Origin of the sequence: Salmonella sp. NW722, from assembly GCF_051702785.1 — a bacterium.
Taxonomy (GTDB): Bacteria; Pseudomonadota; Gammaproteobacteria; order Enterobacterales; family Enterobacteriaceae; genus Salmonella; species Salmonella enterica.
The window spans coordinates 461,371-548,412 of sequence record NZ_JAMMIN010000003.1; the positions used below are offsets into that span (position 1 = coordinate 461,371).

81 protein-coding genes, 1 tRNA gene and 1 pseudogene (1 of these 83 only partly in view) are annotated in these 87,042 nt (G+C 52.2%); 24 read left to right on the forward strand and 59 right to left on the reverse strand.

Annotated elements, in window-relative coordinates; all coding sequences use genetic code 11:
• The 5 genes from iolH to iolD form a co-directional block, all read right to left on the reverse strand.
• Positions 1-853, reverse strand: partial view of a sugar phosphate isomerase/epimerase IolH gene (iolH, locus tag NA330_RS09900; RefSeq protein ID WP_000683955.1) — the 5' portion only. 32 nt of this gene lie to the left of the window's left edge; the window shows 853 of its 885 coding nt (coding positions 1-853); its start codon is at positions 851-853; its stop codon lies off the left edge, out of view.
• Between the two features lie 52 nt (positions 854-905).
• The gene (iolI2, locus tag NA330_RS09905) at positions 906-1,721 is read right to left on the reverse strand and encodes a 2-keto-myo-inositol isomerase IolI2 (RefSeq protein WP_001019386.1); all 816 of its coding nucleotides are present in this window, start codon (positions 1,719-1,721) and stop codon (positions 906-908) included.
• A gap of 160 nt (positions 1,722-1,881) precedes the next feature.
• Entirely contained in the window at positions 1,882-3,108 is a 1,227-nt protein-coding gene (locus NA330_RS09910; protein WP_000661780.1) for an MFS transporter, read from the reverse strand.
• A gap of 72 nt (positions 3,109-3,180) precedes the next feature.
• The gene (gene iolG2 / locus NA330_RS09915; RefSeq protein WP_000736098.1) at positions 3,181-4,203 is read right to left on the reverse strand and encodes a D-chiro-inositol-2-dehydrogenase IolG2; all 1,023 of its coding nucleotides are present in this window, start codon (positions 4,201-4,203) and stop codon (positions 3,181-3,183) included.
• A gap of 180 nt (positions 4,204-4,383) precedes the next feature.
• A complete protein-coding gene (gene iolD / locus NA330_RS09920; RefSeq protein ID WP_000849477.1) occupies positions 4,384-6,324 on the reverse strand; it encodes a 3D-(3,5/4)-trihydroxycyclohexane-1,2-dione acylhydrolase (decyclizing) in 1,941 nt (646 codons plus the stop codon).
• A 416-nt stretch (positions 6,325-6,740) separates the two neighbouring features.
• Between iolD and NA330_RS09925 the strand changes: the two genes are divergently transcribed.
• Positions 6,741-8,678 carry a bifunctional 5-dehydro-2-deoxygluconokinase/5-dehydro-2-deoxyphosphogluconate aldolase gene (locus tag NA330_RS09925; protein ID WP_077908653.1) on the forward strand — a complete coding sequence of 646 codons (1,938 nt, stop codon included), beginning with the start codon at positions 6,741-6,743 and terminating at the stop codon, positions 8,676-8,678.
• Between the two features lie 60 nt (positions 8,679-8,738).
• Positions 8,739-9,905, forward strand: a complete 1,167-nt coding sequence (locus tag NA330_RS09930; RefSeq protein WP_001111174.1) for an MFS transporter — start codon at positions 8,739-8,741, stop codon at positions 9,903-9,905.
• Here NA330_RS09930 and iolI1 read toward each other — a convergent pair.
• The 5 genes from iolI1 to reiD form a co-directional block, all read right to left on the reverse strand.
• Positions 9,902-10,735 carry a 2-keto-myo-inositol isomerase IolI1 gene (iolI1, locus tag NA330_RS09935; protein WP_000976927.1) on the reverse strand — a complete coding sequence of 278 codons (834 nt, stop codon included), beginning with the start codon at positions 10,733-10,735 and terminating at the stop codon, positions 9,902-9,904. The two genes, NA330_RS09930 and iolI1, sit on opposite strands and share 4 nt — an antisense overlap.
• The gene (srfJ, locus tag NA330_RS09940) at positions 10,736-12,079 is read right to left on the reverse strand and encodes a lysosomal glucosyl ceramidase-like type III secretion effector SrfJ (RefSeq protein WP_023241859.1); all 1,344 of its coding nucleotides are present in this window, start codon (positions 12,077-12,079) and stop codon (positions 10,736-10,738) included. It abuts the gene before it with no gap.
• Positions 12,080-12,176: 97 nt separating this feature from the next.
• A complete protein-coding gene (gene iolG1 / locus NA330_RS09945; protein ID WP_000172704.1) occupies positions 12,177-13,187 on the reverse strand; it encodes an inositol 2-dehydrogenase IolG1 in 1,011 nt (336 codons plus the stop codon).
• A gap of 18 nt (positions 13,188-13,205) precedes the next feature.
• Positions 13,206-14,126 (reverse strand): myo-inosose-2 dehydratase, encoded by a 921-nt coding sequence (gene iolE, locus NA330_RS09950; protein WP_012601329.1) that lies wholly within the window; start codon positions 14,124-14,126, stop codon positions 13,206-13,208.
• Positions 14,127-14,384: 258 nt separating this feature from the next.
• A complete protein-coding gene (gene reiD, locus NA330_RS09955) occupies positions 14,385-15,209 on the reverse strand; it encodes a myo-inositol utilization transcriptional regulator ReiD (RefSeq protein WP_000332219.1) in 825 nt (274 codons plus the stop codon).
• A gap of 122 nt (positions 15,210-15,331) precedes the next feature.
• Between reiD and NA330_RS09960 the strand changes: the two are divergent.
• From NA330_RS09960 to iolB, 3 genes and pseudogenes are all read left to right on the forward strand, one after another.
• Positions 15,332-15,634: pseudogene (locus NA330_RS09960) on the forward strand (hypothetical protein).
• A 15-nt stretch (positions 15,635-15,649) separates the two neighbouring features.
• Entirely contained in the window at positions 15,650-17,155 is a 1,506-nt protein-coding gene (iolA, locus tag NA330_RS09965) for a malonate-semialdehyde dehydrogenase IolA (protein WP_023194695.1), read from the forward strand.
• Between the two features lie 24 nt (positions 17,156-17,179).
• A complete protein-coding gene (iolB, locus tag NA330_RS09970; protein ID WP_000002010.1) occupies positions 17,180-17,989 on the forward strand; it encodes a 5-deoxy-glucuronate isomerase in 810 nt (269 codons plus the stop codon).
• A gap of 352 nt (positions 17,990-18,341) precedes the next feature.
• On the opposite strand, the gene iolT2 is transcribed toward iolB, so the two are convergent.
• Positions 18,342-19,778, reverse strand: a complete 1,437-nt coding sequence (gene iolT2 / locus NA330_RS09975) for a myo-inositol import MFS transporter IolT2 (protein WP_000083109.1) — start codon at positions 19,776-19,778, stop codon at positions 18,342-18,344.
• A 458-nt stretch (positions 19,779-20,236) separates the two neighbouring features.
• Between iolT2 and iolT1 the strand changes: the two genes are divergently transcribed.
• Positions 20,237-21,670, forward strand: coding sequence for a myo-inositol import MFS transporter IolT1 (iolT1, locus tag NA330_RS09980; RefSeq protein ID WP_000107709.1), 1,434 nt, complete (start codon positions 20,237-20,239; stop codon positions 21,668-21,670).
• Between the two features lie 50 nt (positions 21,671-21,720).
• Here the strand turns inward: iolT1 and iolR are convergent, their stop codons facing one another.
• Both iolR and mpl read right to left on the reverse strand, forming a co-directional pair.
• On the reverse strand, positions 21,721-22,554 hold the full coding sequence (gene iolR, locus NA330_RS09985) for a myo-inositol utilization transcriptional regulator IolR (protein ID WP_000033840.1): 834 nt from the start codon (positions 22,552-22,554) through the stop codon (positions 21,721-21,723).
• 490 nt (positions 22,555-23,044) lie between these two features.
• Positions 23,045-24,424, reverse strand: a complete 1,380-nt coding sequence (gene mpl, locus NA330_RS09990) for a UDP-N-acetylmuramate:L-alanyl-gamma-D-glutamyl-meso-diaminopimelate ligase (protein WP_001219833.1) — start codon at positions 24,422-24,424, stop codon at positions 23,045-23,047.
• 174 nt (positions 24,425-24,598) lie between these two features.
• Between mpl and fbp the strand changes: the two genes are divergently transcribed.
• The 4 genes from fbp (at position 24,599) to NA330_RS10010 (ending at position 29,132) form a co-directional block, all read left to right on the forward strand.
• On the forward strand, positions 24,599-25,597 hold the full coding sequence (gene fbp / locus NA330_RS09995; RefSeq protein ID WP_000853764.1) for a class 1 fructose-bisphosphatase: 999 nt from the start codon (positions 24,599-24,601) through the stop codon (positions 25,595-25,597).
• A gap of 226 nt (positions 25,598-25,823) precedes the next feature.
• Positions 25,824-26,354, forward strand: coding sequence for an inorganic diphosphatase (ppa, locus tag NA330_RS10000; RefSeq protein WP_000055079.1), 531 nt, complete (start codon positions 25,824-25,826; stop codon positions 26,352-26,354).
• 409 nt (positions 26,355-26,763) lie between these two features.
• Positions 26,764-27,927 carry a metallo-dependent hydrolase gene (locus NA330_RS10005; RefSeq protein WP_000977207.1) on the forward strand — a complete coding sequence of 388 codons (1,164 nt, stop codon included), beginning with the start codon at positions 26,764-26,766 and terminating at the stop codon, positions 27,925-27,927.
• Positions 27,924-29,132, forward strand: coding sequence for an MFS transporter (locus tag NA330_RS10010; RefSeq protein WP_000203132.1), 1,209 nt, complete (start codon positions 27,924-27,926; stop codon positions 29,130-29,132). Before NA330_RS10005 ends, NA330_RS10010 begins: the two co-directional genes overlap by 4 nt.
• 53 nt (positions 29,133-29,185) lie before the next feature.
• Here NA330_RS10010 and NA330_RS10015 read toward each other — a convergent pair whose 3' ends face one another.
• Genes NA330_RS10015 through tamA form a run of 3 tightly spaced genes read right to left on the reverse strand, consistent with a single transcriptional unit; the run spans position 29,186 to position 35,042 of the window.
• Positions 29,186-29,530 carry a gamma-glutamylcyclotransferase family protein gene (locus NA330_RS10015; protein ID WP_001219167.1) on the reverse strand — a complete coding sequence of 115 codons (345 nt, stop codon included), beginning with the start codon at positions 29,528-29,530 and terminating at the stop codon, positions 29,186-29,188.
• 2 nt (positions 29,531-29,532) lie between these two features.
• Entirely contained in the window at positions 29,533-33,312 is a 3,780-nt protein-coding gene (gene tamB / locus NA330_RS10020; protein ID WP_023241860.1) for an autotransporter assembly complex protein TamB, read from the reverse strand.
• Positions 33,309-35,042: an autotransporter assembly complex protein TamA gene (gene tamA, locus NA330_RS10025; RefSeq protein ID WP_023194692.1), complete on the reverse strand. Its 1,734-nt coding sequence runs from the start codon at positions 35,040-35,042 to the stop codon at positions 33,309-33,311. Before tamA ends, tamB begins: the two co-directional genes overlap by 4 nt.
• 212 nt (positions 35,043-35,254) lie before the next feature.
• On the opposite strand from tamA, the gene msrA reads away from it, so the two are divergent.
• The gene (gene msrA / locus NA330_RS10030) at positions 35,255-35,893 is read left to right on the forward strand and encodes a peptide-methionine (S)-S-oxide reductase MsrA (RefSeq protein ID WP_000051467.1); all 639 of its coding nucleotides are present in this window, start codon (positions 35,255-35,257) and stop codon (positions 35,891-35,893) included.
• Between the two features lie 182 nt (positions 35,894-36,075).
• Positions 36,076-37,419 carry a hemolysin family protein gene (locus NA330_RS10035; RefSeq protein WP_000934970.1) on the forward strand — a complete coding sequence of 448 codons (1,344 nt, stop codon included), beginning with the start codon at positions 36,076-36,078 and terminating at the stop codon, positions 37,417-37,419.
• A gap of 84 nt (positions 37,420-37,503) precedes the next feature.
• Here NA330_RS10035 and NA330_RS10040 read toward each other — a convergent pair whose 3' ends face one another.
• Entirely contained in the window at positions 37,504-37,710 is a 207-nt protein-coding gene (locus NA330_RS10040; protein WP_000689229.1) for a DUF1107 domain-containing protein, read from the reverse strand.
• A 326-nt stretch (positions 37,711-38,036) separates the two neighbouring features.
• On the opposite strand from NA330_RS10040, the gene NA330_RS10045 reads away from it, so the two are divergent.
• The gene (locus tag NA330_RS10045) at positions 38,037-38,594 is read left to right on the forward strand and encodes a YtfJ family protein (RefSeq protein ID WP_000175300.1); all 558 of its coding nucleotides are present in this window, start codon (positions 38,037-38,039) and stop codon (positions 38,592-38,594) included.
• Here the strand turns inward: NA330_RS10045 and cysQ are convergent.
• On the reverse strand, positions 38,584-39,324 hold the full coding sequence (gene cysQ / locus NA330_RS10050; protein WP_000893398.1) for a 3'(2'),5'-bisphosphate nucleotidase CysQ: 741 nt from the start codon (positions 39,322-39,324) through the stop codon (positions 38,584-38,586). The two genes, NA330_RS10045 and cysQ, sit on opposite strands and share 11 nt — an antisense overlap.
• Positions 39,325-39,591: 267 nt before the next feature.
• Here cysQ and NA330_RS10055 point away from each other — a divergent pair, with 267 nt between their 5' ends.
• Positions 39,592-41,535 carry a bifunctional 2',3'-cyclic-nucleotide 2'-phosphodiesterase/3'-nucleotidase gene (locus tag NA330_RS10055; protein WP_023194691.1) on the forward strand — a complete coding sequence of 648 codons (1,944 nt, stop codon included), beginning with the start codon at positions 39,592-39,594 and terminating at the stop codon, positions 41,533-41,535.
• A gap of 57 nt (positions 41,536-41,592) precedes the next feature.
• Here NA330_RS10055 and NA330_RS10060 read toward each other — a convergent pair whose 3' ends face one another.
• Positions 41,593-41,979, reverse strand: coding sequence for a winged helix-turn-helix transcriptional regulator (locus NA330_RS10060; protein WP_001201295.1), 387 nt, complete (start codon positions 41,977-41,979; stop codon positions 41,593-41,595).
• An 87-nt stretch (positions 41,980-42,066) separates the two neighbouring features.
• On the opposite strand from NA330_RS10060, the gene NA330_RS10065 reads away from it, so the two are divergent.
• From NA330_RS10065 to ytfE, 3 genes are all read left to right on the forward strand, one after another.
• Positions 42,067-42,915 (forward strand): SDR family oxidoreductase, encoded by an 849-nt coding sequence (locus NA330_RS10065; protein WP_023241861.1) that lies wholly within the window; start codon positions 42,067-42,069, stop codon positions 42,913-42,915.
• An 80-nt stretch (positions 42,916-42,995) separates the two neighbouring features.
• On the forward strand, positions 42,996-43,961 hold the full coding sequence (locus tag NA330_RS10070) for a DMT family transporter (protein ID WP_000623290.1): 966 nt from the start codon (positions 42,996-42,998) through the stop codon (positions 43,959-43,961).
• Positions 43,962-44,063: 102 nt separating this feature from the next.
• On the forward strand, positions 44,064-44,726 hold the full coding sequence (ytfE, locus tag NA330_RS10075; RefSeq protein ID WP_000331471.1) for an iron-sulfur cluster repair protein YtfE: 663 nt from the start codon (positions 44,064-44,066) through the stop codon (positions 44,724-44,726).
• A 66-nt stretch (positions 44,727-44,792) separates the two neighbouring features.
• On the opposite strand, the gene NA330_RS10080 is transcribed toward ytfE, so the two are convergent.
• From NA330_RS10080 to fklB, 4 genes are all read right to left on the reverse strand, one after another.
• On the reverse strand, positions 44,793-46,181 hold the full coding sequence (locus NA330_RS10080; RefSeq protein WP_023194689.1) for a hypothetical protein: 1,389 nt from the start codon (positions 46,179-46,181) through the stop codon (positions 44,793-44,795).
• 14 nt (positions 46,182-46,195) lie between these two features.
• Positions 46,196-47,335: a DKNYY domain-containing protein gene (locus NA330_RS10085; RefSeq protein ID WP_000155543.1), complete on the reverse strand. Its 1,140-nt coding sequence runs from the start codon at positions 47,333-47,335 to the stop codon at positions 46,196-46,198.
• Between the two features lie 337 nt (positions 47,336-47,672).
• A complete protein-coding gene (cycA, locus tag NA330_RS10090) occupies positions 47,673-49,076 on the reverse strand; it encodes a D-serine/D-alanine/glycine transporter (RefSeq protein WP_000228321.1) in 1,404 nt (467 codons plus the stop codon).
• Positions 49,077-49,371: 295 nt separating this feature from the next.
• Positions 49,372-49,992: an FKBP-type peptidyl-prolyl cis-trans isomerase gene (gene fklB / locus NA330_RS10095; protein WP_023241862.1), complete on the reverse strand. Its 621-nt coding sequence runs from the start codon at positions 49,990-49,992 to the stop codon at positions 49,372-49,374.
• 219 nt (positions 49,993-50,211) lie between these two features.
• Between fklB and NA330_RS10100 the strand changes: the two genes are divergently transcribed.
• Complete coding sequence (locus tag NA330_RS10100) at positions 50,212-50,847, forward strand: OapA family protein (protein WP_001119446.1); 636 nt, start codon at positions 50,212-50,214, stop codon at positions 50,845-50,847.
• 49 nt (positions 50,848-50,896) lie between these two features.
• Here NA330_RS10100 and NA330_RS10105 read toward each other — a convergent pair whose 3' ends face one another.
• The 6 genes from NA330_RS10105 to NA330_RS10130 form a co-directional block, all read right to left on the reverse strand.
• Positions 50,897-51,823, reverse strand: coding sequence for a DMT family transporter (locus tag NA330_RS10105; RefSeq protein ID WP_023241863.1), 927 nt, complete (start codon positions 51,821-51,823; stop codon positions 50,897-50,899).
• Positions 51,824-51,970: 147 nt separating this feature from the next.
• Positions 51,971-52,420, reverse strand: coding sequence for a 50S ribosomal protein L9 (gene rplI, locus NA330_RS10110; protein ID WP_001196065.1), 450 nt, complete (start codon positions 52,418-52,420; stop codon positions 51,971-51,973).
• Between the two features lie 41 nt (positions 52,421-52,461).
• Positions 52,462-52,689, reverse strand: a complete 228-nt coding sequence (gene rpsR / locus NA330_RS10115) for a 30S ribosomal protein S18 (protein WP_000135199.1) — start codon at positions 52,687-52,689, stop codon at positions 52,462-52,464.
• A 4-nt stretch (positions 52,690-52,693) separates the two neighbouring features.
• Positions 52,694-53,008 (reverse strand): primosomal replication protein N, encoded by a 315-nt coding sequence (gene priB, locus NA330_RS10120; RefSeq protein ID WP_001519453.1) that lies wholly within the window; start codon positions 53,006-53,008, stop codon positions 52,694-52,696.
• A 6-nt stretch (positions 53,009-53,014) separates the two neighbouring features.
• Positions 53,015-53,410 carry a 30S ribosomal protein S6 gene (gene rpsF / locus NA330_RS10125; protein WP_001216673.1) on the reverse strand — a complete coding sequence of 132 codons (396 nt, stop codon included), beginning with the start codon at positions 53,408-53,410 and terminating at the stop codon, positions 53,015-53,017.
• 70 nt (positions 53,411-53,480) lie between these two features.
• Positions 53,481-53,687 (reverse strand): hypothetical protein, encoded by a 207-nt coding sequence (locus tag NA330_RS10130; protein ID WP_024149235.1) that lies wholly within the window; start codon positions 53,685-53,687, stop codon positions 53,481-53,483.
• Between the two features lie 193 nt (positions 53,688-53,880).
• Between NA330_RS10130 and yjfY the strand changes: the two genes are divergently transcribed.
• Positions 53,881-54,156: a DUF1471 family protein YjfY gene (gene yjfY / locus NA330_RS10135; RefSeq protein ID WP_023241864.1), complete on the forward strand. Its 276-nt coding sequence runs from the start codon at positions 53,881-53,883 to the stop codon at positions 54,154-54,156.
• A 128-nt stretch (positions 54,157-54,284) separates the two neighbouring features.
• Here yjfY and NA330_RS10140 read toward each other — a convergent pair whose 3' ends face one another.
• The 6 genes from NA330_RS10140 to ulaA are packed head-to-tail and all read right to left on the reverse strand — an operon-like array spanning position 54,285 to position 58,691.
• Complete coding sequence (locus NA330_RS10140) at positions 54,285-54,971, reverse strand: L-ribulose-5-phosphate 4-epimerase (RefSeq protein WP_001170771.1); 687 nt, start codon at positions 54,969-54,971, stop codon at positions 54,285-54,287.
• Positions 54,971-55,825, reverse strand: a complete 855-nt coding sequence (gene ulaE / locus NA330_RS10145) for an L-ribulose-5-phosphate 3-epimerase UlaE (protein ID WP_000949530.1) — start codon at positions 55,823-55,825, stop codon at positions 54,971-54,973. Before ulaE ends, NA330_RS10140 begins: the two co-directional genes overlap by 1 nt.
• 9 nt (positions 55,826-55,834) lie before the next feature.
• Positions 55,835-56,485, reverse strand: coding sequence for a 3-keto-L-gulonate-6-phosphate decarboxylase UlaD (gene ulaD / locus NA330_RS10150; RefSeq protein ID WP_000056761.1), 651 nt, complete (start codon positions 56,483-56,485; stop codon positions 55,835-55,837).
• A 13-nt stretch (positions 56,486-56,498) separates the two neighbouring features.
• Positions 56,499-56,963: a PTS ascorbate transporter subunit IIA gene (gene ulaC / locus NA330_RS10155; RefSeq protein ID WP_000776531.1), complete on the reverse strand. Its 465-nt coding sequence runs from the start codon at positions 56,961-56,963 to the stop codon at positions 56,499-56,501.
• 9 nt (positions 56,964-56,972) lie between these two features.
• Entirely contained in the window at positions 56,973-57,278 is a 306-nt protein-coding gene (gene ulaB, locus NA330_RS10160) for a PTS ascorbate transporter subunit IIB (RefSeq protein ID WP_000218358.1), read from the reverse strand.
• 15 nt (positions 57,279-57,293) lie between these two features.
• The gene (ulaA, locus tag NA330_RS10165) at positions 57,294-58,691 is read right to left on the reverse strand and encodes a PTS ascorbate transporter subunit IIC (protein ID WP_000404873.1); all 1,398 of its coding nucleotides are present in this window, start codon (positions 58,689-58,691) and stop codon (positions 57,294-57,296) included.
• Positions 58,692-59,052: 361 nt separating this feature from the next.
• On the opposite strand from ulaA, the gene ulaG reads away from it, so the two are divergent.
• Positions 59,053-60,117 carry an L-ascorbate 6-phosphate lactonase gene (gene ulaG / locus NA330_RS10170; protein WP_000049161.1) on the forward strand — a complete coding sequence of 355 codons (1,065 nt, stop codon included), beginning with the start codon at positions 59,053-59,055 and terminating at the stop codon, positions 60,115-60,117.
• A 104-nt stretch (positions 60,118-60,221) separates the two neighbouring features.
• Positions 60,222-60,977, forward strand: a complete 756-nt coding sequence (gene ulaR, locus NA330_RS10175; RefSeq protein WP_000133618.1) for an HTH-type transcriptional regulator UlaR — start codon at positions 60,222-60,224, stop codon at positions 60,975-60,977.
• Here ulaR and yjfP read toward each other — a convergent pair.
• Positions 60,974-61,723 carry an esterase gene (gene yjfP, locus NA330_RS10180; RefSeq protein WP_000560303.1) on the reverse strand — a complete coding sequence of 250 codons (750 nt, stop codon included), beginning with the start codon at positions 61,721-61,723 and terminating at the stop codon, positions 60,974-60,976. The genes ulaR and yjfP overlap by 4 nt on opposite strands.
• 183 nt (positions 61,724-61,906) lie before the next feature.
• Here yjfP and bsmA point away from each other — a divergent pair, with 183 nt between their 5' ends.
• Entirely contained in the window at positions 61,907-62,236 is a 330-nt protein-coding gene (bsmA, locus tag NA330_RS10185) for a biofilm peroxide resistance protein BsmA (RefSeq protein WP_000586836.1), read from the forward strand.
• Positions 62,237-62,366: 130 nt separating this feature from the next.
• Positions 62,367-62,642 (forward strand): DUF1471 family protease activator YjfN, encoded by a 276-nt coding sequence (yjfN, locus tag NA330_RS10190; protein WP_001518964.1) that lies wholly within the window; start codon positions 62,367-62,369, stop codon positions 62,640-62,642.
• 44 nt (positions 62,643-62,686) lie between these two features.
• Here the strand turns inward: yjfN and NA330_RS10195 are convergent, their stop codons facing one another.
• From NA330_RS10195 to nnr, 22 genes are all read right to left on the reverse strand, one after another.
• Entirely contained in the window at positions 62,687-64,309 is a 1,623-nt protein-coding gene (locus NA330_RS10195) for an isovaleryl-CoA dehydrogenase (RefSeq protein WP_438796411.1), read from the reverse strand.
• Positions 64,310-64,393: 84 nt separating this feature from the next.
• Positions 64,394-65,557, reverse strand: coding sequence for a glutathionylspermidine synthase family protein (locus tag NA330_RS10200; RefSeq protein WP_023241865.1), 1,164 nt, complete (start codon positions 65,555-65,557; stop codon positions 64,394-64,396).
• A 2-nt stretch (positions 65,558-65,559) separates the two neighbouring features.
• Complete coding sequence (locus tag NA330_RS10205; protein WP_023241866.1) at positions 65,560-66,198, reverse strand: DUF1190 domain-containing protein; 639 nt, start codon at positions 66,196-66,198, stop codon at positions 65,560-65,562.
• 9 nt (positions 66,199-66,207) lie between these two features.
• The gene (locus NA330_RS10210; RefSeq protein WP_000547737.1) at positions 66,208-66,606 is read right to left on the reverse strand and encodes a DUF350 domain-containing protein; all 399 of its coding nucleotides are present in this window, start codon (positions 66,604-66,606) and stop codon (positions 66,208-66,210) included.
• A 17-nt stretch (positions 66,607-66,623) separates the two neighbouring features.
• Positions 66,624-67,307, reverse strand: a complete 684-nt coding sequence (locus tag NA330_RS10215) for a YjfK family protein (protein WP_000090294.1) — start codon at positions 67,305-67,307, stop codon at positions 66,624-66,626.
• Entirely contained in the window at positions 67,280-68,350 is a 1,071-nt protein-coding gene (locus NA330_RS10220) for a potassium channel family protein (protein ID WP_023241867.1), read from the reverse strand. Before NA330_RS10220 ends, NA330_RS10215 begins: the two co-directional genes overlap by 28 nt.
• Positions 68,350-69,048, reverse strand: a complete 699-nt coding sequence (locus NA330_RS10225) for a PspA/IM30 family protein (RefSeq protein WP_000511981.1) — start codon at positions 69,046-69,048, stop codon at positions 68,350-68,352. The genes NA330_RS10220 and NA330_RS10225 overlap by 1 nt, the downstream gene beginning before the upstream one ends.
• 14 nt (positions 69,049-69,062) lie before the next feature.
• Positions 69,063-69,467 carry a YjfI family protein gene (locus NA330_RS10230; RefSeq protein WP_000312605.1) on the reverse strand — a complete coding sequence of 135 codons (405 nt, stop codon included), beginning with the start codon at positions 69,465-69,467 and terminating at the stop codon, positions 69,063-69,065.
• 132 nt (positions 69,468-69,599) lie between these two features.
• Positions 69,600-70,331 carry a 23S rRNA (guanosine(2251)-2'-O)-methyltransferase RlmB gene (gene rlmB, locus NA330_RS10235; protein ID WP_001293274.1) on the reverse strand — a complete coding sequence of 244 codons (732 nt, stop codon included), beginning with the start codon at positions 70,329-70,331 and terminating at the stop codon, positions 69,600-69,602.
• Positions 70,332-70,421: 90 nt separating this feature from the next.
• Positions 70,422-72,860, reverse strand: coding sequence for a ribonuclease R (rnr, locus tag NA330_RS10240; RefSeq protein WP_000076354.1), 2,439 nt, complete (start codon positions 72,858-72,860; stop codon positions 70,422-70,424).
• A 37-nt stretch (positions 72,861-72,897) separates the two neighbouring features.
• On the reverse strand, positions 72,898-73,323 hold the full coding sequence (nsrR, locus tag NA330_RS10245) for a nitric oxide-sensing transcriptional repressor NsrR (RefSeq protein ID WP_001177632.1): 426 nt from the start codon (positions 73,321-73,323) through the stop codon (positions 72,898-72,900).
• A 206-nt stretch (positions 73,324-73,529) separates the two neighbouring features.
• A complete protein-coding gene (purA, locus tag NA330_RS10250; protein ID WP_000527972.1) occupies positions 73,530-74,828 on the reverse strand; it encodes an adenylosuccinate synthase in 1,299 nt (432 codons plus the stop codon).
• Positions 74,829-74,930: 102 nt separating this feature from the next.
• A complete protein-coding gene (locus NA330_RS10255; protein ID WP_001089290.1) occupies positions 74,931-75,128 on the reverse strand; it encodes a DUF2065 domain-containing protein in 198 nt (65 codons plus the stop codon).
• Positions 75,129-75,206: 78 nt separating this feature from the next.
• Positions 75,207-76,211, reverse strand: coding sequence for a protease modulator HflC (gene hflC, locus NA330_RS10260; RefSeq protein WP_001232417.1), 1,005 nt, complete (start codon positions 76,209-76,211; stop codon positions 75,207-75,209).
• Positions 76,212-76,213: 2 nt separating this feature from the next.
• Positions 76,214-77,473: an FtsH protease activity modulator HflK gene (gene hflK, locus NA330_RS10265; protein ID WP_000312505.1), complete on the reverse strand. Its 1,260-nt coding sequence runs from the start codon at positions 77,471-77,473 to the stop codon at positions 76,214-76,216.
• A gap of 214 nt (positions 77,474-77,687) precedes the next feature.
• Positions 77,688-78,968, reverse strand: a complete 1,281-nt coding sequence (gene hflX / locus NA330_RS10270; RefSeq protein WP_000460338.1) for a ribosome rescue GTPase HflX — start codon at positions 78,966-78,968, stop codon at positions 77,688-77,690.
• 71 nt (positions 78,969-79,039) lie between these two features.
• Positions 79,040-79,348 (reverse strand): RNA chaperone Hfq, encoded by a 309-nt coding sequence (gene hfq, locus NA330_RS10275; RefSeq protein ID WP_001051875.1) that lies wholly within the window; start codon positions 79,346-79,348, stop codon positions 79,040-79,042.
• A gap of 82 nt (positions 79,349-79,430) precedes the next feature.
• Positions 79,431-80,381 carry a tRNA (adenosine(37)-N6)-dimethylallyltransferase MiaA gene (gene miaA, locus NA330_RS10280; protein ID WP_001000734.1) on the reverse strand — a complete coding sequence of 317 codons (951 nt, stop codon included), beginning with the start codon at positions 80,379-80,381 and terminating at the stop codon, positions 79,431-79,433.
• Complete coding sequence (mutL, locus tag NA330_RS10285; protein ID WP_052894884.1) at positions 80,374-82,230, reverse strand: DNA mismatch repair endonuclease MutL; 1,857 nt, start codon at positions 82,228-82,230, stop codon at positions 80,374-80,376. The genes miaA and mutL overlap by 8 nt, the downstream gene beginning before the upstream one ends.
• 9 nt (positions 82,231-82,239) lie before the next feature.
• Entirely contained in the window at positions 82,240-83,562 is a 1,323-nt protein-coding gene (gene amiB / locus NA330_RS10290) for an N-acetylmuramoyl-L-alanine amidase AmiB (RefSeq protein WP_000640354.1), read from the reverse strand.
• 16 nt (positions 83,563-83,578) lie between these two features.
• On the reverse strand, positions 83,579-84,040 hold the full coding sequence (gene tsaE / locus NA330_RS10295; protein ID WP_023195852.1) for a tRNA (adenosine(37)-N6)-threonylcarbamoyltransferase complex ATPase subunit type 1 TsaE: 462 nt from the start codon (positions 84,038-84,040) through the stop codon (positions 83,579-83,581).
• Positions 84,012-85,559: a bifunctional ADP-dependent NAD(P)H-hydrate dehydratase/NAD(P)H-hydrate epimerase gene (gene nnr, locus NA330_RS10300; RefSeq protein WP_000968675.1), complete on the reverse strand. Its 1,548-nt coding sequence runs from the start codon at positions 85,557-85,559 to the stop codon at positions 84,012-84,014. The genes tsaE and nnr overlap by 29 nt, the downstream gene beginning before the upstream one ends.
• Between nnr and queG the strand changes: the two genes are divergently transcribed.
• Positions 85,558-86,697: a tRNA epoxyqueuosine(34) reductase QueG gene (gene queG / locus NA330_RS10305; RefSeq protein ID WP_001615111.1), complete on the forward strand. Its 1,140-nt coding sequence runs from the start codon at positions 85,558-85,560 to the stop codon at positions 86,695-86,697. The two genes, nnr and queG, sit on opposite strands and share 2 nt — an antisense overlap.
• Before the next feature lie 269 nt (positions 86,698-86,966).
• Here the strand turns inward: queG and NA330_RS10310 are convergent.
• Positions 86,967-87,042 (reverse strand) — tRNA-Gly (locus NA330_RS10310).

Consider the following 87,042-nt stretch of genomic DNA (forward strand, 5'->3'; position numbering starts at 1 on the left):
CGCGCGTTTCCACCGCCTGAACACTCATTTTTTCAGGATAACCAAACAGCGACGTGGTGATAATTGCCTCACCGCCCACCTTAAACGTGCGGTTTGCAAAATCCATTTCACGCAGCGCCTGGAATAGCGCGTCAAAATCGACCTCACCTTCTCCCAGCCCGATGTGCTGATGAATCGTCGCATTCACGCCTGGCGGGTTCATGATATAGCGGCAGGGAAGCGTGTGGTTGTGCGTATCGGCCAGCAGAACATGCGAAAGATCGGCCCCGGCATAGTTCAGCATCCTTGCGACGTCGCCCTGCCCTTTATCGTAAAAGAAGCCATGCGGTGCGCTGTACAGATAGGTCACGTTATCACTACGCAAAGACTGCACCATGTCGACCGTCTCATCGTTCAGTTCGCAGAAATCCCAGGGGTGAGACTGAATTTCGATTCGAATTCCCTCTCGTTCCACGATCGGCAGCAGTTCCTCCATGGAGCGATACCACATCTCTTCACAAATCTCCGGCTCATCCGGCGTCCCGGAAAGCTCGGTATTAATCACCTGTACGCCCATATCAACGGCAATCTCAATCATCCGCTTCCAGTTGGTTACCGCGGCGCGCCGACGCTCTTCATCGGGGCCGGACCAACGATAAACCACAATAAATGACGAGATTTCCACACCGTAGTTCTGCAAGGCGCGTTTATATTCCTGCATGGTATCGCGACCAGCTTTAGGGTGTTTATAAAACGGATTAATACGCGGGTGCGGCGACTGCTCAATATATTTATACCCCCACTCGGAAACCTGCCGTACCATTTGGGTAATGGGTAAATGTTTAATAACATCGACATCAAAAGCAATTTTCATTGTAAATACCACGCTGCGGAAACTGAAAACGGTCACCTGAAAATTAGCTGTATCATTGCAGCAGCAATGACACGCTGCGATTAATTTGTTCCTCTATTTCCGCCTCACTCCAGGAAGCCAACTGAGAAGAAAAAGGTTCAAAAGCGTAAATACCGCGATATCCCATATTTTCCAGACGCTGCACCTGCTGGTAATTCTGCATTACATCCTTTTCACTCAGCATAATACGCTGCTCATCAGCCAATGCTTCCGTTGGTCGGGTGTCTTCCACACCGGACAAATGCACCAGCCCGATAGCAGAAATATCAATGCGCGACGCAAACTCCTTTTCGGCCTCTTCGTACAGATGATGATGGAAGGTATCCAGCAAAACCTTAAAGGGGGAACCTGCTTCCCGGATCAGTTGCTGAGCCCAGACGGCAGAACGCAGCGAACTTACGCGGAATCCCAAAGGTTCAACCAGCCCCTGAATATCATACCGGGCAAAGAGATCGCTCAGTCGTTTTATTGCCTCAACCGTAACCTCCGGCGGCACAATCGTTCCGTCATTCAGCGGACAAAGAACTAATGCCCGCGCGCCGACTCCCTGCGCGTCTCGTAATAATCCTTCCGTTTTTTTTACTACCTCCTCGGTCAGTTGGTTGAAGGGATAGACCGCATTAATTGTAACAATTTCAAGTCCATACTTTTCTGCCAGGTTACGCACCTGATTATAATTCAAGTCATCAGTAACGCTGCCGCTTGGCATATCATTACGCAATTCCACTTTATTAAACTCAAGACGTTTAACCAGTCGAAAGAATGCTTCTATGCTTAGACCCGGTGCAATTTTCCGGTTAATACAAAACCGTGTTTTTTCGATATTCATTATTTTCTCCCTGAACGTATATGAGTGGGTAAATAACCGTAATCCGTTAGTACAATTTAACGTAGGGTGAAAAAACCGGCTTTATCAATCTTGATAAAAACCGGTTTAATTTAGTGATGAACATCACAGGCTATAAGGGATTTTTGAAGAATATTTGAAGCTATTTCTCGCCAGGCACTTTAAGAAACTGCACCAGGATGCCGCTGAATAAATAGAGCCCCGCCATAGTATACATCACCACGCCGGTGCCGAACCCTGCCAGAACAGAGACCAGCGCTGGCCCAACGAAATTCCCCAGGCCGGAGCCAAAGTTCACGGCCGAGTTCGCCGCCCCCTTCTTATCCGGCGCCATCATCGGCACCAGCGGCGTCATTGGCACAAAGCCAGCCAGCCCGGCTCCCCACAAACACATCGCCAGCATAAAGGCGACATAGTTATGCCCCCATATCATCGGCACCCAGTAAACAATCAGCGTAGCGACACCGGTCAGGATGCTGCCAAAAATCTGGATGGTTCGGCGAAAACCAATTTTATCGCCCATCCAGCCAAAGATAATGTTGAAGACCTGGTTAGAGATAAAGGTAATCCCCCAAATACTCGCCCATTCCTCAAGCGTAAAGTGCTTATCCAGCAGAAACAGAGGTAATACGACAACAAAACCATAGGTGCCAAGACCGTTAATAGTTTTGACAATCACCGCCAGACCGATCCGTGGCCGTTCATACATAATGGAGATACCCGCAGATAACTCTTTGAAGACCGGCGTCGTTCGCGGTTTCAGAATGAATTCATTGCGTTCCAGCACCAGCATGAAGAGAACCCCCAGCAGCGCAACGCCCATCCCGGCCCACATCACGTTGATATGCCCCAACGCAGGAATTAACGACGCCGCCACTACCGGCCCAATGATGGTAAAACCAAGGTTATAGACCACCCAAAATAGCGAGGTGCCGATCCCTTGCTGGTGATTATCCAACTGGATGGTCAGGCGTACCAGGAAGGAGTAACAGACCAGCGGATACCCCACGCCACGCAGCATATAGGTCACGAGAATGGCGCCAAAATCATGGCTGGGTAGCGCAAAGTTCAGAAACGCGACGGAAGCCAGAAGATAGACGATAAAACCGGTAACCATCACCTTTTTAGGACCAAAAACGTCCACACAGACGCCGGATAGCCAGGAGGTGATCGCGACCACAATCCCATATCCGGCAAAAATCTGCCCGATATGCGCCTGATCAAATCCCTGCGTATTTAACCAGGCAGATAACCAGCTGTTCTCGATACAGCCGCCCAACATAAATAAAAATGTTCCCAGGTAGCTCCAGATAAACTTACCTGGTTTTATATAAAATGTCTGGGGCAGCGTTGCCTGCATTTCTTTCATTTTATTACCCTCGGTATAGAAAAGCTCTCACACTTTTCAGTGCGAGAGTTTATTCATTATTAACAGATGCAGTTAAAGATAAATATCGCTTGTTATTTTCACCGGCAGCCCGCTTTTTAATGATTGCTGCGCGGCAATAGCGATACGCTGGGCCAATAATGCGTCTTCGCCGGTACAGACAACCGGCGTATGATGCAGGACTGAATCAATAAAGTGTAATATTTCCGTTCGGTAAGCTTCGCGATAACGGACCGTGAAATCAGGAAGGGGATTTTTCATTATGCAGTGCTGGCTGTTGAAAACTTTCACCGTCGATTCACTAACGTTATCCGCATACGCCATCCCTTCTGAGCCAAAAACCTCCACCCGTTGGTCATAGCCATATACCGCCCGACGGCTGTTATCAATGAGCGCGTAGCCGCCGTTTCTGAAAGTCAGCATCACCGCAAGCGTATCAACATCATCAATATTTTTCAGGCTGGGATCAATCAGCGTATTGCCCTTAACATAGACTTCGCTGACTTCATCCTGCATCATAAAACGAGCCATATCAAAGTCATGCATGGTGAAGTCAAAAATCAGACCGCCAATACGTTTGATCAGATCATGGGGTAGCAGGTCCGGATCGCGGGAGGTGATTTTTATCATCTGGGGCCGACCAATCTTGCCGCTGCGCACCAGCTCAAAGACCTCGTGAAACTGAGGATCAAAACGGCGATTAAAGGCAACCTGCAGCGTCACCCCCTTCTCTTTCACTTTTCTCAGCACCGCCATTGAGGCCTGCTCATCTTCATTCATGCTGAGCGGTTTTTCACAAAAAATGTGCTTCCCCGCCTGCGCTGCCGCCGTGACGATCTCTTCGTGCATATCCGTTGAGGTGAAAATAAAAACTGCCTCTATATCATCACGCTGTAAAAGTTCCTGATAATTTTTATACCCTGAAGTTATATTTACCGAATAAAGCCAATCGCTCATCTCCTCAATAAAATAATCGGCGGCGCAGATAATATCTAATTGAGGCAGTAAATACATATTCTCAACATGCATTTTACCTACCCGACCGAGGCCAATAACACCACATCGAAGCTTTTTCATTCGTACCTCTTAATCTCATGAATAGTAAATTTAAAACCGCAAAAGAAAAGCATCCGTAATTCTGCGAAAAACGGATCGTTTTATTTTGCCGTTCTGAAAAGCAAACAATGCGTTGACGCTGTATCGTTCAGGTTGCAGAACAATAACCACACTTCTGCAACCTGAACGACGGCAAATTAATCAGTACTGCCGGGCCTGTCCGATATGTTCCTCAAGCATACGCGCTACCGCCTGGATACGTTCGCTACGGGATACCTGCGCCCCGCCAACGCGCCACCAGCTCAGGTACTTATGCACCATCGTTTTGGGAAGCACTTTTATGTCTATCAGCGTGCTCACGGTCTGTTTACGAGCATCTTCCAACGCTTCATGCAGTTGTTCAATGGTGGTGACGCGATAGCTTTTACAGCCATATCCTTCAGCGATGCGAGCGAAATCGACCGGGATAAACCCGCCTTCCTGACGACCGCTCTCCTGCTGATGGAAACGAAACTCGGTGAAGTAACTGTCCATACCGTGTTCCATTTGCAGATTATTGATACAGCCGTTGGTCATGTTATCGAGCAAAATGACGGTAATCTTTTTCCCCATCTGGACGGAAGTGACCAACTCAGAGTGCAGCATCATGAACGAACCGTCGCCCACGAAGCTGTACACCTCGCGTTCCGGCTGCGCCAGCTTGGCCCCCAATGCGGCATTGACTTCGTAGCCCATACAGGAGTAGCCGTACTCGACGTGGTAATCATTCTCGCCGCGGCTTTGCCAGACACGCTGGAGGTCGCCCGGCAGGCTGCCCGCCGCCGCCACCACCAGCGCGTTTTCCGGCAACATCCGGTTAAGCACGCCCAACACGCGCGTCTGGGTCAGCCACGATCGCGTAATCTCATTAAACTCTTCAAACACCTTTTGAGTATCCATATGATCCTCAATTTCAGGTTTGAAGCCCTCTCCGCTATATTCCACAGCATAGACGCGCTCAACTTCCGCCATATATTGCGAGCGGACGCGGTGAATAGTCTCACCCCATTGCGAAGCATAATGCTCCTGGGCCAGCCGTTCGCTAAGCTGCGTCAGGGCGACGCGAGCGTCACCCTGCATCTGTACGCCATCCAGCTTGAAGACATCAAAGCGGCTAACGTTGATATTTAAGTAGCGCACGTCGGGATTCTGGAAGATCCACTTTGAGGAGGTGGTGAAATCGGTATAGCGCGTCCCCACACCGATAATCAGATCGGCTTCCTGCGCCAGCAGATTCGCCGCCAGTGAACCGGTTTCGCCAATCCCGCCGACGTTCAACGGGTGTGCAGAACTGAGCGCTCCCTTGCCAGCCTGGGTTTCAGCAATCGGCAGATGACAGCGTTCGGCAAATCTCAGCAGCGCCTCTTCAGCCTGCGAATACTTCACTCCCCCACCGCAAACGATCAGCGGCCGCTGGTGGCGGCGAATCAGCGCAACCGCCTCGTTCAGCATCGGCTCCGTCGGCGCGTGACGCTCAAGACGATAGACCCGGCGAGCGAAAAAATAATCCGGATAATCCCAGGCTTCACCCTGCACATCCTGTGGCAGGCAAAGCGTCACGGCCCCCGTATCCGCCGGATCGGTTAACACCCGCATCGCGCTGATACAGGCGCTCATTAGCTGTTCCGGACGCGTAATGCGATCCCAGTAGCGGCTAACTGCACGGAAAGCGTCATTGGTGCTCAGCGTCAGATCGTGTTCTTGTTCAACCTGTTGCAAAACCGGGTCGGGTTGACGAGATGCGTACACATCGCCCGGCAGCAAAAGCAGTGGAATACGGTTAGCCGTCGCGGTCGCCGCTGCGGTGATCATATTGGCGGCCCCTGGCCCCACTGAGGAGGTGCAGGCATAAATCTGATGGCGACGCATCTGACGGGCAAATCCCGTCGCGATATGCGCCATTCCCTGTTCGTTACGCCCTTGATGAACGCTAAGTTGGCCACAGTCCTCTTCCAGCGCTTGCCCCAATCCGACGACGTTCCCGTGGCCAAAAATGGCGAAAATCCCTTTTACAAATTTGATTTCGCTGCCGTCTACGTCGATGTACTGATTATCAAGAAAGCGCACCAAAGCCTGCGCCATGGTCAACCTGATTGTTTTCATGTACCCCACCTGCTTTTATCAACCGTTCGGCTGTCGTTGCCTGCTTATGCATCGCTTCAGCCCCAAAAACACAGAGACTTATCATAGGATCAAAATTTCCGTTCTCACAATTATATGGAATTTATATTTCATTTATGGGAAGGAGATCAAAAAACGGTTAAAAAATTTCGCCAGTTAGGCGTATTTTTCATGAAAATGAAATTTATCTTCCATGCGCTTTCAAAAGAAATAACACATTGATAATTAATCAATTAAAACAAAAAACACAACAAAAAACGATCATACCCGTTGCCCGGAAATGCCATTTCTGTGATCTTGTTCAAACAATAAATGAAAATATTATTTCCATTTTTATTGAAAATGAAATCACCAAACCTTAGTATGAGCAAAAATAACACCGTCTTCTGTTAGGGGATATGTCAATGAATAAAGCAGTCAGTAGTGAGCAAAAGCCGCTGGACGTTATCTGTCTGGGACGAGTCGCCGTTGATTTGTATGGTCAACAAATCGGGTCGCGGCTGGAGGATATGACGACTTTCGCTAAATATTTAGGGGGATCGTCAGGCAATGTTGCCTACGGCACGGCCATTCAGGGATTACGTTCCGCTATGCTGGCCCGCGTCGGCGATGAGCATATGGGACGTTTCGTTCGTGAAGAATTAAACCGCGTTGGTGTGGATACGCAGTGCCTGCTGTCGGATCGCGATCGTCTGACCGCGCTGGTGATCCTCGGCATTAAAGATCAGGACACCTTTCCTCTGATCTTCTACCGCGATAACTGCGCGGACATGGCGCTAACACCCGAGGATATCCGCGAAGATTACATCGCTTCTTCACGCGCATTAGCCGTCACCGGTACCCATCTTTCTCACCCCAATACGCGCGCCGCCGTTCTTAAAGCGCTGGAGTATGCGCAAAAACACGGGCTGCGGCGGGCGCTGGATATCGACTACCGCCCCGTACTGTGGGGCCTGACGTCGCTAGGAGACGGTGAAACGCGTTTCATCGCCTCATCACAGGTTACCGAACAGCTCCAGCAGGTATTGCGCCATTTCGATCTGATCGTTGGGACCGAAGAAGAATTCCATATCGCCGGCGGCAGTACCGACACGCTGACCGCCCTGCGGCGCGTCCGTCAGTTGACCCAGGCCGTACTGGTGTGCAAACGCGGCGCGCTGGGCTGCTCAGTCTTTGAAGGCAACATCGCCGATGACTGGTCGCAGGTGAAGATACATAGCGGCGTTCGCGTAGACGTTCTGAACGTGCTGGGCGCGGGCGATGCCTTTATGTCAGGACTGCTGCGGGGATACCTGAACGATGAAAGCTGGGAGCAAGCCTGCCGTTATGCAAACGCCTGCGGCGCGTTAGTGGTATCGCGCCACGGTTGTGCCCCCGCCATGCCAACCAAAAAAGAGCTGGACGACTACCTCGCGCGTGAACAATCCATCACCCGGCCAGACAAAGACCTGCGGCTGAATCACCTTCATCGGGTCACAACCCGTAAACAGCACTGGCCGGAGCTGTGCGTATTCGCCTTCGACCATCGCAAGCAACTGGTGGATATCGCAAATGAAGTCGGCGCGAGTGAATCCGCGATCCCTCCCCTGAAGATGCTACTGCTGGAAGGGGCGCGTCAGGCGGCGCTTGAGGCCGGTTTACAGAATAATAGCGGCATCCTTGCCGATACCACCTTTGGTCAGCAGGCGCTTAACGACGTGACCGGCCAGGGATGGTGGATTGGCCGACCGGTTGAGATGCCCGGTTCGTATCCGCTGAAGCTGGAACATGGCGATATTGGCTCTCAGCTTGTCAGCTGGCCGCAAGAGCACGTCGTGAAATGTCTGGTCTTCTATCATCCACTCGATGCAGAGTCGGTACGTCTTGAACAAGAGGCGCTCATTGACGAAGTTTACCGCGCCTGCTGCCAGTCTGGTCACGATCTGCTGCTGGAAGTCATCTTGCCGCGCGATGCGGCAGACCAAAATGAGCAATACTATCCCCAGATTGTGGAACGTTTTTATCAACTGGGGATCCTGCCGGACTGGTGGAAACTGCCGCCGTTGAGCCCTGATCGTTGGCGAGAAATCAGCCAGCATATTGAGCATTATGACCCTGAATGTCGCGGTATATTGATACTTGGCCTGGACGCACCGGAAAGCGAGTTGAAGTCAGGATTCGCCGCAGCAGCGGATATGCCCTGGGTGAAAGGTTTCGCCGTCGGCCGGACCATCTTTGGCGAACCGTCACGCCAGTGGTTAGGCGGCCAGCTTAACGATGAACAGCTCATCGCAACGGTGAAACAAAAATACCGCATGCTTATCGACTACTGGCGCGAATACCGCCCGGCACGTTAATGCCTGCCTCATCACGCCCCGTGTCTGCATCGGACAAGGGGCGTGTTCAAGGACGATTCCATGCCAGCTCTCACACAACATTCCACATCGATCACGCTGTTTCGCATCAGCGCCGCGATGTTTCTCAACTATCTGACTATTGGCATCCCGTTAGTCATGCTGCCGCTGTACGTTCAGCAGCAGTTGCATCTGAGCGATCTGTTGATCGGTATCGCGGTAGGCAGCCAATTTATCGCCACCTTGCTTACCCGGGGCGCCGCGGGTCGAAAAGCCGACACGTCAGGCGGACGTCGGACGGTTATCACCGGTCAGTTCTACTGCGCCGCATCAGGTCTGCTGATGCTGGTCAGTCTAATCGCTCACCCGGTTCCGCTGCTCGCATGGGCCATACTGATTGTTGGTCGTGTGCTGCTGGGCATCGGTGAAAGTTTCATTTTGACCGGTAATTTAACCTGGGGGATGTGGCTGGCGGGCTCGACCCACGCGGGTCAGGTTATTTCCTGGAACGGCATGGCGACCTACGGTGCGCTGGCTATCGGCGCGCCGCTGGGGCTGTCGCTTTACGCCAGGGCCGGCCTGGCGCTTCCGGCGCTCCTCGTCGTGCTGTTGCCGATCATCGCCAGCGGAGTCATCTATGGCATTCCGGGGAATATCCCAACAGCCCGTCCCCGCGTGCCAGTGCTACGGGTCGTCGGCCTGGTGTGGCGGCCCGGAACAGGGCTTGTGCTCCAGGGCATTGGTTTTGCCACCCTAAGCGCGTTTACCGCCCTCTGGTTCAACGAGCGTCACTGGGATAACACCGGTTTTGCGATGACGCTATTTGGCATTGCGTTTATCGCTGTCCGCTTTTTCTGCGCCAAATTTCCCGACCGTTACGGCGGCGCCACGGTCGCAACCTTTTCACTACTGGTAGAGGGGACCGGACTGGCGGTAATGTGGGCCGCTCCGTCAGCAGGCGCTGCGCTGATTGGCGCGGCGATTACCGGCTGCGGCTGTTCGCTGATGTTCCCATCGCTGGGCGTAGAGGTTGTGCGCAGAGTGCCGCCGGAGATTCGTGGTACGGCCCTCGGCGTCTGGTCAGCGTTTCAGGATCTGGCCTACGGATTTACCGGACCAATAGCGGGCCTGCTGACGCCGTTTATCGGCTATCAGCAGGTCTTTCTTCTGGCCGCGGCCTGCGCGCTGCTGGGCGCGGCGGTTGTCCATCTCCTGCTGCGGCAACATTAAGCTGTTAAGAAGGGGCGAGTCTTTTCCGCCCCTATCGCAAAGACTTCGCTGGCCGCCATCTGCCAGTAGCCAGGGTTAAACAGTTCCAGCGAACAGATCCCCTCATAGCCCTTCTGCACTAGCTCATGCGTGATCTCATGCAGTGGGATCACGCCGTTGCCAGGAAACAGACGATGGCAATGCTCCAGCGTTGCCAGCGGCAGATTATCGGCGTCATCAATATGGTAAACGAAGATCTTTTCCACAGGGATCTGGCGAAGCGTGGTCAGATCCCGCCATTGATCGTGCAGGTAAAGATTAAAGGCATCGACAACCAGCCCGACGTTACTGCGATCGACCGCATCTACGATCTCCATCGCCATGGCAAGACTGCGCACACAGCATCCTGCGGAACCGATCGGCTCAAAGGCCAGCCGCATCTGGCTTTCTTCCGCCACTGCCGCCATCTCGCGCAGACGCTTCACTGAATCTTTCACCGTTTCCCCTGGCGGAAAATTTCCCCCCTGACGAATGGTGGGCACCACAACCAGACAATCACCCCCCACCACTGAGCCAGCATGGCAGGCGAAAGCCAACTGCCGCCGTTTCTCCGCCCAGCTTTCGCTATCACAAAACGTAATGTCTTCCAGCGAATTGTAGCCCCAGGGCTTAAGGTGGCCGACGGCGAAAATGTCTGCCAGCTCGCTTAACGTATGTTTCTGCAACCACTCCTGCAACATATCCAGACGGATTTCGATGTAGTCATAGCCAAAACGTTCCGCCAACACAACATCCTGTGCCAGCGTGGAGTTTCGCATACAGGTCGCTTCATTAAATCCCAGCTTCATCATTCAGATCGACTCCTGCCGCCATAGCAACGTACTGGCGCCTGACGGCGGCAGCGTTAACGCGATCTCTTTATCGCCATCCAGCACCCGACAACGCCTTTCCTGGACATCGCGGTTATACACCACCAGCACACGCTCGCCGTCGGGATTCACAAATCCCACCTCTTCCAGAAGATTATCGTAACTTGAAGAAAGCATGACCCTCGCCCCCGGACGCACATAGCGGCAGAAGTGGCCAATACCATACCAGGAGTGGTTACGCCGCAGCACGTCGTTTTGCGCATCGTATTGAATGGGCGCTTCACACAGATTACCCTGATGATTCGGCCCGCCCTCACTGTTCAGCAGCAGATTCCAGTCGATAAACCCGCTACAACCCGATTTGAAATTACCAATCATGTCATGGAGATAGGTATGCCAGTGGCGAATCTGGCTACCGGCATCGCTCTCCATTGGCACACAGCCTTCGGAAAACAGGAGTTTTTTATCCGGCAGGCACTGGGTCAGATACTGTATTTGCGAAAAATGGTCGCCGGTATACCAGTGGAATGCCAGCCCGTTAATTCCCTTATAATTAGCTTCGTCAGCAAAGGCGAGTTCAGCCCAGTCTACCAGGCCATCTTTATCGTGATCCCAGATATAGATCTCCATCTCATCCATACCCTGCCGGGCGAGGCGCGGACGCAGATACTGCACGGCAAAGGCTGTCTCCTCTTCCACGCTATACAGACAGGAGTCCCAGGTTTTTACCGCCACCGGCTCATTCTGCACGGAAAGCGCCTGCACATTAATGCCGTGGCGGCGGTATTCCAGCAGGTAGTTGATAATGATATCGGCCCAGTCGGCATAGCATTCGCGCCGCAGCTTGCCGCCACCGTTCATATCGTTATTAGTTTTCATAAACGCCGGCGGACTCCACGGCGAAGCCATCAGCTTCATGTGTGGATTTAACCGCAACGCCCCGGAAATCAGCGGTATTAAATGCGCTTCATCGCGGGAAAAGGAGAGTCGTCCCTGTCGCAGGTCAGCGCTGGAATCGACATACGCGTAATTGCCCAGGGAAAAATCACAGCTCTGAATTGGCATCCGCGCCAGAGTGTAATTATGTTCCTGAGCAGAAAAATAAAGGGAAAGAAATTGCGCCTTCGTCTTTTCGCTCATGCTGTTGAATACCACGCCCGCACCTTCGGTAAAGCTGCCGCCGAATCCGTCAATCTGCTGTAACGTGTGGCGCGGTAAGACGCTGATTAATTCACTGCAATCACGCTGACGATGCGAAAAAGAGACCGCACGCTCAACAAGGAATTGCTGACGATACGGATCGGAAGAGATGAGTCTGCCTTTCATAGGGAAGTTCCGGATAAAAGAAGATAATAAATTGTGATATGCCGGATAGGACGCTTAAGCATCGCTATCCGGCAGGAGGTTTTAATACGCGGAAGGTTTATTTGTAGAAATCAGGTTTTGAGGGTAATTCAACAATCTCGGTATTCCCTGTTTCCTGAGACTTCACGCAGGCATCAGCGGTGACCGCAGCCAGATAACCATCCCATGACGTTGGGCCTGCCGGCGGCAATCCTGCGTTCAGGCGATCGAAGAAATCCTGGAACTCAATGTCGTAGGCATCAATAAAGCGCTGTTTCCAGTCAACCAGGATGTCGGTGCTATACTTCGCCGCTTTCCGTACCGCGGCGCTGGCGACGGTTGGCAGCTCCGCCATTCCTTTCTCGCCGGTAACATCGCAGTGAATGTCGTAGCCATACTGGCAGTTCACAAATACTTCAACCACAATATTGATGCCGGAGGTGGTTTCCATTACAACCAGCTGCGGATCACGCAGAGTGGTCACCAGGCTGGACTGGCGCGGGAAGTAAACCTTAACGGTTTTATAATCTTCGTTAAGCAGCCAGTGCATAACGTCAATTTCATGAATCAATGTTTCATAGATAGCCTGTGGCGTTTTGTATTCTGGCACCGTGCTGGCATTGTAATGACGTCCATGAACCATTAATGGCTGACCGATTTCGCCGCTGTCGATAATATTTTTCAGCTGAACGTAACCTTTGTCGTAGCGGCGCATAAAACCAATCTGCACCATGCGCTTACCATTTTTCTGCTCTGCTTCAATCACACGCTGACAATCCGCAGCCGTCACCGCTAACGGTTTTTCGCAGAAAACATATTTGTTAGCATTTAGCGCGGCAACGGCTACATCGGCGTGCGCCTCATTTGATGCGGTAATGATGACCACTTCAACGTCTTTATCATTAATCAGATCGTGATAGTCATTATAATCTTTGGCTTCGATCGCATACTTATCCAGCGCCGCCTGCGCCCTACCCGCGACGATATCACATACGGCAACAACCTCTACACCCGACACGGTGTTGGCCAGACGTCTTAAGTGATCGGAGCCGATCATGCCGATACCTACAATACCTGCTTTTAAAGTCATTTTCTGTTTCCTTTTCAATTAAAGATAATTTTTCAGTAACTCATCAATATGCTTTTTACCTTTTTGCGCATATTCCAATGGGTTATATTTCTTAGGATCCTGCTCGGCCTCAACAACAATCCAGCCAGAATATTGATGCCCGACCAGATAAGCTAATACGGATTTAAAATCAATATTTCCATCGCCGGGGACGGTAAACACACCATCAAGGAAAGAATTGAGGAATGATTTCTTCGCGAGGCGACATGCTTTGAGTTTTTCATTACGCACATCTTTAAAATGAACGTGTTTAATACGATCAAAATGTTTACTCAGTAGCGGCATGACATCGCCGTCAGAAACATATATATGCCCGGTATCAAACAGCAGATGTACAAATTGCGGATCGGTATTCTCCATGAGTCGATCCACTTCCGGCAGAGTCTGCACACCGGTACCCATATGATGATGGAAAGCGAGCTTCAGCCCGTGCGCATTGGCAATTTTCCCAAGCGCATTAAGTCCTTCGCATAAAAGCTGCCATTCGCTGTCGCTGAAGTTAGGCTTCTCTGTATAAACGCACTTATCGATAATACCTTGAATACTATAAGTTTGTTCAGAAACAACGGCGACATATGCATGTATTGCCTGCAAATAAGCACAATGCTGTTCAAAAGCATTCATCGCAGATGCAATACCATCGCGAATAATAAAGGAAGAAAACCACTGGCCTGGTATTTCCAGTCCGCGAAGCATTAACTCTTTATTTAACTCAGCAGGATCCTGCGGATAACAACCGCCAACTTCCGTCCCGGAAAAACCGGTGAGCGCGGCATCACTAAGTATTTGTTTATATGTATTTTCTTTACCAATCTCAGGAATATCATCATTGCGCCAACCGATAGGCGCAATCCCCAACTTAATGCTCTTTTTTACATTGTACATGTTGCTGGCTCCCACTTAATGAAACGCTTTTACTGCATACCGCGATGCAAATTAACCTTTGATGGACAACATATTACTTTTTGTAGCCTGAAAAACTTTATCTATCCTGGTTGAAGAAGTGGGATAAATGCGTCAGGTATCACAAAAAAATCATCACTCTTTAATGATATTGCCAGACTTTTCGCGCTATAGATAAACGCATAAAATATACCGACAAATAAAAATGGCCGCAGTATTGCGACCATTCTCATGACGATTAAATTTTAGCAAGAATTAATATTCAAATAATAAATAATTAGCTTTACGATAGTCCTTGCGATATTGACCGGGCGTTTTCCCCACTTTATTTTTGAAGTAATTCTGAAAATGACTAAGGTTGCTAAAGCCAACACGATAGGCAATAGAGGTGATCTTTTCGCGCCCGCCTTCATCCGTGGTTAGTAACGATTGCGCCTCCCCCAGCCTACGTTTTATCAGGTAATCCATCGGTGAATAACCATAGCGGCGTTTAAATTCATGGGAAACATAATAAGGACTGACATTAAATTTCGTCGCCAGTGTATCCAGCCGAATTGGCTCATAGAAATTGCGATCAATATAGGATTTTATTGAATCAAGTAAATTTTCATGGCGCTGTATGGCATCGTTACCTGTGCGTAATAAGACATTTCCCTCAATGTATTTGAGTACTACCTGGGTCAATAGCTGCGCCATTGCTGGCCCTTCTACCGCATGCTGATTAATAACGGTAAACACGGAGCTCATCAGTTTTTCCACCGTCGCATAATGGTGATACAGTGGAATAACCGGCACAATATCATCCGGTATTAGCGCATTCTCACGTAGACCCGGACACGAAATATTGTTAATCCCACAACAAATAGTGCCAATTGGTCGCCCGCTTTCCAGATACTCATCATGCACCACCTGGCTGTTATAAATGACCAGGTCGCCTTTACGAACCGGGTAGATGCGATCGCCAATGAAATACTCCCCGTCTCCTTCGGTGATAAGAATCAGTTCAACGGTCTGTGGGTGCATATGCATGAACCGGACAAACGGACCATTGCTCTCACTGACCTGACTCACATACGCCAACTGGGGCTGAGCCTTATTCTCTCGTTCTGAAGGACAGAAGCACAAGCGCATGATTTACCCTCCAATATCCGAAACTGTGGTGCCGAAACACCCCTGAAATTTGAATTTTTATACCACACCAAATGAAACAAAAATGCTATATAGATCATAATTTTTTCCAAATCTTTCCTCATCACAACAGACAACCATTGATATAACACCAAATAAAAACAATAAAAATCAATAAGTTAATTAGAATTTTGGTTTCTTGCTGCACATAACCTCGTATAAAAATCAGTCGTCAAATTTTCAAAATAAAATTTCATAAAAATAAATTTGAAATTTTTAATCCTAAAATTTACATTGAATACGGTATGCGTTTTAGGCTGAAGATAACCAGGCTTTCCTGTGACCGCTCAGTCAGAACGTCGTCAACATCGGTTTAAGAGGATAAAAAAGAGATGGAAACAGTCGGCAATTTTATTCATGGTAAAACGACACTGAGCAGCAGCGGCGAGGCGCTACCGGTGACTAATCCGGCCACCGGTAAAGTAATTCGTCAGGTCACCCAGAGCACCCGAGAGGAGATGCTGGCGGCAATTCAAAGCGCACATGAGGCTTTTCCGGCATGGAGTAAAATGACTCCGCTACGCCGGGCACGTATCCTTTTTGAATTCAAAGTATTACTGGAAAAGCATCGGGACGAACTGGCGGCGCTGATCGTCAGCGAGCATGGCAAGGTCTGGTCAGATGCGCTTGGCGAGCTGACGCGCGGCATAGAGGTTGTCGAATTTGCCTGCGGGATCCCGCACCTCAGCAAAGGAGAGTACTCCTTTAATGTCGGCTCAGGCGTTGACAGCTTTTCATTAATGCAGCCGCTTGGGGTTGTGGCAGGCATCACACCGTTTAACTTCCCGGCAATGGTGCCTATGTGGATGTTCCCGGTTGCTCTGGCTTGCGGCAATACCTTCGTCCTGAAGCCGCCCGCACTGGTGCCGTCCGCATCGTTACGTATGGCGCAGCTTCTCCAGGAGGCTGGCCTGCCGGACGGCGTGTTTAACGTTGTTCACTGTGGCAATGAGGCGGCTAGCCTGTTGACCAGCGACCCTCGCGTACAGGCCGTCAGCTTTGTCGGTTCCTCCGCCGTCGCGGAACATATCTATACCACCGCCAGCGCCCATGGCAAACGCGTACAGGCCTTCGGGGCCGCCAAAAATCACGCAATCGTCATGCCGGATGCAGACCTGGACGCCACCGTCAACGCCATTATGGGCGGAGCATTTGGTTCCGCGGGCGAACGCTGTATGGCGCTGCCGGTAGTGGTCGCGGTGGGCGATGAAACGGCGGACCGTCTGATCGAACGCCTGAAACCGCTGATTGCGGCGCTACGTATCGGCCCGGGAGAGCTGCGCGGCAAAGATGAAAATGAAATGGGCCCGGTTGTTTCACGTGCTCATCAACAGAAAGTGTTGGGTTACATCGACAAAGGAGTTAGCGAGGGAGCAACTCTGGTCATGGATGGCCGCAACTATAGCGTGGCGGGATATCCTGAAGGCTTTTATGTCGGCGGCACTCTGTTTGATAACGTCACGCCTGAGATGACCATCTGGCGTGAAGAAATTTTTGGCCCGGTTCTCGGAATTGTGCGCGTCCCGGATTATGCCACCGCCATTAGCACGGTAAACTCCCATGAATTCGGCAACGGCAGCGTGATTTTCACCACCAACGGTCACTATGCGCGCGAATTCGCCCAGTCGGTTGAAGCTGGGATGGTCGGTATTAATATTCCAGTTCCGGTTCCGATGGCATTTCACTCTTTTGGCGGCTGGAAGCGCTCGGTGTTTGGCGCCCTGAACGTCCATGGGCCGGATGGCGTGCGCTTCTATACCCGGATGAAAACCGTTACCTCGCGTTGGCCGAACGGACAGCAGATCGTATCGGAGTTCAGTATGCCGACTCTCGGTTAATACGCTTTCAGGAAGGAGAAGATTATGGCCAACTTGCTGAGTACCTGTACCTCTGAGTCGGGAAATATCCAACACATTTCCCCTCAAAATGCAGGCTGGGAGTATGTCGGTTTTGATGTCTGGCAGTTAAAGGCTGGAGAGTCGATAACCCTGCCGTCCGATGAGCGTGAACGCTGTCTGGTGCTGGTTGCCGGGCTGGCCAGCGTTAAGGCCGCCGACAGTTTTTTCTATCGGATTGGTCAGCGCATGAGTCCGTTTGAACGCATTCCGGCTTATTCGGTTTACCTCCCCCATCATACGGAGGCGAAAGTGACAGCCGAAACCGACCTTGAGCTGGCCGTATGCAGCGCGCCGGGATTCGGAGAGCTTCCGGTACGTCTGATCTCGCCACAAGAGGTCGGGGTAGAGCATCGGGGAAAAGGGCGCAATCAGCGCCTGGTGCATAACATCCTTCCTGATAGCCAGCTCGCCGACAGCCTGCTAGTCGTTGAAGTGTACACTAATGAAGGCGATACCAGCTCCTGGCCCGCGCACAAGCACGATACGGCAGTTGAAGGCCAGGAGACCTATCTGGAAGAGACGTACTATCACCGTTTCAATCCACCTCAGGGATTCTGCTTACAGCGCGTCTACACCGACGATCGCAGCCTGGATGAATGTATGGCGGTCTATAACCGGGATGTAGTGAAAGTACCTAAGGGCTACCACCCGGTTGCCACCATCGCGGGTTACGATAACTACTATCTGAACGTGATGGCCGGCCCGCTACGAAAATGGCGATTCACCTGGGAAGAGAACCACGCGTGGATTAACTCACCAGACTACCCGCGATAACACTTCGTTGAGTGGTACTTTGCCAGCCGTCCTCTGCGGCTGGCTTTTTTATTCAACTCTGCGCCACACACGCTCATAAGATCGCTATCCGCCTTCTCTTAAATTGTTTCCCTGTTTTGTATATAGCGTATTTACGGCACGGCCCCCACCAGGAATACGCAATAAAATAATGATGCAGAAGAAGACTAACCCTATTTGCCGATATTATTATGGATCAAGTAGTTACGTAGAGGTGGTAAACACTGGGGAGGTTTCAACAGGGTATATCCTGTGCGCACTCGCTGGAGGGAGTAAAGGTTGTGTAACCAGCGGAGAATATCTCTGGATATTCTCCGCTAATATTGGAGAGGTATCAGGCTATTACATCGCGACGTTTCCCCTGAATTTCACGCAGCTTGTTCTCGGCCAGCCGTTCAATTTCTGTTAGCGGCACCCCTTTTGTTTCCGGCACATAACGAGAAATAAAGACATAGCAGACCAAATTAAAGACGACAAAAATCCACATCGAGAAAGCGCCGCCGAAGGTCTCCTGCAGCCAGGTGTTATCATTTATGACCGGGAACAACAGTGAGATGAGGAAGTTGGCTATCCACATCAGACTCACCGCCAGCCCCATCCCAAAACCTTTTATCTTTTCAGGGAAAACCTCAGAAATCAGTACCCATGCGCCAACGCTCCAGCTGACGGCAAACAGCAGCATAAAAAACAGGATGCCAAAGATGGTAATGTAACCTGTATCATGGGTGTACAAACCGTATGACGCGATCAACAGGCCGACAATTGAGCCGATGGTACCAATTTTCATAATCGGTATACGGCCATAGCGGTCGAACAGGATCATGCCGATAAAACTGCCCACCACATTACATACCGCGATAAAAATGGTCTGGAACATAACCACTTCGGTACTGCTGTTCTGCAACACCAGCGGCGCATAATAGTTCATTACGTTAACGCCTGTGAACTGTTGCAAAACGGCGATACAGCATCCAACCAACAGAATATAGCGGAGCACCGGCGAGCTTTTCAGGTTGGTGCGTTCTCCCCCGGCGACGTTGTCCTGTGGACGTACGGTTTCTTTCATGCTGTCAAAAATAGCGGCCACATCTGTGGCCGTTAATCCACTGTAGATCCGGGTAAGCACCTTTATCGAACGGGCTTCGCTGCGGTTGTTACGGGCGCACCATGCCGGTGATTCGGGTAGGAAAAGCGTAATCGCTAACATCGCAATGGAGGGTACCACTTGGGCAAAAAGCATAGTCTTCCAGCCCTGGGAAACCAGCACATCAGCAGGCATTCCTTTTGCTATCAGATAGTTGACTATAAACACGATAACCTGGCCAGATACCACGGAGATATTGTAAATACCCAGCGCTTTGCCGCGAATTTCAGCAGGCGCCAGTTCAGACATATACATGGTGGATGCCGTTCCGGCCATCCCAACCGCAAAACCACACACAATGCGGGAAAGGGAGAAGATCATGAACGATTCACTCATCGCCGCCCCTAAGGAAGAAGCGATAAAAATGATCGCAATGATCAGAAGCGCAGGTTTACGCCCCAGTTTATCGGCAATTTTTCCACCGACCAGCGCGCCGATGATACAACCAATCACGATACTGGAAACGGCCCATCCGGTCTCGGTTGGCGTCAGTTGGTAATACTGCTGTAAAGGCAATACCACCCCGGTAATCACCGCCGTTGAATAACCAAACATCAATCCAGCCAGCGCCGCAATACAACACAGGACGTACACATAGGCCGAATTGTACTTACTTCTCTGAGACATAATCCCTCCCTTGCCTGTTGAGGAAACAACACACCAATGAAATTTTTCATTTTATTTTTGCATTCATTAGAAGAAAAATTCCATGCAAAAGATCACGAAATGGAGATGTTCCAGGAAAGAACAAAAAGTACGGCCCCTGACAAATTGAGTTCAGGCACTGTCACGAAAGCAATAAAATTAAGTAAATTCATCAAGATACAGGAGAGCACTGCGCAAAACGCAGCATCTTAACGATAAAAAACGCCAGGATTATGAAATTCGAAATGTGATACCCATAACAAAACATAAGTTTCATTATTGATCATTTTGAAATTAAAACATAGGTTGTGAAACGAGAGTTCTCAATAGCTATAAGATCGTCGGCAGAGCTACGGCAATGACCGACATAAGATGAATTTGTCTATTTGTTCACTAAATTCAAACAGATAGATGAAGTTTATTCTGGAGATAATCTACCTATGTCCACATCAGATAGTTGTTATAATACGGGTTACATATTACGCATCTGCGCGATTGCCGCACTGGGCGGAATATTATTTGGCTACGATACTGCTGTTATTTCAGGTGCGATTGGTTCACTGACCAGCTACTTTCATCTATCTCCTGCTGAGACCGGCTGGGCGGTTTCCTGCGTTGTGGTGGGGTGCGTTATTGGTTCGTTTAGCGCCGGATATTTATCCAAACGTTTTGGACGCAAGAAATCATTGATGGTTTCAGCGCTGTTATTCACTATTTCCGCAGTGGGCACCTCCCTCTCCTACACGTTCACCCATTTTGTGATTTATCGCATTATCGGTGGACTGGCAGTCGGCCTGGCGGCAACAGTATCACCGATGTATATGTCTGAAGTCTCACCGAAAAACATGCGCGGCAGAGCATTAAGTATGCAGCAGTTCGCTATCGTTTTCGGTCAGATTCTGATCTTCTACGTTAACTACAAAATAGCATCGATTGCAGCGGATACCTGGCTCATTGAACTTGGCTGGCGCTATATGTTTGCTGCGGGTATTATTCCCTGCATTTTGTTCTGTATTTTAGTCTTTTTAATCCCGGAATCTCCCCGCTGGATGATGATGATTGGTCGCGAGGAGGAGACGCTAAAAATACTGACCAAAATATCCAACGAAGAACATGCCAGACATCTTCTTGCCGATATAAAAACCTCACTGCAAAATGACCAACTAAACGCCCATCAAAAACTCAATTACCGCGACGGGAACGTGCGTTTCATCCTGATTCTGGGCTGCATGATCGCTATGCTGCAACAGGTAACAGGGGTTAACGTCATGATGTATTACGCGCCAATCGTCCTTAAGGATGTGACCGGTAGCGCCCAGGAGGCCCTGTTCCAGACAATCTGGATCGGCGTGATTCAGCTTATCGGTTCCATTATTGGCGCAATGATTATGGATAAGATGGGGCGTTTGTCGCTGATGCGTAAAGGCACTATTGGCAGCATCATCGGCTTGTTGCTCACTTCATGGGCGCTGTACAGCCAGGCAACCGGTTATTTCGCGCTATTCGGTATGCTGTTCTTTATGATTTTCTACGCGCTTTCCTGGGGCGTGGGCGCATGGGTGCTTATTTCTGAAATATTCCCTAACCGGATGAGGTCGCAGGGAATGAGTATTTCGGTCGGATTTATGTGGATGGCAAACTTTTTAGTTTCGCAATTCTTCCCGATGATTAATGAAAACCCGTATTTACTTTCGCATTTCCACGGCGCATTTCCAATGTGGATATTTGCCATCTGCTGCATCTTCAGTTACTTCTTTATCTGCCGTTACCTGCCGGAAACAAAAGGCATTTCGCTGGAGAAAATGGAGAGCGTAGTGTTAGCAAAACGCAGAAAAAAACTGCAGCCAATTCAAACCGAACGTTATTCTGATTAAGTTTCACCACAATGCCGATGATCGCTAAATACGATCATCGGCTTGTTTTTTTACTCCGTCGCCAGCGCCAGTGAAACCGCTAACGTTTGCGCCAGACACATGGACGCGACCTGAGAACGGAAACCATCGACCTGCGCTTCACGTACCACAAAACAGACTTCACTGAACGCTGCCAGCGGGCTGACCTGGCTATCGGTTATCGCAATATGGTGCGCACCGCGTTTCGCGCCAAGCTCGACTAATTCCACCACTTCCTGCGCGTAAGGCGAGTAGCTGATGGCAATAACGACATCGTCGGGGCTGACCATACTTAGCTGTTCAGAGAACATTCCGCCAATACCGTCAATTAAAAATGCCCGTCTCTCCAGATGACGCAATGCGTAGGTTAAATAACTGGCCACGCTAAACGAACGACGTAATCCAATCACATAAATATTGTCGGCTTTCGCTAACAGATTTACCGCCGCATCCAACTGCTCATTTTTAATCTGCACCGGTAATTGTTGTAATACCTGTGCATTCACCATTGAAAATAGCTTCAGAATTTCACCCGGCTTTTCCGGGGTAGGTTCCCCTTCATCCGCATTTTTCTGTCTGAACAGACGCGCCCGCTCGGTATAGCTTACAGTTTCCTCCATCAGGTGCTGGCGAAATACCTGTTTCATTTCATTAAATCCGCTAAAACCAAACGCATTAGCAAAACGAATCAGTGTCGAAGGGGGAACATCGGCATGTTGCGCGATGGAAGCTACCGTGTCAAAAGCAACGCTATTACTGTTATCCAGAATATACTGAGCAACTTGTTTAAGACGTTTGCTAAGGCTGTCATAGCGACTGCGGATATCATCCTGCAGTAAGGAAAGTTGAGTTTGATGTTTAGACATGCATGATACTCTAATAGAACGAAAATTTCGTAAATAACCATATTAGCACAAATGAACTGAACATACAGTTAACAACATTCAAATTGCGCTGTGGTTACCTTCAGTACAGAATTTGCTGGCGGGCTGGGTTCTGAGCAATCTGAATCTGACCGCATAAATGCGACAGGATCAGCATTGTTATGACTGGACGATGCCCGCAGCCAGGCGGCATCGCAAACGTTGAAAGGCAGAAGATGACGTTTATAAATCACGAAACCTTCATCTTTTATTGCGAACTGGCTCTTTTCGTCCCGCATACGGCAACCGGCGGAACACTCTTAGTGTATTACACTGATTACTTTAAGGATATGCGTCTACTCTTTTTCAATACTGAGCGGCAAATGATTTTTCAGTATTGCTTTAACGTCTCCCGGCGAGCGGAATGCGCTTTCGATGGCAAGATGCCCCATATAAAACAGCCAGCCACAAGGCTGGCTGACCGCATAGTCATTTAATACGCTGTTACGTTCTGAGCTTTTTTCGCCAGCCCATCCAGCAATTTCTGATGGATGCCGCCGAAACCGCCGTTGCTCATCACCAGGATGTGATCGCCAGGCTGTGCGGTTTTCACCACCATTTCCGCCAGCGTATCGACATCGCCACTCCAGTGAGCAGGCTGTACGCAGGCTTCAGCGACTTCCGCCACTTGCCACGGAATATGCGGCGGCTGCAGCAGGAACACTTCATCCGCACGCCCTAACGACGGTGCCAGGTCATCCTTGCATAACCCCATCTTCATCGTGTTAGAACGCGGCTCCAGCACTGCGATAATGCGCGCGGTGCCGCCCACTTTACCGCGCAGCGCCGCCAGCGTGGCCAGAATTGCCGTCGGGTGGTGAGCAAAATCGTCATACACCGTCACGCCGTTCGCTTCGCCGCGTAGCTCCAGACGGCGGCGGGCGTTAATAAATGACCCCAGCGCACTGGCCGCTTCAGCGGGCGCGACGCCCACGTGGCGCGCGGCGGCAATCGCCATCAGACCGTTGTGCATGTTATGTTCGCCGACCAGACCCCATTTCACATCGCCGACTTTTTCGCCGTCCAGCCACACTTCCCACTCGGAAGCATCCGTAGTCAGCTTCTTCGCCTGCCAGTGTCCCTGCTCGCCCACCAGCTCCTGCTCGCTCCAGCAGCCCAGCGCCATGGTCTGTTTCAGGTTGATGTCGTTTTCCGGCCAGATGATGCGCCCCTGCCCCGGCACGATGCGCACCAGATGGTGGAACTGCTTCTGGATCGCTTTCAGATCGTCGAAGATGTCAGCATGATCAAACTCAAGGTTGTTGAGGATCAGCGTCCGCGGGCAGTAATGCACAAATTTAGAACGTTTATCAAAGAACGCGCAGTCGTACTCATCCGCTTCGATAACAAAGAACGGGCTCTCGCCCAGGCGCGCGGAAACCTCAAAGTTGCCCGGTACGCCGCCAATCACAAAGCCCGGTTTGTACCCGCACGCTTCCAGTATCCAGGTCGCCATGCCTGCGGTCGTGGTTTTGCCGTGGGTACCGGCGACCGCCAGTACCCAGCGATCGCGCAACACAAAGTCGTGCAGCCACTGTGGACCAGACATAAAGGGAATGTTTTTTTCCAGCACCGCTTCCACGCACGGATTCCCGCGCGTCATCGCATTGCCGATAATCACCAGATCCGGCTGCGGATCGAGCTGGCTGGCGTCATAACCCTGGATCAGATCAATGCCTTGCTTCTCAAGTAAGGTACTCATCGGCGGATACACATTGGCGTCCGAACCCGTTACTTCATGACCAAGCGAGCGAGCCAGCATCGCCAGCCCCCCCATGAAAGTGCCACAAATTCCCAAAATATGAATGCGCATACGTCACTATCCTTTTTTTATCTGCGAGCCATTTTACGCACATGTCTGGCAAGTGAGAAACGCATTTCAGGTAAATCTGTACTTTGCTGGCGCGATTCACCTGAGCGCATCATCTGAAATGTTTGTTAAGATTGTTACGGTCGCTTTACTCCAATCAATTGCAGGGAAAGTGTTATGAAAACGTTAGGTGAATTTATTGTCGAAAAGCAGCACGAGTTCTCTCAGGCTACCGGTGAGCTCACTGCTTTGCTGTCGGCAATAAAATTGGGCGCCAAGATCATCCACCGCGATATCAACAAGGCCGGTCTGGTCGATATCCTGGGTGCCAGCGGTGCTGAGAACGTACAGGGCGAGGTTCAGCAGAAACTCGATCTGTTCGCGAACGAGAAACTGAAAGCTGCACTAAAAGCGCGCGATATTGTAGCGGGCATCGCATCGGAAGAAGAGGACGAAATTGTCGTCTTTGAAGGCTGCGAACACGCGAAATATGTGGTGCTGATGGACCCTCTGGATGGCTCTTCTAACATCGACGTTAACGTCTCTGTCGGTACGATTTTCTCGATTTATCGCCGCGTGACGCCCGTCGGCACGCCGGTCACCGAAGAAGATTTCCTGCAACCCGGCAACAAACAGGTCGCTGCGGGATATGTCGTGTATGGCTCGTCCACCATGCTGGTTTACACCACCGGCTGCGGCGTACACGCTTTCACCTACGATCCGTCGTTGGGCGTGTTCTGTCTGTGCCAGGAACGTATGCGTTTCCCGGAAAAGGGTAAAACCTACTCCATTAACGAAGGCAACTACATTAAATTCCCGAATGGCGTGAAGAAGTACATCAAATTCTGCCAGGAAGAGGATAGTTCAACAAGTCGCCCTTATACCTCACGTTACATTGGCTCTCTGGTGGCCGATTTCCACCGCAACCTGCTGAAAGGCGGCATCTATCTCTACCCCAGCACCGCCAGCCATCCGCAGGGGAAACTGCGTCTGCTGTATGAGTGCAACCCGATGGCGTTCCTCGCGGAACAGGCCGGCGGCAAAGCAAGCGATGGTAAAGAACGTATTCTGGATATCATTCCGGAAAGCCTTCACCAGCGCCGCTCGTTCTTCGTCGGCAACCGCCATATGGTTGACGATGTGGAACGCTTTATCCGCGAATACCCGGACGCGTAATCTTTACCACCATGCGGAATAACGCATGAAGCCGCCATTGGGCAATAACATGTCCGATGGCGGCGTTGCCTTATCAGGCCCGTGATTTTTTCGGTTCTTAACCTTTGTCGTTTATGCTCCGCAACGACGCGCCAGATGAGGCGGAAACGAAAACAAGCGAAGACTTTCGGCGTGAGTTGGCTATAATACTCGCCACTTGTTTGTCATAAATTCAAAGGAAACAGACATGAGCTTACTCAACGTCCCGGCGGGTAAAGAACTGCCGGAAGATATCTACGTCGTTATCGAGATCCCGGCTAACGCAGATCCGATCAAATACGAAGTTGACAAAGAGAGCGGCGCGCTGTTCGTTGACCGCTTCATGTCCACCGCGATGTTCTATCCGTGCAACTACGGTTACATCAACCATACCCTGTCTCTGGACGGCGACCCGGTAGACGTTCTGGTCCCGACGCCGTACCCGCTGCAGCCAGGCGCCGTCATCCGTTGCCGTCCGGTTGGCGTACTGAAAATGACCGACGAATCCGGTGAAGATGCGAAACTGGTTGCCGTACCGCACACCAAACTGAGCAAAGAGTACGATCACATTAAAGATGTGAACGATCTGCCGGAACTGCTGAAAGCGCAGATCACTCATTTCTTCGAGCATTATAAAGATCTCGAAAAAGGCAAATGGGTGAAAGTTGACGGTTGGGACAACGCCGAAGCGGCTAAAGCGGAAATCGTTGCCTCCTTCGAGCGCGCAGCGAAGAAATAAGTTCGCTTTTACATAAGCGTCAAGATAAAGGCTCTCATAGTAATGAGGGCCTTTTTATTGGCTAATGAATAGAACACAATTTTTATCATTATTAGTTTAACATTCACGGAATGAATAAGACTTTACCTTATTTTTTATTAAAAAGGGTTGAATACGCTCACATTTTCTCTAAAAAGCTTAAGATAATAATTGTTTTGTGAATGCCCGCAGACTCCTCTGGACTTACGCCCTAAATATTAGCAAGCGCTAAATTCTTATTTAGTGCATAAGCCCGATTACCTTTTTAATAAGGTATCCTAAGCTCTCCCTACCAATAACCGTATTTTTAATCCAACATAACATCCGCTCAAAACACACTTTTTAATATATTTTTAAGGGCTGCCATAATTATTTACTATTTTAAGAGATTATGATGAAAAATGATATATTAATTACCGGTGGACATATCATCGATCCCGCTCGTAATATTAATGAGATTAACAATTTACGCATCATTAACGATATTATCGTTGATGCCGATAAATATCCTGTAACTTCGGAGACCCGGATTATCCATGCCGACGGTATGATCGTCACTCCCGGTCTTATCGATTATCACGCGCATGTTTTTTATGACGCGACGGAAGGCGGCGTCAGGCCTGATATGTACATGCCGCCGAATGGCGTCACCACCGTCGTGGATGCAGGTTCTGCCGGTACGGCAAACTTTGATGCCTTCTACCGAACGGTGATTTGCGCCAGCAAAGTTCGAATCAAAGCGTTTCTGACCGTGTCGCCGCCGGGCCAAACCTGGTCACAAGAAAATTATGATCCTGACAATATTGATGAAAATAAGATCCACGCGCTGTTTCGTCAGTATCGCAACGTTCTTCAGGGATTAAAACTCAAGGTTCAGACTGAGGACATTGCTGAATATGGCTTAAAACCGCTGACTGAATCCCTTCGTATTGCCAACGATTTAAGGTGCCCCGTGGCAATACACTCGACTCATCCCGTCGTTCCCATGAAAGAACTTGTCTCCTTGCTACGCCGCGGCGATATTATCGCTCATGCGTTTCACGGCAAAGGTAGCACCATTCTTACTGATGAAGGCGCTGTCTTAGCCGAAGTCCGTCAGGCAAGGGAAAGAGGCGTTATATTTGATGCCGCCAATGGTCGCAGCCATTTTTCAATGAACACGGCACGCCGGGCCATCGCCAATGGCTTTCTTCCGGATATCATCAGTAGCGATCTCTCAACCATCACTAAACTCGCCTGGCCTGTTTACGCCTTACCATGGATTTTATCGAAATACTTAGCACTCGGCGTCGCGCTTACCGATGTCATTAACGCCTGTACCCATACCCCAGCAGTTTTATTGGGCATGGCAGCAGAAATTGGTACGCTGGCCCCTGGGGCATTTGCCGATATCGCCATCTTTAAATTAAAAAACAGGCATGTTGAATTTGCCGATATTCATGGTGAAACGCTCACGGGGACGCATGTGCTGGTACCACAAATGACCATAAAATCCGGTGAGATATTATTTCGTCAAATTGATTTTGGCGCGCGGCCAAACGGAGTTGAAAAATGACCTCAATGCAAAAATGGCTACGGATCGGCGCGACATTAATGTTCGGCCTTTTTGTTGCTTATCTTGACCGTTCTAATCTTTCCGTTACGTTACCTACGATTACACACGACCTGAATATTGATGGCGCAACGGCCAGCATTGTATTAACCATATTTCTTATTGGCTATGCCTTTTCAAATATTTTTGGCGGCGTATTTACCCAGCGATACGATCCGAAAAAAATAGTCATTCTGATGGTGCTAATCTGGTCGATTGCGACCGTTTTTGTCGGATTTACCTCGTCAGTGTATGTTATTTTGATTTGTCGGCTAGTGCTTGGCATTACCGAAGGCATTTATTGGCCGCAGCAGTCCCGCTTCGCCAGCGACTGGTTTTCAGACAAAGAACGGACGCAGGCGAACAGCATTATCCAGTATTATGGACAGTTCCTGGCATTAGGCCTGGGATTTATGATTTTGTCTCCGCTGGATGCTGCCTTCGGTTGGCGAAATGTTTTTATTATCACTGGTGTGATCGGCATTGTTGTTGTGGTTCCACTTTATATAACAATGCTAAAAAAACAGGAAGAAGCGCCTTATTATCGTGCGCCGGCGCCAACAGAGAAAACTAAACTTACCCTGGAATCGCTGGGCGGAACCCCCTTCCTACTCCTTATTTTTACCTACATCACTCAAGGGATGTTGTTCTGGGGAATTACGTTATGGATCCCCATGGTTGTCAATTCTCTCGGCTATACCGGATTCAGTAAAGCATTGGTCAGTTCTCTGCCTTATCTGACTGCGGTTATACTGGCAATCCCTATCTCATGGATCAGTGATAAGACACAAAAGCGTGTACTTATTGCTTCACTGGGCCTACTAATCCCCGGTGTGATGTTATTTCTCCTGCCATTTGTCGATGCGCCGGGCTTTAAAATCACGCTCATTACCCTGGCGATGGGTTATTATGCCGCCAGCTTTACCCCCAATATCTGGTCGATTATCCAGTCGAACGTTAAACCCCATGCGATTGGCCCAGCCTCCGGTATTATTAATGGCATCGGCGCCGGCGGCGGCGGTACGCTGGCAGGCCTTATGGTCGGCTATTTTTACCGGACAACCGGCAGCTATATGCAGGGATTTATGGTTCTCGGATGCATTGTTATCCTGGGCGGCGCGTCATTATTGATCTACGGCAGAATAAGAGCTCATCGTGCCCGGCGCTAGCGCCATCAGCCAGAATGTAAAAAACAACGCCACCCGAGGGTGGCGTGTTCAGTTCAGGGCTGGTTTCTGTCTAACCAGTCACCGCTTTCAATCAGAGTTAACCCATCAACAGGACGTTGATATACATACATCCATGCGCTGCCGTAAGGCGTCTGGATTAACTGGCGTGCGTATTCACCGCCCCTGGTGCGCAAAGCATCAAGTTCGGCCAGCGTGGCGTTATCAATTCGATAAACTTCACCGTATACCGCTCCGTTTCCCGGAACTGCGCCTGGATAGTGGCCCAGACTATACAACTGGTAGTTATCGATACGGTAATCGCCAAGCAATTGGGCATTGGTCATCCAGTGACTGTTGCCTTGTTTCTGTCGTAAACTGCCATAGACAAATATTCGCATTGCTAAAACTCAAACTGATAGAGCAAATCAAGTGCCTGATCTACGCCAGACACTGCTTCCAGATATAGCTTAGGCATCAGGCGATAACGTAACGTGAGCGTCGCCAGAGAGTCAAATATCCCTACACCATACTTCACCTGTAGACCCGGCAGTACATAGCCGCTGACCACAACCTGGGACGAATCGCCCACCCCTTGCGTGTCCAGCGCCAGATTACTTACACCGAATGTCTCTCCGATTTTACCCACAACCTGACCACTTTGCGCAACCCCCAGGCCAATAAGCATGGAAGTCATTGCTGCGCTATCACTCTGATTGCTGTCCAACCCCTGCCCACGCAGCAGATAAGAAAGCGCTTCAGCCTGCGGCATCGCCGGATCGGAGAAGATTTCCGCTTTGGGTTCATCAGCAGTGCCTGTGACACGCACGCCCGCAATGACATCGTCTTCGGTGGCGTCAGGGTTACGGATCGCTTCGATATTGAGCAGCGGCTGATCCGGCGGGCCGGAGAACAGCAGCTCGCCTTTACGGACAAGCAGGTCCTGGCCGTAGGCGCGGAATCGGCCGTCAGGAATATTGATTTGACCATTCAGCCCCAGCCCCTGCTTATCCTGCGCGACTTTCAAATCGCCGGTCAAACGCGCTTTAAGCCCGAAGGCGTCGATGCGCACGTTGTTGCCGACGTGGACCGTCAGATTACTGTTGATGGGAATAGACGCTGTCTGCGGCATTTCTGGTTGCAAGTCATTGTTGAGCATAACCACATCGCTGGAGACGCCGACCGCGCTCTCCGGCAGGTCGTGCACCACAATTCGCGCCCACGGAACGTCCACACGCCCATCCAACGTGAACAGCGAAGGCGTCGCGTCAAAGACCACATCCGGCGAGACATCCAGGCGCACCATCGGCGGAACGGTAATCCGCACCCGGCTGCCTTTCGCCGTCACCCGCGCGCGCCAGTTGTCAATCTGACTCCAGTCGGCGTTACCGTTCAGGTTAATTTGCCCTTGTTGTGTTCGCACGATACCGGCGAGCGTCGAACGCGTCCCGCTAAAGTTCATGGTGAGCTGGCTCGGCTGCATCTCAAACGGCATAAAATTACCGTCAATATCCAGCGCGCTAAGCTGCAACTGACCAAACAACTGCGGGCTTTGCACATCGCCGCCCAGACGTAGCCTGGCGTTTAACATTCCCGCCGCTTTTTCGCCGCGCGAAAAGACAGGGTTGACCATCGCCAGATTGAGATTGCGCATGTTGACGTTACCGCCGAGATTGCGCCGCCCCTGAGGATCGGTTACCTGCACCTGGCCATCGAATTGACCATTGTTCGTCAGGCGAATCAGCCATCCCAGCTCGGCGCGATTATTGTGCAGATCGGCGCTGAGGTTCAGCGTCTCAAACGCGACCGGTAACGGCGCGTCATTGACGGTCTGCGTGACCTTCACATTACGACCGGAAAGCGTGACCTTCCCCTGCGGCAATCCCTCCTGGGTGGTGTCCCACGACACGTCCGCTTTCCCGCTAAAGATCCCACTGGCCTGAGTGGTATCAGGCATAAATGGCTTCAGCATCGCCAGATCAAAGCGGTTGAGATTGACCACCGCCCGTCCTGCGGCGCCCGCATCAATGGTTTGCGGGATGCACAGCTCGGCGTTCGGGTTCAGCCAACAATGCGGCCCGATACTGATTTTCTGTTCTTTATTACGGTAGTCCAGCGCAATCGCGCGGGTCAACGACCATGGCCCCACTGGCGTCTGGAAACGGGTGTCGCTTAACGTCCCTTTCCAGCGCGCCGCCTCGCGATCAAAACTGCCTGTCAGGGAGAGTTGACCGGATACCGGTTCTCCCTGAACACGGAGCTGTAGCTGATGCTGCTTCTCGCTGCCTTTGGCGTCAAGCGTCACCAGATTGATGTTAACGTCGGGCTGCGAAATCCGCTCTACGCGAACGTTGAGATGGCCCGCTATCTGATCGGTGGATTTAATATCGCCCTCAATGCGCGCCTGGGCGACAGACAGCTCCTGCCAACGCAGGCCGCGGGCGGTGATATCCGCCAACAGCTGCGGCGCTTCTACCGTACCGCGGACTTTAACGATTCCTTTTGCCATGCCGCCCAGCCCTGGCAGCGCATTATCCAGCCCTGGCGCATCGATGGCGGCGTCAAGATTCAGCTCCTTAACGCCAAGCTCGCCTTTTATATCGGCGCTGTTTGGGCCCAGCGCAAGGTGCAGCCCCGGGATCGTCCACTGCATGTAGCTGTTGCCCTTTAGCGTCCCGTTGACGTTAACGCTGTTCTGCTTCACATTGCCGGTCAGCTTGAGCTCCGGAACATCCATCTGCCAGGTGCCGCCGTAGAGGCTGCCTTTGGTTTTCATGACGCCGTTAAGCTTCGCGGGCCAGTCCGGGATCTCTTTAGCGGTATTGATGCCATTCAGCGTCAGTTCGCCACGCCAGCTAATCGCCTGCTGCCAGTCCACCAGCGCTTTCAGTTCGGTTTTTCCCTCCAGAGCGGCGACGGTGAGTTTATCGAGATTAATCTGCCGCTCATTCCCTTTAGCATCCAGCGTAATGGTCGCCGGCGGAATATCTTGTCCTTTCACGGCGGTTCGCATCGACAACGTATAGTCGGTCATCTTACCGCTCAGTTTGAGCTTCAGATCGTCAGCCTGAAACTGGGTATCACCCGTCAATGGCCAGGCAATGCGTTGGCTGACGACTTCAAGATTGAGCGGTAAACCGGCCTCCGCCAGCCGCGTCTGGGCGCGAAGCGCGACATCCATCGGCCCGGAAAGGTTCACCCCGACCTCCAGTTGTTCGCGTAGCGCGCCGCCGACCTTGAGTTTTATCTTTTCACCCTTTAGCGGATCGATATTCAGCGTACTGTTGAGCGTAATATCAACCGGCCAGTTATTGGCGAGCTGCGCCGTACCAGAGGCTTTCACCGTGCCCTGGTTGGCTTCGATATCCAGAGTATCCAGCTTCATATTACCGTCGATACTGCTGACTTTAAGCAGCATCGTGCGCACCGTCAGATCGGTATCGCCAGTGATGCGTAGCTGCTCGCCGCGAAATGACTCGATATTCAGATTGAGCGGCAGGTGAACATCGGTCATCTCCGGCATTACCGGTTTTGCAAACAGATCTTTTAGCGTTTCGCCAAGCGGCTTTTCATCCGGTTGAGGTTTCTCGATTTTGGGTTCAACCACCTCTTCCTGCGCCACGTCAGCGACCTTCGGCAGCGCAATCAGCAGTCCCTGAAGCCGCGTCGGTTTCAGGGTCAGGTTTTTCTCCTGCCATGCCAGCCCGGAGGTAAAATCCAGCACCGAAACGGTAGTGTCATCAATCTTGATATTGATGTTATTCAGCGCCACGCGCGACAGCGTGATGGGCCAGGGGGTGGAGAGGTTCAGCGGTCCGCTTTCTTCCTCTTCTTGCGCCGGTTCGGAAGGCGGCATTTTTTTGCTGTCGATAGCGACATTAATGTCTTTTAGCGCCAGATCATTGACGCACAGGCTACTGCGCCACAGGCAATCAAGCCCGACGGCCAGATGAATTTCGCCCGCATTCACCGCAACGCCCGGCTGCTCATAGCGGATATTTTTTAACGATAAGTCCCGCCAGCCGCCGGTGACCTGCCCAATCTCCAGCCCCGGCACCCAGCGGTTCGCCGCACTGAATACCAGATGCAGCCCCGTCGTCGTCCCGACCAGAAACGCAACGCTCGCCAGTAACACCACAATGAAAATCAACACGCCGAGGCTTATTTTCTTCCATAAACTCATAATTCAGGCCCCAGACCGATATAAAACTGTAAACCGTGTTCGTCTTTGTCGCCGACCGGTACGGCAAAATCGAGTTTGATAGGCCCAACCGGCGACGCCCAGCGCACGCCGACCCCGGTCCCGGTTTTGAAATCGCTGCGGCGAATATCACTCACCGCCTCGCCGCTATCGACAAACACCGCCCCCCACCATTTGCCGGTGACGTTATACTGGTACTCCAACGATCCGGTTGCCAGTTTTGAGGCGCCTTTAAGATTGCCGTCGCTGTCTTTAGGCGAAATAGATTTGTATTTATAGCCGCGAATACTGCGGTCGCCCCCGGCGAAGAAACGTAAATCCGGCGGAACTTTGTCGAAATCACCGGTTTCTATCCAGCCTAAATTGCCGCGCATCACAAAACGGTGGCGATCGTACAAAGTCCGAATCCAGACGTTTTGCGCCTGCAGCACGGAGAAATCCACGTCGGAGCCCCAGGCCGTATTCGAATAGTCTACTGAATAGCGCTGCGAATCGCCCCAGGTTGGCATCAGCCCCCCTCGCGAGCGGGTTCGGCTGATCATCACGCCCGGGTAGAACAGCATGGTGGTATTGGTGACGTTCCCCTGGGTAAAGTGGTCGAAACTCCAGCGCAGGTTAATCGCCCGCTGCCAACCGCTGGAAAGGTCCCAGTAACGCGACACGGCAAGCGTGGTCGAGTCCTGCTCCGTATCATTCAAATCGGTACGTTTAAAACCGCCCTGTACCAGATAGTATTGCTCCAGCGGGTTTTTCAGCAGCGGCATTTTATAACTAAAATCCAGCACCTGTTCCGGCGCAGAAATACTGGTGCTGGTGGTCAGGCTATGACCGTAGGAGTTCATCCACGGTTTTTTCCACGACGCTTTCACGCGCGGCCCGACGTCGGTGGAGTACCCCACCCCGGTTTCAATCGTGTTTTCGGTTCGCGGCGATACCACGCCTTTTAACGGCAGAATTTTTGTTTTACGCGATTTCTCAAATTCCGGCGCCACCACGACAGAATTAAACCATCCGGTAGCGGAAAGTCGGCGGTTTAGTTCCGCCAAATCTTTCGATTCGTACTCATCACCCTCTTTAAACGGCAACAGATTTTGTAAATATTCATCACGAATCTGCGAACCTTCGAAGGTGACAGGTCCGAAGCGATAGCGCTCACCGCTATCATAATCAATATCCCAAAACGCCTGATGACGGCCCAGAGCAATTCCCAACTGACTTTTAACGAATTCGCTGTCGAAATAGCCTTTACGTAGCGACACGCTGGTTAACGACTTTTTAAAATTGTCATAGTCTCCCTGGTTCAGCACCGTGCCGATTGCCGGACGCGTTTTCAGTAAGGCCAGATAATCTTTGTCCGTACGCGCGCCGCCGCGTAAAATGACTTCTGTACCGCCAATCAACACCGGCTGGCCGGGCGTAACCCTGGCGATTAATACCTGCCGTCCTTTCGCAGGCGGTGGAAGCAAGTCGAATTTGATAGTGGGTTCGTAATAGCCTAACGCTTTAAGCCCTTCGCGAATCGCATCATCAACTCGGGCGCGAAAGCGCCGATCCGGCGTCACCTCATCGCTCTGAATCGTAGAGAGCTGTGCGCGAACGTTTTTTTCCAGCTCTCCGGATAGCCCTTCGACTTTCAGACGAACATTTGCGGCTACCGCAGAACTGCTCAGGCACAGTAAGCTAACCCAACATAACTGACGGATATGTGGCACATTTTCTCCTGAATATCCCCTATTCCCACCCCTGGAAAAAATCACACTACCGCTCCGCGGCTTAACATAAAATCAACAATTGCGATTGAAAAGCAGACGACTGCCCAAATATTTCTTATGGTTAAATCCAGATACATTAATGTTGTTATTGTGTGCAAAGATGCGTCTCGTTACAACCTTAACGCCAATTAACGCTTTCGGGAGAATAGCTCATGAGTTTATTTGATAAAAAACATCTGGTTACTCAAGCAGATGCGTTACCAGGACGCAACACCCCGATGCCGATCGCCACTCTGCATGCGGTAAATGAACACTCTATGACCAATGTCCCTGCCGGGATGGAGATCGCCTACTTCGCTATGGGCTGTTTCTGGGGCGTAGAACGTTTATTCTGGCAATTGCCCGGCGTATATAGCACCGCGGCAGGGTATGCAGGCGGTTACACGCCTAATCCAACCTACCGGGAAGTCTGCTCCGGGCAGACCGGTCATGCCGAAGCGGTACGGATAGTGTACGATCCTGCCGTTATCCGTTATGAGCAGCTTTTACAGACCTTCTGGGAAAATCACGATCCGACGCAGGGGATGCAACAGGGTAACGATCACGGTACGCAATACCGTTCTGCGATTTATCCCTTAACGCCGGAACAGAATGCCGCCGCTCACGCCAGTCGCGAGCGCTTTCAGTCGGCAATGGCCGCCGCCGGAGACCATCGCCCTATTACCACGGAAATCGCCCATGCGACGCCGTTTTACTACGCCGAAGATGAACACCAACAGTATCTGCACAAAAATCCATACGGTTACTGCGGGATTGGCGGGATCGGCGTTTGCCTGCCGCCTGACGCGTGACGACGCTGGCGTAGGGGGAACTTGTCGGAGTTGAAAATGAACCCTCTGGCGACTTTACAGTAGCTTACGCTATACTAGCCCTGAACTTATCGGCTCACTGCTACGAGCCGGTTTTCATTAAACGTTACCACACGGATTTATAAACTTCCCTTCCGAGGATCTGGCGTTTCGCCGGATAAGATATGTTAAACAGTATATTCATTATATTCTGCCTGATCGCTGTAAGTGCGTTCTTCTCCATCTCCGAGATCTCGCTTGCCGCATCACGTAAGATTAAACTTAAGCTATTAGCTGATGAAGGCAGTATCAACGCACAACGCGTATTGAAAATGCAGGAAAATCCCGGCATGTTTTTCACCGTTGTGCAAATTGGCCTGAACGCCGTCGCTATTCTTGGCGGTATCGTCGGCGATGCGGCATTTTCGCCCGCCTTTTCCGCCCTTTTCTCGCACTATATGTCGCCAGAACTCTCCGAGCAGCTGAGCTTTATTCTCTCTTTCTCGCTGGTGACGGGGCTGTTTATCCTGTTCGCGGATTTAACCCCGAAACGCATCGGTATGATTGCGCCAGAAGCTGTGGCTTTGCGTATCATCAACCCGATGCGCTTCTGCCTGTTCGTTTTTCGCCCGCTGGTGTGGCTGTTTAACGGCATGGCAAACAACATCTTCCGCCTGTTCAAAATTCCAATGGTGCGGAAAGACGACATTACTTCTGATGATATTTACGCAGTGGTGGAAGCCGGCGCGCTGGCGGGCGTCTTGCGCAAGCAAGAGCATGAACTGATTGAAAATGTGTTTGAACTTGAATCCCGCACCGTACCGTCTTCCATGACGCCGCGCGAAAGTATCATCTGGTTTGATCTGCACGAAGACGAACAAAGCCTGAAGAAAAAGGTCGCCGAACATCCGCACTCAAAATTTTTGGTGTGTAATGAAGATATCGACCACATCATCGGCTATGTAGACTCCAAAGATCTGCTGAACCGCGTGCTGGCGAACCAAAGTATGGCGCTGAATGGCGGCGTGCAAATTCGCAATACCTTGATTGTGCCGGATACGCTGACCCTTTCTGAGGCGCTGGAAAGTTTCAAAACGGCGGGCGAGGATTTCGCGGTCATTATGAATGAATACGCACTGGTCGTCGGTATCATTACGCTGAACGATGTGATGACCACGCTAATGGGTGACCTGGTCGGCCAGGGACTGGAAGAGCAAATTGTGGCGCGCGATGAAAATTCCTGGCTGGTTGACGGCGGCACGCCGATTGACGACGTCATGCGCGTGCTGGATATCGATGAGTTTCCGCAATCCGGCAACTATGAAACCATTGGCGGCTTTATGATGTTTATGCTGCGCAAGATCCCAAAACGTACTGATTCGGTGAAGTTTTCCGGCTACAAATTTGAAGTGGTGGATATCGACAACTACCGTATCGATCAGTTGCTGGTGACGCGTCTCGACAATAAAAGCAACGTACCGGCGCCGAAACTGCCCGATGCGCAAGGTAAAGAAGACAGCGCGGCCTGAAATCCGTTTGCCAGAAACATCAACGGCTCCTGATTCAGGAGCCGTTTTTTTTTACTTTTTTAACCTACTGCATAGCACTTTTGGTTACGCCATCTCAGTTTGCAGACGCATAACCTGACGGTTAACTTCAGACATCACAGACAAGTGCTGCTTGTCTCTCACTTTTGGGATAAGAATCTTACCCTTATCGAACTCAAAAGCGCCAACATCCTTGATATATAACCGTCCACGGAACAGGATCTTCACGTACTTCGCCACCTGTAGCGGGTTGTAGCGTTGGAAAATTTTCATTGTTGTCTCCTGCAGAGTATTACGCCCTTGCGGTGCCACAATCGGCCCAACAGTTTTAAGGCGCAAATTTTAATGCCATATGACTATAGACCATATCTACGTCGTTTCCAGTGTGCATAAGTATATTTACCTTTTGATTACAGTTATTCAGAATTATCTAAACATCAGCTCATTTTTCTCAGTATATGCCTTCATTTTTCACAGGAAGTGTGCGCCCGCCCGCAAACTGGCATCCCCTTTGCGGGAAAAAGCATCAATCGCACATATGATTAACTATCGGCCCAAAGTGGTCGGATCACCTGCAAAAAAATAAAGAAGGAATGACCATGACCCTACGTAAAATTCTGGCGATGTCGTGTCTGCTACTCCCCATAATGGCTTGTGCGCATAACCTTGAAGATAACCAACGGGTGCCGCCGGTAGGCATTGCCGATCGTGGCGAACTGACGTTGAATAAAGATGAGTTTAGTTATAAAAACTGGAATAGCGCGCAGCTGGCGGGAAAAGTGCGCGTCCTGCTGCACATTGCGGGTCGAACGTCAGCGAAGGAGAAAAACGCCACGCTGATTGAAGCGATTAAATCCGCCGGGCTCCCGCATGACAGATACCAGACGACCACAATTGTGAACACCGATGATGCGATCCCCGGCTCCGGTATGTTCGTGCGTAGCAGTATAGAAAGTAATAAAAAGCTCTACCCGTGGTCGCAATTTATTGTCGACAGCAATGGCGTGGCGCGTAACGCCTGGCAATTAAAAGAAGAGGGGTCCGCCGTCATCGTGCTTGACAAAGACGGTCGGGTTCAATGGGTGAAAGATGGCGCGTTAACCCAGCAAGAGGTACAGCAGGTGGTCGACCTGCTGCATAAGCTCCTCAGTAAATAGTCACCCGGAAGCCGGGGTTAAGGAACGATTCACGAGGGGTATAGTCCAGCGTTTTTCCCTGCCAGTCGTGAACGTGCGCCCCGGCTGCAACGGCAATGGCATGACCTGCGGCAGTGTCCCAGACGCTGGTCGGCCCAAATCTGGGGTAAAGCTGCGCCTGGCCTTCCGCCACAAGGCAGAATTTCAGCGAGGAACCAATAGAGGTGGTCTGATGTTCGCCAAGCTGTTGGAGATATTCGGTGAGTTCATCATCCGTATGCGAACGGCTAATCACCACCAGCGGCGGGCGGGCATCCCGGACCTGAATCTGCTTACGCACCCCGCACTCCTCTTTCCAGGCCTTACCTTCCGCCGCGTAGTACATCACTTTCAGCACCGGCGCATAGACCACGCCCAACACCGGCTTGCCCTGCTCAATCAGCGCGATATTGACCGTGAATTCGCCATTGCGCTTGATGAACTCTTTGGTGCCGTCGAGCGGATCGACCAGCCAGTAGCGCTGCCAGTGCTGGCGCACTTCCCAGGCAGGCGGATCTTCTTCTGAAAGCACCGGAATATCTGGCGTGAGCGTGCGTAACCCTTCGAGAATCACGGTATGTGCGGCGATATCCGCCGCAGTGACTGGAGAATCGTCCTGCTTGCGGGCGTACTCCATCGGTTTGGCTCCATCATAAACCTGCATAATGGCATCGCCCGCGTTCCGTGCAAGCTGGCATACTTGTTCTAACATTCTCCACCTCTTTATGACAGGGGCGTTAACTCGTTGTTTTACTTATACCCGATCGTTAAGGGTTCCGCCAACTGTGATACCGTCTGCGGTTTTGATAATACCTTTCATGGCATGATTCACCCTTCTGTGAACACTCGCAAAAAATCGGCCGGATGGGGCGGTTTCGCCTTCTTCTGGCGACGGTCGGAACGATATCGGGTTTCACTGTTTATCATCGCTATTTTTCACTATCCGGCTTTTCTATTGCGTTCTTAAAAGGTGCCTCTAATGATTAAGTTTAGTGCAACGCTTCTGGCTACGCTGATCGCCGCCAGCGTGAATGCGGCCACCGTCGATCTCCGCATCATGGAAACTACTGATTTACATAGCAACATGATGGATTTCGATTATTACAAGGATACCGCAACCGAAAAATTCGGATTGGTACGTACCGCAAGTTTGATTCATGCCGCCCGAAATGAAGTCAAAAACAGCGTGCTGGTGGATAACGGCGACCTGATTCAGGGGAGCCCTCTGGGCGATTATATGGCGGCAAAAGGGCTCAAAGACGGTGACGTTCACCCGGTCTATAAAGCGCTCAACACTCTGGATTACGCGGTTGGAAACCTCGGCAACCATGAGTTTAATTATGGTCTGGACTATCTGCATAACGCGCTGGCCGGCGCGAAATTCCCTTATGTTAACGCCAATATTATCGACGTTAAAACCCAAAAGCCGCTCTTTACGCCTTATCTGATTAAAGAGACGAACGTTATTGATAAAGACGGCAACCCGCAAACTCTGAAAATCGGCTATATCGGCTTTGTTCCGCCGCAAATCATGATTTGGGATAAAGCGAATCTGAGCGGCAAAGTTACCGTCAATGACATTACGGAAACCGCCCGGAAATATGTGCCCGAAATGCGCGAGAAAGGCGCTGATATCGTGGTGGTCATTGCTCACTCAGGCCTTTCTGCCGATCCGTACCACAGCATGGCGGAAAACTCGGTTTATTACCTCAGCGAAGTTCCCGGCGTCGACGCGATTATGTTTGGCCACGCTCACGCCGTCTTCCCCGGTAAAGATTTTGCCGACATCAAAGGCGCGGATATCGCCAAAGGTACGCTTAACGGCATTCCTGCGGTAATGCCTGGCATGTGGGGCGACCATCTGGGAGTGGTCGATCTGGTGCTCAATAACGACAGCGGCAAATGGCAGGTTACGCAGGCGAAAGCGGAAGCGCGGCCTATTTACGACGCCGCCGCTAAAAAGTCGCTGGCAGCGGAAGACAGTAAGCTGGTCAATATTCTGAAAGCCGATCACGATGCCACCCGCGAGTTTGTCAGCAAGCCCATCGGTAAATCCGCCGATAATATGTACAGTTATCTTGCTCTGGTGCAGGACGATCCTACCGTACAGGTGGTGAATAACGCGCAAAAAGCGTATGTGGAACACTTTATTCAGGGCGATCCGGATCTGGCGAAACTGCCGGTGCTGTCCGCCGCCGCGCCGTTTAAAGTTGGCGGGCGTAAGAACGATCCTGCCAGCTTTGTCGAGGTGGAAAAAGGCCAGTTGACCTTCCGTAACGCCGCCGATCTTTATCTCTATCCGAATACGCTGGTGGTGGTGAAAGCCAGCGGCAAAGAGGTAAAAGAGTGGCTGGAATGTTCTGCCGGACAGTTTAATCAGATTGATATTCACAGCAACAAACCGCAATCGTTGATCAATTGGGATGGCTTTCGCACCTATAATTTCGATGTCATTGACGGCGTGAATTATCAAATCGATGTGTCACAGCCCGCCCGCTATGATGGCGAATGCCAGATGGTGAATCCGCAGGCGGAACGTATTAAAAACCTGACCTTTAACGGTAAGCCTGTCGACCCGAACGCTACGTTCCTGGTCGCCACGAATAACTATCGCGCTTACGGCGGCAAGTTTGCCGGCACGGGCGACAGCCATATCGCCTTTGCGTCTCCGGATGAAAATCGCGCCGTGCTGGCGGCATGGATTGGCGCAGAATCAAAACGCGCGGGCGAAATCCATCCGGCGGCGGATAATAACTGGCGTCTGGCGCCAATCCACAGCGATACGGCGCTGGATATCCGCTTTGAAACATCGCCAGGCGATAAAGCCGCTGCCTTCATTAAAGCGAAAGGGCAGTATCCGATGAAGAAGGTTGCCGTCGATGATATCGGTTTTGCCATTTATCAGGTGGATTTAAGCAAGTAACGTGTGTCCCGTATGACGCTACGTTTATTCGGCCTGCCAGTCAGGCCGAATAAAGCGCTAGCCGCCATCTGATAAACGGTCCCGCTGCGCCAATACCTGCGGCAAATTCAGTTCTATCCAGTCCGCCAGCGCGGCGACTTTATCGCTCACCTGCTCGCCAAGCGGCGTCAGGCTGTACTCCACATGCGGCGGAACAACTGGATATGACACCCGGTTGAGAAATCCGTCCTGTTCAAGCGCCTGTAACGACTGCGCCAGCATCTTTTCACTCACGCCTCCCATCTTGCGGCGCAGGTCGCTAAAACGGTGTGTACCGTCGCGTAACGCGACCAGAATCAGTACGCCCCAGCGACTGGTGACATGTTTTAACACCTCACGGGACGGGCACTGTTCAGCAAAGAGATTACCTTCACGCAACTGCCGGGAAAGAGTATGAGCGCGCATTGATACTTACCTTTTTGTACGTACTTACTAAAAGTAAGTCTAGGTGGTAGCGTAATAAAACACAAGACCAACACTGAGGAGTTCACCATGATTGCTATCACTGGCGCAACAGGCCAACTGGGCCAACACGTTATTGAAAACCTGCTAAAAACGACGCCCGCCAGCCACCTCGTTGCGATCGTCCGTAACCCGAAAAAAGCCGTCCCGCTCAGTCAGCGCGGGATCGCCGTTCGCCAGGCGGATTACGCTAACGAAGCCGCGCTGACCACCGCCTTACAGGGCGTTGATAAACTGCTGCTTATATCATCCAGCGAAGTGGGACAACGCACCGCGCAGCACCGCAACGTTATTCAGGCCGCCATTGCCGCGAAGGTGAAATTCATCGCCTATACCAGCCTGCTACATGCGGATAAATCGCCGCTGGCGCTCGCCGATGAACATATTGAAACGGAAAAAATGCTGGCTGAGTCAGGTATTCCTCACACGCTATTACGTAACGGCTGGTATACGGAAAACTACCTGGCGAGCGTCCCTGCCGCGCTGAAGCATGGCGTCTTTATTGGCGCAGCGGGACAAGGGAAAATCGCCTCCGCAATGCGCGCTGACTATGCCGCCGCCGCCGCGCGCGTCATCCGTGAAGAGGGTCACGCCGGGAATGTCTACGAGCTGGCGGGTGATGACGCCTGGACATTACGCCAGTTGGCGGATGAACTTACTCATCAGAGCGGAAAAAAAATCGTCTACCAGAACCTGAGCGAAGTCGATTTTGCCGCCGCGCTGAAAGGCGCAGGCCTGCCTGACGGACTGGCGGATATGTTGGCCAATTCTGACGCTGGCGCGGCGAAAGGCGGCCTGTTTGATGACAGCCATACGCTGCGTAAACTCATCGGTCGCCCGACGACGACGCTCACAGAAAGCCTTCGCTCCGTACTGTAAGTGTTAAAATTTGGTTAATTTATGTGGCATCCTCATAGACCTTCTCTGATAATGACGGAACGGTTTATGAGGAGAATCTGATGATTAGCGGCGTGCTATACGCCCTGCTGGCAGGGCTAATGTGGGGATTGATTTTCGTCGGCCCGTTAATCGTGCCAGATTACCCGGCCCTCTTACAGTCAATGGGACGCTATCTGGCGCTGGGGCTGATTGCCCTGCCGATTGCTTGGTTAGGCCGCACGCGGTTACGCCAGTTGACGCGCAAAGACTGGTCCACCGCCCTGTCGCTGACTCTGATGGGCAATGTAATCTATTACGCCTGCCTCGCCAGCGCCATTCAGCGAACCGGCGCGCCGGTGTCGACGATGATCATCGGGACATTGCCAGTCGTCATTCCGCTTTTCGCTAACGTTCTCTATAGCCAACGAGACGGCAGATTATCCTGGCGGCGTTTAGCGCCCGCGCTGGCGCTTATCGGTTTTGGCCTGCTGTGCGTCAATATTGCTGAACTTAGCCAGGGATTGTCCGATGTTAGCGGCTGGCGCTATGGTTCAGGCATTGTGCTGGCGCTGATTTCCGTAGCGTGCTGGGCATGGTATGCGCTGCGCAACGCCCGCTGGCTGCGGGAAAATCCCGACAAACATCCCATGATGTGGGCAACGGCGCAGGCGCTGGTTACGCTGCCGGTCTCGTTAATCGGCTATGCGGCGGTCTGTCTGTGGCTGAGTATCCAGAAACCGCTGTTTACCCTGCCCTTTGGCCCGCATCCCGCGCTGTTTATCGGTCTGATGATCGCCATCGCGGTGCTGTGTTCCTGGGTGGGCGCGCTGTGCTGGAATATCGCCAGCCAAAAATTGCCAACCGTTATTTTAGGGCCGCTGATTGTTTTTGAGACGCTGGCGGGACTGCTCTATACCTTCATTCTGCGCCAGGAAATCCCGCCATTCCTGACGTTAAGCGGCATTGCGCTCCTGGTGGCGGGCGTGGTCATTGCCGTGAGAGCGAAACCGGAAAAAGCGACCGTCGTTCCGGTCACGGAACGCTAATTTCATACTCGCTTAAATTATACGCACCCCGAAAGAGTTATAGCCTCGCCTTAAAGATGCATTTAAAATACAACTTATATTATTGCAAATGAGGTAACGGCTATGGCTTATCGCGATCAACCTTTAGGCGAACTGGCGCTCTCTATTCCCCGCGCATCGGCGCTGTTTCGCCAGTACGATATGGATTACTGCTGCGGCGGAAAACAGACGCTGGCGCGCGCCGCCGCGCGTCACGACGTCGATATTGACATCATTGAAGCGCAACTGGCGCAATTGGCTGAACAGCCCATCGAAAAAGACTGGCGCGCCGTTCCGCTGGCGGACATTATTGACCATATCGTTGTGCGCTATCATGACCGACATCGCGAACAACTGCCGGAGCTTATCCTGCAGGCAACCAAAGTGGAACGCGTTCACGCGGATAAGCCAAACGTCCCACGCGGCCTGACAAAATATCTCACCGCGCTGCATGAAGAGCTTTCCAGCCATATGATGAAAGAAGAACAGATCCTGTTCCCCATGATCAAACAGGGTATGGGTCGCCAGGCAACGGGCCCGATAAGCGTAATGGAAAGCGAGCATGACGAGGCGGGAGAGCTGGTAGACGTCATCAAACACGTCACCCAAAATGTAACGCCGCCGCCAGAAGCGTGTACCACCTGGAAAGCGATGTATAACGGCATTAATGAGATGATTGATGATCTGATGGAGCACATCAGCCTGGAGAATAACGTGCTGTTCCCACGCGCGCTGGCCGGGGAATAATCCATCGCCAATAAACGATCCTGAACGTATAGACAGGATCGTTTATTCTGAATCGACTAACGCTTTTTAGCGAGAGGTGAATGCATTATTAATAACCTCATATTTCCCCTCCTCAGTGACCAGATAATAACCGCTCTTGTCGATATGCGCAGTATCCAGCGTCCGCGTGACGTTACGCCGTTGCCCGCTATCCACCAGCGTATCACCGAAGAAATAGAGATAACGATCGTCATGAGCAAAAACATCAGAAAATGAACCATCGGGATTTTTAAACCACACCAATGGTCCAATAGGGTCGATAATCTGCACGCCCCCATCGCCGATAAAATAGATCTGTTTACCCACCAAATTAGCGCCAGCTTTCAGCTGTACCTGCGGATCAGGCAAGCGGGTGATGGTTAATACCCTGTCGACCGGAGAGACATACTTCGCCTGGTACAATAGATCTTTGTACTGTGCTACCGTCCAATTGTAATGAATGGGATGGAAATATTCTGGATCAACATTGGGAATAGTCGCTATTCGGCAGTCATCGCCTCGGCGCGATGCCTCTCGCGTCATCCATGTCACCTTATCCCGCTGTACATTAAACGTATTGAGACAGTCTTTGCCGAAGTAATAGCGTTTTACGCCTGCTTTATCGCGATAGAGTAACTGCACGCCAGCGACCCAGCGCACAACATGAAAAGAGTTCGGATCGGCATCAATTGCCACACCATTAACAAAAACCTGCGTGGCGGTACGTAGAATAGTGTCCCACGGGCCAGGATTAGATGTAGTATCGCAGCTGGTCGGCGAAAACAGAATATTACGCTGCTCCCAGGATTTAACGCCCAGAATGGAATATCCCTGCGCACTAGCCAGCCAGCGTCCCTGAAAGTAGAGGTTGCGCCTGTCTTTAAGCACATCGCCGGAGTCGCTTAATTTGATATTGCCGCCGACCTGCTGCAACGAATCTATATCGACCCTTTTTTCACCATGATTATCATCTGTGCGCTCGCCGTCGAAGTAAAGACTATCTTTATCAGCGGCAAAGCGTCCATACGCCCGAAAAGTCGCTGCATCCACTGGCGGCTTACCCGGTGGATTTTGTACGATTTTCCCAGCCCATAAAATATGCTGGCCGTCGGTTAGCCAATAAAACTGCCAGAAATCATTTTTTATTAGCGATGAAAAAGCGGCGACATGAACAAAATCATTACTCATTTTTCCACGGTCATTATATTCATTAACAATGCGGTCAGGAACGTGCCGTAGTTGACTAAATTTTACCTCTCGAATTTCAATATCTTTAAAATTAATACCATAATCATAATCTTCTTCAACTACATATTTCGTTCCCTGCCCCCACGGCTGATAGTGAAACAAAGCATATGGAATGTCGGAACAGGCCAGAGCTAACACTGGTGCCAGCATTAATAAAATCGATAAACAGAACTGTTTTATTCTCAACATTGCGCCATCCTGCGCTAGTGGTAATCAGAGGGAAGCAAAGAGATAACGTCAGTGGGCGCTGGTGATACCGTCGTCCACTCTGTTAATATCGGGTTATAGCGCTGCCATTGATCACGTGAGATCTGGCGATATAATTGCCCATCCGCGGACAAAGCCAGATGGTAGTAATTATAGGTAACTCTATCTATTTTCAGCGCCGGAAGTTTTTCCTGCGACGTAAAAATGCGCAGTACCCCCTCGCCCAACGCATTCGTGCTCACCTGATAAATACGATCCTTATACCAACCGGTGTTCCCGTTCAGACGAAAAAAATACTCCGGATCGACACCCGGCAGGGTTTCCACCTTACAACTGCTCCCGGCGTTGGTTGCCTCATGCTTCAGCCATGTCACCTCACGCAGGCCAATATTAAAATAGCCGCAGTACCGACTGGAATTATCAATCTCATAGTCATGCTTACCGGTTTTATCACGATAAATTAGTACCTCGCCAGGCATCCAGCGAATGATTTGAAACGTATTAGCATCAGCGGTAATGGGTATGCCGTTCACAATCACCCGTTGCGCCGTCGTCACAATAAACTCCCTTGCCGAAGTGGAATCCAGCCTCAACACGCGAAACCCATCGGCCCGCCCCAGCCAGCGGCCTTCATAATAGAGATTATTTTTATCCCGCAGCAGATTCCAGATTTTCGTCTCTGCCAGAGTCGCCATATCCACACGTTTTTCACCCGCATTGCTATCACGACGTTTACCATCAAAATAGAGACCGTGTTTATCGGCGGCAAAGGCGCCAAAAGACTGAAAGCTGGCAACATCAACGGCAGGCTCATCCCCGGTATTCTGGACGATTTTGCCTGCCCACAGGATAAAGCGCCCATCGCTGAGATAAGCGTGCTGACAAATATGATTGTCGTCGCAGTTATGGCTGTCGGGATTGATTTCTATTAACGGGCGAGGGTCTTGCGGGTGAGATAAATCGGCAATACGCCGTAAATGCGAATAGCTAACGTCAGGCAGTCGGGAGAGAATTTGCGGTTCGTCGTCGGCGGTATAAAAAACGCCGTCCTTATCCTGCTGATACTGAAAATCTGCGAACGCAGGAACGGGCAGCAGCAAAAGCGTAGCGCTTAAAATCCAGCGTCGAATGGTCATAATTACAGTTTGAAATAGGAGATTAATTTGTTACTTAAACCACTTTTTCAACATATTATCCAGCGCGAGCCGCCATTATAGGAATTCATCAAGGCGGCACTTGCCGTCAGCCTGCAATTTACAGCTGCTCTTCCTGGAGAAACGTTTTTCGCGTCTTTGCATCAGCGGACAAACACTCATTTCCTGAGCTTTTCATCTCCATACGCTATCAAATGTGGCGAGAAAAATAGCTCGTTAAGGAGCGGGAAGCGACAAAATGGGGCGTAAAAATGAAGAAAGCGCCCCGGTGGGTACGTTATGCGCATACCCCCTCGCCTAAGCGAGAGGGATAAATCCGTCATTTAGCCAGTTTGTTCTTACGCAGGAACAGCCAGCCCAGACCCAACGCGATAAACCACAGCGGCGTCACGATCAGCGCCTGGCGCGTATCGTCTTCCAGCGTCAGTAATACCAGCACGAACGCAAAGAACGCCATACAGACCCAGCACATCAGCTTACCGAGCGGCATCTTATAGATGGATTTTTCATGCAGGTGGGGACGCTTTTTGCGGTACACCAGGTATGAACACAGAATGATGGTCCAGACAAACATAAACAGGATGGCCGAAACCGTAGTGATCATGGTGAATGCGCCAATCACGCTCGGGTTGACCATCAGCATAACCACGCCGCCCAGCAGGCAGATACAGGAGAAGGTCAGGCCTTTCGCCGGTACCGCGCGTTTCGATAGCTTAGCGAACGCTTTTGGCGCCACGCCTTCTTGCGCCAGGCCAAACAGCATACGGCTGGTCGAGAAGACGCCGCTGTTGGCGGAAGACGCCGCCGAGGTCAGCACAACAAAGTTGATCACGCTCGCGGCGGCAGGCAGACCCACCAGTACAAACAGCTCAACAAACGGGCTCTTATCCGGCACCACGGAACTCCACGGCGTCACCGACATAATGACAATCAGCGCAAAGACGTAGAACATGATGATACGGATCGGTATTGAGTTAATCGCGCGCGGCAGCGATTTTTCCGGATCTTTAGTTTCTGCGGCGGTAGTACCGACTAGCTCAATGCCCACGAAGGCGAACACCGCAATCTGGAAACCGGCAAAGAACCCGCTAATACCTTTCGGGAACCAGCCGCCGTCATTCCACAGATGCGCGAAAGACGCTTCAACGCCTGTCGGCGATTTAAAGTGCATCGCAATCATCACCAGCCCGACCACAATCAACGCTACGATGGCGACGATTTTGACCATAGCAAACCAAAATTCCATTTCACCAAACATTTTAACGGTGGCGAGGTTGAGGCTTAGCAGCAGGATCACTACCGCCAGCGAGGCGACCCAATCGGAAAGGCCGGGAAACCAGAACTGCGCGTAGGCGGTAATCGCCACCACGTCAGCCATACCGGTCACTACCCAGCAAAACCAGTACGTCCAGCCGGTGAAATATCCCGCCCAGGGGCCAAGCAGGTCGGAAGCAAAATCGCTAAACGATTTATATTCCAGATTCGAGAGCAGCAATTCCCCCATGGCGCGCATCACGAAAAAAAGCATAAAACCGATGATCATATACACAAAAATGATCGACGGTCCGGCGAGACTGATCGTTTTACCCGATCCCATAAACAGACCGGTACCAATAGCGCCGCCAATAGCGATAAGCTGTATATGACGGTTTGTAAGATTGCGCCGTAGCGACTGTTCAGCCGGAGCCTGTTCGTCGGCTGCGACTTTTACCTGATCTACCATGTTTTTCTTCCTGTACCTGTCTGTGTTGTGCGGGCTCTACGGCCTTTGGTCTATGATACGACGATCCTGTTATCAGGACTCATCGATATTAGGTAAGAATCGGCGGGATGAATACTCAGATTCAAATACAATGTTAATTTTATGTTTAAAATGAGTGTTATATCACTTTGATAATGCGAATTAGCTCACAAAAATACACGTAACGACGCCATTTGCAAAATAAAATATTGGCATCTGCTGAAGTCAGGGTTGCCGGATAAGGCGTTTACGCCGTCATCCGGCAAACCCGGGGCGCTTACAGAATTTCCAGCAGTTCCACTTCAAACACCAGGGTGCTGAATGGCGGAATAGAGGCCCCGGCCCCACGCTCGCCATAGGCCAGCTCCTGTGGGATAGTCAGTTCCCATTTGGAACCTACCGGCATCAGAGTCAGCGCTTCAATCCAGCCGGCGATCACGCCATTTACCGGGAATTCAGCCGGTTCGCCGCGCGCGACGGAGCTGTCAAATACGGTGCCATCAATAAGCTTACCGGTGTAATGCACGCGTACGCGGTCGGTACGCGCCGGAATCGCGCCTTCGCCCTGCGTCAGAACGCGGAACTGTAAACCAGATTCAGTACTGTTCACACCGTCTTTTTCGCGGTTTTCTTCCAGGTATTTCACGCCTTCGGCCGCCATCGCTTTGAAACGCTCACGACGCACCGCGTCCGCACGCTCATGAATTTCACGCAGCGCACGATGCACCACATCAACAGGAACCGCCGGGTGTTTACCTTCCAGCGCATCAGCAATGCCTGCAACCAGCGCTTCAGGCAACAGCCCTTCAAGACCGGATTCGCTGAGCTGCTGCCCTACCTGCAAACCAATGCCGTAGCTCGCTTGCGCTTCAATAGTGTCAAAAGTCGGGGTGACCATTATTTTTCCTTCATCGGATATCAAAAAAGTAGCGGGCAGCATAACAGCCACGCTTCTTCTGGTAAAACTTTGTCTCAGGGAGGATGACAAATCGCAGGGAAAAAGAAACAATAGATTATCCGTATTGATGTCACGAAAGCGGATAGCACTACCAGTATCATAGCGTTAGCCATCTATACTCTATGATTAAGGAACGAGATGCGGAGCAGGAGGTAAACCATGCCCGGGCGCTTTGAATTAAAACCAACCCTGGCGAAAATCTGGCACGCGCCGGATAATTTTCGCATCATGGAGCCGCTGCCGCCTATGCATCGTCGTGGCATTATCATTGCCGCTATCGTGCTGGTGATCGGTTTCCTGCTGCCCGCCAGCGAGACCAGCGACTCGCCTGTCGTCACGCGGGAAGCGCAATTGGATCTGCAATCGCAATCACAGCCGCCGACAGAGGCCCAGCTTCAGGCGCAGCTGGTCGCGCCGCAAAACGATCCGGATCAGGTGGCGCCCGTTGCGCCGGAACCTATTCAGGAAGGCCAGCCGGAAGAACAAAACCAGCCGCAGACGCAGCCTTTCCAGCAGGATAGCGGCATCGGTCAACAGTGGCGCTCGTACCGTGTAGAGCCTGGTAAAACTCTGGCGCAACTGTTCCGTGACCACGGACTGCCCCCGACAGACGTTTATGCAATGGCGCAGGTAGAAGGTGCTGGCAAGCCGCTGAGTAACCTCAAAAATGGTCAAATGATTAAAATTCGCCAGAATGCCAGCGGGGTGGTGACAGGTTTAACGATAGATGGCGATAACGGTCAACAGGTGCTGTTTACGCGTCAGCCTGACGGCAGTTTTATTCGCGCACAGTAACGCCGGCTACGCCTTATCCCGCCTGTACCCTATTCGTTCAGGTGAAGCATTACCGCTTCGCCTTATTCACCCACCAAATCCCCGAACATACCAGCACCAGCGCCATCATGTATTTCCACTCCAGAATATTCTCGCCGAGAAAAATAGCCGAAAGAGCCGCGCCAGAAACCGGGATCAGAAAGTTAAACGGCGCAATCATCCCCACGCGATTATATTTGAGTAAAATGCTCCATAGCGCAAAAGCGACCGACGAGAGCAGCGTCAGGTAGACTAAAATCGCCACCGACGAGAAGCCATGTATCGTCAGCGTACCGCCAAAAACGTAACCGCCAAAGACCAGTACCAGACCGCCAATCCCCAATTGATAGCCAGTCATGACCATCGGATCGACCGTCTGCGAGAGACGTTTGCCATACAACGTGGCCGCAGAAAGAATAAACGCCGCCAGCACCACGGAGCCTTCTCCCGGCAGATTAAAGCTGAAATCCAGGCCGTTGCTGACGTTCACCACCATGACGCCCGCAAAGCCCAGAATACAGCCGAGCGTTTTGTTGTAGCTCAATCGGTCGTTCTGATAAATAAAGTGCGCCAGCAATACGCTGAAGAATGTGCCTGTCGCGTTCATGATTGAGCCTTTCACGCCGGAGGTAAACGCAAGGCCGATATAGAAAAAGAGATATTGCAGCGACGTCTGGGTCAGCCCCAGTAACGTTAACTGAGCAAACTGGCGCGGACGAAACCGACCAATCGGTTTACGCTGAAGCAGCGCGAACAGTAGCAGCAACCCACCCGCAAACAAAAAACGATAACCAGCAAAAACAATTTTAGAAGGGATATCGTCGGTGGCTATCTGAAAGAGGTCATAACCGCTTTTGATGGCTGGATAAGCGCTGCCCCATAGCAGGCAACAAAATGCGGCACACACATAAACGACGTTTTTGCGGGCAAACGGGGAGGCCTGGCGTTGGGTATCCATTCTTTCACCAAGAAATTAAAATAATGTTTTATTTTTGATTATCGCGAAAAGAGGGGGAGATAGCCAGTCGAAAAGCGATGGGGTTAAAAAAGCAAAACGTCGGCGCTGGGCCGACGTTTCGTTGCTAGCAAAAACGAGAATGCCTGATTACTCAGCAACCACGTTGATGATAACTTTTGCGAATACTTCGCTGTGAACCTGGAAGTTCACTTCGTGTTCGCCAGTGGTACGCAGAACGCCGTTCGGCAGACGAACTTCGCTCTTAGCCACGTCAACGCCAGCCGCAGTAACAGCGTCAGCGATGTCGCGAGTACCGATGGAACCGAACAGTTTACCTTCGTCGCCTGCTTTAGACGCGATAGTAACGGTTTCCAGGGCGTTGATTTTCTCTGCGCGTGCATTTGCAGCAGCCAGAACGTCAGCCAGTTTAGCTTCCAGTTCAGCGCGACGTGCTTCGAAGTATTCAACGTTTTTCTTGGTAGCCGGAACAGCTTTACCCTGTGGTACCAGGAAGTTACGAGCATAGCCCGCTTTAACGTTAACCTGATCACCCAGGCTACCCAGGTTTGCTACTTTATCAAGCAGAATAACTTGCATTACCTTATCCTCTCAAAGTCGTATTAATGGACCGTGACCGATTACTGATGGCGATCAGTGTACGGCAGCAGAGACAGGTAGCGAGCGCGTTTGATAGCGCGAGCCAGCTGACGCTGGTATTTTGCACGGGTACCGGTGATACGGCTTGGGACAATCTTACCGCTTTCGGTGATGTAGTTTTTCAGCGTAGCGATATCTTTATAGTCGATCTCTTGAACGCCTTCCGCGGTGAAACGGCAGAACTTGCGACGACGGAAATAACGTGCCATATGGCTAGTCTCCAGAATCTATCAATTCAATCTGCTCGGCATGCAGAACCATTTTGCTCAGACCGTTCTTTGCCTTGTGGCAAGAAATAAACCCCTGAACGGTTATGCGGCTGCCGACCGTTATACTGTGAGTAATGGCCTGGTTTTCGTGTCCGCTAACAATAACGGGCATTTGGCACCACGCCTGCCGGTGAAAGCCGGCTTCCTCTTGCACAGAACGATGCTCAAGCACGAACTGGCAATGCGGAATTCCTGATGGACTGACCTTTCGAAGGGGGGCCCTGCACACGGTGCCGGACAACGCCAGACGGTTGGTCATCAGAAATTACTCTTCAGAATCCCCAGCTTCAGCATCATCTGCGGTTTCGTTAGCGAAATCATCGCGACGCTCACGGCGCTCGTCTTTCGCTTTAACCATCGGAGAAGCTTCGGTAACAGCGTGCTTAGTACGCATAACCATGCTGCGGATAACGGCATCGTTGAAGCGGAAGGTAGTTTCCAGCTCATCGATCACTTCCTGCGGCGCTTCAACGTTCATCAGAACGTAGTGCGCTTTGTGCAGTTTGTTGATCGGGTAAGCCAGCTGACGGCGGCCCCAGTCTTCCAGACGGTGGATCTTGCCTTCTGCGCCAGTGATGGCGGCAGAGTAACGCTCGATCATGCCCGGAACCTGTTCGCTCTGGTCAGGATGGACCATAAAAACGATTTCGTAATGACGCATCGAATTGCTCCTTACGGATTATTCAGCCTCCTGTCTGGGTCAGCCGCGGCCCATGGAGGCAAGGAACGTGTTAAAGGTCGGCTGAAAAATGACGCGTTATAATACTGGCGCCTGCGGGCAAACTCAAGGTGATTGTACAATTATTTATCGTGCCGAACGTAACGCCTGTCCCGTCGCATTTTGCTGCTGAGATATTAACTTCATATCGCACACCACTATAAACGGCCTGTTGCGGCAGAGAAATTGACACTGTGGTCAGCGCACTTTTTTGCCACACAGGGTTTCTTAAACATAGCGGCATACATCAATGGGTTGTTAATCAGGTAAAAAACGACAATACGATAATTTTTTGAACAACAGCATCAGAAAAGGTCGCCATCTCTGCGGCGGGTTATGGTTAAAATTAAACCAGAAGCGATTCACTAAAGGGGGATATCGCCAACCAGACCGCGCTGCTGAGGAGGTACTCTATGCGAGCCCGGATAATGTTATTTCTGGCTGCGCTTTTGCCTGGCATAACGGCAATGGCAGCCATCGAGTTAAATAATCATCAGGCCAGAAATATGGATGATGTGCGCAGCTTAGGCGTGATCTACATCAACCACAACTTCGCCACGGAAAGTGAAGCCAATCTGGCGCTGAATGAAGAGGCCGACGCGCGAAACGCAATGTATTATCACGTCATACTTATCCGGGAACCGGGTAACAACGGCAATATACACGCCAGCGCGAATATTTATCGCTAGCATCAGGAAAACCAACGAAAAAGCCATAGTTGATTTGCCCCCTGAACAGGGGGCTTTTTTCGCGGAAAGATGGCTCCGGAATTAGACCTGTGACATCCCGATAATATTCACATTCCGGAGCTCATACTTCACTTCTGCCCGTAATACGCATTCGGGCCATGCTTACGCATGAAGTGTTTATTCATCAGATAATCGTCGATGGGATTCAGCGCCGGGTTAATACCGCGCGCAATCCACGCCATTCGCGCCACTTCCTCCATGACGACCGCGTTATGTACCGCATCGTGCGCATCTTTCCCCCAGGCGAACGGCCCGTGTTGATACACGACAATGCCTGGCGTATGCAGCGGTTCCACCTCGCCCAGCGTTTCGATGATCACCTTACCGGTGTTCAGCTCGTACTCGCCCTGCACTTCTTCTTCGCTTAACGCTCTGGTACAAGGAATATCGCCAAAGAAATAGTCCGCGTGCGTGGTACCGAGCGCCGGAATAGCCATCCCCGCCTGCGCCCATGCCGTGGCGTGGGTGGAGTGGGTATGAACGACGCCGCCAAGCGACGGATAGCGTTGATACAGCGCCAGATGGGTAGCGGTATCGGAAGAAGGACGATAACGTCCCTCCACCACTTTGCCATCCATATCCACCACCACCATGTCATCTACCTTCATGGTTTCATAGGCGACACCGCTTGGCTTAATCACCACCAATCCGCGTTCGCGATCGATAGCGCTGACGTTGCCCCAGGTAAACGTCACCAGTCCATAACGGGGCAAATCCATGTTAGCGTCAAATACCTGCTGCTTGAGCTTTTGCATTAGGCTGCCTCCACCAGACCGGCGCTGGCCATGCGCGCTTTCACCCAGTCACGCGCTTTCGCTACCTCTGCCGCCGGGTTCTCTGCTGTTTCACTCCACATCTCAATCAGATAGGGCCCGCAATAGCCACTCTGTTTGAGCGTTTCGAAGCAGCGTTCGAAATCGACAACGCCTTCGCCAAACGGCACATTTTTGAACACGCCGGGTTTAGTATCTTTGACGTGTACCGCGACGATATGCCCGATTCCCGCCTGTAGCTCCATCTGTACGTCGTTATCCCAGGCAGACAGATTGCCGATATCCGGATAGAGCTGGAACCACGGGTTATTGAGGTAGTGAGCATAGCCCAGCGCTTTACTGATGGAATTCATCAATGGGTAATCCATGATCTCCATCGCCAGCGTCACCTGGGCGCGGCTGGCCATATCAACGCTCTCTTTTAACCCATCGCGGAAGCGGCAACGCGTTTCGTCGTTGGCCTGCTGATAGTAAACGTCGTACCCCGCCAGTTGAATGACGCGAATCCCGACGTCTTGCGCAAACTGAATCGCTTTACGCATAATCTCCAGCCCCTGCGCCCGTACCGCGTCATCTTCGCTACCGAGCGGAAAACGACGATGCGCGCTCAGACACATGGACGGCACGCGCACGCCGGTTTCAGCAACCGCGCTCACCAGCGCCAGGCGCTGCTCGCGACTCCAGTCGAGCCGCGCCAGTCGGGCGTCGGTCTCGTCCACCGACATTTCAACGAAGTCAAAACCCAGCGTTTTCGCCAGCCGCAGGCGCTCCAGCCAGCACTCCCCGGCAGGGAGCGCTTTTTCATAGATGCCGAGCGGAATTTGTTTCGACAGCATAGCCGCTCCTTAGCCCCACAGTTGGGCAATGGAGCGTTTGAACTGCCGTGCGGCTTCTACCGGCGATTCGGCATCGCGAATGCTACGCCCCGCGATAAAGACATGGATCGGAATGCCTTTGAACAGCGGCAGGTCTTCCAGCGCCAGTCCGCCGGTCACGGTCACTTTAAAGCCCATATCGGAGAGTCGCTTAATCGCGGTAATATCCGCCTCGCCCCACGCCACGCCTGCCGCCTGCGCATCGCGGCTGCGGTGATAAACCACTTGCTGAATGCCCGCATCGCGCCACTGCTGCGCCTGTTCCCAGGTCCAGTAACCGGTCAGTTCGATCTGCACGTCGCCGTTGAACTCTTTCGCCACATCCAGCGCGCCTTTTGCGGTGTTGATATCCGCACAGCAAATCACGGTCACCCAGTCCGCGTTGGCTTCGAAACACATACGGGAGAGGATTTTACCGGCATCGGCAATTTTGGCGTCCGCCAGCACGATTTTGTGCGGGTAAAGCGCTTTCAGATCGCGAACCGCACGCACGCCTTCGCCCACGCACAGAATGGTGCCCACTTCGATAATGTCGACTTCTTCGGCAATCAGGCGAGTGGTTTCATAGGCGCTATCCATAGTCTGGTTGTCCAGCGCGACCTGCAACATTGGTAATGACATTTTCAATTCCTTCTTAAGCTGCCGCGTTGGTGCGGTCAATGAGATCCAGGACTTCCTGCGCAGTACGGCAGGCGCGTAAACGGTCGAAATTGGCTTCGTCTTCAAACAGGTTGACGATCTGCATGATGCCCACTTCCTGGTGAGTGTTGGCATCAACCGCCGCCATGGTGATCAGAATATCGACCGGGTCGTTATCTTCGTGATTAAACTCCAGCGGCTTTTTCAGCGTCACCAGAGAAAAACCGGTTTTCTTGACCCCTTCTTCCGGGCGGCCATGCGGCATCGCCAGGCCGGGGGCAATCACAAAATAGGGGCCAAACTGCTCAACGCCATCCAGAATCGCCTGGTAATAGCGCGGCTCTACCACGTCGGCAGCCACCAGTAAATCGACGCCGATCTTGACGGCTTCCTGCCAGGTATTCGCTTCAGCCTGCAGGCGGATAGAATTATTCTCCGCCAGTGAATCACGTAATTTCATGTTGCATCCTTACTTCACGTCTTGCGGGAAATGTTCTTTGATCACTTCCAGCAGTTTCGGGCCAAAATCCGCAGGCGACAGCATGTTGCGCACGCCAACCACATATTTGTTGCCGGTCACGCTGATTTCGCCTGCAATATGGGTAGAAGCGATGATGATATCCGCGCCGCTCAACTCGCTTTTGTACTCGCCAACCGCGCAGCTGTTTACCGTGTGGTCAATGTTTGATTGGGTTAAAAACTGGTCCACTTTCATTTTCATGATCATGGAACTGCCCTGTCCGTTGCCACACACAGCCAGAATACGTACGGTCATAATCAAAACTCCTTATTAAGCAGACTGTTCTGCCAGTTGTTTTTCTGCATCTTCTTCTGCGCGCAGTGCGCGGCCAGCGAAGAACATATAAGCCAGTGCAATTACAATGATGACGGCCATAAAGGCGATACCGAGGGAGAAGAAGCCCTGCATCATCGGCGGTGCCAGAATCGACCAGTCCGCCATACCCATCCAGGCGCTCATCCCCGTGAGTTTCACCGCCCAGACGCAACCAAAGATTTCGATCATCCCCATCACCAGACAAATCTTCAGCGCCGCACGCCAGCCGCCGAAGTGGTTAGCGAACACACCGATAGTGGCGTTAGAGAAGAACATCGGGATAAAGCCAGGAATAATCAGGATCGAGGAGCCGCAGGCAACCAGGATGCCAACCGCAATCAGCTGGCCGATGGTGCCCCACATAAAGCCCCAGACCACCGCGTTCGGCGCGAAGCTATAAATAGCCGCACAGTCAATCGCCAGTACTGCGCCCGGAATCAGACGCTGGGAGATACCGTTAAAGGCCTCAGAGAGTTCGGCAACAAACATACGCACGCCCTGGGTGATGATGAAGATCGCCACCGCAAAGGAGAAACCGGTTTGCAGGATATAGATTGTCCAGTGGGTTTTACCCGCCATCGCCTGTACGGTATCGATACCAAAGGAGAGCAGAATGGCACCAAAGAAGATGGTCATTACAATCGCCGTGGAGACGATGTTGTCATGGAAAATGTTCAGCCAGCCCGGCAGTTTGAGGTCTTCAACGCTTTCCTCTTTTTTGCCCAGGAACGGCGCGACTTTATAGGCAATCCAGGAAGCAAACTGCTGCTGGTGACCGATGGAGAAACCGCAGCCGTCCGTCACTTCCTGAGTCGGCTTGTACATCATGTTGGAGGTAATACCCCAGTACAGGGAAACCAGTATCGCCGTGCAGATAATGGTGGTCCACATGGAATAGCCGAAGATATAGAAAGAGACCGCAATCAGCCCCGCCTGCTGGAACATGATGTGCCCGGTCAACATGATGGTGCGAATACCGGTAATGCGACGCAACAAGACGTAACAAATATTCAGCGCCAGCGCGAGCAACACCGCGTAGCCTACCCAACTATACGCATCACCCATCCGTTCGATCGTTGCCATCATCGAAGCATAGGTATCGGAAATCGCGCCGTTGATGCCGTAGACCTCAGACATTTTCGCCACCACCGGTTTAAAGGTGCTGGTCAGAATGCCGGACCCGGCCTGTAGCAGCATGAAGCCAATGATGGTTTTGATCGTCCCTTTGATGATCACGCTGACGCTTTTGCGCAGCAGGATATAGCCCAGGCAGGTCACAATACCCAGTAATAGCGGGGCATTGGTCATTACCTGATTAAAGAAAATGGTAAAGATGTTGTAGAGGATCTCCATAACGATCTCCGGTAGACGAGGTTGCTGAGTCACAGGCGCTCAGGATAATGTCCCTTCACTGTAATTTTCAAAAGTAATCACAACAAGATTGAATTTGATTAAATGTGACGTAGCGCGCAAATAATTAGCGCACTTAATACATGGTTTACTTATAGGTAACTCATTTTTTCATTAAATAAGTAAAATCATAAAGATGTCTACATCCCCATGACGCCAGGCAAGATTAAATTTTCTCCTGACTGCGTTATCTATTCCCCAAAAGTCAAAAAATAGCCCATTGCCTTCTTGAGAAAATAGTGTCAGGATTAATCAAAACGAATCACGTTTTGAACCATTTTGAACAAACATGAAGGTAAATGCGATGAGTAAAGTACAAAGCATCACGCGTGAATCATGGATTCTGAGCACGTTTCCGGAGTGGGGAAGCTGGCTGAACGAAGAGATTGAGCAAGAGCAGGTCGCGCCGGGTACGTTCGCTATGTGGTGGCTGGGCTGTACCGGTATCTGGCTAAAATCTGAAGGCGGCACTAACGTATGCGTCGATTTCTGGTGCGGTACCGGTAAACAGAGCCACGGTAATCCGTTGATGAAAACCGGCCATCAGATGCAGCGTATGGCTGGCGTCAAAAAATTACAGCCTAACCTGCGCACCACGCCGTTTGTTCTCGATCCTTTCGCTATCCGTCAGATTGACGCCGTACTGGCGACCCACGACCATAACGATCACATTGACGTCAATGTCGCGGCTGCCGTAATGCAGAATTGCGCCGATGATGTTCCGTTTATCGGCCCGCAGACCTGCGTGGATTTGTGGGTTGGCTGGGGCGTGCCGAAAGAACGCTGCATCGTGGTAAAACCGGGCGATGTCGTGAAAGTGAAAGATATTGAAATTCATGCGCTTGATGCCTTTGACCGCACCGCATTAATCACCCTGCCCGCCGATCAGAAAGCCGCTGGCGTACTGCCGGACGGCATGGATGTACGCGCGGTTAACTATCTGTTTAAAACGCCGGGCGGCAATCTCTATCACAGCGGCGATTCTCACTATTCCAACTACTACGCGAAACACGGCAACGAACATCAAATTGATGTCGCGCTCGGTTCTTACGGTGAAAACCCGCGCGGTATTACGGACAAAATGACCAGCGCGGATATTTTACGCATGGCGGAATCGCTGAATACCAAAGTGGTGATCCCGTTCCATCACGATATCTGGTCGAACTTCCAGGCCGATCCGCAAGAGATCCGCGTGCTATGGGAAATGAAGAAAGATCGCCTGAAGTATGGTTTTAAACCGTTTATCTGGCAGGTTGGCGGCAAGTTTACCTGGCCGCTGGATAAAGACAATTTCGAATACCACTATCCGCGTGGGTTTGACGATTGCTTTACCATTGAACCCGATCTACCGTTCAAATCCTTCCTGTGAGTCGATATCATGCCGGGATTACCCGGCATTTTTTCCATTTACTTTAGTATTTCCAGGCTATTTCAAATATCATCTTTTCAAATCAATTTGTATCGGAATAGCTCATGACTGAAGCACAAAGACATCAAATACTGCTGGATATGCTGGCACAGTTGGGCTTTGTTACCGTCGAAAACGTGATTGAGCGTCTGGGGATCTCCCCGGCGACAGCGCGCCGCGACATCAACAAGCTCGACGAAAGCGGGAAACTTAAAAAAGTGCGCAACGGCGCAGAGGCCATTACCCAACAGCGGCCCCGCTGGACGCCGATGAATCTGCACCAGGCGCAAAACCACGATGAAAAAGTACGCATCGCGAAAGCGGCGTCGCAGCTGGTGAACCCAGGTGAAAGCGTAGTGATTAACTGCGGTTCCACCGCTTTCCTGCTGGGGCGTGAAATGTGCGGGAAGCCGGTACAGATCATTACCAACTATCTGCCGCTGGCGAATTATCTGATCGATCAAGAGCATGACAGCGTGATTATCATGGGTGGTCAGTATAATAAAAGCCAGTCGATTACCCTGAGCCCGCAGGGAAGTGAAAACAGTCTCTATGCGGGCCACTGGATGTTTACCAGCGGAAAGGGCTTAACCGCGGATGGCCTGTACAAGACCGATATGCTAACCGCCATGGCGGAACAAAAAATGCTCAGCGTCGTCGGGAAACTGGTCGCGCTGGTCGATAGCAGTAAAATTGGCGAGCGCGCGGGAATGCTGTTCAGCCGCGCCGATCAGATCGCTATGCTGATTACCGGCAAAAATGCCAATCCGCAAGTTTTGCAACAGCTTGAAGCCCAGGGTGTAAGCATACTCCGCGTTTAAAGATGCTGTCGGAAAAACGCTACCGTCGCCGACAACGCTTCTGGCGTAATGCGATGCCGCACGCCTGCGGCCCATAAACAGGTCACATGCTTATCCAGCTTCGCCGCGGCGAGTGCCTGCTGGAGCCGGAAGGTTTCGATAGCAGGCACCACGTCATCCTCCTGACCATGCCACAACAGAAGCGGCCTGTCGGCCAGTCGCTCTAACTGGTGTGTGACTTCCCATTCACGTAGCGGCGCAATGATATTGTCGAATTCCGCCTGCTGTGCCGGGTTCTGCGGGGATAACGGCGGGAAAAGCGTCCGGGCAAGCCCGGTAAAATAGCCCGACCCCATTAAACTGGCCCCGCATTTTACCTCACGGTGACGCGTCATAATGCCCAGCGCCGTCATACCGCCCATGGATGCGCCGCCCACCGCCAAACGCCCGTCAAGTAGCCAGTTTTCCGCCTGAATCGCCGCACGTAACGTCGTAAATTCCTGCATGTTTTGGTGCAGAATCTGCCAGAATCGGTGTATCCGTCCCTGTGAGTCGCCGCCGAAGCGAGCGCCATGCTCCGGCGCATCCGGCATGACTACCCGGAATCCTGCCTGTGCCAGGGCAACGGCAAAATAACTATAAACCAGGCTGGAGGAGGTGAAGCCATGATAGAACACCACACAGGGAAGCGGCACGGCGCGTTTCCCTTCCGGGAAGGCATGTAGTACGACGCCTCCGGCTAATTGTCGTGTTTCAATCGCTATCATTATTCTCTCCTTTTTATCCGGTATGCCACGGAGAAATACTTAACGCAAGTTTATGGATAGCGCAATAATTCATAATGTTTGAGAACTGGGTTACGCTTTCGCAACGTTTTCATTCGAAAATCGCGTGACAGGTAACACTTCGGGAACATTCCCCCTAAAGGGAAATCAATAAGGCATTACACTATGATTATCAGGAAACGAGATAGAGTTATGCGTCGGTTTGCTTCATTGATAGCAGCGCTGTTATTAAGCGCGTGTAGCGTGCTGCAGGGTACGCCGCAACCTGCGCCGCCTGTCGCCGATCACCCGCAGGAAATCCGTCGCGATCAAACGCAAGGACTACAGCGGATGGGGACCGTAAGCGCGCTGGTTCGGGGCTCCCCGGATGATGCAATAGATGAAATCAGAGCGAAAGCCGTCGCTGCGAAAGCCGATTATTACGTTATCTTAATGGTTGATGAAACGGTTGTAACCGGCCAGTGGTATTCACAAGCCATTTTGTATCGTCAATAACAGTAGATTGATTTTTAGTCAGTTTTACATTGCTTTGCGTCCCTATGCGTTTACCTGTGCACAATAAACAAACAGGTTTACCGTGATGGAGCGTCCTGTTAAATGCGGGGTATGTAATAAGGAGCTGACGATGAAACAAGAACTTGCCTTATCCTCACTGCTGCTTTCTGCCGGACTGGTGAGTACGACGGCACAGTCTGCCGAATTCGCCAGTGCTGACTGCGTAACGGGTCTGAATGAAATCGGCCTGATCTCGGTCAGTAATGTTGCAGGAAACCCACAGGATGTAGAGCGGATTATCGCCCTCAAAGCCGATGAACAGGGTGCGTCCTGGTACAGAATTATTCAAATGTATGAAGAACAACAGTCGGATAACTGGCGCGTACAGGCGATACTCTATGCCTGATGCCGCGTGGCTCGCGCCGGATGGCATGTACTACAGGTCAAACGTTACCGCAGTCCCCCGGTCGCCCTTAACAGTAAATCATTTTGCACCTGGGCAGGCAGCGGCATTTCGCCGCGTGTATCCAGCATCATCTGACACCACGCTTGCGCCAGCGGCGGCGAGGCATGACGCAGCATTTCCGCTCCGCATCCCAGCAAGAAAAGCTGCTGCGTAATCTCTCTGCCCATTGCTTCGTCCGGTTTGCGTAAACGTTGCTGTAGCTGGCGTACCGCGCGGTCGTAATGGCGATCCTGACCTTTGACTTCCGCAAAAGCTTCACTCAATACGTCATAGACGCCGTGTTGTTTTGTCAGCACCCGAAGTACATCCAGACACATGATATTGCCGGAACCTTCCCAGATACTGTTCACCGGCATTTCACGGTACAGGCGCGGGAGTTCGCTCTCTTCGCAATACCCCATCCCGCCGAGAACCTCCATCGCCTCAGCCACAAAAGGGATTCCCTGCTTACAGATGGCGAATTTCGCCGCTGGCGTGAATAATCGCGCCCATAATGCCTCTTTCGCCTCGCGACGTTGCTCCCAGGCGCGCGCCAGCCGAAACAAAAGCGCCGTCTGCCCCTCCAGGCATAGCGCTATACGACTTAAGGTTTGTCGCATCAACGGTTGTTCGATCAGCGGCTTACCAAAAGCCTGACGCTGATGAGCATGGTAAATGGCGACTGAAAACGCACGCCGCATTAAGCCATGACTCCCGAGCGCGCAATCAAGACGCGTCATACCGCCCATCTTTAAGATATGCCGAATCCCTTCGCCCTCTTCTCCCAGCCGCCAGCCGACGGCATCCTGAAACTCGACTTCGGCGCTGGCATTAGATCGATTACCGAGTTTATCTTTCAGGCGCTCAAGACGAACAGAGTTCCGTTGCCCGTCTGGCAGGAAACGCGGCACAAAGAAACAGGATAGTCCTCCTTTTGCCTGCGCCAGCACGAGGTGCGCATCACTTTGCGGCACAGAGAAAAACCATTTATGTCCCACCAGCCGATATGAATCATCCGCCAGCCGCTCCGCGTGGGTCGTATTACTGAGTACGTCAGATCCGCCCTGCTTTTCCGTCATTCCCATGCCGATAAGCAGGCCCCGTTTTTGCCCGCCCGGCAGCAAATGCGAATCGTAGCGATCGCTGCGCAGCGGCGCCAGCCAGTCATGGAAAGTGGCGGGAAGCATCTGCAATAGCAACGGCGTCGCGGCAAAGGTCATCGTGACAGGACAGAGTGTTCCCGCTTCTACCTGAGCATGTAATACAAAACGCGCCGCCCGGGCGACAAAACTTCCCGCCCTTGCCTCTTCCTCCCAGGCCAGGTTATGTACCCGATTAGCGCAAAGCCCCTGCATCAACAGGTGCCAGGCGGGGTGAAAGCGAACGTCATCCAGACGCTGTCCCTGGGGATCGTAACGCAGCAACTCAGGAGGATGCGCGTTCGCCAGACGCCCCAGTTCCAGTGATTCCGCCGTTCCCAGTTGTTGGCCAATGCTGGCGAGAAGATCGCTATCCCATCCCGCGCCTTCCCGGGAAACCGCTTCACACAGCGCGCCATCAGACAGGAATAAGTTACTGTTATTGAGCGGAGCTGGTTGATTAAAAACGGTATGTGTTTGCCAGGACATGGTGTCTCCCTCCTTCAATGGCGCTGAAGTCAAGTATGGTCATGACTGCGCCATTGACGCCGGAGCAAGATCACAAAAGTATGATTAACCGGCAATATAATGTGGGACGAAACGGGAAGTGTCTTTGGTAATTAGCGTATTGTCCTCGCGAATCCCCATCCCGGAGGCTTCATCGTCAATGATCCAACTGCCAATCAGCGTATAGCTATCGCCAAAGCGCGGCAAAGGCTGAAACGCCTGGTAAATCATCGGCTCGTCAGCGTAGTCGCCGTCGGCATGATCGATAACATTTTGCCGCTCGTCGAAAATCGTGACGTTGCCGCCTTCACGTGAATAAATCGGCTTCCGCACGCTGCTTTCACCTGGCGCTGCGAGCGATTTTTCGCCCTCAAACCAGGCCGGCAGCAGATTCGGATGGCCAGGGAAAAAGCGCCACAATAACGGCAACAGCCCTTTGTTACTCAGAATACTTTTCCACAATGGCTCAATCCATTGCTCACGACGTTTTCGCAACAGCGGGCCGTTGTCGTCGCGCATCATCCACTCCAGCGGGTAGAGCTTAAAGGCGCGGCGAATCACGTTATCGTCCAGATCGGTCAGCACGCCGCCTACGCCAAGTCCCAGTTCTTCAATATAGATAAATCGCGTTTCCTGGCCCGCCTGCTGCGCGCAATCCTGAAGGTACAGCACCGTCGTGCGATCTTCGTCGGTATCTTCACAACAGCAAAAGTAGAGCGGTTCCCGACTGTACAGCTCGCTGAAGCGGGCGATCAGCCGCTCCTGTATCGCGTTGTATTGATCGGCATCACGCGGGATGGCGCCGCTACGACGGGCATCCTCCAGCCATAGCCATTGAAAGTAGGAGGACTCATAGAGCGACGTCGGCGTATCCGCGTTGTATTCCAGCAATTTAACCGGATCTTTGCCGCACCAGACGAAATCCATCCGCCCGTAAAGCGAAGGATCGCGGCTGCGCCAACTTTCGGCGATGACATCCCAGTACAATGGCGGGATCGCCAGCTGCTGCATGATCTGCTCATCCCGGACGGCCAGCTCGACAACCTCCAGACACATCTGATGAAGCTCTGCGGTCGGTTTTTCGATCTGTTCTTCAATTTGCCGTAATGTAAAACGGTAGGCCCGGCTTTCATCCCAGTAAATTTCGTTATCGATAACATGAAAGTCAAAACCGTGATCGCAGGCGATCTTATCCAGATCCCGGCGTACCGGTACGTTGTGTCGTAGCATGGTTAGCCTCCCCAGTGCCCGCGGGCGCTGGAAGAACGGCCATAGCCGCCGCGGGAGACGGTGGACGCTTTCCGTGTGATATAACCAGGGCTGGTCACGGTATCGCTTTTCCCTGTGCCGCTGCGCCACGCATAATCGCCGGATGTGGTGCGCCAGACGGGACGGGAGACGTAAGATGAACCGCCGCTGCTATAGATATATTGTTCGTCACGGTTCTGACGAATCGCGCGACTGAGTAAAAAGCCGCTTAATACCGGAACCCAGCTCCGCTCGGTGATATCAAAGTAGCAATCGCCAAACTGCGTCTGACAGCTCTCCTGCGTCAATTGCTTAGGCACATTCGCGTAAAATTCTGTTTTCGCATTATTCCAGCCGTCAGCGCAAACGCTGGCGCTATTGCCATCGTCAATACAGTCGTTCACCGTGGCGTAAAACGTCCCATCGCCGTCGTTGTCACTATTGCCGCCATCACCGCACCCTTTCAGGAGAAAAAAGGCCGCTCCGCCCATAATCGCCAGCGTCAGGCATTTTGGCGTGTAGCGATTTCGTTGCCGCTCAAAGGGATTGACCGGTTCGGCTATCCGTCTTATTGCCGAATGGCCTACGCCGGATGTGCTTCTGGATTTTCGTTTTTTTGCCATGATCTTCCGTTACCATGTCATACAGGCAGCGTTAAAAATACCGCCAGCCAGCGCTGCGGTTCCCATAAATAGCCCCGCCGCCACGTTGTGATGAATAATTTTTTCGCTCAGCGTAGGCATGTATAACCTTACGCAACCATAAATCAGCAGTTGAATCACCAGCGCAATGCCGCCCCAGGCAAAATAGTCCGGGATACTGACCGAGTTTATCGCCGCGCTGGATAAGGGGATGACATAGCCCAGCAACGTACCGCTAAAGGCCAGCGATGCCGCAGTATTGTTATTTTTTATCAGCTGCCATTCATTATGCGGCGTTATCTTTGAGTAAATAAAAAGAAATACAATGACCATTGCCGCGCCAATAAAAAAATAGGCGCAGAAAGCCAGTAATGCGTCCAGTATATGCATAATTTCCCTGTATGTGCTTAACCAATAACCGTCAGTGAAGTGAGCGGGATATCCACGCCGAGGGCGCGTGAAAACACCCATTCAGGCTCACCGCGCTCATTAAATGATTCTTCCCCGTTCAATAGAAGATACTCCCAGGCGTCATCCGTCACCTGGCGCTGGAAGCCCATCGTAAAATTGTGAACGTCCCATTTCTCTGCCTGCTGATTTTCAACCTTTTCCAGCATGTAGACAGGTTCAATATTGCCCGGCTCTTCATGGTTAAAAAAGCGCTGCCAGCGCCGTTCTTGCCAGTTGAGCGTCATCGGCCCTATTGCCGCTGGCGCAATGGCTGAACGCCAGTGACGTTCCTCGTTAATACCGAAACTTTCCTCATATACAAAAAGTTTGATGTCATCAATGTCGTCAACATCCGTGCCGCCAGTGGTGTTAATTTGCAAAAACTCATCGCCCGAGGTGTAGTAGCGAAAAATCTGACTGCCGCCGCCTAAATCTATGCGACTCGCTGCCGCGACAGTGTATTTTTCACCCGGTAGCTCCACCAGCAACGACGACTCCAGTAGCCGGAATGCCAGCGTATCCAGCGTGAAACCAGCGTTAAGATGTAATCCTAATGGTCCGCGAATCGGCGCTGGCGCGCTTGTTTTACCGAGCAAACGCTGAAAAAATTGCATCATAGGGGAACCTCTATCTCTTGCCATGCGACCTCTTCAGCCAGAATGCGATTATTACCGACCAGATGTAGCCACATACCGCCTCTGACTTCAGTTGAAATCACCGGATTCAATTCCATACCACGACCATTCTTGCAGTGACTGATCCCCAGCACCGTCGCGTCATGATGAAGCTTCATATAACGCATTAGCGCGCCGTATCGCATAGGCGCGACAGAAGCCGGGACAGGCAACGCGAATCCGGTATCGCCCAGCATCGGATTCATAATGGAAGCGACAGATTGCGATGATCCTGGGTCCTGAATGGAACGGGAAAGTTGTTCAGCGGAAAGGTTACGGACTATCTCCATGCGCGGGCAGTGGGTTTCCAGTAATCCGGCATAACGCTCGTCTTCCAGATAAACCACAATATGGCACTGCGTGGGTACATAGTCTGCCAGCGAGAGCGCCGCCGTGAAGGTCTGCTCATCGGTACGAGCGAAAATAATCACGCTCTGGCACTGCTCCAGCCCCATGCGCTGGTGTTCCTGCGGATCGTTAAAGTTGCTGATGCGGATAAAATCCACCCAGTTATTACCCGGCAGCGGATGCTGAATATCTTCCAGTTCGCACAGCAGAACCCGTTCAAAGGCACGCCGCTTGTCATATAGCAGCAATGAGATCATCTTTTCGGTTTGATGACCCCGCCAGCCAATCACCAGCATATGATGGTGTAAATGGCGATAATCGCCCATGCCCGTTATTCCTTTCGCTAACATTCCCTGTACCTGCGCAATCACTTTTCCCATTAACGCGCCGAACAACCCGACGCTAACCGGAATTTGCCACAGCGCGGTGAACAGACGTCCTGGCGCCGTCTGCGGGCTAAGATCGCCAAAACCTAATGTGGAACCCACCACCGAGCAGTAATAGATAAAATCGCTTAACTGGCTCACCAACGCGCTTTCGCGCAACAGGCGCAGCACCAGATAACAAAGCAGATACTGCCCGATAAACAGGCCCAGCAAAGCGGGCCAGGTCAGTCTGGACAAATGACGCTGGCAGGTTTTGACAATCCACGTAAAGAGCATTATTCGCCTTGTTGACGCTGTAAACGCGCCAACACATCCTGAGCATTGCTTTTATTGGTTGCGCCAATACCCGCCTGCGCCAGTTTTTCGTCCAGATCGCGTCCATCGGCGACTTTTTCCAGCTGCGCGGCAGCATCCAGCCGGGCCTGGCGTTCAGCCTGACGCGTTTGTAAACGTTTAAGCGACTCCGCCGCCGTAGACACATTCGACGCGGCTCCGACGGTCGAAGTCGTCACCGCCTGCTGCGCGCGCTGCATGGCTTCTGTCGCCTTAACCACTTCAAGTTGCTGCTCAAACTGCGCAATCCGCTGGCCTGTCGCCGTTACGGCCTTCTCCACCGCATCGCGAGAGGCTTCCAGATTAGTCAGCACCTGTTCTTCGGCAAGAATGGCATTTTCCAGACGGGCTATTTCTTCCGCCACTTCGTTGAGTAAAGCGGCATCGACATTCTTACTCATTGCCGCCAACGCCCGCGTTTCAAGGCTGGCTTTACGCTCACGTAAATCATTCAGCTTGTCATGGCTTAACTTCACCCGCGCCAATAAATCCACTCTGGATTTACCCGCTTTATCCAGCTCGGCTTTTGCGTCGCGAATATGCTGCTCCAGCATACGTACACCCTGTGCTTCATCAATGGCTTCTTCTGCCTGAGCAACGAATGATTTACCTAACGTGAACAAACTTTTTAAAATTCCCATGTAAGCCGCCTGTATTATTCCTGTGAATAGACTTGTGTTATTTCAGCGATATCCAACGCATTTTCTACAAGCGTGGTGATTTCCAGCGTCACGTCGGCAAGCGACGAATTTAACGACAGCGCGCCAAAAGCGACATAATATTCCTCCTGTTTTACCTGGGTAATACCGACCGAAGACAGTGGTAAAACCTTCTGATTTCTCAGTAAGAAAAGATTAAATTCCGCGGTATCTCTAATCGTATTTACCGGACAGATATAAGTCTCGATAACTATTTGTTGCGAGGTAAATAAAACCGCCAGTGGTAAATCGCCATAATCATTCATTTTTATTATTAATGAAGATTCATTATTTTCTATATCAATATCTAATTCGGCGATGTTGTTTAACGCATCCGCCAGCGTCCGTGGAGTCCATGCCATATTTTTATCTCTATCTCATTTTTTATAAATAAAAGAAATTACAGGGTAGGTTTTGCTTTTTATATTACCAGCCAAAGATAAAAAAAAACCATCCATAATCGGATGGTTTTTTCTTAAAAAATACTATTAGCGTCAGGTGCGCTGGCGAACGGCTTCAAACAGACAAATCCCGGTCGCAACAGAGACATTCAGCGACGACACGCTACCGGCCATAGGAATGCTGATCAGCTCATCGCAGTGCTCACGGGTCAAACGACGCATACCTTCACCTTCTGCGCCCATGACCAGCGCCATGCGGCCAGGCATTTTGCTCTGATACAGCGTATGGTCAGCCTCGCCCGCCGTCCCGACAATCCAGATATTCTCTTCCTGCAACATGCGCATCGTGCGCGCCAGGTTGGTGACGCGGATCAACGGCACGCTTTCCGCTGCGCCGCAGGCGACTTTCTTCGCCGTCGCGTTAAGTTGCGCGGAGCGGTCTTTCGGCACGATTACCGCATGTACGCCAGCGGCATCGGCGCTGCGCAGACAGGCGCCAAGATTATGCGGATCGGTGACGCCATCGAGGATCAACAAAAAAGGGCGATCGTGTAATGCGATCAGATCCGGCAGATCGTTTTCCTGATACTGCCGGCCTGGTTTCACACGAGCGATAATGCCCTGATGCACGGCACCGTCGCTTTTCTCGTCGAGATATTGACGGTTTGCCAGTTGGATAACCACGCCCTGGGACTCAAGGGCGTGAATCAGCGGCAACAGACGTTTATCTTCACGGCCTTTTAAAATAAAGACTTCCTGAAAACGTTCAGGGGCGCGCTCCAGCAGGGCCTGCACTGCGTGGATGCCGTAAATCATTTCGCTCATTAATGTACTCGTTATTTACGTTTTGCCGGGGGCGCTACGCTTGCCCGGCCTACAGATAATTCACCCTCTTCTGTTTGAAGAGGGTATTGCTCACTCTGCCGCTTTTTTCTTCGCCGCACGCTTCGCTTTGGTCGCTGCGGCTATTTTCTGCGTTTTAGCCGATGGCTTTTTTGCTTTTCTCGCGTCTTTTTTCGCTGCTTTCGGCTTCGCTTTTTTCTCGCCGCGGAAGGCGCTATCAGGCTCGAAGTTAACTTTTTTACCTACCTGACGACGTTTACCGGCGTTTTTACTTTCACCTTTTTTCGCTTTTTCACGCGCCGTTTTGCCGACGTTACGCGGTGCGCGCTCGCTGGAGATCAGGCTAAAGTCAATTTTCCGTTCGTCCATATTCACCGCTTCGACGCGTACCTCGACCCGGTCGCCCAGGCGATATGTCTGCCCGCCGGACTCGCCAATCAGACGTTGCCCTACCTGATCGAAGCGATAGTAATCGTTATCCAGTGAGGAAACGTGTACCAGCCCATCAATAAACAGTTCATCAAGACGGACAAAGAAGCCGAAACCGGTGACGCTGGCAATCACGCCCTTAAAGACGTTGCCTACCTGATCCAGCATAAAGTCACATTTCAGCCAGTCGGAGACATCACGCGTCGCTTCATCAGCGCGGCGTTCCGCCATCGAACAGTGTTGGCCGAGCTGCAACATCTCTTCCATCGAGTAGTGATAACCGCCCGTTTCTGTGGTGTTGCCCTTGTTCCCTTGCTCTTTCGCCAGCAGGTACTTAATGGCGCGGTGCAAAGAAAGATCCGGATAGCGGCGAATCGGCGAGGTAAAGTGCGCATAAGACTGCAACGCCAGGCCAAAGTGCCCGCGGTTTTCCGGATCGTAAATCGCCTGCTTCATTGAACGCAGCAGCATAGTTTGCAGCATTTCGGCGTCCGGCCGGTCGGCAATCGATTCAAGCAGTTCGGCATAATCGCGCGGTTCCGGTTTGTTTCCGCCCGGAAGCTCCAACCCCAGCTCCGCCAGTACGGAGCGGAATGAGGTGATCGCTTCGGTGGTGGGCTTATCATGAATACGGAATAACGCCGGCTCTTTAGCTTTTTCGACAAAGCGCGCCGCCGAGATATTCGCCATGATCATGCACTCTTCGATAAGCTTATGCGCGTCATTACGCTGGGTCTGTTCGATACGCTCAATGCGACGATCGGCATTAAAGATAAATTTCGCCTCTTCGCTCTCAAACGAGATCCCCCCGCGCTCTTCACGCGCTTTATCCAGCACTTTGTAGAGGTTGTGCAGCTCTTCAATATGCTTCACCAGCGGCGCATATTGTTCACGCAGATCCTGATCGCCCTGCAGCATATGCCAGACTTTGGTATAGGTCAGACGCGCATGGGAGCTCATCACCGCTTCATAGAATTTGTAGCCGGTCAGCCGACCTTTCGCCGAGATGGTCATTTCACAGACCATACACAGCCTGTCAACCTGCGGGTTTAGCGAACACAGGCCGTTGGAGAGCACCTCCGGCAACATTGGGACAACCTGTGACGGGAAGTAAACCGACGTGCCGCGATTGCGCGCCTCGCGATCCAACGGCGTTGGCGGCCGTACATAATAGCTCACGTCAGCAATAGCGACCCACAAACGCCAGCCGCCGCCGCGTTTTTTCTCACAGTAAACCGCGTCGTCAAAGTCACGGGCATCTTCGCCATCAATAGTGACCAGCGGCAAATCGCGCAGATCGACACGACCGACTTTCGCCTCTTCCGGCACCTCTTCTTTCAGCCCGGCGACCTGCTGCTCTACCGCCTGCGGCCAGATGTAAGGTATTTCATGGGTACGCAGCGCCATATCAACCGCCATACCGGTGCCCATATTGTCGCCCAGCACTTCGACGATTTTCCCTACTGCTTTAGTACGGCGAGTTGGACGTTGGGTCAGTTCAACCACGACCACGAACCCCATCCGCGCGCCCATGACGTCTTCTGGCGGGATAAGAATGTCGAAGCTTAGGCGGCTGTCGTCCGGCACCACAAAGCCGACGCCCGCATCGGTGAAATAACGCCCGACTATCTGACTGGTTTTCGGTACCAGTACACGGACGATACGCGCTTCGCGGCGACCTTTACGATCGGCGCCCAGCGGCTGCGCCAGCACCTGATCGCCATGAATACAGGTTTTCATCTGCTCGCTGGAAAGATACAGATCGTCTTTGCGGCCTTCGACACGTAAGAAACCGTAACCATCACGATGACCGATCACGGTGCCTTTCAGCAGGTCGAGGCGTTCCGGCAGCGCATAGCACTGGCGGCGGGTAAAGACCAGTTGTCCATCGCGCTCCATCGCGCGCAGGCGGCGACGCAAGGCTTCAAGCTGCTCTTCGCCTTCAATATTCAGTTCTACGGCCAGTTCTTCGCGACTGGCCGGTTTTTCACGTTTCGTTAAATGTTCGAGGATAAATTCCCGGCTCGGGATAGGATTCGCGTATTTTTCTGCTTCGCGTTCCTGGAAAGGATCTTGTGACATTGAGGTTCCTCCATTGTCATCTCTAATGAAGTTTACTTCACTCCACCAGTAATAATTTATAAAGCGGTTGATTCTCTTCAACCAAATCGGCAAGCGTGTAGTTATCCAGCTCCTTGAGAAAACTCTGCACGGCCTTAGAAAGCGCCTGTTTCAGACGACAGGCAGGGGTGATGTGGCAAAATTCGCTGCTACAGTTGACCAGTGATAAGGGTTCCAGCTCACGCACCACATCGCCAATACAAATAGTATTAGCCGGTTTACCCAGGCGGATACCGCCATTTTTTCCCCGAACGGCGGTGACAAAGCCCGCCCGGCTAAGCTGATTGATAATTTTGACCATATGATTACGGGACACGCCGTAGACTTCTGTCACCTCAGAAATGCTGGTCATTCGTCCATCTGGTAACGACGCCATATAGATTAGCGCACGTAAGCCGTAATCGGTGAAACTCGTTAACTGCACATCAACCTCAGGAAAAGGGAAAACGGGATATAACTTATCTGTATTGATGATAAACCAGCCACCTGTCAGGCTGCTAATTTATTTCGGTTCAGGAAGGAAAAAAGCGAGGATTTAGCACTGTGTCGGATAGCGTAATGGCTTACCCGACACAGCAATGTATCACACTGTTAGCCCGGCAAGCAAAATATCTGCCAGGCGTACCAGATTTACGCGTCGAACGGATCGCGCAGAATCATCGTCTCAGTACGATCGGGGCCGGTAGAAATAATATCAATCGGCACGCCGGTCAGTTCTTCGATACGTTTGATGTAGTTCAGCGCCGCCTGCGGCAGGCCGCTACGATCTTTCACGCCGAAGGTGGATTCAGACCAGCCCGGCATGGTTTCGTAAATCGGCTCTACACCTTTCCAGTCGTCAGCTGCCAGCGGAGTGGTAGTCACTTCGCGGCCATCCGGCATACGATAAGCCACGCAGAGTTTCACCTCTTTCAGGCCATCCAGCACGTCCAGTTTGGTCAGGCAGAAGCCAGACAGGGAGTTCAGCTGTACCGCACGACGAACGGCAACGGTGTCCAGCCAGCCGGTACGACGACGACGGCCGGTAGTGGCGCCGTATTCGTTACCCTGCTTGCAGAGGAACTCGCCGGTTTCATCAAACAGTTCGGTCGGGAACGGACCTGCACCTACACGAGTGGAGTAAGCTTTGAGGATACCCAGAACGTAATCAACATAACGCGGGCCCAGGCCGGAACCGGTCGCCACGCCACCTGCAGTGGTGTTAGAAGAAGTTACGTACGGATAAGTACCGTGGTCGATATCCAGCAGGGTACCCTGCGCACCTTCAAACATGACGAAATCGCCACGCTGACGCGCCTGGTCGAGCAGGTCCGAAACGTCAACAACCATAGAAGTCAGGATGTCGGCAACAGCCATCGTATCATCCAGAACTTTCTGGTAATCAACCGCTTCAGCTTTGTAGTAGTTAACCAACTGGAAGTTGTGATATTCCATCACTTCTTTCAGTTTTTCAGCGAAGGTTTCTTTGTCGAAAAGGTCACCAACACGCAGACCGCGACGTGCCACTTTATCTTCATAAGCAGGCCCGATTCCACGACCGGTGGTGCCGATCGCTTTCGCGCCACGCGCTTTCTCACGCGCGTTATCCAGCGCAACGTGATAATCAAGGATCAGCGGACAGGCTTCAGACAGCAGCAGACGCTCACGAACGGGGATGCCACGGTCTTCCAGTTCTTTCATCTCTTTCATCAGCGCGCTCGGAGACAGCACAACACCGTTACCGATGATGCTGGTTACATTCTCGCGAAGAATACCTGATGGAATAAGATGGAGAACGGTTTTTTCACCGTTGATTACGAGAGTATGGCCTGCGTTGTGACCGCCCTGGTAGCGTACAACATATTTAGCCCGTTCAGTCAGAAGATCGACGATCTTTCCTTTACCTTCGTCACCCCATTGGGTGCCCAGTACGACGACGTTGTTACCCATTTTTCAAAATCACCGTTTGCTTAAAAATGGATTCTACCATCGCTTTTTCAGATATACAGCACTTTTTGCACTCAATCTGCGGCAAATCCGACCACTTTTTGTTCAGCCAATCGTTTTCCTCAACATGTAGTAGACCACAACTCCCGCAACCACAAGTCCGCCGCCAAAACGTCGTAAAACATTTTCCGGCAGTTGCGCCAGTGCCGAAACCATTTTTTTCCATGCGCCGGGATACAGCATCGGTCCCAGCCCTTCGAGGACTAATACCAGAGCAAGCGCCAACCAGATTGTTGAATTCATTTATCGCCCTTATAAAAGAAAACCACCGGCATCCTTTGGATGCGGTGGTTTTGCTGGTCTAAAACCGCTGACGCTATTTTAGCGTGTCGTCGAACTCGGTGTCTTCATGTAGCGGAAGAAATCGCTGTCCGGGCTCAGTACCATCACGTCCTGATTACCTTCGAAGCTCTTCTCGTAAGCGCGCAGACTACGAATGAACGCGTAGAAATCAGGGTCCTGGCTGAACGCGTCGGCAAACAGCTTCGCGGCTTCAGCATCACCTTCACCACGCATGATACGCCCCTGACGCTCGGCTTCCGCCAGAGTTTTCGTCACCTCATAGTCAGCAGCCGCACGCAGTTTTTCCGCTTCTTCCTGACCTTGTGAGCGATGACGACGCGCGACCGCTTCACGCTCGGCGCGCATACGGTTGTAAATCGCCTCAGAAACCTCGGTCGGCAGGTTGATCTGCTTAATACGCACATCGACCACTTCGATACCCAACGCCGCCATACTGTTCGGGTTGATGACCGGTACTTTACCTTTGGTTTCCGCCGTAACGCGTTCCGCCGCTTCGGCAATCGCGTCATCCGCCGCCGGGGTCGCTACTTCATCATCGGTACCGGCTGAACCGGAGTTCAGCGCGTCGCGCACTTCCAGAGTCAGACGACCACGAGAATCGGTCACGATGTCTTTTACGTCCAGGCGACCAATCTCAGAACGCAAACGGTCCGAGAATTTACGTTTTAACAGCACTTCGGCTTGCGAAATATCGCCGCCGCCGGTCGCCAGATAGTAACGGCTAAAGTCGCTGATACGCCATTTGATGTAGGAGTCGACAATCAGGTCTTTCTTCTCTTTAGTCACAAAGCGATCGGCCTGGTTATCCATCGTCTGGATACGCGCATCAAGCATTTTCACTGATTCAATAAACGGGATCTTAAAGTGCAGACCCGGCGCGTAAACCAACGGTTTGTTCTCATCGTCACGCAGAACTTTACCAAAACGCAGCGTAATGCCGCGCTCGCCCTCTTTGACCACAAAGACGGACATGTAGAGCACTACCAGCACGATGATGATAATCGCAATAACTGACTTACGCATCGTTATTCCCCCTGACGCTGGTAGTCGTTACGCTGCGCATTCGCGCGGCGTTGGTCCATAATATCGCCCTGATTTGAGGACGACGTGTTGCTTGCTCCGCTGGCGTTAGACTTTGTGGACGGCGGCAGGCGCAGCAGGTTGCTGGCGCTATTGTCGCTCTTTGCCGCCGGCGCATTCCCGCCTTTCAGCATCTGATCTAACGGCAGCACCATTAAATTACCGCTCTTGTCGTTAACCAGTACTTTACGGGTATGGCTCAGCACTTTTTCCATCGTTTCAATATACAGACGCTCGCGTGTAATCTGCGGCGCGGCTTTATATTCCGGCAAAATCTTCGCAAACCGGGCGACTTCACCCTGCGCTTCCAGGATAGTCTGGGTTTTATAGGCGCGTGCCTCTTCCAGAATACGCTGCGCCTGACCGTTGGCGCGCGGCTGAACTTCGTTAGTATACGCTTCCGCTTCACGAATGTACTGCTGCTCGTTTTCACGTGCGGCAATCGCGTCGTCAAAGGCGGCTTTCACCTCTTCCGGCGGGCGCGCAGCCTGGAAGTTCACGTCCAGCAGGGTAATCCCCATGTTGTACGGTTTGATAGTCTCTTCCAGCTCGCGTTGGGTATCGCTACGAATAACGGTACGGCCTTCGGTCAGGATGCGATCCATTGTGTATTTACCAATGACGCCACGCAGCGCGCTGTCGGTGGCCTGACGTAGGCTATCGTCCGGGCTGGTCACGCTAAACAGATATTTCTGCGGATCGGTGACGCGGTATTGCACGTTCATTTCAACACGCACGACGTTTTCATCAGACGTCAGCATCACGCCTGACGCCGCCAGTTCGCGCACCGCTTCGACGTTCACCGGCGTGACGTCGTCAATAAATGTCGGCTTCCAGTTCAGACCTGGCTCTACCAGATGGCTGAATTTACCAAAACGCGTCACAACGCCACGCTCGGCTTCTTTAATGGTATAAAAACCGCTGGCCGCCCAGATAATGACTACTGCCGCCGCGGCGATGGCGACAATACGGCCTCCCAGTTGCGGACGCGGGCCTTGCGATGAGCTACCGCCGCCGGAACCGGTGCCTTTACCGCCCCCAAAACCACCGAGTTTTTTACTCAGCTTACGGAAGATATCATCCAGATCGGGAGGTCCCTGATCGCGGCCACCTTTGTTTCCATTTCCCCCAGAGTTGCTGCCAGGTTTGCTGCTTCCCCACGGGTCGCGGTCCTGTCCGTTATTACCGGGCTGATTCCACGCCATGTTTGTGCTCCATATTTGTTATGCGGTGATCCCCGTTGTCTTTCGACCTCAGAGGATAAGGCGAAATTACTCCATGCTTCAGACGAACCGCCGTTACAGACATCATCTTTCAGGCTGCGTCTTGAGTGGCGGCTTTTTTACCCCAGGTCACTTAGTTGTGAGCTCCTGAGATTCTCTCAGCTACCGCCTCAATACGACCTGAATGACTTCGCGTCTAGATCACGTATTCGATCAACGCCGGTTCTTGTTTACAGAGGCGACGCCAGTCGACAATCGGCATTCGTACCTGCAGACTGACGCTACCGTCTTCCTCCATCCACTCTTTTTCTATTGCCTGAAGCTGATAAAACCGGCTTCTCAGACGCCCTTCCTGCGGCGGCAAACGCAGCGTATGCTGCGCCACCTCGCCGGAAAGACGCTCCGTCAAAGCCTGAAAAAGCTGTGGTATCCCCACGCCGCTTTGCGCTGAAAGCCAAACGCGGATGGGTTTATTCTCTTCATCTCTGTCGATACGCGGTTCAAAGTCGTCCAGCATATCGATTTTGTTCATCACCATTAAGGTGGGGATTTCGTGAGCGTCAATCTCTTCGAGAACGGTGTTTACCGCCTCGATGTTTTCCTGCACACGAACATCCGCCGCATCGACCACATGCAGCAGCAGCGTCGCCTGACGCGTCTCTTGCAGGGTAGCTTTAAAGGCAGCCACCAGATCGTGCGGTAAATGGCGGATAAAGCCTACCGTATCCGCCAGAACGGTTTCACCGACATCCGCTACATCAATACGACGTAATGTGGGGTCCAGCGTCGCAAATAGCTGATCTGCCGCATAGACCCGCGCTTCAGTGATCTGATTAAAAAGGGTGGATTTTCCGGCGTTGGTATAGCCCACCAGCGATACCGTCGGAACGTCGGCCTTGATGCGCGACTGCCGCCCCTGCTCACGTTGCTTCTCAACTTTCTCCAGGCGCGACTGAATCTGCACAATGCGATTACGCAGTAAACGACGGTCGGTTTCGAGCTGGGTTTCACCCGGACCGCGCAAACCAATCCCGCCTTTCTGACGTTCAAGGTGGGTCCAGCCACGCACCAGACGCGTAGCCAGATGGCGTAGCTGCGCCAGCTCAACCTGCAACTTACCTTCGTGGGTTCGCGCACGTTGGGCAAAAATATCTAAGATAAGACCGGTGCGATCGATAACCCGGCACTCGCACAAACGCTCCAGGTTTCGCTCCTGGGCTGGACTCAATGCATGATCAAACAATACGACCGCTGCGCCAGTCGCTTTCACGGCTTCCGCAATTTCAACTGCCTTACCTTCACCTACAAAGTACTTCGGGTGCGGTGCTTTACGGCTACCGGTAATCACCTGCATTGCTTCGACACCGGCGGAAGAGACCAGAGATTCAAACTCCTGGAGGTCTTCCATATCTTTGTCTTGCGAAAAATAGATGTGTACCAGTACCGCCTGCTCACCGGCATCATAACGGTCAAACAAGCGTAAACCCTCTTAATAACCAGCGGGGGCGATTATCCGACGCCCCCGACATGGATAAACAGCGCGTGAACTTATTCAGTCTCTTCGCTGTCCTGTTGCGCAGTAGAACCCTGCGCGTTGCTACCGTGATGGTAGTTATTGCTGGCGCCGCCACCGGCATTGTTGCTGTGATGGGAAACCGGGCGAGACGGGACAACAGTAGAAATCGCGTGCTTATAAACCATCTGGCTGACCGTGTTTTTCAACAGGATCACGAACTGATCAAAGGACTCGATTTGACCTTGCAGCTTAATACCATTCACCAAATAAATAGAAACTGGAACACGTTCCCGACGCAATGCGTTCAGGAACGGATCTTGTAAAGATTGCCCCTTAGCCATTCTCTTTTCCTTATATGCTTATTTGTACTTTGAACCTTTCGATTCTGAAAAATTGCGCACGATACGTCTCAATTGTACACATTCAGTCTGCGATAGCACCAACAACCTGTAATACTTCTTTTCGCGCCCGATCGGGATTCTCACTGTCAAGCCAGCGCACCCCTTCCCAACCGCGCAACCAGGTCATCTGGCGCTTCGCCAACTGTCTCGTGGCGCAAACACCTCTATAAACCATTTCATCATATGAGATTTCGCCCTCAATGTATGACCACATCTGGCGGTATCCCACACAACGGATGGAAGGCAAGTCCGTATGCAAATCTCCTCGGGCAAAAAGCGCCCGGACTTCTGCTTCAAAACCTGAAGCCAACATCTGATGAAAACGCAGTTCAATGCGCTGATGGAGCAGTTCACGGCTCGCCGGGGCGATAGCGAACTGATGCACCTGGTACGGTAGCGCGTCTCCTGACGTTTGCGTTAGCTCCGTTAAAGTTTTACCCGAAATGAAAAAAACTTCCAGTGCCCGGGAAAGTCTTTGCGGATCATTTGGATGAATTCGCGCGGCGGCAACCGGATCTATCTCCTGAAGTTGCTGATGCAACGCCTCCCATCCAAGCTCCGCTGCTTGCTGCTCTATCCGGGATCTGACTTCCGGATCTGCTGAAGGCAGCGGCGATAACCCTTCCAGCAATGCCTTAAAATACAGCATGGTACCGCCCACTAACAGCGGGATACGCCCCGCAGCGGTGATCTCCGCCATTTGCGCTAACGCGTCGCGGCGAAAATCCGCCGCCGAATACGCCTGCGACGGGTCGCGTATATCCAGCAGTCGATGCGGCGCCGCTTTCAGCTCATCGGCATTCGGCTTAGCCGTGCCAATATCCATCCCCCGATAAATGAGGGCGGAATCAACGCTTATCAACTCTACTGGCAAAACTTTACGCAGTTCTATCGCCAGCGCCGTTTTGCCGGAGGCCGTCGGCCCCATCAAAAATATCGCCTTAGGCAGGCTCGCCTTGCTTACATCATTCATGCTTCAGGGCGTTCATCGCCGAATGTAAATCAACAGGTTGTAACAGGCCACCCGGCGGCGCTTTTACCAGCTGCGGACATAGCCGCTCAACATCCGCCAGCAGCGATATGGCCTGCGCCATCGACCACTGCGGATGTTCGCTCTGCACATTACGCGCTATCCATTGTGCAATATTGACCGTTGCAAATGTGGTCTGTTGCGCCAGGTAGCCTATCAGTTCAGGAATCAAGATTTGTAAATTTTGTTGTCGTAAGGGTAAAGGCACCGCCCGAATGGTCACATGCTGCGCATCTGACTGAAATTCAATACCCAATTCTCCCAACAAAGATTGGGCTTTTTGCAGCGCGGCTTTTTCATCGGCGCTCACTTTTAAACGCAGCGGAATCAGCAACGGCTGCGCGCAAACCGGACTTTGACCCGGTGTAAGCTGCGCCTGACGCAGCCAACGCTCCGCAACCGGCAGCGACAAGAGCTGGATAGTCCCCGCGTGTTCCAGCAACGCGCAGTCACCGCCGACTATTGTCAGTACGCGACCGAAACTCTGGCTATGTCCGTCAAGCGCAGGCGCAACCGGCTCCGGCGCGGGGCTCGTCGTCGGCGTCTGTAAAAGCGCGCGATAAACCTCGCCCTGCTGCTTCTGATAACCTGGCTGCGCGTGCGGCCAACCACCCGCGGACTGACGCCCGCCGTTACCGCCCGATGCGCCGCCGGAATAACGCGGTGTCGCGGGCTCGCGCGCCGCAGTTGGCTCGGCGGGTACAGCAAAATGGTTGCGCCCGGCGGCGATACGGTTTTCCGGGACATGCCGCGGCGCTGGCGCAATGTCCTCAAGCGGCAGCGTCGTTTCCGTCTGCTGTTGCAGAACGCTCAGCACCCCTTGATAGATGAAGTCGTGCACCAGCCGGGATTGATGAAAACGCACTTCGTGCTTGGCGGGATGAACATTGACATCCACCTGATGCGGGTCAATCTCCAGATACAGCACAAACGCAGGCTGTTGGTCCGCGCCCAGTTTATCTTCACAGGCCTGGCGAATGGCATGGTTGATCAAGCGGTCGCGCATCATGCGGCCATTCACATAGCAGTACTGGATCTCCGTTAACGCCGTGGTGGTGTGATTCGGATCGGCGACCCAGCCGCGCAGGGTCAGATCGCCATGCTGCCACTCGATCGCCAGTGCCTGTTCGAGAAACGGCGTCCCGCAGATGGCGCCTAACCGGCGCTCTTTTTGCCCGTCCTTTGCGACAGCGCGATACTGCCGTACCAATTTGCCGTTGTGCGACAGGTTAAGCGTGACGTCAAAACGGGCCAATGCAATACGACGGATGATCTCATCGATGTGATTAAATTCCGTTTTTTCGGTACGCATGAATTTGCGCCGGGCGGGCGTATTATAAAAGAGATCCAGAACTTCCAGGGTGGTGCCGACCGGGTGCGCGGCGGGTTTTACCGTCACGTCCATGTCGCGCCCTTCCGCATACGCCTGCCAGGCTTCCGCCTGCTCCGCCGTGCGCGACGTTAGCGTCAAACGCGAGACCGAACTGATACTGGCCAGCGCTTCGCCGCGAAATCCCAGACTGATAATCGCTTCCAGATCGTCAAGCGAGGCGATTTTACTGGTGGCATGACGGGCCAGCGCCAGCGCCAGCTCCTCTTTTTTAATGCCGCAGCCATTGTCGCGAATACGAATAAGCTTCGCGCCGCCACGCTCGATGTCGATATCAACGCGGGTGGCGCCTGCATCCAGACTATTCTCTACCAGCTCTTTAACAACCGACGCAGGGCGTTCCACCACTTCGCCAGCGGCGATTTGGTTCGCAAGCTGCGGCGGCAGAACCTGAATCGGCATGAAATCTCCTTAATTCGCGGCGGTTATGGCGCCAGGCTGGTTGGTACTGGCCGTCTGGCCTGGGCCGCCCTGCGGCGCAGACTGGATCGGATGCGCTGCAAAGTACTTACGCAACCCCCGGTATATAGCGTCAGCAATCTGCTGCTGATAGCGGTCGCTCGCCAGCAATCGCTCTTCGCCGTGATTACTGATAAAGCCCGTCTCCACCAAAATGGACGGGATATCCGGCGAACGCAACACGCCCAGGCTCGCGTGTTCCGGGCGGCGTTTATGCAGCGACCCCACGCCGTCGAGTTGGCTTAGTACGTTCGTCGCCACATCATACCCTACCCGCTGCGAATGACCGAATTGCAAATCCAGTACCGCCTGGCTCAGGTAAGGGTCTGACTGACTGTTCGCCAGCACATCGCCAGCGCCGCCTAACAGTTCGGATTGCTTCTCATGCTGCTCAAGCCAGTTTGCCATTTCGCTGTTCGCGCGACGATTGGACAATACCCAGACGGAGGCGCCGGTGGCGTCGCGATTTGGCGCGGCATCCGCATGAATAGAGACAAGAAAGTTGGCGTTTTGCTTACGCGCCACGTCAGACCGCCCCATCACCGAAATAAAATAGTCGCCGTCACGCGTCAGCACGCCTTTAAACATCGGATCGTTATTCAGTAATGTGCGTAACTTACGCGCGATGGCGATGGTGACATTTTTCTCGCGCGTACCGCCCGGGCCTATCGCGCCGGGGTCCTGGCCTCCATGTCCGGCATCAATAGCAATCACCACTTTATCGCCAGCGCCTGCCGACGCGCGCGCCGCAGGCCGCGTAACGGTATTGCTGCTGGTTACGCCGGTCAGGCGATCATCAGAAGATTTAAACGGATTACGGGCAGGCTCCGTCGGGCGGGGCGCGCTTTCAACCCGTTTCGCGACGACAGGCGGTGGTGGTGGCGGCGGAACATCGGCATTAATGGTGAAAATGACCGTATAGTTGCCGCCGTTTTGCCGCTTCACAGCCTCGGTTTTACCATTTTCCGTCAGATCGACAAGCAACCGTAAAGATTGCGCATCTTTCGGCGTTCCGGCACGGATCGTTTTTACCAGATTGTTACCGCTAAACTGAAGCGGCAGCCCCTGAATCACGCCGGTCTGCCTGATATCCAGCGCCACGGTCCGTTTACCGTCCTGTGAGTAAGCATATTCCGGCTCGCCGATAAAACTCAGCGTAATGCGCGCCTGCTGCTCGCCGTTGGACACCTGAATATCAGAGAGACTGGCGGCGCCCGCCTGCGCGCACAGCAGGATTAAGGCTGCTATTACGGCATTTTTGATGCGATAAATCATCCCGCCACCTTTATAGCTAATCGGCTAAACGCGCTAGTAACGAATGACCCGATGAGGATACCGCGCTTACGCGAGCCTCACGCCCCTGCGCCTGGTAATCAATATGGATTTCGACGTCCGGGTCGGGGAGAACGCCTTTACCTTGTTGCGGCCACTCCACCAGACAAATGGCGTCGTTGGCGAAATAATCGCGAATGCCCATAAACTCCAGCTCCTCCGGGTCCGCAAGACGGTATAAGTCGAAGTGATATACCATCATGTTATCAAGCGTATAAGGCTCTACCAGCGTATAGGTGGGGCTTTTTACATTACCGGTATGGCCTAACGCCTGTAAAAATCCCCGGCTAAACGTCGTTTTACCGGCACCTAAATCGCCATACAGATAAATAACGGTCGCGCCATTGCAGGCGTTGGCTACCCGTTGCCCCAGGTCTAGCGTCGCCTGTTCGTCAGGTAGCGGAATTACTCGATTCATCATGGTTTACGTCAATCACATCAGGGTTAACAATACGCCGCAGCGTAGTAAAAAGATCGGTCGCCAACATGCCGCGAGCGCCATAACGCGCTGCCAGTAAGTCCGCCGCCGCGCCGTGAGCCACACATCCCACACATGCCGCATCATACGGGGTAAACTTCTGTCCGAGCAATGCGCCGATGATGCCGGACAGGACATCGCCCATCCCGCCGCTCGCCATCCCCGCATTACCAGCGTCAATGATAGCCAGAGGGTGGTGTTCAGCGGCGATAATCGTTCCTGCGCCTTTTAACACGACCACGCCTCCGTACCGTTTTACCAGACGCTGCGCTGAAAGTAAGCGATCACTTTCAATTTCTGCCACAGAACATCCTAACAGGCGGGCTGCCTCTCCCGGATGCGGCGTAATCACGCGATTGTGACGTTTATCAGGATTGATTGCCAGTAGGTTCAACGCATCCGCATCCCACAGCATAGGTTTACGGACGTTTTCTACTTTCTGTAAGGCTTTTTTGCCCCATTCCTGCTGCCCAAGCCCCGGGCCGATCACCACAACGTCAGCCCAGGTCAGGCTCTCTTCCAGCGACTGAGGCGTGAGTTCATGTACCATCAGTTCCGGGCGGGCCGTCAGCAACGGCGCGATGTTTTCACCGCGAGTCAGAACTCTGACCAACCCAGCCCCCGTACGCAGCGCCGCCTCGCCAGCCATCCGAATCGCGCCCGCTGTTCCCTGGTCGCCGCCGATAATCGCCAGACGACCATGATCGCCCTTATGCGAGGTCGGTCGACGCGGCGTTAACCATTGCCCCAACTGCGTCGCGTCAAAACGCCGGAGCGGCGGCGTCTGGCTCGCCAGCCAACCTTCCAGTCCCAACGCGTCATAATGCAGTATGCCGGTAACGTCACGCGCTTTGCCGGTCAGCAGGCCTGGTTTCAGGGCGATAAACGTGACCGTATGCGCGGCGCTTATCACCGCGCCAGGCGTGGCGCCCGTTTGCGCCAGCAGACCTGACGGGATATCGACGGCGACAACCGGCGCAGGATGGGCGTTCGCCTGTTCAATCAGACCGGCTACCGGGTCGCGCGGCGCCTGGGCTATGCCGGTGCCAAGCAGCGCGTCGATAATTAGATCCGTCGCTTCCGGCCAGATAATATCGGCAGCATGGATAATGCCGCCGGCATTCAGCCAGGCATCGCGCGCCTGCGCCGCTTCTTCAGGTAACGGTTTGTCGCTCTCCTGCGCCAGCAACGTTACGCTAATGCCCGCCGCTTGCGCTAGTCGCGCCACGACGTAACCATCGCCGCCGTTGTTGCCATGACCACACAACACCAGCCAGTGTCGGGTGTCAGGATAACTGTCACGGGCTACCCGAAATGCCGCGTCGCCAGCGCGCAGCATCAATTCATAGAGTGTGAGTCCGAAGGCATCCGCCGCATCGCGTTCCAGCCGTTTGATGTCATCGGCGGGCCAAATGGAGTGTGGTATACTTACAGGGTTTTTCTTCATGTTATGGTCCATCATGTCAAAGCCCCTCGATCTCAATCAGTTAGCGCAAAATATTAAGCAGTGGGGGCTGGAGCTGGGCTTTCAGCAGGTCGGTATTACTGATACCGATCTGCGCGCATCCGAACCTGCGCTGCAGGCGTGGCTGGACAAACAATACCACGGCGAGATGGCATGGATGGCGCGCCACGGTATGATGCGCGCCCGGCCTCATGAACTCTTACCCGGTACGCTACGTGTCATCAGCGTGCGCATGAACTATCTGCCCGCCAACGCCGCGTTTGCCAGTACGTTGAAGGATCCCACGCTGGGCTACGTTAGCCGATATGCGCTGGGGCGTGATTATCACAAGCTGTTACGCAGCCGCCTTAAAAAACTGGGCGAGCAGATCCAGCAGTACTGCGGTTCGCTGAATTTTAGACCGTTTGTCGACTCTGCGCCTATTCTTGAACGCCCATTAGCGGAAAAAGCCGGACTTGGCTGGACGGGTAAGCACTCACTTATCCTTAATCGGGAGGCAGGCTCATTCTTTTTCCTGGGGGAATTGTTGATTGATTTACCGCTGCCGGTCGACCAGCCGGTCGAGGAAGGTTGCGGCAAATGCGTCGCCTGTATGACCATTTGCCCGACCGGGGCGATTGTCGAACCGTATACGGTGGACGCGCGGCGCTGTATTTCTTATCTCACCATTGAGCTGGAAGGCGCTATTCCGGAAGCATTTCGCCCACTGATAGGCAACCGTATTTACGGCTGCGATGACTGCCAGCTTATCTGTCCGTGGAATCGTTACTCTCAGTTGACCGACGAAGCAGATTTTAGCCCACGCAAGGCGCTGCATAATCCAGATTTGGTTGAGTTGTTTAGCTGGAGCGAAGCGCAGTTTCTGAAAGTCACTGAAGGTTCTGCGATTCGGCGCATTGGTCATTTACGCTGGCTGCGCAATGTTGCCGTCGCGCTGGGGAATGCGCCGTGGAGTAATGCCGTCATTACGGCGCTGGAAAGCCGCAAGGGTGAGCATCCACTTCTTGATGAGCATATCGAATGGGCGATTGCGCAACAAATTGAAAAGCGGAACGCCTGCATCATTGAAGTGCAGCTACCGAAAAAACAGCGTCTGGTCAGGGTGATTGAAAAAGGGCTGGTGCGCGATGCCTGAATTATTCACAGGCTGTGTATAAAAATAAAAACACATTGCGATTCAAGAGGGAAAAAAGGAATAGTCAATAACGCTAACGTTTTGAAATCTTATTTTTTCTATATTTTTCAGTAAATTATAGAAATTCTACGCGTCAGGTATGATTTTTTGCATTCCAGGAGTAATGGGCCAACCTGTGGATAAGTCTGTTTACAAGGATCTGACGAAAGCGGAACAAAACGTGCCCCAACGCGATATTCGTTGTGGATAATTTTACTGTAGATAAGAATTGGAGCGGGAAACGAGACTCGAACTCGCGACCCCGACCTTGGCAAGGTCGTGCTCTACCAACTGAGCTATTCCCGC

What these genes read in the sequence shown, in the direction of transcription:
- iolI2 (WP_001019386.1), bottom strand. Translation starts at nt 1,721, where the DNA reads ATGAATATCGAAAAAACACGGTTTTGTATTAACCGGAAAATTGCACCG.
- NA330_RS09910 (WP_000661780.1), bottom strand. Translation starts at nt 3,108, where the DNA reads ATGAAAGAAATGCAGGCAACGCTGCCCCAGACATTTTATATAAAACCA.
- iolG2 (WP_000736098.1), bottom strand. Translation starts at nt 4,203, where the DNA reads ATGAAAAAGCTTCGATGTGGTGTTATTGGCCTCGGTCGGGTAGGTAAA.
- iolD (WP_000849477.1), bottom strand. Translation starts at nt 6,324, where the DNA reads ATGAAAACAATCAGGTTGACCATGGCGCAGGCTTTGGTGCGCTTTCTT.
- NA330_RS09925 (WP_077908653.1), top strand. Translation starts at nt 6,741, where the DNA reads ATGTCAATGAATAAAGCAGTCAGTAGTGAGCAAAAGCCGCTGGACGTT.
- NA330_RS09930 (WP_001111174.1), top strand. Translation starts at nt 8,739, where the DNA reads ATGCCAGCTCTCACACAACATTCCACATCGATCACGCTGTTTCGCATC.
- iolI1 (WP_000976927.1), bottom strand. Translation starts at nt 10,735, where the DNA reads ATGATGAAGCTGGGATTTAATGAAGCGACCTGTATGCGAAACTCCACG.
- srfJ (WP_023241859.1), bottom strand. Translation starts at nt 12,079, where the DNA reads ATGAAAGGCAGACTCATCTCTTCCGATCCGTATCGTCAGCAATTCCTT.
- iolG1 (WP_000172704.1), bottom strand. Translation starts at nt 13,187, where the DNA reads ATGACTTTAAAAGCAGGTATTGTAGGTATCGGCATGATCGGCTCCGAT.
- iolA (WP_023194695.1), top strand. Translation starts at nt 15,650, where the DNA reads ATGGAAACAGTCGGCAATTTTATTCATGGTAAAACGACACTGAGCAGC.
- iolB (WP_000002010.1), top strand. Translation starts at nt 17,180, where the DNA reads ATGGCCAACTTGCTGAGTACCTGTACCTCTGAGTCGGGAAATATCCAA.
- iolT2 (WP_000083109.1), bottom strand. Translation starts at nt 19,778, where the DNA reads ATGTCTCAGAGAAGTAAGTACAATTCGGCCTATGTGTACGTCCTGTGT.
- iolT1 (WP_000107709.1), top strand. Translation starts at nt 20,237, where the DNA reads ATGTCCACATCAGATAGTTGTTATAATACGGGTTACATATTACGCATC.
- iolR (WP_000033840.1), bottom strand. Translation starts at nt 22,554, where the DNA reads ATGTCTAAACATCAAACTCAACTTTCCTTACTGCAGGATGATATCCGC.
- mpl (WP_001219833.1), bottom strand. Translation starts at nt 24,424, where the DNA reads ATGCGCATTCATATTTTGGGAATTTGTGGCACTTTCATGGGGGGGCTG.
- fbp (WP_000853764.1), top strand. Translation starts at nt 24,599, where the DNA reads ATGAAAACGTTAGGTGAATTTATTGTCGAAAAGCAGCACGAGTTCTCT.
- ppa (WP_000055079.1), top strand. Translation starts at nt 25,824, where the DNA reads ATGAGCTTACTCAACGTCCCGGCGGGTAAAGAACTGCCGGAAGATATC.
- NA330_RS10005 (WP_000977207.1), top strand. Translation starts at nt 26,764, where the DNA reads ATGATGAAAAATGATATATTAATTACCGGTGGACATATCATCGATCCC.
- NA330_RS10010 (WP_000203132.1), top strand. Translation starts at nt 27,924, where the DNA reads ATGACCTCAATGCAAAAATGGCTACGGATCGGCGCGACATTAATGTTC.
- NA330_RS10015 (WP_001219167.1), bottom strand. Translation starts at nt 29,530, where the DNA reads ATGCGAATATTTGTCTATGGCAGTTTACGACAGAAACAAGGCAACAGT.
- tamB (WP_023241860.1), bottom strand. Translation starts at nt 33,312, where the DNA reads ATGAGTTTATGGAAGAAAATAAGCCTCGGCGTGTTGATTTTCATTGTG.
- msrA (WP_000051467.1), top strand. Translation starts at nt 35,255, where the DNA reads ATGAGTTTATTTGATAAAAAACATCTGGTTACTCAAGCAGATGCGTTA.
- NA330_RS10035 (WP_000934970.1), top strand. Translation starts at nt 36,076, where the DNA reads ATGTTAAACAGTATATTCATTATATTCTGCCTGATCGCTGTAAGTGCG.
- NA330_RS10040 (WP_000689229.1), bottom strand. Translation starts at nt 37,710, where the DNA reads ATGAAAATTTTCCAACGCTACAACCCGCTACAGGTGGCGAAGTACGTG.
- NA330_RS10045 (WP_000175300.1), top strand. Translation starts at nt 38,037, where the DNA reads ATGACCCTACGTAAAATTCTGGCGATGTCGTGTCTGCTACTCCCCATA.
- cysQ (WP_000893398.1), bottom strand. Translation starts at nt 39,324, where the DNA reads ATGTTAGAACAAGTATGCCAGCTTGCACGGAACGCGGGCGATGCCATT.
- NA330_RS10055 (WP_023194691.1), top strand. Translation starts at nt 39,592, where the DNA reads ATGATTAAGTTTAGTGCAACGCTTCTGGCTACGCTGATCGCCGCCAGC.
- NA330_RS10060 (WP_001201295.1), bottom strand. Translation starts at nt 41,979, where the DNA reads ATGCGCGCTCATACTCTTTCCCGGCAGTTGCGTGAAGGTAATCTCTTT.
- NA330_RS10065 (WP_023241861.1), top strand. Translation starts at nt 42,067, where the DNA reads ATGATTGCTATCACTGGCGCAACAGGCCAACTGGGCCAACACGTTATT.
- NA330_RS10070 (WP_000623290.1), top strand. Translation starts at nt 42,996, where the DNA reads ATGATTAGCGGCGTGCTATACGCCCTGCTGGCAGGGCTAATGTGGGGA.
- ytfE (WP_000331471.1), top strand. Translation starts at nt 44,064, where the DNA reads ATGGCTTATCGCGATCAACCTTTAGGCGAACTGGCGCTCTCTATTCCC.
- NA330_RS10080 (WP_023194689.1), bottom strand. Translation starts at nt 46,181, where the DNA reads ATGTTGAGAATAAAACAGTTCTGTTTATCGATTTTATTAATGCTGGCA.
- NA330_RS10085 (WP_000155543.1), bottom strand. Translation starts at nt 47,335, where the DNA reads ATGACCATTCGACGCTGGATTTTAAGCGCTACGCTTTTGCTGCTGCCC.
- cycA (WP_000228321.1), bottom strand. Translation starts at nt 49,076, where the DNA reads ATGGTAGATCAGGTAAAAGTCGCAGCCGACGAACAGGCTCCGGCTGAA.
- fklB (WP_023241862.1), bottom strand. Translation starts at nt 49,992, where the DNA reads ATGGTCACCCCGACTTTTGACACTATTGAAGCGCAAGCGAGCTACGGC.
- NA330_RS10100 (WP_001119446.1), top strand. Translation starts at nt 50,212, where the DNA reads ATGCCCGGGCGCTTTGAATTAAAACCAACCCTGGCGAAAATCTGGCAC.
- NA330_RS10105 (WP_023241863.1), bottom strand. Translation starts at nt 51,823, where the DNA reads ATGGATACCCAACGCCAGGCCTCCCCGTTTGCCCGCAAAAACGTCGTT.
- rplI (WP_001196065.1), bottom strand. Translation starts at nt 52,420, where the DNA reads ATGCAAGTTATTCTGCTTGATAAAGTAGCAAACCTGGGTAGCCTGGGT.
- rpsR (WP_000135199.1), bottom strand. Translation starts at nt 52,689, where the DNA reads ATGGCACGTTATTTCCGTCGTCGCAAGTTCTGCCGTTTCACCGCGGAA.
- priB (WP_001519453.1), bottom strand. Translation starts at nt 53,008, where the DNA reads ATGACCAACCGTCTGGCGTTGTCCGGCACCGTGTGCAGGGCCCCCCTT.
- rpsF (WP_001216673.1), bottom strand. Translation starts at nt 53,410, where the DNA reads ATGCGTCATTACGAAATCGTTTTTATGGTCCATCCTGACCAGAGCGAA.
- yjfY (WP_023241864.1), top strand. Translation starts at nt 53,881, where the DNA reads ATGCGAGCCCGGATAATGTTATTTCTGGCTGCGCTTTTGCCTGGCATA.
- NA330_RS10140 (WP_001170771.1), bottom strand. Translation starts at nt 54,971, where the DNA reads ATGCAAAAGCTCAAGCAGCAGGTATTTGACGCTAACATGGATTTGCCC.
- ulaE (WP_000949530.1), bottom strand. Translation starts at nt 55,825, where the DNA reads ATGCTGTCGAAACAAATTCCGCTCGGCATCTATGAAAAAGCGCTCCCT.
- ulaD (WP_000056761.1), bottom strand. Translation starts at nt 56,485, where the DNA reads ATGTCATTACCAATGTTGCAGGTCGCGCTGGACAACCAGACTATGGAT.
- ulaC (WP_000776531.1), bottom strand. Translation starts at nt 56,963, where the DNA reads ATGAAATTACGTGATTCACTGGCGGAGAATAATTCTATCCGCCTGCAG.
- ulaB (WP_000218358.1), bottom strand. Translation starts at nt 57,278, where the DNA reads ATGACCGTACGTATTCTGGCTGTGTGTGGCAACGGACAGGGCAGTTCC.
- ulaA (WP_000404873.1), bottom strand. Translation starts at nt 58,691, where the DNA reads ATGGAGATCCTCTACAACATCTTTACCATTTTCTTTAATCAGGTAATG.
- ulaG (WP_000049161.1), top strand. Translation starts at nt 59,053, where the DNA reads ATGAGTAAAGTACAAAGCATCACGCGTGAATCATGGATTCTGAGCACG.
- ulaR (WP_000133618.1), top strand. Translation starts at nt 60,222, where the DNA reads ATGACTGAAGCACAAAGACATCAAATACTGCTGGATATGCTGGCACAG.
- yjfP (WP_000560303.1), bottom strand. Translation starts at nt 61,723, where the DNA reads ATGATAGCGATTGAAACACGACAATTAGCCGGAGGCGTCGTACTACAT.
- bsmA (WP_000586836.1), top strand. Translation starts at nt 61,907, where the DNA reads ATGATTATCAGGAAACGAGATAGAGTTATGCGTCGGTTTGCTTCATTG.
- yjfN (WP_001518964.1), top strand. Translation starts at nt 62,367, where the DNA reads ATGAAACAAGAACTTGCCTTATCCTCACTGCTGCTTTCTGCCGGACTG.
- NA330_RS10195 (WP_438796411.1), bottom strand. Translation starts at nt 64,309, where the DNA reads ATGTCCTGGCAAACACATACCGTTTTTAATCAACCAGCTCCGCTCAAT.
- NA330_RS10200 (WP_023241865.1), bottom strand. Translation starts at nt 65,557, where the DNA reads ATGCTACGACACAACGTACCGGTACGCCGGGATCTGGATAAGATCGCC.
- NA330_RS10205 (WP_023241866.1), bottom strand. Translation starts at nt 66,198, where the DNA reads ATGGCAAAAAAACGAAAATCCAGAAGCACATCCGGCGTAGGCCATTCG.
- NA330_RS10210 (WP_000547737.1), bottom strand. Translation starts at nt 66,606, where the DNA reads ATGCATATACTGGACGCATTACTGGCTTTCTGCGCCTATTTTTTTATT.
- NA330_RS10215 (WP_000090294.1), bottom strand. Translation starts at nt 67,307, where the DNA reads ATGGCAAGAGATAGAGGTTCCCCTATGATGCAATTTTTTCAGCGTTTG.
- NA330_RS10220 (WP_023241867.1), bottom strand. Translation starts at nt 68,350, where the DNA reads ATGCTCTTTACGTGGATTGTCAAAACCTGCCAGCGTCATTTGTCCAGA.
- NA330_RS10225 (WP_000511981.1), bottom strand. Translation starts at nt 69,048, where the DNA reads ATGGGAATTTTAAAAAGTTTGTTCACGTTAGGTAAATCATTCGTTGCT.
- NA330_RS10230 (WP_000312605.1), bottom strand. Translation starts at nt 69,467, where the DNA reads ATGGCATGGACTCCACGGACGCTGGCGGATGCGTTAAACAACATCGCC.
- rlmB (WP_001293274.1), bottom strand. Translation starts at nt 70,331, where the DNA reads ATGAGCGAAATGATTTACGGCATCCACGCAGTGCAGGCCCTGCTGGAG.
- rnr (WP_000076354.1), bottom strand. Translation starts at nt 72,860, where the DNA reads ATGTCACAAGATCCTTTCCAGGAACGCGAAGCAGAAAAATACGCGAAT.
- purA (WP_000527972.1), bottom strand. Translation starts at nt 74,828, where the DNA reads ATGGGTAACAACGTCGTCGTACTGGGCACCCAATGGGGTGACGAAGGT.
- NA330_RS10255 (WP_001089290.1), bottom strand. Translation starts at nt 75,128, where the DNA reads ATGAATTCAACAATCTGGTTGGCGCTTGCTCTGGTATTAGTCCTCGAA.
- hflC (WP_001232417.1), bottom strand. Translation starts at nt 76,211, where the DNA reads ATGCGTAAGTCAGTTATTGCGATTATCATCATCGTGCTGGTAGTGCTC.
- hflK (WP_000312505.1), bottom strand. Translation starts at nt 77,473, where the DNA reads ATGGCGTGGAATCAGCCCGGTAATAACGGACAGGACCGCGACCCGTGG.
- hfq (WP_001051875.1), bottom strand. Translation starts at nt 79,348, where the DNA reads ATGGCTAAGGGGCAATCTTTACAAGATCCGTTCCTGAACGCATTGCGT.
- miaA (WP_001000734.1), bottom strand. Translation starts at nt 80,381, where the DNA reads ATGAATGATGTAAGCAAGGCGAGCCTGCCTAAGGCGATATTTTTGATG.
- mutL (WP_052894884.1), bottom strand. Translation starts at nt 82,230, where the DNA reads ATGCCGATTCAGGTTCTGCCGCCGCAGCTTGCGAACCAAATCGCCGCT.
- amiB (WP_000640354.1), bottom strand. Translation starts at nt 83,562, where the DNA reads ATGATTTATCGCATCAAAAATGCCGTAATAGCAGCCTTAATCCTGCTG.
- tsaE (WP_023195852.1), bottom strand. Translation starts at nt 84,040, where the DNA reads ATGATGAATCGAGTAATTCCGCTACCTGACGAACAGGCGACGCTAGAC.
- queG (WP_001615111.1), top strand. Translation starts at nt 85,558, where the DNA reads ATGTCAAAGCCCCTCGATCTCAATCAGTTAGCGCAAAATATTAAGCAG.
- nnr (WP_000968675.1), bottom strand. Translation starts at nt 85,559, where the DNA reads ATGATGGACCATAACATGAAGAAAAACCCTGTAAGTATACCACACTCC.